The following is a 112,780-nucleotide window of genomic DNA, read 5'->3' as shown; positions in this document are numbered from 1 at the left end:
ATCGGCGGCGCGGAGACGCAGACACTCGGTGACTACCGGATGATGCCGCGTGCGACGTTCTGCCAGCCGCAGGTCGCCTCGTTCGGGTTGACCGAGGAGCAGGCCAAGGCCGAGGGCTACGACGTCAAGGTCGCGAACTTCCCGTTCGCCGCCAACGGCAAGGCACACGGTCTCGGTGACCCGACCGGTTTCGTCAAGCTGATCGCCGACAAGAAGTACGGCGAACTGCTCGGTGGACACCTCATCGGACCGGACGTCTCGGAACTGCTGCCCGAGCTGACCTTGGCCCAGAAGTGGGACCTCACGGTCAACGAGTTGGCACGCAACGTCCACACCCACCCCACACTCAGTGAGGCACTGCAGGAAGCGATCCACGGCCTCGCAGGCCACATGATCAACCTCTGAAGAACTCCGATCGATCAGAAAGTAGTAGACCTCAGTGACATCTACTGGCAGTACTGAAATCCACGCACTCCCAGTCACCGATCCACCCCGAGACTCCAATCCCTGGGTCGCCATGACTGCGATCGCACTCGGCGTTCTCATCGTTTCGCTCGACGGCACGATAACGGCAGTGGCCAATCCGGTTCTTGTCGTCGATCTAGGCGCGAGTCTCTCTGGTTTGCAATGGATTACCAACATTTATCTGCTCGCGATGGCGGCAACGCTCGTTCTCGCGGGAAGGTTGGGCGATCGCTTCGGACGACGATCTGTGTTCCTTTCAGGGATCGTCGGTTTCGGGCTGGCATCAGCGGGAATCGCCTTGGCGCACAGTGTAGAAATGGTGATCTTCTCGAGACTCGGCCAGGGAATTTTCGGCGCACTGATCGTCACCAACGCTCTGGCATTGCTTCGGTCCCTCTTCTCCGAGGCAGCACTTCCGAAGGCGCTTGCGGTCTTCGCATCGCTGATCGGCGCTTCATCCGCCGCCGGCCCCCTGATCGGCGGATTGCTGATCGAGCACACCAGCTGGCGATGGGCCTTCTTGATCAACGTCCCCGTTGCGGCGATTTCCCTCGCTACAGGATTGTTTCTGCTCCCCAAGGGCCGGGTCGTACGGACTGTAAAGTTCGACGTCCTGGGTTCGATCTTGCTGACGAGTTCACTCCTCGCCATAACCTATGGACTTATAAAAGCCCCCGAAAGTGGTTGGACTGATTGGCATGTCATCGGGTGGCTGGTCGGTGGAATCGTCACTGGTGTGGCCTTCGTAGAAGCGGAGCGACGCGCATCGGATCCTTTGGTGCCGCTTCGGCTATTCGCTGACCGGTCAATCACACTCGGAGTCATCCTGACAATCATCTCCTTCTTTGCGCTTGTCGGCTCACTGTTCTTCATTCTCTTGTTCTTGCAACAGATCAACGGTGACTCCCCCATGGCCGCTGGACTCCACATCCTCCCGATGAGTATCGCGAATGTAATCGCTTCGAGCAGTTGCGGTTGGATCATCAAACGGTACGGCGCACGTCCGCCCTTGTTTATGGGAATGTTGCTTAGCGCAGTGGGATTCCTACTGTTCACCACCATCGAACCACACGGAAGCTACCTTTCTCTGGCCATTCCGTTTGTGGTACTGGGCCTGGGAATCGGGTTTGTGATGACTGCTTCAGTCCAAGCGATCCTAGGGAATGCGAACGTCGCAGACGCCGGACCTGCCGCGGGCGTCCATCAGACCTCACTTCAAGTTGGCGGTATCCTCGGAACTTCAGTGCTCGGAGCCGTGATGGCGGCGGCATCCGCAGCAAAGTTCCACGAAACACTACTGGGCAACGTCATTCCCGACTTCATAGTCGATCGAGTCTCGGAAGATGCGGTTCGCGCCGTCGCCCAGGGCACCACACCAGTCGTGACAGAAATTGACCCGGAACTTTCCCTCACACTGCGATCAGCGACAGAGACTGCATTCATGTATGGGCTGCAGACGACGATGTGGGTGGGCGCCATCGTCTCCCTGATTGGCGCGTTCGTCTCGATCGGAATCAGAAGAGGGCGAGTCACGAAAACAGCCACTCACATCCACTGAACGGATCACTCCTGCTCTCCGGTCCGCCCGCCGTACGTCGCAATCTTGTACTCCGTCGCAGCCAAAGACAACGTGAGCTCCTTGATCTGCCGACGAACGGTGTCCCGGTGTTCGAGCAGCATGTCGAGCCTCTCCGGAACTGTCCCTTCACCGGCGTCGACCAGTTCGACGTAGTGCTGCAGGTCGCGAATCGCCATACCCGAGATGCGCATGCGGGTCAGAAACACCAGCCTGCGAACAGATTCCGGACCGTACACACGATGTCCGCTCGAGTCACGATCGACCTCGACCAGACCGATCTTCTCGTAGTAGCGCAGCGTATGTGCCGAGACATCCAGCAGGTCCGAGACTTCGGCGATCGACATCGGCTCCTGAACGTCCCCTGCATCGACGAGTCGGTGAATCACCTCGATCGACATGGGCCCGTCCACGTCCCCAAGTGCCTCGAGCGCCTTACGCATCAAGTCTTCGGTAGCCATGACTCTCAGCCTAGAACGGGCGGACAGGTCCGGCAGCATCCGCGAAATCGGCGCTGCGAGCCAGGTCGGCCCAGACGGACACCTCGGCGAGATTCTTGCGATACGACGCGGAGACACGCTCCACGGCTTCCTTTCCGAGTGGTAGACGAAGTGGCACATTCTCGCTGTGCACAAGCGAGGTGATGATCTCTGCTGCCTTCTCCGGATCACCCTCCTGAACACCGTCTGCCGCAGCCATGTCCCGCAGAACGGGATCGAGCAAATCACGGTATTCCGATGATGATTCGGCGAAGCTCAGAACGCCAGGTGTGTTGAATGCCGTACGGAATCGACTGGGCTCGACGATCATCACCCGAACGCCGAACTGCGCGACCTCACCGGCAAGAGCCTCCGACCAACCCTCGAGAGCGAACTTCGACGCCGAATATGCCCCGACACCGGGAAACGACATCCGGCCGCCTTGACTGCTCATCTGCACGATCGTCCCGCTGCCCTGCGCCCGCATCGACGGGAGGACGGCGCGCACCAACGCGGCGGGTCCGATCAGGTGCAGTTCCATGAGATCCCGCAAGGTCGAATCGTTCACCATCTCCGCCGCGCCGACCATCCCACGACCGGCATTGTTGACCAGCACGTCGACGCGACCGAAACGCCCGAGCGCATGTTCGACGACGCCCGGAGCTGCTGCGGTATCTCTGACGTCGAACGTTACCGCCGAGAACCGATCCGGATTCGCCGACGCAATATCTGCAACGGACTCGGGACGACGAACTGCAGCGACTACCGCGTCCCCCGATCGAAGTGCAGACAGTGCGAGTTCACGGCCGAAACCCTGAGAAACTCCGGTGATGATCCAGGTCTTTGTTGTCATGGTCGGCAACGCTAGGGGTTAGAGCGCGCTCCAACGCAAGCGTTGCTTCTACTGACGCACTACACGCCGGCCCAGAGCGGTCGTTCCCCGCGAAGGAAACCGTCGACACCGGCTTTGAAGTCGTCACTGCTGTAGATCATGCTCATCAGATCGTTGTTGTCGGTGACCGATCGGGTCCTGATGCGGCGCAGGGCCTCTCGGATCGTCCACACGGTCATCGGGGCAGCCGCCAGCAGTTCCCGCGATACCTGGGCAGTCAGGCTCGCGAACTCGGTCTCTGTTGCACAGTCGCTGAGGAAGCCGTTCCGCAGAGCCTCGTCGCTCGACATGACCCCCGCCCGAGCCACCAACGACATCAGACGCGAACTGCCGATCCTGTCCGCCAGCAACGCCACGGAATGGATCGACAACGAGTTTCCGAGTGTGCGCGCGATCGGAAGGCAGAAGCGGGACCCGTGCGTCGCGATCCGCACGTCGCACGCTGCCGACAGCAACAGCCCTGCTCCCGCGCACACGCCGTCGATGACCGCGAGGGTGGGGACCCTCACTTTCTCGAGTTCGGTCAGCACGCCGACGAACCGACTTTCGTAGTCGAGTCCGTCGTGAAAGCTCGAGAAAGTCTGAAAGTGGCTAATGTCGGAGCCCGCCGAGAACGCCTCTCCCCCGGCTCCGCGGAGGGTAAGCAACCGGATCTCGCGGTCGGAATCGGCGCGCCGGCAGGCTCCGGCAATGGCGTCGTACATCTGTGGGGTCAATGCGTTGCGTTTTTCCGGCCGGTTGAACACGACGTCGAGGGTCTCGCCACGACGGATGATCGAGATGTCTTCGTGCGTTTCAGTCATGACACTCACGCTATTTCCGGTAGAGAAGAATCGAAACACATTGCACTTGAATATCTTTGCGAATCCTCGATGCAATATTGCAGATAGTGCGAACAGAGAAACACTAGTGCAGTGTCATGCCACCGTCATGCCACGACAGTGCGCTGCGGCACGCCCGAATACTGGCTCAGCGGCCTGATCAGCGCATTGGACTGCCCCTGCTCGATGATGTGCGCCGTCCATCCGGTGATACGACTCATCACGAAGATCGGCGTGAAGATCTCGACGTCGAAACCCATGAGGTAATACGCAGGGCCGGTTGGGAAATCGAGATTCGGCTTGATTCCGGTGGCACTGACCATCGTCTTCTCGAGGATCTCGTACATCTGCACCCACTTCTCGCCGTCGGTCGCCGCCGCGACGTCGAGGAGCGCCTGCTTCATGGTCGGAACACGCGAATCACCGTTCTTGTAGACGCGGTGCCCGAAGCCCATGACCTTTTCCTTGGCAGCCAACTTCTCCGACATCCAGGCTTCCGCGCGGTCGGGGTCGTCGATCTCGAGCATGTCGTGCATGACGGCTTCGTTCGCGCCGCCATGCAGCGGGCCCTTGAGCGTGCCGATCGCAGCGGTCACTGCGCTGTAGATGTCTGAAAGTGTCGACGTCACAACGCGCGCGGCGAACGTCGACGCGTTGAAGGAGTGCTCCGCATACAGGATCAGCGAGACCTCGAAGGCCTTCACGATTTCCGGCTCGGGAACAGCGCCGAAGCACATGTTCAGGAAATTCTCGGCGAATCCCAGATCCGACTGGGGCGCAATGGGATCCTGACCGCGGCGGCGCCGGAAATCGGCTGCCACGATGGTCGGCAGGACAGCCGTCATCCGCAGCGCCTTGGCCAGATTGGCCTTCTCCGAGTTGTCGTCCTCCGCCGGATCCTCGGCGCCGAGGTAGCTGATCGCCGTCCGGACCACGTCCATCGGGTGGCAGTTGTCGGGCATCTTGGCCAGGAGCGAGAGCAGTGAGCGATCGGCGCGACGCGCCGCACGCTCACGCAGACAGAGCAATTCGAGCTGCTCGGGCGTCGGCAGTTCGCCGTACCAGAGCAGGTGCGCAACTTCTTCGAAGCTGCAGTTCGCGGCAAGGTCCTGCACTGCGTAACCGCGATACGTCAACGAATTCGTCTCGGGCACTACCTTGGAGATAGCCGTCGTGTCGACGACAACTCCGGCCAAGCCCTTGTAGATCGTCGGAATCTGTTCGGTCATGTCCTACTCCCCTCCAAGCTGAAATTAAAAATGCCACTGTCGAATTCGTTGTAGCGCTCGTACTCGAGAATCTCGTACAACCTGCTGCGATGCTGCATCTCACCGAGCAATCCTTCTTGCGTGCCCTCCGCAAAAATCTCACGCAGACCCTTTTCGATGGCGAACATCGCCAACCGCAGGGTGGTGACGGGGTAGATGACGGCGTTGAACCCGATCTCCTCCAACGTCTTCGCCGAAATGAGATTCGATTTCCCGAACTCGGTCATGTTGGCGAGGAGCGGAGTGTCGACTGCTACGCGGAACTTCTCGAAGTCGGCCTCGGTGACCAAGGCTTCTGTGAAGATCAAGTCGGCACCGGCGTCCGCATAGGCTTTTGCTCGCTCGATGGCTGCGTCGATACCGTCAATTCCGGCAGCATCGGTGCGCGCGCAGATGACGAAGTTGGGGTCACGACGGGCCGACACCGCAGCGCGAACACGGCGAACCATGTCTTCGGTGGGCACGATCGCTTTGCCGTCGAGGTGCCCACAGCGCTTGGGGTTGATCTGGTCTTCGAGGTGGAGTCCGGCTACTCCGTCGTCCTCGAAAATGGTGACCGTTCGGGCGGCACTCATGGGTTCACCGAAACCCGTGTCGGCGTCGATGAGCGTCGGGAGGTCGGTGACCCGCGCGATCTGCTTGCTGTGGCCGGCGACTTCCGTCAACGTGGTCAGTCCGATGTCGGGAAGCGCCAACCCGGCGGAATATGCACCACCGGATACGTAGACACCTTCGAACCCGATTTCCTGAATCAGCTTGGCTGTCAGCGGATTGATGGCACCTGGCAAGCGCTGAATCTTGCCGGAGGTCAGCCCGGCACGGAAAGCGATGCGTTTGTCGGCTGCGGACGTCGATGCTGCGATGAGGCCCGTCATCAGAAGAGTCCCTTGGCGACCTTGGGTGCCCGAGCAAGGACGTTTTCGGAGACGGTGAAGGTCAGCTGATCGAGCTCGCCGGCCTTCAGCTGCGCTGTGCGCTGTGCGGCGTCCAGGAAGCGATCCTGTTCGCTCGGCTCGATGACGCCCTCGGCGAGGGTGCGGAACTTCGCGACGTACTGATCGCGAGCGAACGGACGTGCGCCGAGCGGGTGCGCGTCGGCCACCGCCAGCTCGTCGACGATGACTTCGCCGCTCTTCAAGGTGATCTCGGCGCGAGCACCGAAAGCCTTCTCGTCCGGATCCGTCGGGTGGTAACGGCGTGTCCATTCGGGGTCTTCGCGCGTGGAGATCTTGTTCCACAGCTCGATCGTGTCCGGGCGCTGTGCACGCTCGGGCGCGTAGGAGCGCTCGTGGTGCCAGGTGCCGTCCTGCAGCGCAACGGCAAAGATGTACATCACCGAGTGGTCGAGGGTTTCGCGTGACGCGGTGGGGTCGAACTTCTGCGGATCACCGGAACCGGTGCCGATGACGACGTGGGTGTGGTGGCTGGTGTGCAAGACAATCGAGGCGATCTGGTCGAGATCGCCGACACGAGAACGCATCCGACGAGCCAGGTCGATCGGCGCCTGGCTCTGGTATTCCGCGGAGTGTTCCTTGGTGTATGAGTCGAGGATGGCGCGCTTCGCCTCACCCGAACCCGGAAGCGGAACGTGATACTGCTTGTCCGGACCACCGAGTAGCCAGGCGATGACGCCGTCTTCGCCTTCCCAGATCGGTGAAGGTGCACCTTCACCGCGCATCGCACGGTCGACTGCCTCGACGGCAACCTTGCCTGCAAGCGCAGGCGCGTATGCCTTCCAACTGGAGATCTCGCCCTTGCGGGACTGCCGTGTCGCCGTCGTGAGGTGCAGCGCCTGACCGATTGCCTGGTAGACCGTCTCGGTGCCCAGACCGAGCAAAGTTCCGATACCGGCGGCGGCCGAAGGGCCGAGGTGTGCGACGTGATCGATCTTGTGCTCGTGCAGGCAGATAGCCCGAACCAGGTCGATCTGAATCTCGTAGCCGGTTGCCAGACCACGAATCAGGTCCTTTCCGTCACGGCCGGTGTGCTGAGCGACGGCGAGGATCGGCGGGATGTTGTCACCGGGGTGCGAGTACTCGGCGGCGAGGAACGTGTCGTGGAAATCGAGTTCACGAACCGCGACGCCGTTGGCCCAGGCGGCCCATTCAGGCGAGAACGTACCGGGGATACCGAACACGGTGGAGCCTGGCGTATACGGATGCGACTGTGCTTGCGCCCGCGCATTCACCACGGGACGGCGCACCAGGGAGGCGGCAGCAACCGCCGCATTGTCGATGATCCGGTTGACGATCATGTCGGACGTGGCATCGGTGACGTCGACGAAATCCGTCGCAACTTCCGCGATCTTCCACGCGAGGTGGTCTTCCTTGGGGAACTCTTCGGCAGAGCGGTGGGTGCGTACGAGATGCGTCTTCATCGATCCTCTTCTCACGTGCTTCGGTATCTATTTGCACGCTACGCAGCTCGTTCACCGCGGGATAGGCCCTCGCAATTGCCTATTTGTGCAATAACAATCCTGCAATGTTGCGAATGTTGCGAATGGCTTCTCGGTAGGGTGAACGCGATCGACACCGAGGAGATTCGATGAAGAAGATGTACGCGGGAGCGCGGCTGCGACGGCTGCGGGAAGAACGAAACCTGTCACAGTCCGCACTGGCAAAGGCACTCGAACTCTCCCCCAGTTATGTCAATCAACTCGAAAACGATCAACGACCGCTGACGGTCCCCGTCCTCCTCAAGCTCAACGCCGAGTTCGATCTCGACGTGCAATTCTTCGCTTCCGATTCCGACGCACGCCTGGTTGCGGACGTTCATCACGCTCTGGCCGAAACCTCGGAATCCGGGGACGTATCGCTGGCGGAGGTGGACGAATTGGTGGCCCGAATGCCGGCGGTCGGACGCACCCTCGTGATGTTGCACCGCCGCCTTCACGCCGCAACAGAGCAGTTGGACCAGTTCTCGACGCAGTTATCCGGCGAGACAGCATCTGATGTGTCTTTGGTGCCCATGCCTTACGAGGAAGTTCGGGACTTCTTCTACGACCGAAAGAATCACATCGCCGTACTCGACGACGCTGCTGAGCGGATGTTCGTGGACAACGGATTGTCCGTGGGCGCAGTAGATCTGCAACTGGCACGACTGCTTCGCGATCAGCACGGCGTCACCGTGACGATCCGCACGGACGAACCAGACAAGCTCGGCCCCAAGCGCTTCTACGATCCGGACAAGTCGATCCTCACCCTGGCGCGACGTCTGTCGGCAGGACAACGCGCGTTCCAGATCGCGATGCAGTTGGCCTTCTTCACACAGGCCGACGTGATCGATACCCTTGTCGCTGAGGATGAATCGCTCAGTTCCGAGTCCGCGGCACTGGCGCGTATCGGCCTCGCGCACTACTTTGCCGGCGCACTGCTACTCCCGTACAGCCAATTCCTGGAATCCGCCGAGGCCCTGCGATACGACATCGACCTGCTCAGCCTCAAATTCGAGGTCGGCTTCGAAACCGTCTGTCACCGGTTGTCCACCCTCCAACGACACGGCCAGCGCGGCATTCCCTTTTTCTTCGTCCGAACCGATCGTGCCGGCAATATCTCGAAGCGTCAGTCTGCTACCGCTTTTCACTTCTCGCGAGTTGGCGGAAGTTGCCCGCTGTGGGTCATCCATGAGGCATTCGCGAGCCCCGGACGCATCCTCACCCAGGTCGCGAAGATGCCCGACGGTCGGACATACCTCTGGGTGGCGCGCACTACCCACAGCGGCGGACTCGGATACCTCGCACCTGAGCGGAACTTCGCCGTCGGGCTCGGTTGCGACATCGGCTACGCCGATCGCATGGTCTACTCCCACGGAATCCAGACGGACGACCCCGCGACCATCGTGCCGATCGGTGCGGGGTGCAAGGTCTGCGACAGACCGGCGTGCTCCCAACGCGCCTTCCCTCAACTCGGTCGCTCGATCTCCGTCAGCGAGAACAGCAGTAGTCATCTGCCGTATCCGCAACAATAGGACGCAAACAGTCGGGCACAAACAGTCGGGCGCACCGACTCCACCTGCAGTTTCCCGGAGCTACGACGCTCTTCTGCTTCCATGGAGGTCATGCAACCCGATACCGTGACCCCGCGCCGGCGTGTTCTTCGCTGCCTTACTTTCGTGGTTGGTGTTGCCGGAATCGCGACTGGTCTCGCCGCGTTGGCCGCGACCGTGCTCGACGTCGATCACAACATCGTGATCGTTCTGGCGTCCGTGGCACCTCTGTTGATGATCGCACCGCTGATCGGCGCCGTGGTCTCGGGTATCGGGCGCCAGTGGATCGTGTGCGCCGCCTCGATCCTCGTCCTTGGGTTGTTCGGATGGTCTGTGAGCCCGCTGTACATCGGTGGCACTGGGGAATCGACGTCCGCGACCGGCCCGTCGATTCGAATCATGCAGGCCAACTTGATGGTCGGTGCAGCGGATCCGGAGTCGCTTGTGACGACGGTTCGCGAACGCAACGTCGACGTCGTGACCGTCCAGGAGTTGACATACCAGGAAGCCGAAACCCTGAAAGCCGCGGGACTGGAAGAAGTTCTGAGCCATCAATTCCTGGTCCCGTACACCGACGGCGGTGGCGGAGCCGGCATCTACAGTCGCTTTCCGCTCTCCAATCCGCGTAGCCTCGACGGATTTTCACCTGAAACACTCTCGGCCGAGCTGAATGTCGGCTTGTCTCAACCGGTCACGCTTTTCGCAGTACATCCGGCACCGGCCTACATCTCACCGGCTTCGGTGTGGGCGGCCGAACAGCGAAGGCTCGGGTCCTACATGGACAAAGTCGCCGGGCGGGACAACGTGATAGTGAGCGGCGACTTCAACGCGTCGTACTCGAACAAACAGTTCCGGAATCTTCTCACGAACGGATACACCAGCGCCGCCGACCAATTGGGTTCCGGCCTGATCCCGACCTATCCGACCGACAAATGGTTTCCGGCGGCGGTCGGTATCGACCACATCATCACTAAAGGCGCCGTGGCGACTTCCCTCGAACGGATCAAGATCGAGGGATCCGATCACCACGGCTTGATTGCCGACATCACGTTGTCTTGAGTTAATACTGGATTGAGCGAGCACCGGGGCATGGTTAGGCCCCGGTGCTCGCGTCTGCAGTTTGTGCCCGTTCAGGCGGCTGTCGGTGGACTGTTCCCGCCGATCGGCTGCTGATACGGGTCGATCGGCATCGGCGGGTAGAACACCGTTTTTCGATCGGGGCCGATCTCCACCCGCCATTCGGTGTGGTGCATCGTCCGATGATGATGACCACACAACAGAATCAGATTGTCGAGATCCGTTGGGCCACCATCATTCCAGTGAACAATATGATGAGCATCGCACCACCCCGATGGTGTCCCGCATCCCGGAAACGCACACCCACCATCACGGACCGCCAACGCCCGCCGCTGCGGAACCGTCGCCGTTCGCACTTCCTTACCGCAGTCGAGCGGAACACCATTCTCGTCCAACAAAATCCGCGTTACGGTGCAGTCGCAGGCCAACATCCGGGCAGTGTCGATACTGATCGGGCCCACCCAATCCGTCCACGCGAAACCCAGTTCCTGAGTCGACGGCAGTAGATCCTTCAGCGCCTGCATATCTGTCATGTCTTTCGCCGACGCAGTCACCGTGATGTGCGGTTTCACCCCACCCTCGATCGGACCCAGTCCCGCCCGCTCGTACCGGCGCAGCAGTTCGCAGAACCCGTCCGCGCGTCGTAGCGCCGGAGTGCGAGTGTCCTTGACGCCGTCCTTCTCCGGCGTCGGCGCCGACAGGCTCGACAACAACGTGATCAGACGGGCACCTTTGACGGCATCCAGATCACCTTTCACCGACACGCGCCCGTACAGGCCTTTCGAGGCGTAGAACTCGTTACGCTCCGAATCCTCACCCACCGGGACGCCGTCCTCGCGTTTTCCGTACTGCTTCTCGATCCGCCGGATCGCCGCCCGCACAGCATCACAATCCGCAATGTTCTTCGACGCCAACTCCAACAGGATCCCGCGGGCCTTGTCGACATCCGCCGGGGTCATGTTCTTGGGTGGATGCTGACAAAACGACGCCACCTGACGGGCCTTCAACGCATCAACGTCACCCCGGTGAAAAGCATCCGCGACAACAGGTTCGAGCAACAGCAACCGCGCCAAACTGACCAACAGACTGCACTCACCGATCTCCACATTCGTCGAACCATGCAACCACTGCGTGATCGCCCGAAAACCCTTCCCGACCACAGTCTCCCGGGAAAACATCTCCACGATCAACAACACCATCCGCGACTGCAACTCATGCCGGACACGCACCAGATCCAGAACCTCACACTTGAGGCCCTCACCATCCAGCTGCCACACTTCCCGACTGTCCATGCTCAAAGTTTAATCGAACATACTTTCGAGAACCAGGGACATAACGGACAACTTCAGAAGGTGCACGACTCGAGACCCGTTGAAGTACAGACTCGTTCGCGAGTGAAACAGCACTAGGTCGGAGTGACTATCGCAAAATCTGGATCCGGCTCGTCAAGGTAAGCGGCAAGTTCTGCGAGCTTCGCCGGGTCGCCGGAAACCGAGATGGTTCCATTCGCGATCTCAGCACCCAAGTCCGCACCGCCGAGCAGCACACCGAGCAAGTCGCGCCGACTCAGACCGAAGGTTGCATCCACAGACCCGGCGCCCTCGAGTGGATCGATATCGAAATGAATCAGAACTCCGTTGCTGAGTTCCGTTCGGTGAACGATGTTTTCGTCAGTGATGTTCCAATCGATGACGATGTGCGATCCCGCTGCGCGCACTCCGTCAACGCGCAGCGATACTGCATCGAAGACTTGACTCACCGACAGCGCCGCGGTGATGTCGGGCGCCGCGGCAACCGTGGGCGTTCCCACCGATCCGTTGCGCAGTTCGTACGCACCGGTGAGGTAGAAGTTCCGCCATGTGCCGTTCTCGGCGCCGTACCCGAGTTGCTCGAAGGTATCCGCCTGCAGGTTCTTGGCCTCGACGTTGTCCGGTTCAGCGAAGACGACGTAGTTCACCACCTGCGCAACCCAGCGAAAGTCGCCGCGCTCGTACGATTCCCGAGCTTTCCGTATCACTTCTGCTGATCCGCCCATGAACTGCACGTGACGCTTGGCCGATTCGACGGGTGGATGCTCCCACAGATGCGCAGGGTTGCCGTCGAACCAGCCCATATAGCGCTGGTAGATGGCCTTGACGTTGTGACTGACGGAACCGTAGTACCCGTGCGTGTGCCACGCCTGCGCCAATGCAGGTGGCAGTTCGATCGATTCGGCTATTTCGAGTCCGGTCCACCCCTGGTTGATTCGACGAAGTGTCTGATCATGGAGGTACCCGTAGAGGTCGCGCTGCAACGACAGGAACTCGGTGAGCCGTTCGGTCCCCCATGTCGGCCAGTGGTGGGACGCAAACAGAACGTCGGACCGTGAGGCGTACCGATTGATCGATTCCGTCAGGTACGCAGACCAGACGTGAGGATCTCGCACCAGGGCTCCGCGGAGCGTGAGCAGGTTGTGGAGAGTATGAGTTGCGTTCTCCGCCATACACAGTGCGCGCAACTCCGGGAAGTAGAAGTTCATCTCGGACGGCGCCTCGGTACCGGGCGTCATCTGGAACTCGATCCGAACGCCGTCGATCGTCTCGGTATGACCCGTTTCCGAGATGGACACCGTCGGCGAAATGAGCGTCGGCGTGCCGGTGGAGGTGGTCTGCCCCAATCCGGCTCCGACGCTACCTCGAGGACCTCGGGGTAATGCCGCCCCGTACATGTAGGCGGCGCGTCGAGCCATTGCCGTTCCCGCATAGACGTTTTCCTCGACGGCGTGCTCCACCAGCCCGGTGGGTGCGATGATCACACATCGGCCGGCAGCGACGTCTTCGTCGGTGGTCACCCCTTTGACCCCGCCGAAGTGATCGATGTGCGAATGCGTGTAGATCACCGCGACGACTGGTCGATCACCACGGTGCTCCCGGTACAACGCGAGCCCAGCGGCGGCGGTTTCCCGAGAGATCAGTGGATCGATGACGATGATTCCGGTCTCCCCCTCGATAAACGTCATATTCGAGAGATCAAGTCCACGAATCTGATAGATCGAATCCGTCACCGCAAAAAGTCCCTGCTTGGCGACCAACCTCGACTGACGCCACAAGCTCGGATTGACCGTTGGCGGGCACTCCTCATCAAGAAAAGCGTAGGAGTCGTTGTTCCACACAACTTTTCCGTCCGAACCGGTTACCACTCCCGGATCGAGCGCGGCAACGAAACCTCGCTTTGCATCGGTGAAATCGGCGTCGTCGGAGAACGGCAGAGTCTCGGCGACTCGGGAGTTCGCCGCTTCGATTGCGGCAGATGCTGCGCGGGGGTCGATCATTGATCAGCCTTTCATGCCGAATTGCGGCAATGCCGTATTGCCGCTTGTTTTCGAGGGAAACCGTGTTGAGGGAAATCGCAGGGCTAGCTCAGCAACTGCGCCTTCGCGGCCGCGAACTCTGCGTCGGTCAACAAGCCGGACTGGTGAAGCTGTCCCAGTTCCTGCAATTTGGAGACCAGATCGTCGGCGCCGGAGGGGGGAACGGACTGTACGGGAGCGACCTGGGCCGGCGGGGCCTGTTGCTGCGGGTATTGCTGCTGGTACGCCTGCTGCTGTTCGTCAGCCTTGCGCTGGCTCCGTCGATCCATGGCGTTGGACGTCGCTTTTGCGGTTCCGGCCACTACTGCAGTGCGCGCTACCGTGCCGAGCAATCCGGGCCGCCCTCTGCGTCCACCTCGAAAAACCATGCCGAACTCCTTAGGTAATTGTCGCTACTGAAATGCTGCTTCGACCGCTGCGACGACTACCTCGCGCGGGATCTGAACGTGTAGGACTACTTCGCCGCCGCCGCCGCGAACCGTCGACGCGAGTTCGCGCGCCCACGTCTGCTCGTAGACGATGACTGCGGCGGACGTGCCTGGTTCGAGTGACTCGCGGACCACGTCCAGATCCTCGTCACTGATCAATGCCTTGGCTTCGATGGACAGTATCGCCAGTCCGATGTCGGTGAGATCTTCGTCGACGTCGATCTGCGATACCTGTCCGTCGGCGTCCTTGGCGATGTAAACGAGGTCGAGCAGAGTGACAAAACCTCGTTCCACCACGTTCTGCAGCGCGGCGACAGCTTCAGGATCCACAGTTGAACCTGGGAATGCCAGCACCACGAGCTCGACCGGTCCGATGTTCATTGCGTCGTTCATCCATCAAGCCTGGTGGCTCCGGCGCGCAGTGACCTCACCCGCAGGGGATGAATTACCTGCCGCGATCGAACTATTTGTTGCGGCGTATGACTTCGCGAATCGGGCGCACGTGTACGCCCTCTGCCGCGAGTTCGCGTCGGGCCTTACCTCTGGTGACGAGTACACCGATGATGCCCAGAACCCAGACGGGATACTGCACCATCCAGGCGACGCGGAAACCGTCGAACGTGTATCCGCCCATGTGTCCGAGGATCACGCCCATCACTTGAATCACGATGAGCGAAGCGAGGAATCCGCCGATGTTGACCATGCCCTGCGCTGTGCCCATCGCCGAACTCGGATTGGACGTGCGCGCGTAGTCGAAGCCGATCACCGAACCCGGCCCGCCCACCGAGATCACGACCACCAGGATCGTCAACAGCCAGAGCGGAGACGGTTCACTTCGTGAGAGCACGATCGTCCACATGAGCGCACTGGCAACCATGATGGTGAGAACCAACCACGATCGACGCATGGGATAGCGACCGGTCAGGATTCCCAGGATAGGGCCGGCCACGATTGCCGAGATGACCGACAGCGTCAACAGCGAGCCGACGGTCGCGGAATCGAGGCCCTGAGCCGACTTCAGATACGGCACACCCCACAGCAACGCGAACGTGGTGATCGAGAACTGCGTACCCATGTGACTGAAGAACCCGAGGCGTGTGCCGGGTCGCATCCACACCGTCTTGATCTGTCGACCGATCTCCGTGGCACCAGCCGGCGCTGCCACGACTTCGGCGCCGGGTGGCGCATCGCGAATGACGGTCAGCGCAAGAACGAAGGCCAGAACTCCGACGGCCGCCGCGCTGCCATAGGCGAACGTCCAGCCCGGCCCGGTCAACAGAAGCATGAACGGCAGGGCGGACAGGACCTGACCCAGCTGACCGAGAATGCCGGTGAACTGCGAGACCAGTGGCACCTGCCGGGGCGGGAACCACTGCGGTACCAATCGCAGCACCGAGATGAAGGTCAGTGCGTCTCCCGCACCGACGGCGATGCGCGCACCGATCGCGACGGGCAGCGATTCGGTGAACGCAAGAGCCAACTGCGCGGACATCATGATGAACGCACCGACAGCGATCATGATCCGCGAACCGTAACGGTCGAGGAGAACGCCCGCGGGAATCTGCATGCCCGCGTACACGACGATCTGCAGCACGACGAAGCTCGACAGAACGCTGGGCGAGATCGAGAACCGATCAGCAGCAGACAGACCCGAGACACCGAACGAAGTGCGGTGAAGCACGGCGATCACGTAGGCAAAAACACCGACACCCCAGACCAACCACACTTTTTTCATCGGGTCTGTATGTTACTCCTGTCTTTCGCAAGGCTCAGGACATGATCATTCGCGACCCTGTGACACCCAATTCAGATCTGCTGAACGGAACCCTTCGGTGATCGCGGCAAGTGAGTCGAGGCGCGCGATCTGGTCTTCGCTCAGAACGACGTCCAATGCTCCGGCGTTTTCCGTGACGCGGGCAGCAAACCGAGTGCCGGGAATCGACACAGAAGGCAATCCGAACTGACGGCCCTTGGCGTCAAGCCATGCCAGGGAAACCTGTGCCGGCGTCGCGCCGAGCTCCTCGCCGACAGCACGGACCACGTCGAGAACCTTCTGATTAGCAGGGAGCGCGCTCTCTGAGAAGCGAGGGAAGCGTCGACGCAGGTCGTTGTCGCCAAGCGTCTCCGCATCGAACGACCCCGCCAAGAAGCCCCGACCGACGGGTGAGAAGGGTACGAAGCCGACTCCGAGTTCCGCGGCGGTCCGCACTACTTTGTTCTCGACGTCCCGACTCCAGATGCTCCACTCCGAGTTCATGCTGTGACTGCCTTTAAGTCTAAGGGCGGCCCCAGAGAGTGCTGCGAACACTCAATCTGAGGCCTCGACACAACTGGAAGTTGACTCCGTTGCATCGTACGAAGATTGTATCGACACCCACCGACAAGTTTTTGACCAGCGAAAACGTGCGTGAAGTCGCCGCCGTGATGCTGATCCTCATCTCCCTCTATGCCGTCGTGTACGGCCTTCTGAAGGCGCTCGTCGCCTTGGGTTGGTGCGCGTAGATCCCACCGAGATGGTGACGCTCGGACCGATCCGGCACCCGTAGGTCACCACATCTCAGTTCGATTCTCTGCGCCCGTAGAAACCACACGGGTGTGACGGCTAGCCACCGCCTACGTCGCCCGTTAGAGGGGCCAGAGCACCCATTCCCAAGTATGGCAGGCACTCGGTAAAGGCGAGCCTGGGCGAGAGCAGCGTGGCCGCTGCAGTACTGCCATACACATCCCGGCCCCGACAGTCCGACCAATCCCCGGACTGTGGACATACCAAGCAATCGACCGACGTGACCGACGCGGCCCTTGTGGCAGTCCTCTGACCTATTGCGTCAGGGGGAAGCCCTGCGCTGCTACTCCCTCGGTTCCCTCTGCGGTCACCAATACACATGCCCCAGAAGCATTCCCAGCGCCAACTAGCGCTGCCTCAGACTTGGAGTACCCCCATGGCAACCCTGCACTACACCGAACTCGACCTCAACATCGATGACGAAGGCGCATACGCCATCCATCATTCATGCGAAACCATTCCCGCCAGCGGCGAAAGCTACTCCCACCCCATCACCATCAAGACTCAGACGTTCATCAAGCCCGGTGACGTTCCCGAGTATTCGGTGGTGATCGAACAGGGACACAGCGACCTCACCGCGAACATCGACCAACTGCGCACACTCCAACAGCACATTGCGGAGGCCATCGGCATTCTCGAGCTGCTCAATCCGAGCGAAGAAACCTTGGACGCACACGCGGAGGCACTGCTCGCTGAGCACACCCGCAAGTGCAAGGAGCAGGAACAGCAGCAGAAGGCGCTGCTCACGGAAAACGTCGAAGCGTGGTTGAAGGAGAAGGCTCCAGAGTTGGGGCCAGTGGATACCGAGGCGTTCCGCCTGTGGATCTCGAACGCCCTGAACATTTCAACTACACCGACCCGGTAACCACGACACTTAAGCTCTGTACTCGTTCTGCGCCCCATCCGGCTACTCGGCCAGATGGGGCGCACGTGCGCTTGTGTCCGCGCCTCCAGCTTAGATACGTCACTCGAAAACCCAAGAAATCAACCAGAATTGGGACTTTCAGTCTCGCCCTTGAGACATGTTGACCGATCGCACATACATTCGATAATGTCCTCGACTTATGGAGACCACGAAGACCACTCAATGGATGACGCCACTAGAAGCCGCAGAGATTGCGCGCTGCCACAGGACCCACATCTACGCTGCACTGACAGCGGGTGAGCTGAAGGGTTTTCAGCGCAAGCGGCGCAAAGCAGTTAAAGGGCCGTGGTTGATTGATCCCGCCGACCTCGATCGGTGGATCCGCGGCGAATGACTAGTTTGCCCCGCCCTAAGCCGTGAACTTGGGGTTGATTCCGTCCTGACGGATCTTTGACAACTCCTGACTGATCGTCAACAGGGCTTTGACCTCAGCGAGCTTCAGTCGCTGATCAACATTCAAGTCCTCGAACTCGTCACCAGAATCGATCGCATTCATTGCATCGAACGCGGATCCAAAAAGACTGCCGCTCATCTCAAATCTCCTTCAAGTAGAGATCACACCGACCATACGAGAATATCCACCCTCAGTGACGAAGACTGCAGATCGCAGCGTTTTACTTAACACTCCGAAATTCGGACCATCCGGTATGCCATCCGCGAACAACCTGCTACTAATACAGGCATGAAACGGATCCTTGCCACCGGAGCGGCCATAGGCCTCGCCCTTCTCGCCTCTGCGTGTTCCAACGACAGTGAGCCCGCCACAACCAAAACTGTCACAACGCAAGCCACATCAGTAATCCCAACAACAGGTCGCCTCGCTGACGCCGCGTTCCTTGACGAGCTCGATTCACGCGGGATGCAACGCGAAGACTCAGACACTCGGATCCAGCGCGGGGTGAGCATCTGCTCGAATCTGAAGGAGGGTGACACCGTTCAAGACATGGTGGACACGATGGCGTGGAAGTACAACGCGGCCCAGGCGCGGATCATCATATCCGCTTCACAGAATGTGTACTGCCCGGAAACCAAGTAGCTCTGGAACGACGAAAAGCGGCCCCCAGCCAGAAGACTGAGGGCCGCAAACCGTTACACCTTCACGACAGTGGCCTCATACCGATGCGCACGCAACGGCAAACGATCAATGTCATGCTCCACAAACACAGGGAACTCAGGCGCAATCTGCACCCACTCCCCCACGACGCGGAAACCAAGCTCACCCAGAGCGCCGGCCACCGCCTGCTGAATGTGATAGTCCGACTGCACCAACGCGCCAGGTCGCGCATCCGCCTTCACATCGATCCCGTTGCCGGATACAACCACCGATGTAACCTCAGCGTGGTTCTGAACCGACGTGTAGATTGCCTTGAATTCTTTCGACATGTGTCTCCTAAAATTGTGAAATCGTACGCAATTTGATGTGGGGGTGGACTTCTGCAACCTGTACAGAAGTCCACCCACCATTGCCTAGCCTCCGGTCAGCCCGTAGACCAACCGTTTCTGCTCGAACCGAAGGTTCTTCACCAACTCGTCCGTGTTCGACGCAACCATGTCCCCACCGATGTGGATGCTGTAGTCATTGACCGCAGGCTGTGCAGGCTTCAACCCCTCACGACCCGCGAACTGACTCAGCTGCGCAGGACTGTTGAAGATCGGTTCCGGCTTGTTCGACAAATTGATCGCAGTCTCGCCAGGACGCAACCACCCTCCGTTGTCGAACACCTTCGGTGCCTTGATCCCGAGACGTTCCTCGAGGATCTGCTGGACCGTCATTCCGCCTGTTTGCGCCGCGATCTGCGCCTGAGTGAACGGCGCTGCTTCCGGTGCATCGATCGCAGGTTCACCCGCGAGCTTCGACCAGTCCGTAGTCACCCACCGAGACTGACCGATCCCGAAGTAGTCTTGACCTTCAAGTCCGGTGAACAAGGCGTCAACTGCACTGTGTGCGAACGTCTTTCCGATCCCCGCAAGTGAGTAGTCCTTCTCGCCTTCCTTCTTCTTGCCCCTCAGAATTTCAGCGAGACTGTTCTCAGCCTTCTGCAACGCGATATCCGCCCGACGCCGATCATTCTCAGTCGAATCAGCCTTCGCGTACACCTCGTTGCGGCGTTCGTTCGCATCATCGACCGACATCTGAGCTTCGAGACGTTCCATCTCCGCTTCCGAGAATGCTTGTGCCATTCCCGGCGCTTGAGGTGCGGGGCCTTCGTCCACGCCGGCAGCCGCATCATCCTTCTTCTTCTGAAGATCGGTACGTCGCTGCTGCGCTTTCTCGACTCGCTTGTTCGCCTGATCGAGGTCCGCCTGAGACTTCTTGCCCTCACGGAACTTTGCTTCAACCTCTGCCCGAGCTTCTTCAGCCTGGGTAATCGAGATCTCGGCAGATTCAAGATCGAGCTGGTTCTTCTCAGTCCACTCGACCTTCCGTGACGTAGATGCACCCGAAACGCCGTTCGGAACTGCAGTTGACGACTGTCCTTCAATCCAATTCGCGATCAACGCATTCGGGAGATACCACTTCTTCGAAAACTGTGACGACTGAGCGTTCGCTCGACCGCCATCGATGCCCGATGTTCCGTGTGCACCGCCCGACTCGGCAGAATGGCCGGCAATGGTTGCCGCCATGTGTTCCTGCGAAACGCCAACTTGGAACTGTGTGCCGGCAGGGCCCAATCCAGGTTGTAGGCCACCGACGCCGCTGGAGCCCATCAAGTTGTACGTTGTGTACAGCCGTTTGATGGATCCGGTTACGCCCATGACGATCTGATGCAGCCAGCCCACAAACCCCGAGCAATCGAAGTTCGTCGGACCGGTACCGCCCCACAGGTAAGTGTTGCCTTCAACGGACTTGCCCGCCGACAGCGCGTTGGTGATGCCGTTGCGGCCACCTTCCGCATACGCGGGCAGGTTCTTCAGCCGCGGATCGTCCCGGTTAATCGCCGCCAACAAACCGTTGTACTTCTCAGAGGAGCGACCATTGATGATCCACTCACCCTTGTCCACCCACGATGTTGGTACGCCGTTGGATCCGATGCCGAGGATTCCATCTGTGCGATCGGTTCCCGGTCCCGTGGTCGGCATCCGAGAACCCTTAGAGTTCTTCGGGAGACGAGCACCCCGATAGTTCCCGCCAGGCAACATGAAATCGCCCAACGACGTTGCCGGAGCATTAGACGGCCCCGGAGCAACAACGTTCTGCATGATGTCAACGACAATCTTGCGGCCCTGGTTCGCTGCGATGAACTGCTCAATCGCAGCCTGCGCCTCAGACGTACCCGTCAGCTTGACATTCGTCACCAGCTCCTTCGGCAACAAGCCATACTGATTCGCAAGCGCCTCCGCAGCAGCACGCGAATAGTCCGCTTCCATCGCCTGACGAATGAAGTCATCACGAATCCGCTGTCCAGCCGCCTCAACCGCAGCCGCCGCCTCACCAGTGCTCAACTTCTGTTCTGCCGCAGCAGTTCTCGCCTGGGCACCCGCATCATCGAATGCAGACCTAACCGACATCATCGAGTCAAAGAGCCTCGAGCCTGCCGCAGTCGACGTATCAATCTTTCCCGACGCCGCATCGACACTCGCCCCAGCACCAGCTGCAGCCTCACCGAACCCGCGAATAGCATCGTTGACCTTCTTCTGCGCCTCTTCAGCCGAGAATTGATCACCACGAAGCTTCGCCAGACCACCGCTAAGGATCCCGATTTTGTCGGCTGCCCCACCCGTCGACTTACGGAACTCGTCCATCGCCGCGGCCATCGTGCCCACGCTCGCGGTGGTCCCATCGAACGACACCCGAGCATCGCCACCAGCCGCAGCCACACGCCGCAACGATTCCTGCTTGTCGCGAATCGCAGCCTCAGCCTCGTCGTACTTCTTCAATGCCTCAGCGGCAGGATTGTCCTTCGAGTACTGCTCATTGATGGCATCCTTCTGACCACCAGGGGTGAACTGACTCTTGATCGACTCCCACGAGAACGAACTGGCATCGGGCATGTCCAAGAACCCGCCCCAGAAATCGCCCTGCTTGCCTGCCTGCGCCTCAAGTTCGGCGCGAGTCCGCTTCAACGCGTCCAGGTTCCCTGCAAGGCCCTGTGCTGCAACCGATGCCGACACACCAACATCAGAAAGCGCCTTAGACAGTGATGTCGATTTGTCCGACAGCTTGATGGACTCGAGTGCGTTCGCAGCAGCCAACTGCCCATTGGCCGTGAACGCTCCACCAGATGCGTCCAGACTCTCGGCAACGCCAGAGACAGCTGTTCGCAACTCTTCCGCTTGCGCCTTCGCGTCAGCGTTCGACTGCATGAACAACCCAATGCCGACTGTTGCCGCGATCATCGCAGCACCGAACGGTCCACCCATCATCGTCATGAGACCGGATCCAGCCGTGCGCATTCCTGCCATTGCGCCGGCAGCCACACCCTGCGCGCGAGCGCCGAAGGTTGCCATACTCGCAGCCGTCTGACGCAATCCACCGATCAACAGACCCGAGGACGCTGCCGCCGCTCGTTGTGCCGCCGCGTAAGCCATCAGACCGGACGTTGCCGAAGCTGTAGCCGCCGCAGACAATCGAGTCGTGACAGCCAACCGTGCACGTGAAATCCAACTCGCCTGCTCAGGTGGCAAAGTGCCACCAACCGCCACAATGTACTGACGCAGAGCTATCGAGTGCGCACTCAGTGCACGAGTGAGCATGATCTGAGATGCAGTCTGCGCGGGCTGCATGATCGTGCGCGCAATGAACGCAACGTCGTACCCGGTCTGTACGGCCTTCGTTGCGACGAACGCTGCCGCGAGACCGCCGAGCGCCGCTGTTGCTAGTCCAGTGTGATCGGCGAAGAAACTCATCACGCCGCCGAGCGCTTTGATGCCAGCAACGGCAACTGTCGCCGTGTCGCCACCTAGCGAGGCGAGTGCAATGCCACCGCCTGCCGCAGCAGCACCCACAGCCTTGAGTGCGCCCATCAACGTGGATGCGCCGGATTCGACCTTCCCCATCGTTCCGGCCGCACCGTCACCGGAGCCCTTGATTGCGTCCAGGACACCCGAGAACTTCTCCCCCGAAGGAGACTTGAGTGCCGCCCACAGTGCGATCGCACCATCGCGGATCCGCAGCAACATCTGCACGGTTCCCGAGTCCTCTTCGAGGCCGAATGTCTTTCCTGCCCCCAGGTGTTCACCCTTGGTCAGGACCGACCAAAGACCCTGAACCCCATCTGCAACCTTGCGAGCACGAGCGCCAAACTTCTCGAAGTTGCTGCCCGCGCCATCGATCGAAGCCCCGGACGACATGAATGCCCGACCCATGCCCGTCAGCCCATCCGCGATGAACTTCGCTCCCGCACCAACCTTCGGCGCGATCTTGTCCGACCACTCCGAAACCTTGTTCATGCCGTTCAACATCATCGGAATGAACGGCGCAATTGCCTGCTCACCAATACGCCCGAGAGCGGCCTGCATATTCTTGAAAGAACCACGAAGAGTCTTTCCTGATTCGAGTGCAGCGCCACCAATCTTGTCTCGAATCACTTTATTGAAGGTTTCGGCGTCAACCTTGCCTTCTTTTACCATCTTCGAAAGCGCTTCAGAAGAAACGCCGTATTCTTCCTGAAGCCAGGTAAATACGGGAATGCCACGATCATTCAACTGATTCAACGTATCTGTGTACGCCTTACCCGAAGTTTGAACCTTGTTGAAGATCGAACCCATCTCGCCCAACGACGAACCCGCGATAGTCGCAGCATCACCCGTCAACGACAGATACTTTGTGAGGTCTTCACCAGGTTTCACACCTGCCGCGACCGCCGAGGCAGCAATGCCTGCAGCATCACCGAGACCAAATGCAGTACCTTTCACGGACTTCAGCGCAGAGTCCATAATTCCGGCAACGCCTTCGGTGGTATGCCCGAGGCCTGCCAGCTTGCCTTTAGCGTCGTCAATTGCGACAACGCGCTCCATGCCCTTGTTCAGGGCAGTGCCGATAGTCAGAGCAGCTGCAGCACCGATTGCTGCGCCACCGACTTTGAACGCAGACCCGATGCCGGATGCCATTCGGGCACCGATGCCTTGCCCAGCAACATCACCCTGCGCGGAGACACCAGAGAGAGCCGATTTTACCTGTCCTGGAACCTGTTTCGAGTCAATGACAAGCGACACATACGCGGTTCCGAGTTCTACACCACCGGCCATCAGGAATCACCCGCCGACCGAGCACGCAACTCCAGAATCTGAATCAACGACTCCTGATCGACACTGTTCGCCTGCAAGATGTCGAGGACACCCGGCCATGCGCACACAAAGAACGCTGCAACCGCGGTCGACAACACGCGCACGTATTCTTCGGCGCTGCCGCCCATTTCCTTTTCGAGAATCTGCTGAAACTCTTCAGGATCCCCCGAACTAGCCAGAAGACTAGCCACCAATTCGCGACAACGGATTGCCTCATATTCAGTTTTGACTTGTAGTATTTCTACGCCCATATCCCACCCCCAATAAAAAAGGGCTGCACCCAATACGGATGCAGCCCTGCAAAGGCCTCACGGCCCCGATAAAACTCAGGAACCCTCAGGCTCCGCAGTCGACGCAGCAGCCCACGCCACCGACAAACCCAACGCCTGATCGTCTTCCATCGCATCAACAGCCTCGAATGCGCCAGGAGCCTCAATCTCAATGAGACCTCGCACTAGATCCGCTTCCGAAGTAGTCGAGAAATTCGCCGACAGATACTTCGTCGCCGGCCGACTCAAAAACTCCATCTTCGGCACACTGAAAAGTTCACCATCCTCGACAAGCTGAAACTCGAATCGGTTTTCATTCTTCGATCGCTCTTCAGCGGTCTTGGAATCGGTCACAACAAATGCAGACATGCACACTTCTTTCAGAAATAGCGAAAGGCCCCATCGGATTGATGAGGCCTAGATGTGGAAACAGTGAATTAAGTAAGTTTTGGACACAATGCCTTGGGTGCTACCGCAGATATCGACGCGACCCTCCCCCCAGGGCCTGTGTGTCTCTGTGGTCAGAAGATCGACGGGCCGCGGTCATCTGTTGCCGTGTCTTCTCCTGCGTCAGACTTGGCTACCTCAGAGGCGATCCGGTCTACGGATGCCATTCCGAATCCGGTCGGTCGACTGACTCGGAAGGTGGCTACCTCGGCTGCAGGTCCGCTGATGTCCTTGTCCCCTGCGTCGGGGAGGCTGCGCAGTTCACTGAACAGTTCTGCTGTGCCGGGGTACTCGCTGGTGTGAGCGCTGTAGGTTTCGGTCCAGCCCATGCGGTTCGCCTTCTGTGCGATGGCCCGCTGCATGCCTGTGTCATTGGACCACTGCGCGGTGTCCCATGCGCGCTTCGCTTCGACGTCTGACCCGATCTTCGAGGCGCGGTCTACGGCGTCCCGAAAGGCGATGATCGATGCGGGGTCATTGGCTCCGGGTCCGTACAGCTTCGCTTCGAGTGCGCGCTGCTTGGTCTTCACGGCGTGGCGGTACTGATCCTTCAGGGCGTCCATCTTCGCGGTTGCTTCGACGTAGGCGCGGCCCTTCTCGATGCGTGCGCCTTCGGGGGACAGTCGAGTGTCACTGCTGATCTGCGTGATGGTGTTGTCGTATGTGTCGCGGATGGAGCGGATGGTGTCCATGTTGACGAAATTGCGAATGCTCATTTGTGTTCCTTCTCAGTGAATCTTGTAAGACGTGTAGTTCGGTTCGGGCGGTGTGTCGGTTCGTAGGTGTCGCGGGAGTTGGACGTGTTCGCTGATGGCTGCTGCTGCTCGGCTGCGCTTGTTGGCGAGTTCCCATGCGTCATCGCGTACGACCTGTGCGGGGGTGCGGTTGCGTTTGTATTGCTCCCGCCACCCGCCCTTCTGCTTCCAGGCGTAGGCTTCTGCGCCGCTGTCCCGGATCTGCGATTCTGTTGTGCCGTTCAGGAATCTGACTGGCACTCCGGTGGCAAGGGAGACTTGTTCTTTGAGTTCGGCGGCTTCGGTGTCGCTCAGTTCCGGATCCCCGAATGGATCGGGTAGCGCCGTTTCGTCTGTCAGTGGATCGTCACTCATGTTGTTCTTTCTCTTCTGTGGTCGAATCTTCGGACTCGACTGGTGTACTCAAAGTTGTATAGACACAGTGCCGTTGGTCGTCGTAAGCGGCTCTGCTGGAACACTTTCGGCTCATGCGGATCAATTGCTTTCCCTCTCGGCGAGAAGTTCGTCAGCGCTCGCGATGATCTTTTCGATGCCTGCGGTTTCGAAGACGGCGCGCAAGGTCCGCGTTGGACGAACCCAGTTGACTTCGATGCCACCGCTTTGTGGCTTCGTGTGGAAGGGTCCGACGATGGACGGGTCTCCGTCGAGCGCATCGGTCGCCGCGTCACAAAGTTCGCGCAGTTTCCGGCTCGTCAGCTTCCAGTGACTGACTTCGCTGCAGCCCTCTGGGAAGGAAAAGTAGTGCTCGGAGCACGATCCCTTTCCCTTTTGGGTGTGTCGACGGCGGCGAGATTCGAGGCGGTATTCGTTCACTGTTACTGCTGGTTCGGGTGCCACGGGTTGCCGTGATGTCATCTAGTGAACTCCTTCGCGGATTCGTCTCCGCTCCCTCGAGACTCGGGCTTTACTGCAGCCCACGTCAGCCATGATTTCGGGGTTCGACCACCCCATTGCGATAAGCCCACGGATACGTAGGTGCCGCGGATCGTCCGCTCTCCACCTGCCAGGCCCAGCCTTCTTACGTGAGGCGTCGAGTTGCGTGGCTCGCTGCCGTGCTTCGGCTCCAGCCTTAGCGCGTTCCAGATCCGTCAACGACACTCGGCCGGCGCGCACGATGATCCTGCGCTGCTGCTTCCAACGGTGAATCGTCTTGGCTGAACGGTCGATCATCTTTGCGCCTTCTTCGACGCTGAGCATGATCGGCGCGAAGTGTTGCGATTCAAGTTCATTCGCTTGGAATGGTGGTGGTCTCATCGCCCTCCCCGCGTTCAACGGCGTAGATCAATGTTCGTGAGCAGCCCAAGTTTCGGGCGATTACGGACTTCGGAAGGCCTTCGGCGAGCTTCGCGGCGATCAGTGGCCGCAACGACGATGGTCGCCTGCCCTGAAACTCGGGTTGCCTGAGTGCGCCGAACTTCCCTTCGGCTGAGTTCGCTTCGAGCTCGTTGCGGACAGCGAGCAAATCTCCAAACGCGTACAGAGCGTTGCGGCCGGATCCGATGGTGTCGACCTTGTGCTCCTTCACCCATCGGGCGATCGTTCGCGGTGTCCGGTTGAGTCGCTCGGCGGCTTGGTAGCGGTCGACGTATTTGTCGTTCATCTGAGGTTCCTTCGTTGGCGATCGGCTAGCATGGCCGATATGAGGGGCCAACGCTTGGAGAGGTGCGACAGGATTCCGGTGAGATTTCCGTGCATCCCTGCTGGTTCCTGCCAGTGCGGAGATTCGATCTCATTCATCAGTTGGTCTACGACGAGGTAGACGGGATCGAGGTCGCCTGAGCGAATTCCGCGGATCGCTCCGGGGGCTTCCGGATGCGTTGGGGGGTATCTCCACGTACGGCCGACGTGTGTTACGTCGATACCGGCCATCTCAGCCCAATATGCGGCGGTGGCGAAGAGTTGGTCTGCTGCGTCGAGTGCGTCCACGTCGAGTGGTAGGCGCGGCCCGAACCCTCGTGTTCCGTTGACGATTTCGTTGGTCCCTTCCCATTCCACTGGGGGTGGTTTGCGGCCGGGGCCTGGGTCGATTTTGTCGCGGAGTAGTCGGACGGTTTCGGGTATGCCGGAGACCATGACGGGCAGGGTGAATGTTGGCAAGTTTCTCCCTCGTCTGGTTTTGGACACAAAAGAGCCCCTCGACTGTTTGGTGTCGCGAGGGGCTCGAATTTGCTTGGGATTCGGTGGATCCCGATTCATCTACAACGGTATCAACGTGATGGACACTCCGGTTTTAGGTCAGTTGTCGGTGCCGGTTCCTGCCCGAAACAGTGCCGCGAGTCGACTCCAGCGTTCTTCACTGAGGGGTGGTGCGGCGGCGAGGAGTTCGGCGACACGCGGATCCGCCTGAGGTCGTTCAAGAGTTGCTGTCGTCATTTCCCTTGCTCCATTCGAGTAGGTCGGTCAGGAAGATCACGGCCCCTTCCAGTACTTCGGTGGTGTAGGCGGATGCGTTGAGCTTGTCGAGTTCGGCGGGGTTGTATTCGTCCATGAAGTCGGCGGCGCTGATGTTCCGTTTCGCTGCGAGCGAGAGGAGGGGTAGAGCAAATCCGGTGTACTTTTTGTATCTCGCGTCACGGATTTTCTTGGCTTCGATTCGTACACGCTCTTCTTCGCGCCATCCGGTGAGTGCTGGCTTGGACATCGTGCCCCTGTTCTGGTGGCTAAATTAGCCACGTCGGTGGGTGATAAAAACGGTGAATCTTCACTTTTCTTATCGGATCGGGGGATTCCGTCGAGCCCTCGGAGGATCCCGTCGAGGATCCGGCGACCCACTGAGGACGCAGTGAGGATGCAGTGAGTGGTGGAGAGATTTACCAGCCGCCGAGGTCGTCTCCCCGCCGCGTCCGTTTAGATCCTGGTGTCGTCAAAGACCTTGGCCCTTCGCGTTTCAGCTTCCGCGCCGACTCAAGAGCAACCTGCACCGCGAACCGAGGCGAGTAAGTCCCCGTCGCCAGGATCCCCAACACGGTGGACTCATCCTCGAGTCCTCCGACCATCTCATCGATCCAGGCGAGAACAGCCTCATCGTCGTTGGGGTCGAGCCAGTCGGGTAGCGGCTCTCTCTCCGTCCTGGGCGGTCGTTCTGTCGAGTGTGGAGCCCAGTGCAACGTGTAGTAATTCGCTGTCTGGATGCAAAACCTCTCATCCTTCGTGAACGAGTACTTCGGCGGCTTGCCGTTGTCTTTCCACTGGTGGCGGACAGTGAGCAGCCCAGCGTCAACGAGAGCGGCTGAGGCTTCATCGATAGCGGCGTCGTCCTTGAGTCCCATTTCCGCTGCCAACGTCTTCCTGGTGGCGTAGAAGTCCCCAGTTTCGAAGTCGGCGTGCTTCGCCATCACGGTGTACAGAGACAGGGCTTTGTGCCCGTAACCCTTCGTTCCGTCATCTTGGAGGCCTGCCATATCGATTACCGCGAACGGGATCCGGGCGAACAGGTGGGAGTCAGTCAAACTTCACCGCCGCTCCGAGTGCATTCAGCCAGACGCCGGCAACACCATGTTCAGATCGCAGAGTGGTGATCGCGTTGTGCTCTTCGAGTACGTTCAGGGATTCGATCACTTCCCTGCGTGTCCATCCCATTTCTCTGGCTAGGTTGTCGACGAAATCCATTTCTGATAGCCTTTCGGTAGGTCCGGCTACTACCGGATGAGTTGACAGCTGTGTGTGCGGCACAGGCCCGGCAATGGGCATGCAGACGCGAGTGTCCTGGAAATGCGTACAGAAAATGACGTAGCAGATCGCATTGAGCGGAGCTACGTGACAAGAATGAGCCGCGATGCGGGGACTGTTCATGGTCGCCCCGGCGAGTCAGCTCGATCGGCATGATACACGTTGCTTCGTTCTACCGCAAGCTTAAACCTAGTGGCCGACTAAAACACATAACGCGAGATGTTGCGAGTCAGATCCACTAAAGATGCAGGTCAGTTGAGACTTGTATCGGATCCGATAAATCTGATCGGCATGTTGCACATCACACTCATGTGCCGCATCCCGTCCATGCCGCTTTTCATCTTTGAAGATCGTCACCTGGTCGCCCACCACTTGTTGTGGGCCCATAGTTACTAATGGATCTTGTTTGAGTAATGGTTCTTGTTTGAGTGGCATTTTTCCCACCCCCCCGGGTGGCATTTTTCCCACCCCCTGCCGACGTATGCCGACGTGGTGACAGTTCATGTCGAGAGAAAACGCCGCTACCAGCGGCAATACCTCTTTGTAACGGCGCTACACGTGCGTTACAAAACCGAGTGGGTGCCGAGGCATAAGCCAGCTGAGCTGCGATGATTCGCTGATGTCCCCAGGGGACTCCCCTCGGGACGCGCTGGTGTCACACCGTGAGTCACGCTGGATTCCACCCGTGACAAAACACCATCACCGCAGGTAGGCGAGGAATCCCACGACCAAACTCAGGCCACATGCTGGGCTAGGGTCGGGCGACCCAGGCCCGAGTTCCTAGCGCCCGCTGTAGCAGAGTCCTAGCGCCCGCTACGAATCCAGGCAGTCGCGACATAGTCGGGAATGTTCCCGAGACAGTCGGGAATCTGAATCAAATCGCTCTGGGACGGCCGACCCAGAAGCTATCAAAACCACCTTTTCAGGCGCTCGCCTAAAAACATCACCGATCCCCCAAAAGTCTGGGAACCCGTACAAAGCCCGAGCCCCTATGTCCAAAGATGTCCAGAGAGGCCTGAAGGGGTTACCCCCCCACCTGTTTGTGTGTGGTTGTGGTGGTGTCCTGGGTTCAGCCGAGGCCTGGGTGTCTCATCGGTGCCCGCTTGTTGGATCTGGTGGCGCGTCCTCGTTGGGCCTGCTGGCTGGTGAGTGTTTGGTGGCAGGGTTTGCATACTGATCTGAGGTTGCTGGCTGCGTCGGTGCCGCCTTCTGCTTTGCCGAGGATGTGGTCGACTTCGGTGGCGGTGTCGGTGCATGTGCGGCCTCTGATGGTGCAGGTGTAGTTGTCTCTGTGGAGGGTGGCTGCGCGTTTGGTGCGCCATGTTCGTGTGCTGCCTGTGGCCCATTCGCGGTTGTTGTTCCATGTCATGTGTTTGCTCCGTGTTGGTGTTGTGGTTTGGTCCCATGGCTTTGGTGTCCGTGGTGTCGCCTGGATAGCGAAAAACCCGACGCGGGTTGTTGTCCCGGTCGGGCTGTGGTCTTGCTGTGCTTGTGTTGTGCTCGGTGAACCTATGGGTCCGTGGACCCAGAAGTGTTTACGCCTTCCATGTCACCTCGATGTCCGAGGAATCAAACTTTCTCCGGCCTGGCGCAGTAGGCATGACCCGAACATCAGCCACTGACCGAATCACTTGCGATCGAAACTCGGCGCTCTTCGTTTCCCAGACTGCGGCGACACCAGCAGGGTCGAGCACCAACTCTTCAACCGGACCTGACTCACGAGCCTTTGCAAGTTCCGCTTCTATGTCGGCTATCTCTGAGCGCAGTCGCTCAGTTCCGCGGCGTAGCGCAACAGAGTCGATGTCACCATCGGCGAACATCACACCGAGTTCGCCGGCGCGCGCCTCTAGTGCCGCCTTGCTGGCGGAGAGGGCGGGTACATCGATGGCCACCTTCGGGCTGGCGAACATGGTCACTGCATCTGGCATCGATAACCGTCCGATCATCAGGTCACTGATAAACCTGTCGAGTATGTCGGCCTTCCGGGAGATGCATCCCTTCTCCACGCAACGGTAAGACTTAGAGTGGTGTTTGCTTCCTGACACTCGCATCTTGCCGTCGCACAGTCCGCATAGGTACGCGCCCCCTGCGCCTTGCCATCGCCATTCGTTGGATAGTGCAATTCGGCGAGCAGGGTCGTTTAGCACGGCACACAATCCGAGCCAATCCGCCTCGTCCACGATCGGCGCGGACATCGATACGCCGGTCACCTTTCCTTTGTGGACACTCTTGCCTGCGTTGCGTGGCCTCATCAGAGTGTGACGAACTGAGTTCATTTTCCACGTGTTGCCGCGAGTTGTGAGCAACCCTGCCTCATTCCAGCGGCGACACACAGATGCCAGCGATGCGCCTGCTAGAACGTCTCGCGTTGCTTCTCGAATCGCCTGCGCTTCAACGTGATTCAACTCTATTCCGCCAGCCTGGAACCCGAATGGACGTGGCCCTCCGAGATACTTTCCTGCCTGGGCTGCTCGCTGCTTCGCGTCTAGCATTCGCTCAATGCCGCGTTCCACTTCCTGCTGCGCGAGAACTGCGCCGATCAGTGCGTTGGATCGTCCCGTTGCGGTTGACAGATCCATCTCTCCAGCGCGGACAGTCTGAACGATGGTGCCCTGTTCCATACACAGGGTGATGAACTCGATCAGCTCGGGCAGGCGGCGGTGCAATCGATCTGTATGTACGGCAGCTACTGCCTGGATTCTGCCGTCTCGAATGTCTTGCAACATGGCTTGGTAGCCGGGGCGGAGCTTGCCGCTATGCGCTGAAATATCGTTGTCCGTGTAGACGGCGACGACATTCCATCCGAGTCGCTCAGCGACATCACGTCGGCACCGTGTCTCCTGGTCGGAAACACCTTCGGCTTTGCCGCTCTTGTCGGAGCTGATTCGAGCATAGATGGCGCAATTGAGCATGCGCGAAAGTATGTCACAGTTGACAAACGGAGCATTCCGACTGGATCGCCGCGATCGGATGTACCCCGTACGCACGACGCAGTTCGTCACCGGTCGCTTCGGACAGGCCGATGTTGCGGACCTTGCCCGCCTTCACCTGATCTGCGATCGCGCCGACGGTGTCTTCGATCGGGACGTTCGGATCGACCCGGTGCAAGTAGTAGAGGTCGACATGATCGACGCCGAGTCGTCCCAGAGACTCGTCGAGTGCCTGCGGTACGTAGGCCGGGTCTCCGTTGATCCCACGCTGACCGTTGGCTATGTTGCCGACCAGCCCGAACTTCGTCGCCAACTGCACTTCGTCCCGGCGGTCTTTGAGAAGTTCTCCCACCGCACGCTCACTCGCTCCCTCGCCGTACACGTTGGCGGTGTCGATGAACGTGATCCCGATGTCCACCGCATGGTGCAACGTGGCGAGTGCCTCGGCCGGATCAACGGGGCCGTAGACAGGGGCGACGGACATCGCGCCGTATCCCTGGGCACTGACGGTGAGACCTTCGGCCAGAGTGACGGTGGGGACGGTCATGAAAACTCCTCGATTCGACTGAGCGACAACCTCGACAGTCTTCACCGAATCGACGCCTCACGCACCGATTAACGTCACGCTGATCGGGTTACCCTCGAGTGATGGCATTCGATTGGCTCGAACTCGTGCTCACCGCCCACCGCGAATTCGGTTCACGCCTCGCCGCAGTCGAGGACTGGAACGCACCCACGCCCGACTCCGACTGGCACGTCGAACACCTCGTTCGCCACGTCATCGAGGAGCAGCAGTGGGTACCGCCGCTCCTGGCCGGACTGACAGTCGGCGAGGCGACACCGGATATCCTTCCCGTCGGGGACGATCTGTGGACCGAATGGCAGAAGTATTCCGATGCTGCCATCAAGGCATGGAAATCGACGGACCTCAGTGCCCACGTTCACCTCTCGTACGGCACGGTGAAGGTGGAACCGTATCTACGCCAACAGACCTCGGACGTCACGATCCACACCTGGGATCTCGCGCGAGCAGTCGGCGCGGACGAGCGACTCGATCCCGACCTCGTCGAGGCCGTCTGGTCCGACCTCGACGGGCAGCGCGACATGCTCGCCGAGAGCGGACTCTTCTCCCCTCCCGTCGACCTTCCTGACGATGCGTCGTTGCAGGACAGGCTGATTGCCCTGACCGGCCGCGATCCTCGTTAGACGTTCAGCGTCACGCCCGTCGTGCGGGCGACGCCGTCCCAACCACCGGCAGGTGCACCGAGGCCGAGCAAAGCAGCAACCGTCGGCGCGACGTCGATCGTGCGAGCCTGCGTGTCGATCTTCCGTCCGCCGTCGAGAGCGGGATGCCCACCACTGAGAAAGAACGGGATGGGCAGCGTCACGAAGTGACCGTGGTTGCCGGGAATCGGGTTGGACAGCGGAGTCGGATCACTGAACCGCCAACCCTGAGCGCAAAACGCAACGACGTCACCGGCATTGGTGCCGAGATCGAATTCGGCCGGAAGGTGGCTGGATTCGACGCCGTCGACTCCGTCCACGATCTGCTGAATCCGGCTGACGGCTTCGGCCCGTTCGCCATCGGGTCCGACGAAGTAGATCAGGTCTGCGCCACCGTTCTGGGCGATCCGAATCTTGCCTGCCAACAACGGGTCCGCGTTCAGCGGTCGATCCAGACCGATGAGCCTCGCGGGCTCCGACCAGTCCATCGAATGGTCGGCCAACACGATCAGAATGCTCCGATTCCAACGACCGGTGTCGTGAAGGAAGTCGACGAAGCGGCGAACCTGGTTGTCGGTGTTCTGAAGTGCGGCTGTGCGGGCGATCCGGATGGACGGACCGGACAGATCCAGGTGGCCGACGCGATCGACGTCACCGAGGTTGGTGAACGACAGTCGCGGCGAGTTTCCGCCGACGATACGGATCAGGGCGTCGATCGTGAAGTTGTCCGGCGCATGCTCAGTACCGGGAACGAGCGGCTGGGGATCCCACACCAGTGAGGCTCGATCACCGAACAGCCCGTGCAGGTAGCGCTTGGACAGCACACTCGCAGTGGTCAATCCGAGTTCGTTGCGCACCCGATCCAGAACCGTCGAGGTCTGCAGGTCGGAAGGCCGATCGAGGTCGCGCTTCTTGTCGATGGCCGGATCGTAGACGGAGTTGGCCGGCACTCCCGAACGCGCCGGCAGCACTCCCGTCATCATCGCCGTGTGGTTCGGCAGTGTCTCCGCGATCGTGATGGCGCTGGCATCCGGGTAGTGGATACCGCCGGCCGCAAGCCCGGTGAGCGTCGGGGTGAGCTCCGATCGCAGCTCGTCCGGCCGCATGCCGTCGACGACGATGACATGCACGTCCAGGTCTGGGATACCAGCGCTGGTGGGAACACTCGCGCGAGCGGGTGTGCCGAGCAATGCCGTTCCCGCAACAACACTTCCACCGATCAGAACGCTACGCCGCGAAACTTCGATGCTCACTGGTCGACTCCTGGTCGGTACGAGGCCTGATCGAGGGCGGCCGAGGTGGGTGAGACTCTACTGCCAGCACCTGCCGGTAGGCGGTAGCTCACGGCGTAGTGCGCGTTACTCTGCGGATTGGTGAGATCGTCGACGTAGTACCAGTCCATCTGGGTACCTTCGCGGGCGATTTCGAAGACGCCGTAGCCGTGCGAATCCAGTTCGACGTACCGCACGTGTCGGTTCACGGCCTTGAATGCTTCTTCTGCCGCAACGGTTACCGTGCGCGGCGGTACTTTCAGCATGTCGTCGATGTTGGGGGACGTCACCGACGGGACGACGAACTCGGCGCCGACGGTCGGTCCACCCGGATAGTTGGCGGCGTTGGTCGGTAGGTCGCACGCCCACGACGTGTGGATGTCACCGGTGATGAAGACTGTGTTCTCCACGCCGTTCGAGGTGATGGCGTCGAAAAGCCTGGTGCGGTCGGTGGTGTACCCGTCCCACTGATCGGTGTTGTACGGGATTCCAGCGTGCGGCACTCCCACCAGTTCGGTCAACGCCGCGGTGGTCGCCGGTTCGAGCGGCGGGAACACGCACGGCGTGATCATGACCGGATTGCCGACGATCTTCCACTGTGTCGGGGAGCTGACGATCCCGTTGGTCAACCAATCCATCTGTGCGCGTCCGGTAATGGTGCGCGACGGATCGTCGACCTGCTTCATCGTCGGCTGCTCGTCACGGTAGGTGCGCAGATCCAGCATCGAGATCTCGGCCAGATTCCCGAAGCGGAACCGGCGATACAGCTGAACATTCGAGCCACTACCCGACGGTCGGACAGGCATCCACTCGAAATATGCCTTGGCCGAGTTCGCCTTTCGATCAGCCCAATCGCCTTCGACACCTGGCGTGTGGTTTTCGGCGCCGTCCCGGTACGCGTTGTCAGCCGATTCGTGGTCGTCCCACGTGGTGATGAACGGGAGCTTCAGGTGAAGTGCTGCCAGATCCGGGTCGGTCTTGTACTGCGCGTGCCGTATTCGGTAGTCGGCCAGAGAAATGATCTCGTGGGCCGGCTCGTGCAAACGGATGGATCCGTTCCGCGCGCCGTACTCCCCCTGCCCGTACTCGTAGATGTAGTCACCGAGATGGATGATCGCGTCGAGGTCTTCGCGGAATGCGAGGTGGCGGTAGGCACCGAAATACCCGGCCTCCCAGTTGGAGCAGGACACGACGCCGAAGCGGAGACGATCGAGATCTGCCGAGTGCGACGGAGCCGTGCGGGTGCGGCCCACCGGGGAAACGGCCGAACCCGCAGTGAATCGGTACCAGTACGTCGTCGACGAATCGAGTCCGGTGACGTCGACCTTCGCGGTGTGATCGGAATCTGCCGAAGCGGCAACACTTCCTGACGCAACGACGCTCGCGAACCCCTCATCGGTCGCGACCTGCCAGTTGAGCGTCACCGTCGGCCCGACGCCCGAACCCGGCGTCGCCTCTGCCGTTGGGGTGATGCGGGTCCAGATGATCACCGCATCCGGCAGCGGGTCACCGGATGCCACGCCGTGCGCGAAGCCCGGGCTGCCACCCGGAACCGCGGCACCGGCGTGGCTCGCCGAAGCGACACCGAGACCTACTGCGCCGGCGAGGGCCGCCGATCCCTGCAGCAGGCCACGTCTGGATATTCGATCGAAGGCATTCGTGTGCACGCTAGGAGTGAACCCGCACCTGAACGGGCGTTCAAGAGAGCTTCGGGATGTTCACTCAGGCTTCGCCTGCGCTTCTCTGGAAGTTTGATCGAGTCGATCCCGATTACAACCGGTAGTCGAGGGCCGAGCCTCGAACCACACCGACCTTGACTCCGATGTAACCGCCGAGTGCACCCCCGGCCGCGATCAGGATCCAGAACGCCGGCGGAATCAGAGCCTAGGACCCGTCGACCTCGGAGAACGCGGAATAGCCGGCGATCAATGCGCCGAACAGCACCGGCAGAATCAGCAGTGCGGCAAAGAACGTCACCCACACCGATACGAAGCGTCCCTTCCACCGGGCAATCTCATGCAGAACCGTCAGGACAACCAGGAAGACACCACTACCGGTCAATAAGGCGGCCAGAACTGCAAATCCGAATGCCGAAATCAGTTCCGACTCCACGTGAATCCCCCTGTACGTCAATCACCTACGCACCCAGCCCCAACTGCGATGCGACGAGTCTATTCACGACGGGCGGTGTTTCGTGACAACTCGAGTCGCTAGTCTGCCGGAAAGACACTCCGCCGACGCCTATGCTTGGAAAATGACCGAACCCGACATCAAGCCCAGAAGTCGTGACGTCACCGACGGACTCGAAAAGACCGCAGCGCGCGGCATGTTGCGTGCAGTAGGAATGGGCGACGACGACTGGGTCAAGTCGCAAATCGGCGTCGCCTCGTCCTGGAACGAGATCACGCCGTGCAACCTGTCCCTCGATCGCCTGGCAAAAGCCGTCAAAGAGGGCGTGCGGGAGGCCGGCGGATTCCCCCTCGAATTCGGCACGATCTCCGTCTCCGACGGCATTTCGATGGGTCACGAGGGCATGCATTTTTCCCTCGTCTCTCGCGAGGTGATCGCCGACAGCGTCGAGACCGTCATGCAGGCCGAACGCCTCGACGGATCGGTTCTTCTTGCCGGGTGTGACAAGTCGTTGCCCGGCATGATGATGGCGGCGGCCCGCCTCGACCTGGCCAGCGTATTTCTCTACGCCGGTTCCACTCTCCCCGGCGTCGCCAAGCTTTCCGACGGCAGCGAGCGCGAAGTCACCGTCATCGACGCGTTCGAGGCGGTTGGCGCCTGCTCGCGCGGACTGATGAGCCGCGCCGACGTCGACACCATCGAACGAGCGATCTGCCCGGGCGAAGGTGCGTGCGGCGGCATGTACACCGCAAACACGATGGCCAGCGCCGCCGAGGCCATGGGAATGTCGCTGCCCGGCAGCGCTTCACCGCCCGCACCGGACCGTCGCCGTGACGGATTCGCCCGCGAAAGCGGCAAAGCCGTGGTCGAGCTCCTGCGTCGAGGCATCACCGCCAGGGACATCCTCACCAAGGAAGCATTCGAAAACGCCATCGCGGTGGTCATGGCTTTCGGCGGTTCCACCAATGCGGTGCTCCATCTCCTCGCGATCGCGCACGAAGCGTACGTCCCGCTGACGCTCGACGACTTCGCTCGCGTCGGCGCAAAGGTCCCGCACCTCGCCGACGTCAAGCCTTTCGGAAAGCACGTCATGACGGACGTCGACCGTATCGGCGGCGTCCCCGTCATCATGAAGGCATTGCTCGACGCCGGACTCATGCACGGAGATTGCCTGACCGTCACCGGCAAGACCGTGGCGGAGAATCTGGCGCACATCACCCCGCCCGATCCCGACGGCAAGGTTCTGCGGGCGATGAACAAGCCCATTCACCCGACCGGAGGCATCACGATCCTGAAGGGGTCGCTCGCTCCCGGCGGCGCAGTCGTCAAGTCGGCAGGTTTCGAATCCGACGTATTCATCGGAACTGCACGGGTTTTCGAACGCGAGCGCGCCGCAATGGACGCACTCGAAGACGGAACCATCACTGGTGGTGACGTTGTCGTCATCCGCTACGAGGGCCCGAAGGGTGGCCCCGGAATGCGCGAGATGCTGGCGATCACGGGCGCGATCAAGGGTGCGGGTCTCGGCAAGGACGTCCTGCTACTGACGGACGGACGATTCTCCGGCGGCACCACCGGCCTGTGTGTCGGACACGTTGCGCCCGAGGCCGTCGACGGCGGTCCCATCGCGTTCGTTCGCGACGGCGATCAGATCCGGCTCGACGTGGGCACCGGACAACTCGAATTGTTGGTCGACGATTCCGAATTGGAAGCCCGCAGGAAGGGCTGGGAGCCGTTGCCGCCTCGCTACACGCGTGGTGTGCTGGCCAAGTACTCCAAGCTCGTGGGATCAGCCTCGGGTGGAGCAGTGTGCGGCTGATCCCAGCTCGCTGCTAGATGGGCCGGTACTCGGCGCCAACTCCGCCGTGGGCATTGATCGTGTCCACGATGGAGGTCATGTTGGTGCCGAGTTCCGGCCCCAGGCACGGCACCCAGAGATAGGCGTTCACCATCGCGACCAGTGTCGTGCCGACCGTGACCGGAGCTCCCGAATCACCGTGGTCGACGCAGATCTGAGTCCAGGTGGATGCGTCGGCGCTCAGGTCTCCCCAGACGACGCCGCAGGTGGTGCCGGTCGTGCGGCCTTCCTTGCAGGCTGTGGCCGGGAAGCTGGCCGGAGCGCCGATCGACGTGATGGTGGCCGCGCCCACCGTCCGAACTGGTGTGACCTTGCCCGGATCGAACTGGATGACCCCGTAGTCCAACTCCGGGTTCGACTCGACGAACGTGCCGACCACGCCCGCGTCCTCGTTGCTTTCCGGGATCACGAACGATCCAGGACCACCGCAGTGACCAGCGGTAATGCCCACAAGTCTGCCGCCGTTGTCATGACCGATGGTGGTCAAGGTACAGACCAGCTGATTGTCGATGATGATGCCCGAACCACCACCCATGGGCGTGGGTGCAGCAACCGCGTTACTGCTGACGATGAACCCGAGTCCGAGTGCCAAGACCAACGCTGCCAGAGCCGAAACAATTCGCTGCAACATCACAATCTCTCCGCCGGTAATCTCCCCGCTGCAAAAAACGCATACCCCGGAAAGTGCGGACCTACGCAGCGTTTCTAGTCGGTAGCTCCGAGCGCTTCGAGCATCTTGCGCGCCTCCTCTAGCTGACGACTCAACTCGTCGACTCGCGCTGCAGCCATGTCTCGCGCAGCGACGATGATGGACTCGACGGCCTCGATGGCGGTGGGCTCGCCCAACTCGCGGACAGCTCGCTCGACTGCGTCGGGTGCAACCGGAACCGCTTTGCCCGGACGCTTCGCGCCCTGTGTGACCGTCACGCTCCAGTCGTTGTCCGCGCCCGCATGGATGGTGACGCTGATGCCGGCCGGCAGTTTCTTCGCACGCTTGACGGCCGGGCGAGGTGTCGCGGCAGGGGCAGCAGTGGTAGTCGGTACCGGAGCGGGTGCAGGCTGCGCCCGCGGCTTGGGCCGAACGGGTTCTACGAGTGGCTCCATAAGGGGTTCGGACTCCACAACTGGTTTGGGTCGCGGGGCCGGTTTGGCCGGTGACGCGGACACACGGTTGATGCGCAATTCTTCTGCTTCGAAAGGCAATTCGTCGTTGACGCCTTTGGGACGGATGAGCACGGTATTGCCGTCCACCGACACGACTTTCGCCGAGGTGCCGGCTTCGATCCCCAAGCTGGGGGTTGCCTCGCGCAGATAGACGGTGGCGCGCTTACCTTCGGCGACAGCCGTGGCGAGCGCTGCCAGATTTTCCGCAGTGAGGTGATCCGGCGTTGATGCGGCAGCGCCGGAACGTCTACGGGGTGGCATGCGCAAGTCCTTTCAGAAGAATGTGGTGCATTTCAGTATCGATAGTGCTTTTCTCGGGGCAACTCTTGCACAAGCCACCGACGTGTTCGCTCTCACCGCCCGACTGAGCCCGAGGATTCGGAGGCGGTTCGGCCGATTCAGTACTGTTCTCGGGGCACCGCGTGGAAGATGGTGGACAGTAATTCGTTGCGGCAAGAAGGAGCACGGTGAGCAGTTCGGAGTCAGAGTGGATCGACGAGGTCACCGAACCCGCCTCTGCTGAATCTCTCGTTGCCGAACCTCACACTGCTGATCCGGTCGACGTGGATGCTCACCTGCTCAGCCGAATTCAAGCCGACATCGAGGAGTCTCTCCTCGGCGGGCCCCGTTGCTTCACTCAGTCGCAGATCGCGGAATTCGCCGGTGTAACACGCGAGCGTGCCGATCGTTTGTGGGTCGCGATGGGCTTTGCAGTCGACGAGGATCCCGACGCAGTCATGTTCACCCAGCAGGACGCGAACGCCCTCAAGACGATCATCGACATGGTGAATCGAGGAGTCATCTCGCAGAGCAGCGAGGTGGCTGCCGCCCGCTCACTCGGGCAGTCGATGTCGAGGTTGGCTGAGTGGCAGGTCTCGCTGATCAGCACCCACATCATCGATCAGCTCGCCGACTCGGCGGATCACGAGCCCGAAGCGATCCGGAAGATCGTTTTGAGCCTCGGCGCCGAGATCATCCCCGCGGTCGAATCCCTGCAGACGTACGTCTGGAAGCGTCACGTCGCCTCCTCGACGGGCCGCAACGTCGGAAACCCCGGCGAAGAAGTCGCGAGTCGTGTTCTGGTCGTGGGTTTCGCCGACATCGTGGGGTACACCTCGCTGACCCGCGGCCTCGACTCCGCCGAACTCAACGATCTGCTCGAGCGGTTCGAGTCGGCGTCCACCGAAATCATCGGGCGCAACTACGGCTGGGTGGTCAAAACCGTCGGTGACGAAGTCATGTTTGCCGCCGAAAGTCCCCACCACGCCGCCGAGATCGCTTTGCAGATCCAGCAAGCCGTCCTCGCCGATCACGACGATCCACAGCTTCGGGTCGGTCTGGCCATGGGTCCGACGTTGGTTCGCTTCGGAGATCTTTACGGTTCTGTGGTCAACAAGGCCGCGCGCCTGACCAGTTCCGCTCGTCCCGGCACCGTGCTGATCGATTCCGAGTTGGCCAACCAGCTCGGCTCGGACGCCAATTTCAAACTGCGGCACCTTCGTCCGCGGCGAGTGCGCGGAATCGACAGGCTCGAACAGTACGTTCTACGACGCAATCTGGAGCCGTGAGTCAGCTCGACACCCCGCGTGCGACCAGAAAATCGTCCACGATCTGCTCGCACGCGGCCTCCCCGAGAGGCGTCAGCGTCGCCAGTTTGGTGAGCACCAACGGGCCGACCAACTGTGCAAGCGCGACGTCGTAGTCGTACTCGCCCAACGCGTCGATTGCCTCCGGCGAGCGCAGGATCCGATCGAACGCATGCCGGTACTGCTCGAAGACCGTCTGTCGCAGTGATCGCAATTCGGGCTTGTCCGTGGACAAGGCGTCGACGCTCGAGTAGCCCTTCAGTTCCGGCCCCAAGCCGAGCCAGCACATCGCCGTCACCTGGATCGGTGCGCTTTCGATGGCCTTGGCCTGACTGGTCAACAACTCGAGCAACTGCGCGCGGAGGTCGCCTTCACCGGACATCTCCGGCACCGGAGGTAACAGGCGAGCAAATGCCGCGGCGAGCAACTCGGTGCCACTGTCGAAATGGCGATACAACGTCGCACGTGCGACGTTGGCCAACTTGGTGACGGCATCGATCGTCACCGCGTCCACGCCGCCCTCTGCGAGCAGCTTGGTCGCCGCGTCGAGCAACCTGGACCGGGATCGTTGTTTGCGCGGATCCTCGTCGCTGACCCGCTGATCGATCTCCTGCTTGTCGATTCCCACCGTCACAACTTCAGTTATACCCACTTGGGGTTGTGGAACTGCCGTTCTTGTAACGATACTGATGGTCTTGTTTCAATCGGGAGGTTTCGTGAGTAGCGATACGACGCTCGAACAGTCCTCGTGGACCATCCGACAGATCTGGATGCTGACGGTCGCGTGCTGCGCTGTCGCACTGGTCGTCGCAGCGATGGCCGCGCTCAACACGGCCCTTCCCGACTTGGCCCGCGATACCGGTGCAACACAGAGCCAGCTCACGTGGATCGTAGACGGGTACACGCTCACACTGGCATGTCTCCTGTTGCCGGCGGGCGCGCTCGGCGATCGTTACGGTCGACGCGAACTTCTCATGTTCGGACTACTCGTTTTTGCCGCCGGCTCGTCGATTCCGGTCTTCGCGGACGAACCGTCGTGGATCATCGTCTCCCGAGTGATCTCCGGCGTCGGCGCCGCATTTGTCATGCCCGCGACATTGTCCTTGCTCACCGCAGGTTTTCCGCCGGCCCAGCGTGCCCGCGCGGTCGGAGTCTGGTCCGGAGTGGCTGGTTCGGGTGCAATCGCCGGACTGGTCGTCTCCGGCCTGCTCCTCGAAAAATGGTCGTGGCATTCGATATTCGTCAGCCTGGCCGTCGTCTCCGTCCTGATCCTCGTGGTGTCGTTCACGATCGTGACGTCGAAGGACGCGGAGGCAACTCCACTCGATCTTCCAGGCACCGCACTGATCGCAGGCTCGATCGGACTGTTCGTCCTGGGGATGATCGAGGCACCCGCCCGTGGTTGGCTCGATCCGGTGGTCCTTGCTCTGCTGATCGGCGGAATTGCCATGACGGCAGTCTTCAGCTGGGTCGAATTACGCACTCTCCATCCACTGCTGGACGTCAGGCTGTTTGCCAACCGCGCATTCGGCAGTGGCGCAGCGTCACTGACACTGCAGTTCCTGGCGACCTTCGGCCTGTTCTTTCTGATCGTGCAGTATCTGCAACTGGTGCTCGACTACTCTCCTCTGCAATCGGCGCTAGCCCTCATGCCGATCGCCGTGCCGGTGATGGCCCTGTCCGTGGTTGCGCCCCTGCTGATTCCGCGTATCGGTCTACGCGCCCTCACCGCAACCGGAGTCGCCTTCCTCGGAACCGGAATTGCACTCCTCACGCGCTTGGATGCCAGTTCGACCTATGCCGAAGTCTGTGTTCCCTTGGTAGTGGCCGCCATTGGATTGGGTTTGTCGACAACCCCAGCAACTGCTGCCATCGTCTCCAATGCACCAGACTCCAAACAGGGCGTTGCATCAGCAGTCAACGACGCGACCCGCGAGATCGGCTCTGCCATCGGCGTCGCACTCGCTGGAAGCATCCTAGCCGCCGGGTACGGCAATCATGTTCAGCCCGCGGTCGATTTGCTGCCCGAACCCGCCAAGGAGCCGGTATCCGGCTCCCTGGCCGCTGCACTTCACGTCGCCGAAGCAGCCGGACCGCAAGGCGCACAATTGGCCGAATTCGCCCGTGACGCCTTCATCAAAGGCATGGACCAAGGAGCGCTCACACTCGCCGCGATCATGTGGGTATCCGCGATCGTCCTCGGATTCTGGGCTCCGGGCCGTCAGCGGGACTAACCGTCGTGTCGATACGCCGGAGCCTTGGTCGTCTGCTTCGACTGCAAAGTCTGAAGTAGGGGCATCGACCGAAGCGGCACCACAACCGAGAGAACCATGACGCTGGTCGAGCGAGTGGCTACCCCCGACCGGTTCAGTTCGAGCAGAGTCGCCTGCAAATCCTCGTGCGAAGCAGCGGCAATCCGGCACAGCACGTCGCCGGAGCCAGTAGTGGCAAAGGCTTCGAGAACACCAGGTATGGCTTCGAGTTCGGTGGTGACGGTGTCGAGCGCCCCCTGTGCGATCTGCAAAGTCACGAATGCCTGCACCCCGAAACCCGCTGCAGCCAAGTTGATGTGCGGGGCATACCCGGCGATGACGCCTGCATCTTCCATCCTTTTCAGTCTCGCCTGCACCGTCGCCCGGGCAACCTTGACCTGACGCGAGAGCTCCAAAGCACCGGCACGCGGGTGCTTGTTCATCGCGTCCAACAGAGCCAGATCCACTGCGTCGAGATTCACGTCTGCTCCACTCGTCATTCAACTATGCATATTGCCTATAAAACAGTGCCATAATCTTCGGATTCCGGCGCTATGTCTACTTTCAACTACCTCCGTTGACTACCCAACCTTTGAAGGACTTATCTGTTTGTACTGGCAGTGCCGAACATAACTCGAGCACCGCACTGTGTACTTCGCACTCAGAGGGGACTCATCATGACCGTCGAACAGACTCTCACCGACGACGAACAGTTGGCCGGCCTGGATCTGGAGCAATTACGCCAGTTGGTCGGATTGGTCGAGTACGACAGCGATCACGATCCCTTCCCGGTGAGTGGTTGGGACGGCCTCGAATGGATCGTCGGAAACGCCACGCAGACTTCACATTTCTTCCAGTCCGCATTCGGCATGGAATTGGTGGCGTATTCGGGTCCGTCCACCGGAAACCGCGACCACCACGCGTTTGTACTCAAGAGCGGTGCCGTGCGCTTTGTCGTCAAAGGTGCTGTGGATCCGGCAAGCGAGTTGATCGCGCATCACAGCCGTCACGGCGACGGCATCCGCGACATCGCGCTCAGCGTCCCCGACGTGGACAAGTGCATCGCGCACGCGATCACCCAAGGTGCGACGGTGCTGAGCGAACCGCACGACGTCACCGACGAGCACGGCACCGTTCGCCTGGCCACCCTCGCTACGTACGGCGAGACTCGGCACACCCTCGTCGACCGTTCCCGCTACACCGGCCCTTACCTTCCCGGATACGTCGAACGGACTTCGTCGTACCGCAAGCGTGACGGCGCGCCCAAGCGAATCTTCCAGGCCCTCGACCACGTCGTCGGAAACGTCGAACTGGGCAAGATGGACCAGTGGGTCGACTTCTACAACCGGGTCATGGGATTCACCAACATGGCCGAGTTCGTGGGCGGCGACATAGCCACCGACTACTCCGCGCTGATGAGCAAGGTCGTCTCGAGCGGCAATCACCGAGTCAAGTTCCCACTCAACGAACCTGCCATCGCGAAGAAGCGGTCACAGATCGACGAGTACCTCGAGTTCTACCAAGGTCCCGGCGCTCAGCATCTCGCACTTGCGACCAACGACATCCTCGGAGCAGTCGACGCTCTGGTCGACGAAGGAATCGAGTTTCTCTCCACTCCGGCTTCGTATTACGAGGATCCCGAACTGCGCGCGCGTATCGGAGAGGTTCGAGTTCCGATCGAGGAATTGCAGAAGCGAGGCATCCTCGTCGACCGCGACGAGGACGGCTATCTTCTTCAGATCTTCACCAAGCCGATCGGAGATCGTCCCACCGTGTTCTTCGAGATCATCGAACGCCACGGCTCACTGGGATTCGGACTGGGAAACTTCAAAGCCCTGTTCGAAGCGATCGAGCGTGAGCAGGCCGCGCGGGGCAACTTCTGAGGTAGGTCAGCTGTTTTCGGTCCACGCCCAGACCACCGCGGGTCGCCCGGTGGCACTGACCCGGACTCGTTCGTCCGTACGTTCCAGCCCTGGCAACGCTTTGAGCGTCCGGTTCAAGTTGCCCGGGTCCGGACGCTCACCGGAAAGTTCCTCCGCCACGGCCAGCGCGTACGACGCCGGGAACGACGGTCCCAGCAGCGCACGCGTGAAAGCCTGATCTCGCCACAACAGGGTGTCCGCAAGGATCGGGCGGGTATCGGCGACTATCCGATTGTGGTCGAACGCAAGGTCCCCCGGGTTGTCCCAGCTCACCCACTCGGCTGAATTCGGCACCTCGTCAGACGAGATCACTGCCCACATGGTCACCGAGAGCGTCGGCCCGCGTGGGTCGCGATTGGGCTCGTCGAACACGGTCAATTGCCCGCTGGCGAGGACCTTCCCGTCCGGAATTCCGAGCTTGGTGGTCACCGCCCGCCTGGCGGCGTCCTGCAACCGCTCACCGGCGCCCAGCAGTACACCGGGCAGCGCCAACTGCCCGGTGTACGGCTCCGCTTGCCGCGGCGTGACGGCAAATCGCAACATCCCAGGCTCCGGATTGCCGAACCGGAGCGCAATGACATCGATCGAGACAAGTGACTGGTCCACACCATCCATCATGCAGGCACTGGGCATCGCACCTGGCGATCGGCCCGGTCGGCACCGTCCGCGGTCAGAACCACCGGCGCCCCCATTTCCTCGCTCAGATACCAGGCGAAATCGTCCGGGTCGGCCGGAAGTTCCTTCGGCACAACCCCTACGGCTTTCAAGAAATCTGTCAGCGCCTGTTGGTGATCGAGATCCTTCCACTCCCCGACGGGAACGGATGACAGTCCTTCGTACGCCTGCACTCCGTGGATCGGGGTGCCGGCGGCCCGCGCACGATCCATCGCATCGAGATGAGTCAGCGCCAATCCGTCGACACCGCCGCTCGCCTCGATTGCGTAGCGCAACAACAACTCGTCGAGGTGACCCATCCGGAATCCACCTTGATACTCACCGGCCCCGTTGTGCAGCTCTGGCAACACCTTCGCCAGATCCGGATCCTCGGTCGGGAACGGTCCAGCTCCGTGTCGTGTCATGTATGTGCGGGTGACACCGAGTACGTAACTGTCCCGACCCAACTCGTCGATCATCGCTCGCGCATTGGACGGCTCGACTGTCGACCACGTGGTGTGTGGGTGAAACCCCCGCCACTCGTCGAGAAGGACGCCTTGCGCTCCCTCGAATACCAGACGACCACCGGCACTCAACCCGCCCAGTGCGCCCGGGCCGGCAATGTCTACGACAGCTCCGAATTCCCTGTACATGTCGACCATGTCGTCGATCGGTGGAAACCCGTGGCGGCTCTCCGCGATCAACGGTCCGTAGTGGGCTGCCAACGCCGACAACTTGAAACGCAAGGAATCCGGCCGCAAGCAGTCCCCCACCGTCGGCGCACTGTGGCCCAGCGCATACGCCGCAGTCTCACCGATCCCCTTGCCACACGAGCCGTGCCGGTGGCCGCCGCGAGCATCCTCGCGGGCTCTGTTGGCTGCGACATGAATCGGCGTCGTCAACAATGCGCGCGCGTCGATACGTATCAGGTCGAACGGGCTTCGAACTCCGATCGACTCCAGGGCGCGCGCCTCCCGGGCGAGCTCGATGGGCTCGACCAACACGAATCTCGAGAGAAACGTCGGGACACCGGACAACGTACCCGAGCCGAACTGCGAAAACGTGTGGTGCCGCTCGCCGACGATCACGTTGTGCGCTGCCTGCGCTCCGCCGTTGAACCGAACCACGGCGGCCACACCGAGATCGGCTTGCTCGGAGCACAGCCAGTCGACTGTTGCTCCCTTCCCCGCGTCGCCGAATCCGAGATCCACGACGACGACGTCACGACCTTCGAAAGCGTTCACAGACTTCCTCCTTCTAGACGAAATCGACGTCGTCCGTGCCGGTTCCGAGGTCACGGGGCAACCCGGCCACCGTTGCAGTGGTACGTCGTGGAATCACAGCCAGGGCCTTTCCGACGGTCTCCGCTTCAGCCGTGGAACCGATGTCGCGGAGATCCGTCAGTCCGTCGCGCAAATCGATGCGATCTTCGCCGATTCCGACCGTCAGCGCGATCAATTCGCACACTGCGGCGGGGTCGTCGAGTTTGACGAAGCGTTCACCGAGCAACTTCTTCCAGTGATCCGCGATTTCCGGATCGTTGAAGTACGACGACTGATCTGGCAGAACGAAGTAGACGTTCCATCTTTCTTCGAGTTCACGGTAGATCGACGGCACCGATACGTCCTGGCGAACCTTGTCACCGATCACCGAACGGATGTGACGAGCCGAGAGCCGCGGCTTGTTCAACTCGTCGCCGATGATGAAGAGGTAGCCTTTCCGTCCCCGCTTCTCCCAGGCATCCGTACTGGTGTGGCGCGCCATGAAATATGCTGCCAATTCATAGCTTTCCGACTTCTGACCACCACCGTTGCCCTCGAGGAAGATGGTTCGAAGCTGCTCGTCCATCGCGTTTCCCGACTCGAACTGCCCGACTTGCAGTGGCACCCGGTCGGAATCCGCGTCGCCGATACCGCCGAACAGAATCTGCGGATCGTCGGCATATCCTTTGCGTTGCAGCAGTCCGTGCAGCTTCCCGAGCTTGTCCTGCATGATGCGAGGGACCGCACCCATCGAACCGGTGACATCGAAAAGCACTGCTATCGGCAGCGAATCGGGGTGCCCGTCCGAATCTCGGCACTCACGCTTGTCGACGCCGAAGGGGTCGAGCGTCGGGTCCGCTTTCCAACTGCTCCGCGGACGCGACCGGAGCGAATCGGTGTAGCCGAAGTCGTCGACCCCACGCGCGGCACGAAAAGTCTTGCCCGCCAAATACGTGTTGTCATCCCAGTATCCGTAGCCCATGGTGATCACTGTCCTTTCGTGGAGGGAACGGCGAACGGACGAAATGTCCGCTGGCCATAGAGAAGATCGAGGAGTTCGTCGAACTCACCCAGTAGATCGATCGCGTCGGGACGCAGTCTGGGGTTGTCCTGCATGCAGCCGCTTGCAAACGCCCTCATCCGTTCGTGGGTCTGCTCGCCCAGCATTCGGAGCATCAAGCGATGAGCCATGTAGATGTCCCAAGCCGACGAAACTGCTTCGCCGAGTTCCGGTGGGTAGGAATCACGATCGGAACCGATCGTCGCCACCGGGCGACTGCCCGCACGGGTGGCAAACGACCAGCCCACCAGCACCACCCCATGCCGATCAGGCTCGATCAGCACGTTGTCCGCAGTGATCGCGGTGTGCACCCAACCAGTAGCGTGCGCTGCCGCTAGAGCCCGAAGTAGCCGTCGGTGCATCCAGGCCCAGTCCCGTGGATCGAGGCCACCTGGATATGCGGCACGAACGTCAGCAAGACTCACAAAACCTTCAGTCAGATCGTCGAGCACGTCGATCTGACGCCTCGTGCCGCTGTCCACATGGGTGATTCGATCGATCAACCGCGGGAAGTACGGGGCTGCCCAACCGACGTCGGACGAATTCTCGATGTCCGTCAACACATTCCGTTCGGCCTCGATCATCGAGTTCGCCCGAGGATTTCGCGGAATCTTGAGTACGACACCGGCATCGGACCGGTACAGGTTGGCGACCGACCCGCGCGCTACCAGTCCACCGAACGCGTACTCTCCCCGCTCTCCGATATAAGCGGGCCGAGAATCCGCCGGCTCGGACTCCGCCGTCCAACTCCGGTAAAGCTCGTTCAATCGGGACGCCGCGGCCGAGTACCGCACCCGATCTTCGGGCTTCACCCGGTCCGGATGAATGGCGGAGGCAAGCCGATGAAAACGACGCTGTGCAGCACGGCGGGAGTCGAGATCACTGGAGACTCCTCCGAACACATCGGCCGAAACTCGTGCTGCCTCGACGATTTCAAGTGCCGTGCTGATCGTTTTCATAGTTTTAGTCTAACCGACTAAAACGAAGACGGCAAGAATGCGCATTTCATCCGAGTACATGCGCATCACATCAGGACACGGCAATCACCTGTCGGCACCGAGGGCTGAAACAGCTTTGCGTAGCTCGATCACTGCCGGACTGCTGTCGCCCTCGCGGGTACACAGATCGATCGAACATTGCTCGATGTCGGAGATTCGCACGAAACTGATATCCGAGCGGGTGTAGTACTCGGCGATCGTTGCTGCCGTTATCACCACCGCTCGACCGTTGGCGACAACCTCGAGCGCTTCGTCCATCGTGCGGACAGAGGGGCCGTACCGGACGGGCACACCACTGGGGCGTGGGTCCACCGACCACCATTTCACCCATTCGGGTGGTGCGCCGTCACTCGAAACCTGCACTGTCCCATCTATTTCAGAAATCTCGATGCTCGTACGGCCCGCCAGCCGGTGCCCCCGGGGCAGGGCCACAACCCGCGGCTCGACGCCGATCCGTTCGAGCACCACACCGTCGAGCACCGGCAGCGGTGGACGCACGAATGCCGCGTCGACGGTCGCGCTCGCTACCGCCGAAACCTGTTGGGACCAATCCAATTGGACCAGTTCCACCTCCGCGTGCAACGAATCGATCACCGCACGCCCCAAACTTCCAGCAGCCCCATTGATGAATCCGATCCTCAATCTCCGGGCCCGCCGACGCTCGAGCGCATCGAGTCCGTTCATCGCGCGAATGGCGAAATCGAGAGCGGGTCGCGCATCCGCGACAAACACCTCGCCCGCGGCGGTGAGCACCACCGGGTGCGAACTGCGATCAACCAACTCGACACCCACCTGTTCCTCGAGTCGGCGAATCTGCTGACTGAGGGCGGGCGCGGTGACGAACAGCCGATCTGCTGCTCGCCCGAAGTGCCCTTCCGTCACGACGACGAGCAATGAGGACACCAAGCGCAGATTCAGATCTTCGCCTCTTCTCGTCTTCTTCATTACCGTCCATTCGGTTGTTTTCGGCGGTCGCTAACCGACAAAGTGATGACCATCACGATATCTGAACAGCAGAGTTAAGCAAACCGGCAATTGTCGAACGAAGTTCTACATATACAGCGAATGCCTCGCCAGGTCACAGTTGGCGCAGATCCGGACAGCCCGCCGAATCTGCGAAACCAGGAGATGTGATGAGCAAGTACGAGCACGAATTCGTCCACATGATGGATGGCGTCGAAAAGCAATTGGAAACCATCGACAATCCGCGGCACCAGAAGATCCTCCGAAACTACCGGCGCCACGCGTTGCTCGAGGTCTCCGGTCGCTACAAGGAAATCCTCTCGCCCGACATGACCGTCGAAGAACCCGTCTACCGGTTGTTCGAAGACGGGCAGTCGATTGTTCTGGACGGTATGGACGCCGTCACCAACTTCTACCAGTCACTCGCCGAGACGGACACCCTTGTCATGTGGACCGGACAGTCCGACTTCGCGGTCTCCGACAGCGGGTTCTCGGGTGAGACCCTCTTCAGTCAATTCGTCCCAGGATCGATTCTGGGAGACGGGGTGTTCGGCGCGGTGCACGAATCGGGTGGATCCACGCCCACCGCCCCCGACCCCGAACAACCCTCGGATATCGACCCCGACGGTTGGTATCTCGTGCGTCGGACCTTGGCATTCGTCTGGCCGTACGACGAGCAGGGGCGACTCATCGGTGAGCATGTCTACGAAGATTCTGCTTCGAAAGTCGTGACCAAGGTGGACCCGAGCGAGGTCATCACGGCGGCGCGCGCAGCCGAACTGCTTGCCCCACTGCTCGAAACGCACCTGCCGTGAGCGCGCCCGTAGCCATTGTCACCGGCGCAGCTGCCGGGTTGGGCGCCGCTATTGCCGAGCGCCTTGCCGAGGACTTCGGCACCCTGCTTCTCCTCGACATCGAAGAGGCTGCGCTCGACGACACCGCAGCACGCCTGGAAAGCCTTGGTGTGGAAGTCCACACGGCTCGATGCGACGTTCGGCGTGAAGGTGACGTCAAGAACGCGTTCGACGTGGCTGCGTCGATCGGAAGTCCGACTGCGCTCGTCAACGGTGCCGGCATCGGCGTCTTCACGCCGTTCCTCGAGATCACCGAAGACCAGTGGGACAACACCTTTGCAGTGAACACCAAGGGCAGCTTCCTGATGTGCCGCGAATTCGTGAGTAGAACCGAGGGTCCGGCAGCGATCGTCAACATCGCGTCGATCGGTGCCCGCTTGGGCGGTGACATGCTCGCGCACTACGGACCGTCGAAGGCCGCCGTGATCGAGATGAGTCACAGCGTCGCCAGGATCGGCGCGACTCGAGGACTCCGTTCGAACACCGTCATGCCCGGACTGATCCTCACCGACATGTGGCTTCGAACCATCAAGGAACTGCGCCGACGCGATCCCTCGCTCGCAGATGTTTCCGATGCTGACGTCTTCGATTCTTTTGTCGCCCAGATGGTTCCGATGGGTCGAGCCCAGACGCCCGGAGACATCGCCGAAATGGTCGCGTTCTTGCTCAGCGACAAGGCTCGCAACGTCACCGGGCAGACGATTGCCGTCGACGGCGGCGCCGTGATGACCTGACCGAGTCGACGGCGGTCAGCCCCAGCGCGACTGACCGCCGTCGAGCGGGATCGTTGCGCCCGTAAGGTACCCGGCGTCTTCGCTGACGAGGAAGACGACGGCACGACCGATGTCGGTCTCGGGATCTCCGACGCGACCCAGCGGGATACCCGCGACAAAAGCCGCCGCTTCTTCCGGATTCTTGTCCATCCACCACTGCAACGCGGGGGTCTTGGCGTGCGGGGCGACGTTGAGAACTCGAATGTTGTCCTTGCCCCATTCGCAGGCTGCGGCGCGGGTCAACGAGCGCATTCCTTCTTTGATGGACCCGTAGGCGCCGTAGTTGCTGGCGTCCCAGCGCACGGCCGCCGAGGTGACCATGTTGATGATGACGCCGCCCCCTCGACTGTTCATGTGCGGGTACGACGCCTGCATCATGCGCAGGGTGGCGAGTGGGCCCGTCGCGAAGGAACGCTCGAAGTCTTCGTCGAGCACGCTCAAGAGCGGGCCGGGCTTACAGTCGTTGGCGTTGTTGACCAGGATGTCGATTCCGCCGAACAGTTCGACGGTACGGTCCACGGCGGCGGTGATGTCGTCCCTCTTGCTGACGTCGCAGACCACTGCCTCTCCGCGTGCACCGATGTCAGCCAGCAGTCCGCAGGTGGTGTGCAACTTGGATTCGGTACGGCCGGCAACGGCGATCACGGCGCCCTCTTTGGCCAAGGCCAGGGCGATCCCCTGCCCGATTCCCTGACCCGCACCCGTGATGAGTGCGACTTTGCCTTCGAGCTTGCCCATGTGACTACTCCAATGTCCGTCGACGTGCGGGGCCCTTTTGCGAGAGCGACCGGTCGATTCTGGTGACTGCCGGTGTTTGTCGTCTACACTCGACCTACAAAACAACCAAGCACTTGCTTGACCCTAAGGTGTGCGACCGTGTCGCGTCAATCACATTGGGCGGCAATTCAGCTCGGCACTGCACCAGGAAGGCTCCACCGTGACACTGCCCAACCCCGTCGATTTCAGCGGACGCTCGGTGATCGTCACCGGCGGCACCAAAGGCATCGGCTTCGTCATCGCCGAAACCTTCCTCGCCGCGGGTGCGAACGTGCTGGTCTGTGGCCGCAACGAACCCGAAACTCTGCCCACGGCCGACGGTCGTAGCGCAGCATTTCGCGCCACGGACGTCCGTGACCCCGCCGACGCCGCAGCCCTCGTCCAGGACGCCGTCGAGCGCTTCGGCCGTCTGGACGTCCTCGTCAACAACGCCGGCGGCTCCCCCGACGCCGATGCTGCGACGGTGTCGCCCCGCTTCGTCGAGAAGATCGTGGCACTGAACTTGTTGGCGCCCTTCAACGTTGCCCAGGCTGCCAACGCAGTGATGCAGACGCAGGACGACGGCGGTGCCATCATCAACATCGGCAGCGTCTCGGCAATCGATCCGCAGCCCGGAACCGCGGCGTACAGCGCAGCCAAGGCGGGCCTCCTCGTCCTGACCAAGGCGTTGGCCCTCGAATGGGCGCCCAAGGTCCGGATCAACCACATCACCACGGGCCTGATCCGCACGGAGGCAGCCGCCGAGGTCTACGGTGCCGACGGCGGCGCTGCTGTCACCAGGACCATTCCGATGGAGCGTATGGCCGTGCCGACCGATATCGCCAACTCCTGCCTGTTCCTGGCGAGCCCACTCTCCTCGTACGTGAACGGTGCCGACATCGCCGTCCACGGCGGCGGCGAATACCCGGCTCGCTACATGGCGACCCATCAGGACTGAATCACTCACAAAGCAGCCCCTGAGCGAATGCGCTCAGGGGCTGCTTTCTTCGTGCGAACAACTGCGGGGTGCGACGAGAGGTCAAGCACCCCGCAGTTGAGTATGGAGGGACTAGTGAGTGGAGAAGCTCACTCGTGCACCGGAAATCGCCACCTGATCACCCTTATTGACCTGAAACGCCAGGTCGTCGGGAGTTCCCCACGCAACGATGGACGGCGCTTCACCCGGATGGATTGCCGCAGCGAATCGGCCGTCGAGGCTGACGAGGTCTGCCGGATGCACTCCGGCGACCCGAGCGAGTTCGAGCGTGCTGGCGGCCAACGTGCACAGTCCGTGCATGATCGGACGCGGCTGGTTGATCCGCGCCGCAGCCTCGGGATCGATGTGGATGTGGTGCTTGTCGCCCAGCAGGCGGTACATCGCTGTCTGATTCTCCGCGGTGGTCAGCACACCGGTGAGCGAAGGCTCGCCCGTCGGCTCCGCCGGACGTGAGGGTCCACGTTCTCCGCCGAATCCACCGGCACCGGGAGCAAAAAGTGACCAGGTCGCGACGAAGTATTCGCACTCCACCCTGACCTCGAACACCGCAGCCGCACCCTTGTCCCACACCTCGCCGACCGAAGCCGTCAAGGTCACGTCACCGCTACGCGGAAGCGGGGCAAGCACTTTCAGCTCTTGCGAGCCGTGGAGCGCCGTCTTGGTGTCGAAGGCTCCCGCTGACCCCAGCGCGTCAGGGGCCCACTGCGCCAGCGTCAGAGCAAAGGTCGGCAGTACCCGAAGCTGATCCTCGAAGACGAGGTCCAGCTCGGTTGCCTTGGCGCCCAAGGCAAGTGCGTACAGGATCGCGTCGCGCTCGGTGTACGAGACGGTGCGGGTCCCGAGATCGGCTCCGCGCCAATCGCCGGCGGTCTTCGCAGCTTCCGAAGTTGTCACTGTCTTTTCCTCTCTCAACCAGCGCCGAGAACGAGACCGCTGGTGGGTACTGCTGTTCCGGCTGTGACCAATACGTTTTCGACGCCCTCGGGCTGGTTGGTCGACGTGCCTCGGACCAATCGCACACCTTCGGCAATTCCGTTGACGCCGTGCAGATATGCCTCGCCGATCTGACCACCGTGAGTGTTGGACGGCAGGCGTCCACCGATCTCGAGGTTGCCTTCGCGGATGAAGTCCTTGGCCTCGCCTGGCTTGCAGAAGCCCAGTTCTTCGAGCTGGGGAAGCACCAACGGGGTGAAGTGGTCGTACAGGATCGCTGCGTTGATGTCATCAGGGGTCAGGCCGCTCTGGCCGTACAGCTGACGAGCAACCAGGCCCATCTCCGGAATACCGGAGATGTCAGGACGGTAGTAGCTGGTCATCATGTGCTGATCCTTGCTACTGCCCTGAGCGGCGCCCTTGATGACGACGGGCTTGTTGGCCAGATCCTTTGCGCGCTCGGCAGAGACGATGACCAGCGCCTGGCCGCCGTCGGTTTCCTGGCAGCAGTCGAGCAGGTGCAGCGGCTCGGCGATCCACCGCGAGTTCTGATGGTCCTCGAGCGTGATCGGACGCTCGTAGAACCAAGCAGCCGGGTTGTTGGCGGCGTGCTTGCGCGCCACCACTGCAACTCGTCCGAAGTCCTCACTCGTCGCACCGTACTGGTGCATGTATCGACGGGCGAACATCGCGACCCACTGAGCGGGAGTCGACAATCCCTGAGGAGTCATCCACGCATATGCAGCGCGGTCGGCCGTGCTGTCCATGGGTCGATCGTGCTGGCCAAGGCCGTAGCGCACACCGGAGCGCTCGTTGAAGGCCCGGTAGCAGACCACTACGTCGGCAACACCCGTCGCAACTGCCATAGCGGCCTGTTGCACCGTGGCACACGCAGCGCCGCCACCGTAGTGAATGCGCGAGAAGAACTTGAGCTCACCGAGGCCGCAGTTGCGAGCCACGATGGCTTCGCCGTTGGTCTCCGATGTGTAGGTGGACAGACCGTCGACCTCGGACGGGTCGATACCGGCGTCAGCGAGTGCCGCGACGATGGCTTCACACGCCAACTGCAGTTCGGTACGGCCGGAGTTCTTGGAGAACTCGGTGGATCCGATGCCGACGATGGCAGCGGCACCCGAGAGTGGGCTGATCGCCATCAGGGCCTCTCCTCTTCCTTGAAAGCGACTGCGACGGTGCCGGATGCATGGTTGCCGAGGCTGTTTGCACCCTGCACCTTGACCACGACCACTCCGTCTTCCTTGGACACGACCTCACCGGTCATCGTCATGGTGTCACCCGGGTAGTTGGGCGCGCCGAGACGAATGGCGATGCGGCGCAGGGTCGATGCAGATCCGGCCCAGTCCGTGACGTATCGACCGACGAGACCGTTGCTCGTGAGGATGTTCATGAAGACATCCTTGGAGCCGCGCTCCTGGGCCAGGCTCGGGTCGTGGTGCACGTCCTGGAAATCGCGGGTGGCGATTGCGGTGGCGACGATCAACGTACGCGTCAGCGGGATTGCCAACTCGGGCAATGCCTCTCCGACCATGATGTCCGCGTAGCTGCGACCGGTGAGAACGGTCATGCGAGCACCTCCACACCGGATGCGAGCTGCGCACCCAGTCGCGCGAGGTCGGAGCTGGAACCCCCGAGGGTGGCGGCAATCTGCTTACCCCACAGCAGGTGACGGTGAACCGGGTAGTCGGTGTCGACGCCCATGCCGCCGTGGACGTGCGTGGTGCGATGCACGACGCGCTGTCCGCCGTCGGTGGCCCACCACTTGGCGACCAGTACCGAGGTGCCGAGATCCAATCCCTCGGAAATGCGCCAGGCTGCCTGCCACAGTGTCACTCGCATTGCCTCGAGATCGATGTAGCAATCGGCGAGCTGGTGGTTGACCGCCTGGAACGTTGCGAGGGGTCGGCCGAACTGCTTGCGGCCGTTCAGGTACGTGACGGCCTGCGCGACTGCACCCGACCCGACGCCCCATTGAATTGCGGCCAATGCCAGCTCGACTCGGTCGATCAGCCACGGAACCGTGGTTCCGTCGGCCGCGCCGATGAGTTGCGCCGGCGTTCCGGCCAAGGTGACGTTGGCACAGATCTCCCAGTTGGTGGACTGCGTCTGTTCGAGCGTCACTCCTTCGGCACTGAGGTCCACCAGCAGCAATGCCGTACCGGTGGACGTGGTTGCCGAGACGAGGGCGAGGTTCGCGATGTGAGTCATCGGCACTACTGCCTTCTCACCAGTCACGGTCCAATTGCCCTCGGCATCTTGCTCAGCCGTGGTCAGTGGGTCGCCGCCCGTGTACGGACCGAACTCTTCGAGACCGACGGTCAGGAATCGACTGCCATCGGCAACTCCCGGAAGGAGTTCGGCGCGAAGGGAATCTGAGCCGAATTCGTTGACAGCCAGTGCCGCAAGGGTCGTCTCCCAGATCGGCACGGCCGCAACGTGACGTCCCTGCTGTTCGAGCAGCGCGTACAGCTCCGACAATCCGAGCCCGCCGCCGCCGAACTCCTCCGGCAGTGCGATTCCGAGCAGCCCGGTGCTCGCGAGTTCACGCCACAGTTCACGGTCGACGCGCTCAGTGGAGAGTTCGATCTCCTTGGTGCGTTCGATCGTCGCCTTGCTGGTGAAGACCTCGTCGGCCAGTGCGCGAATTGCTTCCTGCTCTTCGCTGAAATTGAAGTCCATCAGTGCTCCTCGCGTACGGCCGGCCGGAACGCGGGAAGCGTCAGATCCGGGTCGGCGTCGATCCAGTCAAGTTCCACGGGCATGTCGACCACGACATCTTCGGGCGCGATGCCCACCATGTTGGCGATCAATCGGGTTCCCTCTTCGAGTTCGACGACCGCAACGATCAGTGGGTAGTCGAACGCGTCGATCTTGGGGTGGTGATTGACCACGAAGCTGTACACCGTGCCCCGGCCCGACGCGTCGATCGTGTCCCACTCGAGTGACTGGCACTCCCCGCACATCGGGCCGGTGGGATGACGCAACGTCTTGCAGGACGTGCAGCGCTGGATCACCAGACGGTGCTCCTTGGCTGCTTCGAACCAGAAAGCGTTGTCCGCGTTGAGAGCCGGACGCGGACGCAGCGCACGAGTAGCCTCGGGCGCAGCAGATTCCTGAGGCTTGAACCGCAGCGTCCGCCACCGCTGGGTGCCGACAACCTGGTCGTCACCGTTGCGGTAGGTCTTGAGCGTCGTGACGAAGTGCCCGACGCCAAGACCGGTCTTCTTCTCCGGGGAGATCGATTCGATGACCTCGGTGTAGTTCACACGATCGCCCGGGCGCAGTTCGGTGAGGAACTCCTGATCGGAATCGGTGGCCACGACGGAGGTGTAACCGGCTGCGTCGAGGGTGGCGATCAGATCGGTCCACACCGGCGACGGGTCGTTGCCCGCCATCTTGTCGGTGAACGTCCGCATGATCCAGACCTGGAGCATCTGAGCGGGAGCGACGACGCCGTCGCGTCCGGTGGCGCGGGCGGCGTCGTCGTCGAGGTAGACGGGGTTGGTATCGCCCATGGTCTCGGCCCAATGCCGGATCATGGGGATGTTGACCTCGTCGGGTCCCCAGGTAGTGGGAACCAGAGTCTGGCCGACAAAAGCGTCGAGTTGCGCCGAAATGTCGCTCACTTGACCCTCTTTTCGCGAACCAAGCCGAGCCCGATGGTGCCGACCATGTCACGCAGAACCTCGTTGACGCCGCCGCCGAAGGTATTCACGACACCCTGACGCGAGATCTGTTCGATCTGACCGGCCAGCAAAGCGCCCGGGGACTCGGGGCGGATGCGTCCGGCGGAGCCGAGAATTCCGAGCAGGGTGCGATAGACGTCGACATGAGTCTCGGTGCCGTACGTCTTGGTGGCACCGGCGTCGGCCCCGGAGAGCGTGTCCTGTGCGACGGCGGCCGTCATCTTCCAGTTCAGCAGTCGCATGGCCTCGAGCTTGGCGTGTGTGCGCGCAAAATCCTGCTGGACCCAGGGGATGTCGATGGCGCCGTTTTCCTTGGCCCAGTCCAGGACCAGGTTCCACAGACCGTAGGTACGGCCACCGATGGCCGCCAGGCCGATTCGCTCGTGGTTGAGCTGCGCGGTGATGAGCTGCCAGCCTCCGTTGACCTCACCGACAACGTCCTTCGACGGGACGCGAATTCCGGAGTAGTACGTGGACGTCACCATCAAGCCGCCGACAGTGTTGATCGGTGACCACTCGAAGCCTGCGTCCGCGGTGGGGACGATCAGGATCGAGATGCCCTTGTGCTTGGGGGCATCCGAGTCGGTGCGGCAGGCCAGCCACACGTAGTCGGCAGTATTGGCGCCACTGGTGAAGATCTTGTTGCCGTCGACGATCCACTCGTCACCGTCGAGAACCGCACGAGTTTTGAGTGACGCGAGGTCGGTGCCGGCCTCGGGCTCCGTGTATCCGATGGCGAAGACTATGTCGCCGGCCAGAATGCCGGGCAGGAAACGTTCCTTCTGCTCTTCGGTGCCGTACTTCATCAACGTCGGGCCGACGGTGTTGACGGTCACGAAGGGGAACGGCAGTCCTGCGCGCTGAACCTCGTCGAAGAACACGAACTGCTCCTCGATGGAGCGTCCCTGTCCACCGAATTCCTTCGGCCAGCCGATGCCGAGCCAGCCGTCCTTGCCCAGCAACTTCACGATCTCGCGGAAGTACTCGCCGCCCACACCTTGCTCGCCGGCCGCGCGACGCTTCTCTTCCGGCAGCAGCGCCGCGAAGTACGCGCGCAACTCCTTGCGGAGCTCCTGCTGCTCGGGCGATTCCCTCAGATCCATCGCTGTTTCTCCTATGGCATTCATGGCTGGCAACTCTTGGCCTGGACGCTAACCAGATGCCCAGGTGGGCGCTGTGAATGTCTCGATGAGCGGGAAGCCGAAACATGAGCGGCGTCACATAGGGTGAGATATGCGCATGGACTCCTCGGATCGCGTCGCTCTCACCGACTTGGCCGCCAGGTATGCACAGGCCGTCGACCGCCGAAACACCACCGCACTTGCCGCTCTCTTCACCGACGATGCGGCATTCGTCTTGCCGCCGGCACTGAACGGAACCGATGCGCCGACGGAGATACGTGGAAACTCCGTCGTCAGCAGTTCCGTGGTCGATGCCGTCTCACATCTGCACTCGACGCGGCACATCGTCGAGCAGCAGATCCTCGACCTCGACAGCCCCACCACCGCACACGGTGAGGCCTACTGCTCCGCTCACCACATCTATCCAAGGGGCGACGGCCACCGGGACAACCGGATCGAGATCCGTTACCAGGACAGCTTCGAAAAGGTCGACGGCACCTGGCTGTTCTCGCGTCGCGTATTGGTCGTCGATTTCGCCGAGGACGTTCCGGTCATCCTGCTCGGACAATAGGTACATGAAAAAATCGCGGTGATTCTGTATCTCCTCACGGGAGGTTTACCGGGCTAGCGTTCAGCAACTGTCACGCCATCTCGGCGTGCGTTCGGCTATGTCTTGGAGATTCACATGTCACGCTCGCGCACCAGAAGATTCCTCGCTGCCTTCGCAGTGGCCGCCGTCGCAGTCGGAACCGTCGCAGCGTGCTCGAGCGACAGCTCCTCCGACGCCAACGCGCCCCTTCGTATCGTCGCTTCTTCGGTTCCGCATGCCGAGATCCTGAAGTTCGTCGAAGAAAAGGGCCTGCTCGGCGACACCAAGATCGAGGTCAGCGAGATCACCGGCGACCTCGACGCCAACGAGGTGCTCGAAGCCGGCGACACCGATGCCAACTTCTTCCAGCACGTGCCGTATCAGGAATCGTGGTCGAAGGAGAAGGGTGTCGACGACCTGGTCGCAGTGGCGAAAGTCCACGTCGAGCCGCTCGGTGCATACTCCAAGAAGGTCACCAACGTGGCCGACCTACGCCAAGGCGCAACGGTGGCGCTGTCCAACAACGTGACGAACTTCGCCCGTGGGCTGTACCTGCTGCAGCAGGCCGGATTGATCAAGCTGGATCAGCAGTTGGGCGCTCCCGGCACGGACATCACGCAGATCAGCGAGAAGAACATCATCGACAACCCCAAGGGACTCACGTTCACCCAGGTCGATCCCCCGCAGCTGCCGCGCACGCTCGACGACGGAAATGTCGATCTCGCAATCATCAACGGCAACTACGCAATCGAAGGTGGTCTCAACCCGGCCAAGGACGCCCTGGTGCTCGAGAAGGCCGAGGGCAACCCGTACGCCAATGTCCTGACCGTACGCACCTCCCTCGAAAACGATGCGCGAGTGCAGAAGTTGGCCGAGGCATTGACGTCCACCGACGTCGCGACGTTCATCGAGCAGACCTACCAGGGCTCGGTCATTCCGGCCAGCGCCACCTGAGCGAGACCCGTCATGGTCTTCTCGATCGAATCGGTCTCCAAGGAATACCGCAGCGGCACAAAAGTTCTGCATGCACTCGATTCCGTGTCCCTGAAAATCGAAGACGGCGAAATCTTCGGCATCATCGGCAAGAGCGGCGCCGGTAAATCGACTCTGCTGCGCTGCCTCAACCTGCTCGAACGCCCGACCAGTGGCCGGATTCTGTTGGGCGACACCGATCTGACTGCGCTGAGCCCAGCGCAACTGCGCGACACACGCAAGCGGATCGGTGTCGTGTTCCAGCATTTCAACCTGCTGCACTCCCGCTCGGTCGCCGCCAACATCGCCTTTCCTCTCGAAGTGGCGGGATACTCGCGGGCAGATCGCCGTGCCCGCGTCGACGAGCTGATCGAGTTGGTCGGCCTGGAAGACCGACGTGCCGCCTTCCCCTCGCAACTGTCCGGCGGACAGAAACAACGGGTCGGGATCGCGAGGGCCTTGGCGGCTTCTCCCGACGTCCTCCTGTGCGACGAAGCCACGAGCGCCCTCGACTCGGATACAACCGATTCGATCCTCGACCTGCTCGCCGACCTCAATCGACGTCTGGGTGTGACCATTGTTCTGATCACCCACGAACTCAACGTGGTTCGACGGATCTGTCACCGCGCTGCTCTGATCGATCAGGGCCGCATCGTCGACGAGGGAACTCTCACCGAACTGGTCGCGGACCCGGGATCGCCACTCGGCGAGGCACTACTGCCGACCGGAACGGTGCGAACTACCCCGACCGGAATTCCCGCGCTCCTCACCTTTGTCGATTCACTGTCCACCTCACCCGTGATTTCCCAACTCTCGCGAGATCTCGACGTCGACGTCACGGTGATCTCCGGAGGTATCGAGAACATCGGCACTCATCAGGTCGGTCGCCTTCGCGTGGAGTTCGCCTCGCACACCGGACTCACCAGCATCGAAGAGACAAGAAAGTCTGTCGAAGAACATCTTTCGCAGCGCGGAGTGAAGGTGACGTTCTCATGAACAAGACGTCCTGGCAGGATTCCCTGGGCGAAGCATGGGAAGCCCTACTCGACACGCTCTACATGGTCGGCGTCTCGTTCGTGCTTACCGTCATCATCGGTATTGCGCTCGGAGTTCTGTTGCACGCGAGCGCTCCCGACGGAATCCGTCCCAACCGCGTCCTCAATTCGGTTCTGGGCACCGTGGTGAACATCGGCCGTTCGCTGCCGTTCGTCATCTTGTTGGTCCTCCTCATCCCGGCAACGAGGGCGATCGTCGGAACAGCGCTCGGCGCCACGGCAGCGATCGTGCCGTTGACCATCGGTTCGGTGCCCTTCTTCGCCCGCGTCGTCGAGAACGCCTTGCGTGAGGTCGATTCCGGGCGCGTCGAGGCAGCACGGTCCATGGGCGCCACCGACAAGGACATCATCACCAAAGTGCTACTACCCGAATCAGTTCCAGGACTTGTAGCCGGAGCAACCCTGACTGCGGTGATGCTGATCGGTTTCTCAGCCATGGCAGGTGCCATCGGCGCCGGTGGACTCGGCGACTTCGCAATCAAGTACGGCTACCAACGATTCAACACACCGGTGCTGTTCGTCGCAGTCGTGATCTTGATCGTGCTGGTGCAGGCAATCCAGTCGACCGGTGATCTCGTGGTTCGTTCAATGGCGCACAAGCGCTGACTGATCAGCTCGAGACCATTGCGATCGCTGTTCGCAAGCCACGCCGCTTACCGGTCTGCGGATCGACGCCGAACACTTCCTTGATTCCGCCTCGGATACGGAACTTCAACTCCGAGTGCGTCTCCGGAGCGTCGTCCTGGGATGCCGAGAGAAACCTGTTGGGCAGCGACAACTTCCAGATGGTGCGCAGAGTCAATCCGTACTGCTTCCACAGCGGCCCGGTCGTGTACGGGAGGTCGTACTTGTCACACAGGTCGCGCAACGGCACCGCAATTTCCGAGTACCGGTTGCTCGGCAGATCCGGGAAGCAGTGATGCTCGATCTGATAGCAGAGGTTGCCGCTCATGAAGGCCATGACCGGGCCGGCGTGAAAGTTGGCGGAGCCCAGCATCTGCCGTAGGTACCACTGAGCGCGCGATTCGTTCTCGAATTCCTCGAGCGTGAACTTCTCGGCACCGTCGGGGAAGTGCCCGCAGAAGATGACGGCGTAACTCCAGTAATTTCGGATAAGGTTCGCAACGACGTTCGCCGTCAACGTGGTCTTCCACGCCGGGCCGGTCAGAGCGGGGAACAGGATGTAATCCTTTGTCACCTGCCGCGCGATCTTCTTTCCGACGTCCTTGGCCATGTCCGATTTCTCGGACCACTTCACCTCGCCCTTGCGGAGTTTGTCCGTTTCCAGGTGATGCAGTGCCACGCCCCACTCGAACAGTGTCGCGAGCACGAAATTCGTGATCGGTTGAAAGAGATAGTCGGCGTGCCACTTCTGATCTCGAGTTACGCGCATGATTCCGTAACCCACATCGTTGTCCAGACCGACGATGTTGGTGAACTTGTGATGAGTGAAGTTATGCGAGTGCTTCCATCCCGAGGACGGGCAGGTGTTGTCCCACTCCCAGTTGCTCGAGTGAATCTCGGGATCGTTCATCCAGTCCCACTGGCCGTGGATGATGTTGTGGCCGAGTTCCATGTTCTCGATGATCTTGCCGACCCCCAGGAGCGCAGTCCCCAGAATCCAGGCGGGCTTCTTCTTGCTGGCGAACAAGACGATGCGGCCGGCCACCATCAGAGAGCGTTGAAACGCGATTGTCCGCTGGATGTATCGAGCATCGTGCGCGCCGCGCTTCTCCTCGATATCGACCCGAATGGCGTCCAGTTCACGCCCGAGCGCCTCGACGTCTTCCTCGGTGAGGTGGGCATATTCTTTGATGTCGGTGATCGCCACAGTGTTTTCTCCGTATCGGTTTTTCTCCGTGCCGCAGGACTGGTCCGTCGGGCGGTACCCCTGGGAGTCGGTGCAGAAACGTCGGCTCCGATATTCATGTGCGTCTTCGTGCAATCTATGCCAGAGTCGATATACGTGAGCCCCGAAAACAAGATCACCATCCGCACCGCTACCGAGAGTGACTGGCCGGCTCTCCAACTACTCGACTCGGTGGGGTTCGGTTTTCATCCGTCTCCCGCGGTCAGCGAGCTGACAAAGGCGCTCTACAAGCCAGAGGACATCATCCTTGCCGTCGACGGTGACGTACCTGTCGGCGTGGCCATCGAGATCGACATGGAATTCACCGTGCCCGGCGGACGCCAACTCCCCACGCGCGGGATCACCTGGGTATCCGTCGCCCCGACTCATCGTCGCCGCGGCGTCCTACGCTCGATGTTCACTGCACTTCACGCCCATATCGAGTCGACCGGCGCGCCGCTTGCAGCGCTGACGGCCAGCGAGGCCGGCATCTACAACCGCTTCGGATACGGCCCGGCCACCGTTAGTGAAGGCATCACCCTTGACCGACGCTTCGCGCAGTTCCGCCCGGAGGTGCCCGACAACGGCGGTGTGTCGATTGTCGACGTCAAGGCTGCCACGACGCTTCTTCCCGAGATCTACGACCGCTGGCGACTGCAGACTCCCGGCGCGCAGGTCCGTCCGCAACCACTGTGGGATCACATGTTCGCCGACCCGTCCGAGGATCGTGACGGAGCCTCCGGACTGTTCTTTCTGACACACGCGGACGGATACATCGCTTACCGGCACACGAGCGAGGGCCGCGACAGCATCGCCCGGATCGACGAGTTCGTGACGATCACCGAAGATGCGCACGCGGCGCTGTGGCGCACGATCTGCGGGCTCGACCTCGTCACCCGGATCGAGACACGCCAGCATCCCGCCGATCCCCTACGGCTGATGCTGACGGACTACCGCCTCGCCAGGACAACCACGCGTTCCGATCGTCTGTGGCTTCGCATCATGGACGTGCCCGCGGCGCTCGAGGCTCGTGAATACGCTGCTGACCTGGACACCGTCATCAAGGTCGAAGATCCTTTCCTGAGCGCGGGCGGAACTTTTGCACTTCAGGTCAAGGGAGGCAAAGCCACGTGCACGGCCACCGACGCCGGGCCCGCGATCACGATGCCCGCCGACGTTCTGAGCAGCCTGTACCTGGGCGAGCACCAGGCCAAGGCCTTTGCTGCGGCGCACCGACTCCAGGCAACTGATTCGCAGGAAATCCGGAATCTCGACTTCGCGTTCAGCACATCGAAGCCGGCAATTCTCGGGTACGGATTCTGATGATCTGGCCGACACGTGCGTCGACGATTTGTGCCGTCGGCTGTATTCAGGGTTAGCCTCGAACAATGGCGTTTGTCGAAAAGATGGTCAATAGGCTTCCTGAGCGGGTTCTCGTGCGCGTCTTGCCGCACGCAGAAATGCTCAAGTTCCTGGTGGTCGGCGGCATCGCCTTCATCGTCACCACGGTGCTGTTCTTCGGCATCAAGTGGACGGTTCTGCCTCAGCACCCGGTGACGGCCAACATCCTCGCGGTCCTGATCGCAACGGTTCTGTCCTACGTCCTGAACCGCGAGTGGTCGTTCGCTCAGCGCGGTGGTAGACAGCGCCATCACGAGGCTGCCCTGTTCTTCATCGTCGCCGGTATCGGTTTGGCCATCAACCAGGTACCGCTCTGGACCTCCAGGTACGTGTTCCACCTGCGTCAACCCGAGGTATCGGTGTTGATGGAGAATTTCGCTGACTTCATTAGCGGATCGATCATCGGAACCCTGCTGGCGACGGCCTTCCGGTGGTGGGCCATGCGCCGGTACGTCTTCCCCGAAGACGCCACCGACAGCCAGGTCGTTCTCGACATCGAAGCGACTCCTGGCGCCAAGACACCGACAACGGACGCCACCCCCCTCGACTGACTTCCGGATCGACGCACCAGATAGCTGGCGTGTCGATCAGAGTTCGTCGATACGGATCAACCCGTCCTGAAGAGCCCGAGCAAGCAGCGCCATCTTCGTTGGCGCTGTCCGGCCCACTTCGTCGTACTTCCCGCGAATACGCGCAAGGTGCGTATTCACAGTTCCCTCCGCGATGTACAGCTCACGGGAGACTTCGGCTTTCGAGTCGCAGCGAATCCAGGTCAACAGCACCTGTACTTCACGCCTACTGAGGCTGGGTGAGTCGGCAGTCTTCATCGGTGGTGTCCCTAACTTTCCAGGCCTTGTTTCGCGCGGTCGAACTCCCATGGAAACGGAGCGGGGTCGCCGGGTCACTCCATTTGTTGACTGGGAGAACTCTCGAGCGAGAGTGAACACTCTCAGAACACCACTCGAGTGCGCCTTGACCTCGGTAGAGTCTCGTTTGCCCGTTATGTGCGGGAGAGACTGCCGATCGACCGAAGGACCGACGATGACTGATCACGACGCCTCCACTGTGCAATTCATCGATGCAGGCGTGACGTCGCTCGTCGAGGCTCCTCGAGACATTCTCGAACGCGGTCTGCGGAGCGAACAGGTCGTCAACCAAGCCGGCGCGTCGCAGGCAACATTCTTCCGCAAATTCCGAACAAAATCCGAATTCATCGAGGCCGTGATCGCCAGCCTCACCGAATCGACCTTGCACAGCGCCGACACGGTCAAGCAGACCGTGCGCGCACAGTTGATGGCAAACGACGACGCGCTTCGCCCGACGGTCACCACCCTGGTTACCGAGGCGTTCGACGCTCTCGTCAACGAAGCGTCGACGGCCAGAAGTCTTCTCTCACACATTTTTGCGGGCTCACACCGGCGAACCACCACCGCTCTGGGAAACGAATATCGTCGACGCGACGAACTCGTGTCCGCTGCCTACGAGGCACTGTTCGAGAAAACCGACGCAACACTTCGAAGGCCTTTCACCACCAAGACCTTCGCTGTCACCGTCAACGCTTTGATCGACGGCTTCCGCGTTCGTAGCCGCATCGATTCCCGCTCCGTCTCACCCGAGGTGATGTCCGACGCACTGCTCGCGATATTGGGCGCCGTCGTCGATACGTCTGGTCTCCATCAACACCTAGACGATGTTGTGGGACCGATCGACCAGCCCGCCGCGCCGCGGCCGCTACCGCGTGATCCGCGAGCAGCCTTTCTCGCCGCTGCCCGTAGCGAATTCGGCAAGCGCGGATACTTCATGACGCAGATCAACGACATCGCCGACACTGCGGCGGTTCCCCGCGCCGCCGTGAACAAACTTTTTCCCACCAAGCCCCATATTCTGGTGGCGGCCCTTCAGAATCGAGTGGACTCACTGCGAGAAACCGTTGCCGACGACATTCTGATCGGTCTTGGTGACGTCGCGATCATCGAGAACTTCCTACTCCGCTGCGCTCAACTAGCTTCTGACGAAACAGAGTTCATGGATGCACTGCTGGTTGCCGTTGCCCACGACACCTACGGCGAGCCCGAGAGCCTGCTGTCGCTCAAAGAGAAACTCAACATTCCCTCGATCATCGCTCCGGTTGTGCAGCGGGGCCAGGACAATGGAGTCTTGTCGACCATCAGCAGCCCGATGGACATCGCCGCAGGAATCACCAACACCCTCCTGTTGCGGTGCTTCACCCGCCGATCCGACAGCCCGGCCGACAACGCGGCCTTCGTCAGCGCGATGCTCCTGAACGGGCTGGCTCATCCTTGATCAGGTACGGGATTTACGTTCCGAGCCCCAAACGCTTCGAGCATTCGGCCATCTCGTCGATGATCAGTTCCAACGACGTACCACGGCGGCTGGCGGACAGCACGATTCGATCGGCTCCCAAACCGCGTGCCCAGTCCAGCTTTGCTTCGTCGAGTCTGGGTAATGTCGCACCGAGAACGAGCGAGACATCGGCGGGATCTCGGTCGACTTTGACCGCAGCAGCTTTCATCGCTACAACGGCCTTGTCGAGGTCTTCACCAGCAAGTCCCAGCGGCTGGAAACCGTCACCCAATCGGCCTGCTCGCCTCGCGGCCGCGAGACTGTGTCCACCGACGTAGAGCGGAACTCCCGACTCGCGGTGAGGCTTCGGCCAGCTGTATGCACCCTTGAACGAGAAGTATTCACCGTCGAAGTCGACCGCATCCTTGCCTGCCCAGAGTGCGCGCATCACCGCGATCGCCTCGTCGGCTACCTTGCCACGACGCTCGAAGTCACCGCCGCACGCTTCGATCTCTTCCTTCATCCAGCCCAGTCCGAGGCAGATGCGCAGGCGCCCACCCGAAAGTCGATCGAGCGTCGCCAAGCGCTTGGCAAGCACTACCGGATTGTGATTGGGCAGCACCAGAACTCCGGTGGACAGCCCCAAAGTGGTTGTGGCACCGGCCACGAACGAGAGCAGTTCCAGCGGATCCGGGATGTCGCAGTCATCGGGCAGATGCGACTTCCCGGTCGGAGAATAGGGGTATTCACTCTCGGTGTCGGCGATGACCACCGAGTGCTCCACAGCCGAGATCTCGTCGAAACCCAACGATTCGGCCGCACGGGCGAATTGCAGAATCCAATCAGGGTCTCCACTTCGACCCAATTCGACCGGAACGACTACGCCGAGCTTCATACCGTTTCCTCCAGTGTCGCCATCAATTTCGGACCGTCCACGACGCGACCGAGGAACCGGTCCGCATCCGGATCTGTTGCAAGCCACACCGCCGCTGCAGCCGGTACGGATGCCGGTATGGCAGCGAACCCTGCGTCGACTATCGCGTCTGCGCCACCACGGGCTTTCCCTGATTCCGTAATGACAAATCCCGGACTCAGATTGAACGCCTTGATCCCGGCGCCCCGATACTCGGAGTTGATCGCCCCGGCGATACGTCCGAACGACGCCTTCGAGGCAGCGTAGGACAATCCCCAGCCGCCCTCCCCCGGCGGCGCAGGCGGATCCATGGTGGCCGAGCCCGATGCCAGGTTGACGACAACGCCGTTGCCACTCTTGATCATCGACGGCAGAATCACCTGAACCAGAGCGAGTTGGTGCAGGTAATTCCCGATCACCATCGCCTGAGCGTCGTCGATCTCGATGTCGAGCACCCGGTCCATGTTTCCGACCGTCTGTGCGTAGGCGTTGTTCACCAACACGTCGACGTGTCCCCACTCCTCCAGCACCCGTTCACCGGCGCCGCGGACGGATTCCAGATCGAGCAGGTTCATCGGAACGGCCAGCGCTCGCACCCCGAAGGCCTCTATCTCGGCGACCGTCGTCTCCAGGCTGCCGGGCACCGGAATCACTTGCTCGCCCTGCCTCGTTCGCGGAGCTGCCCGCCCCTCTCCTTCACGAACGGTGCGAGCAGTAATAGCAACGTCGAACCCGGCGCGCGCGAAGGCAAGCGCGCACTCTCGGCCGATCCCCCGGGAAGCGCCGGTTACCAGCGCAACTCCACTCACAGGAACCGCGAACGGCCGTGTGTCTCGAACTCCTTCTCCAGATTCACCACGTCAGCTTCGGTCATCAACGTGTATTCGGGGGCGCCACGGCCCACCCAGTGGAACACCGGTTCGTCGGTACGCCAGCGGTCGGCCTGCAATTCACGCTTGAGCACCTTGTTGGACCCTGTGACCGGCAGGTCCGTCGAAACGCGAACGAACCGCGGCGCCGCCTTCGTACCCAAATCCGCCTGCGCGGCAAGGTAAGCCGCGAACTCGACCGGATCGAAATCGGCGAGATCGGCGACCTCGATCGCAGCCATCACCTGATCACCCGAACGCGGATCCGGCACCGCGAAGACACCCGTTGCAATCACCTTGGGGTGGCGACGCAGGATGTGCTCGATCATCAGAGCCGACGTATTCTCGCCGTCGACGCGGATCCAGTCACCCTTGCGACCGGCGAAGTAGATGAACCCGGCCTCGTCGACGTAGCCGAGATCGCCTGTCCAGTACCAACCGTGGCGAATCTTCTCGGCTATCGCGTCTTCGTTCTTGTAGTACCCCTCGAACTTCTTCGACCCGGCCTTGTCGACCATCTCGCCGATGGCTTCGTCGGGGTTCAGCACGTGAGAGTGCTCGTCGAGAATTGCGCGGGGTCGCTCTTCGCGGGTATCGGGATCGACGATGACGATGTTCTCGCTCGCGGGACGGCCCAGCGCGCCGGCAGGTTGGTTCGGATCGAGTACGACCGAACCGGCACCTTCACTCGAACCGTATCCCTCGAAAAGCTGTGCACCGAAACGCCGGATGAACTCTGCCTTGTCCCCCGGCGAAGCCTCGGTCCCGAAGCCGTGAGTGAGGGTGTTCTCGATGTCGTCGGGCAGTTCTGGCGTCGCCATGAGATACCCCAAGGCCTTACCGACGTAGGTGAAATATGTTGCGCCGTAGAACCGAACGTCCGGCATGAATCCCGAGGCGGTGAACTTACGAACGAGGCAGACCGTAGCTCCCTGCGAAAGGGCCGGCGCCCACAGAGCCATCAACGCGTTGCCGTGGAAGAGCGGCATGCAGCAGTAGCAGACGTCGTCGCGGTCGATGTCGTACTTGGCGCAGTTCGCGTAGGCCAACCGCGTCAGACGCCCCTGGCTGCACCGCACTGCCTTGGACATTCCAGTGGTGCCCGAGGTGAAGAGAAGCAGGAACAGCGTTGACGCGTCGACGCCGAGGTCGATCTGAGGTGACTCGACCTGGTGAGCTGAAATTTTGTCCGCGTAGGACGCGTCGTCGACAAGGACAAAACGATCTTCGGTCAGCCCGAGGTCAAGGCCGGCAAGCTTCTCGTAGCCTGCTTTGTCGGTGACGATCAGCTGGCAGTCGACGTACCGGACCTCGGCCTCGAGTTCAGCTCCACGCCTGGTCGGATTGATGCCGACGATCGTGGCCCCGGTCAGAGCCGCACCGCCGAGCCAGAAGAGAAACTCGGGGTCGTTCTCGAGAAGTACTCCGATGTGAAACGGTCCAGGCGCGCGAAGCGACTTCGCAAGCGAGCCGCGCGCTGCGCTCTCGCGCACCACCTCGTCCCAGCTCCAGTCCTGCGTGCGCGTCCGCAGGCCCAGGTGCTGATCACCGAGACGGTCGATCAACATCTGCGCGACGTCCTCGCGCTGGGGTGCTGCAAGCGCTGCGTTCGAAGATGCTTCGGTGGCGGTGTTCGTCATCGTGTCCTGTGTCCTAGTCGATATCGGAATGTCGATTTCTCCAACTGCGATACGACTCGAACGTATCGACGCCTCAGAGCCGGAACCCTCCCAGTCTCGCTCAGTGGTAACCGCCGCCACAGATATGATTTTCTCGTGAGATTTTGTGACGTGAAAAGCGCCACAATACGAAAGGCCATTCCATGACTGCCCCCGCAGATCCGCAGTTGCTTCTGGACCAGGCGGTCTCACGCCTCACTGGTCCAGGTGGGCCATTCGAGATCGTCGAAGAAGAGGTTCTCGGCACCGTCATGCCCGTGATGAAGAACCGTGGCCGCGCCATCGGTGAGCTCATCTCAGCATCGCGGGCCTGGGGCGACGGCGACTATCTCGTCACCAGCGATCGTCGAATCTCGTTCACCGAGAACGCCGACTCCGTCGCCGCTCTGGCAACTGCCCTGAGGGACAAGTACGGGGTCCGTAAAGGCGACCGAGTGGGCATCCTCGCCGCCAATACTCCCGAGTGGGTCATGACGTTCTTCGCGACGCAGGCGCTCGGCGCGATCGCGGTCGGTCTCAACGGTTGGTGGGTTCCGCGAGAGGTGACCCACGGGATCGAGCTGTCGCGGCCGAAGGTTCTTGTCGTCGACGCCAAGCGCGGCGCCGCTCTCCCCGAGCTGCCGGCAGACATCACGGTCCTCACCATGGAAGAGGATCTGCCCGCGCTCATCTCGGAGTATGCAGGCTCCGACGTGCCGAGCACCGATATCGACGAAGACGACCCCGCCGTCATCCTGTTCACCAGCGGAACCAGCGGTCGTCCCAAGGGCGCACTCCACTCGCACCGCAACGTGATGGCCGTCGTCGACTACCACCGCTACAGCGACGCAATCGGCGCCGCATTCACCGGCCGTGAGTACGACGCTTCCAAGCCGAGCCCGCTGCGTTATCTGCTCACGTCCCCGCTCTTCCACATCGCCAGCCTGCACAATCTGGTGGTCCCCCGTCTCGCGACCGGCAGCGCCGTCATCCTGACCGAGGGCGGCTTCGACGTCGACAAGGTGCTCGGGCTGGTCGAACGCGAGCGCGTGACCAACTGGGGTGCGGTACCCACAATGGCGTCGCGCCTACTCGAACACGGCAACATTGCCAAGTACGACGTCTCTTCCCTGACTTCCTTCTCGCTGGCATCCGCGCCGTCGTCGCCGGCTTTCAAAGAACGACTCAAGGAGCAGGTGCCGTTCGCACGCAATGCTCTGGTCGACAGCTACGGCCTCACCGAATGCAGCACCGCCATCGCAGTGGCCGTAGGCGCCGAACTCGAAGAGTTCCCAGGCACTCTCGGCCGTCCGATCATCACCGTCTCGATGGAGATTCGAGATCCCTTCGGCGAGTGGCTGCCGGACGGCATCGAAGGTGAAGTGTGTGTACGCAGCCCGTTCGTCATGCTCGGATATTGGGAGAACGACGAGGCCACCGAGTCGGCAATCGCGCCCGGGCGCTGGCTCCGCACAGGCGATTTCGGCGTCATCGAGAACGGGCGTCTCCGTCTCACCGGCCGTCGTTCCGACCTGATCCTGCGTGGCGGCGAAAACGTCTACCCCACCGAGATCGAGCAGACGCTCGACGAACACCCCGACGTGATCGAGTGCGCTGTCATCGGCATGCCGCACCCCGACCTCGGCCAGGAAGTATCCGCTGTGGTGGTCCTGCGTCCCGGAGCAGAGACCACGGAGGCAGAGTTGCGCGACTACGCCGCCGAGCGCCTGTCCTACTTCAAGGTTCCGTCGAAGTGGCGCATCACTGGTGATCTGTTGCCGCGCAATGCAACCGGCAAGATGGTTCGGCGCGAGATCACCGTATGACCGCGGAGCTGTCACGGATCGTTGCCGAGTCGGCGATCCGTGACCTGCTCTGTGAGTACACGCATCTGATCGATCAGGGCAGATTGCGCGAAGTCGCCGCATTGTTCGCCCAGTCCGACTACGGGCAGTGCGGGCCGGACGGAGTTGCCACCACGCTCATTTCGTCCGACGCCGATGCCGTCTTTGCAGCCTGCAGCGGATTCGTTCGGATGTACGGAGATCCGCCGATTCCGCGAACCAAACATCTGCTGACCAACACCCGGATTGCGGTCGACGGCGAATCGGCGTCGGCACTCTCGTACATCACGGTCATACAAGGTACTGAAGCGCTTGCCCTGCAACCTATCCTGTCCGGGCGCTACTTCGATCGCTTCACCTGCGTCGACGGAACGTGGCAGTTCAGCTCGAGGCTCTTCTGCCTGGACAATATGGGCGACCTGTCCGCCCACGCCCGACGCGCACTCTGAATCCATCTCGTTGCCGAGGAAACTGGAGACCACGTGTTCAAGGTAATCGCCCTTCTCACTCGCAAACCCGGACTGACGCGAGACGAATTCGTCGACTACTACGAGAACAACCATGCTCCGCTGATCACCGAAACATTCCCTCAAATCATCGAATAACGAAGGAATTTCCCGGACCTGACTCAGGTTCTACGCACCGGCGACACCCCGGATCCACAATTCGATGTCATCACCGAAATGTGGTTCAGCGATAAGTCCGGATACGAAGACATGCTCGCAACTCACGCCCAACCGGAGGTAGGCAACCGGATTCGGGCTGACGAATCCAACTTCCTCGATCAAACGAGGATCATTCAGTTCGTCGTCGACGAGCTCGAATTGCCTCGGAGCTGACTCCGATGGAGATCGGCGTCAACATTTTGGGCCTCGAGGCCAAGTTCGACGGCAAGATTCGCCCCGTTCTGGACTTCGCCGCACGCGCTGACCGTGCCGGGATCGCTCTGATCTGCACTGGCGATCACCTCGGGTTCAATGCCGACGCACACGCTCAGCGGGTAGTCGAACACAGCTTCTTGTTCCCTTTGGATCATCCTTGGTACGAACCGATCTCACTTCTGTCCGCGATCGCCGCGGTGACAGAGCGCGCTCGCCTCGGGGTATCGGTTCTGATCGCCACTGTTCGCCCGGCGGCCCTGCTCGCCAAGCAGGTTGCCACACTCGACTCGTTGTCCGAAGGTCGCACCGTCATGGGCTTCGGCGTTGGATGGCAAGAAGCCGAATACACCGCCACCAACATGCCATTCGACGCGCGATTCGGCCGCATGGAGGAGACTGTCGCAGCGTGCCGCGAACTGTGGACCAATGCCCCGGCCACCTTCAAGGGGCGCGACTTCGCTTTCGAGAACTACCACAGCCTCCCACTGCCGACCCAATCCCATGTACCGGTGCTCTTCGGTTTCGGACCAAGTCAGCGGAACTTCGACCGCATCGCACGCGTTGCCGACGGCTGGACCGTGAACCCGACCGATCTGGGAACATTCACCGACAGTGTTGCGTTGTTGCGCAGCACGTTCGAGTCTCATGACCGTGACCCGGACACCGCACGTGTGCAGGTGTCCGCGGCACCCGTTCGACGCGACAGTGGATTCGTCGATCTCTCGGCAACCGCGGACAAAGTCCGGGACTGGTTTGACCGCGGCGCGTCCGTCGTCGTGCTCCGACCTGCCGTATTCGATTGCGCTGCTGAAGAACTACCAGAATTGATCGACTGGATGACCAACATCAAGGAGGCGTGACATGGACCGGGCACTGCAGGATCTCATCGACAAGCAGGCTATTCGTGAGGTGGTTCTGACGTACTGCCGCGGCATCGATCGTCTCGACTTCGATCTCGTCCGCAGCGCCTATCATCCGGATGCGGTCGACCATCACACCGGTTTCGACGGCAACATCGACGAGTACATCGCTTGGGTCACACCGAAACTCTCGGCGATCGGCGGCACGATGCACCACATCGGCAATCATCTGGTCGAACTGCATGGCGACCAGGCGATCAGCGAGGCATACTCGATGTCCACTCACTGGGGCGGCGCTGAAGGCATCGGGATGGTCAACTTCACCAGCGGTGCGCGATTCATCGACCACATGGAGCGACGTGGTGGATGTTGGGCTATCAAGGAGCGATGGGCCGTACGAGAGTGGACCCGCTCGGACGAGGGCCGCTTCGTCAACCCCGAGGGGCCTGGCCCGCGCGGGCGTCGAGATGCCTCGGATCCCCTGAAAGCACTACGACAAACCCTTGAGATGCACTGAGATTCAGAAATCGGACGATTCCGACTGATTTGAGGATTCAGTTTCAATCGAACACACATTCGAATATAATTCGATGCATGTTCAACCCCACGACAGAGCTTTTCGGTATCTCAGCACAGCTGACCGGTACCGAAACTGATTGTGCCCTGGTTGATCTCATGACCGATCTGCACGCATGCGAGGCGATGCTGGTCGAACGCAAGCTCGCCGTCGTTGCCGAGTTCTTTTCGCGGCGAAGCTCAGAGCATGTCGCCAGTGGGACCTGGTCGTCGACCGCACACGAGTTGGCGGAATCGGAAATCGGTGCGACGCTCACGATGGGTCGCGCAGCTGCCGGGAAGTTGATCGGGTTGGGTTTCTCGTTGAAGACCCGTTTGCATCGCACTCGAGCGGCGATGGCGCGCGGCGAGTTGGATCTGTACCGCGTGGGATTGATCGATTCCGCAACGGCGAACGTGAAAGACGAGTTGATCGACGAGGTCGAACGACTACTGCTCGAGCACGTCCTCGCACCACCGGTTGCCGGTGGAACCGGCCTGACGGGTCGGCGCCTGACAGCGGCGATCGATCGGATCGTGGCGGCGGTGGACCCGGAAGGCATGCGAGAACGCCGACGTCGCGCTCTCACCGATCGGTTCGTCGGGGTCAGTGCCGCCGAGGACGGGATGGCCAAAATCTTGGGAAGCGTTCCGGCCGAGCAGGCGCGGGCCTTCGACGGTCGGTTGCGCGAGTTGGCGATGTCGGTGTGCCGACACGACTCGCGAACCTACGAGCAACGGCGAGCCGACGCGCTCTTCGAGTTGACCAACGGATCACCGTTCTTGCCGTGTAATTGTGACCGTGCTGATTGCCCACAGGATCGTAGGGGTGCTGTTGTCGTTCGCCGGCCCGTGGTCCACGTCGTGATGGCTGATTCCACTCTGCGCGGTGGCGGCGAGCCCGCCCACCTGGACGGGTACGGAGTGATCAGCGCTGAGCATGCTCGCGACATCGTGCAAGACGCCGTCATTCGAAAGGTCCGCGTACCCGCTGATGTCGCCACCGAACCGGTGGCTGCGTCGGCACACGTCTACCGGCCAGGTGCAGTACTCGATACGTGGTTGCGGATCATCGCGGGCAGCTGCCAGTGGCTGCATTGTGATGTCCCGGCCTGGAATTCCGACCTCGACCACAATGAACCCTTCCATCATGGCGCCCCCGACCGCGGCGGCAAAACAGTCGAGTCGAATATGAGTGCGTTCTGCCGCAATCATCATCGCCTCAAGCATTCCGATCGGTGGCGGTTCGCGTCGAACGAGGATCGAACCATGTCGCTGACGTCGCCGACCGGGCACGGTTACCGAACGCGGCCCGCAGGGTTGATGGCCGGCCTACACGAACCGATACCGCCGCAAGGTGGTCGAAATCGGCGGACCCAGGCAGAGAACAAGGCTGCCCGTATCCAGAGCGAACGCAATAACCAGCGCCGTAGGCGGTGGAATTCACTGCGAGCTCACCGAGAACCCATCAATTACGGGGATGACCCGCCACCGTTCTGAGGCGCGTCGATGCGTCGCAGTGTCAGTCCGACGCCGGCTTGGTGTCGTCGTCTGTTGCCGGATCGTCCTCAGCAAGTGGATCAATAGTGTCGACACCTTCGAGGACGGTCAGCTCTTCTTCCGCCTCGGCGAGGAGCCCCTTGGCTTCAGCTTCGACCTTCTTCACCCATTCGGACATCCCGAGCCTCTTCTCTTCCGAAGCGAGTTCCCGCTGTATCTGAACTCAGACTACGTCGCCGGCGACGAGTTTCGCCGTCCACTCGGGTCTCTACTCGTGACCGAGAATTCAAGATTTGCGACGGACGGAGCACTCATGCCCGGACAGTTGGAAGGCAAAACCGCACTGATCACCGGGGCCGCCCGAGGTCAGGGCCGAAGCCACGCCGTGCGATTGGCGCAAGAGGGCGCGAACATCATTGCGCTCGACATCTGCCATCAGATCGAATCGGTGGCCTACCCGATGGGAACCGCCGACGATTTACGGCAGACAACAACGTTGGTCGAGGACCTCGGGCGAAATATCGTCGCACGAGAAGTAAATGTTCGCGATCTGCCCGCACTGCGAACTGCAGTATCCGAAGGAATCGCTGCGTTGGGCAGCCTCGACATCGTTCTGGCCAACGCCGGTATCGGCATGATGTCCCCGGACGTCGACGATGCCCACGCGTTCCGCGACCAGATGGAGGTCAATCTTTTCGGCGTCTGGAATACCGTCCAGGCCGCAGCGCCCGCGATGATCGAGCAAGGGACGGGCGGCGCGATAGTCCTTACCGGTTCGACATTGGGACTCGTCGGACGTGGGGGTGACGGGACCGGCGGATCCGACGGCTACTGCGCGAGTAAACACGCCATCGTGGGACTGGGACGCACGTGGTCACACTGGCTTGCTCCCCACAATATTCGTGTCAACTCCGTGCATCCGGCGGGAGCAAATACGCCGATGGTCGTCAACGAAGTCGTCGCGAAACTGTTTGCGGACTCCCCCACGTCGAGCGGAGCCGACGTCGGCAATCTCTTGGACGTCGGGCTGATCGAGGCTTCCGACGTCAGCAACGCGATAGCCTGGTTGGTCTCGGATCAAGCTCGATACGTCACAGGTATCGCGTTGCCCGTCGACGCGGGGTTCACGGCCAAGTAACCGCCGATCAGTCGACCGTCGGCGCCCACTGCACACCGTTGATGTGCCCACCACCGTCGACGAAGAGGGTGTTGCCGGTGACGTACCAGCTGTCGTCACTCGCCAGGAAGGCCGCAACGGGACCGATGTCGTCGAGAGGGTCCCCGATCCGCCCCATCGGATTCTGTGCGGCCATGACGGCCACGTTCTCCGGATTGGCTTCGGCAACACGCTTGTACGCCGCGCTCTGCGCGCCGGGGCAGATGACGTTGCAGGTCACCTGCCGAGGAGCCCACTCACGCGCGGCGGTTCGAGTGAGCGTCCGCAGAGCTTCCTTGGCCGCGTTGTACTGCACCGAATACATGTGGGCGTTCACGCCATTGAGGCTGCACATGTTGATCACGCGGCCCGTGCCGTGACGCTCGAGTTCCGGTAGTGCAGCCTGCATGGCCCAGAAAGCCGCCATCACTGCCATGTCGAAACCGCCGCGCAGCTGCTCGTCGGTCATCTTCTCGAACCGAGCGAAACCGAAAGTCCGCCAAGCATTGTTGACCAGAATGTCGAGGCGTCCGAACCGCTCCACGGCCCGGTCGACCATGGAAACAACCTGCGCTTTGTCAGTGACGTCGGTGCGGATGAACTCCGCCTCCACGCCCCATTCGTCGCGCAGCCACTGCGCCGTCTCGATACCAGCTGCCTCGTCGATCTCGGCAACCAGGACCGACGCGCCTTCACGTGCAAACGCGCCTGCCACTCCGCGACCGATGCCCATACCGGCACCGGTGACCACTGCTACACGTCCGTCGAGCTTGCCCACGGGGGCCTCCTTCATCAGAACCCCTACCTGGGGCGCGGCACCGTCTTGTCGATGAACAATCCCTCTACGGACACGCACACTTCGCCGTCCGCCGTCTTGATCTCGCCGACGGTGTGAATCTTGCGGCCGTCCTTGGAAAGGAACTTGCCGCTGATGGTGAGGGGCTCGAACAGCGGAGTCGGGCGGTGGTAGCGAGTGCTCAATTGTGCTGTCATACCGGAAGTTCCACCCCAGGCATTGGCGACACCGAGAACGTGATCGAGCAGTAGCGCCGAAACGCCGCCGTGCACGTGACCGGGCGGTCCCTGGTATGGCAGAGTCAACGTGACGACTCCCTGCACCGAACCGTCAGGAAGCCCTTCCAGGACGAGCGGCGGCGCAATGGCGTTCTCGGGACCGGTCACTGGATCGTGACGAGTCACGCCCTCACCGTTCCACATGTCGATCAACCGCTCGGCCACCTCGGGCGAGTGCTGCTCGAGGTGCTCGGCAATGCTGTTGAGCTCCTCCGCAACCCGGTCCAGATTGGCGTTTCCGCGGTCGGTCCGCAGCATCGCGTCGACAACGCGACGCGCCGCTGCCGTCGCCCGGTCGACCGGGGCGTCCTGCGGCGGCGACGTCAGAATCGTGCCGCCCGGATGTGTTGCTGCCGTGGGGTGCGTACCGAGGTCCATCAGTTGATCTCCATTGTTGCGTGTGTGAGAACCGGGGAGTTCTCGCGCTCGGGGCACGTCGCCGCCAAGGTCAGTATGTTGCCGTCCTGCCATACCGAGGTGGTGATGGATTCGCCGGGGAACAGCGAACCGGCAAACCGCACTGAGTAGTTCTTCACACGGCTCGGATCTCCGTCGAGAATCCCGTCTACCACTGCCTTGCAGACGATGCCGTACGACGCGAGACCATGCAGGATCGGTGCGTCGAAGCCCGCCATCTTCGCGAAGGCAGGATCGGCGTGAAGAGGGTTCATGTCTCCGCTGAGTCGGTACACCAACGCTTGCGAGGGACTGGTACTCGACGTCAGTACCTTGTCCGGCGCTCGATCAGGCACCCCGGCAACAACTTCGGGTCCGGTATCTCCGCCGAATCCGCCTTCGCCGCGCGCCCAGATCTGCATTCCTGTGGTCCACAACGGATTCCCGTCAAGGTCATGGGCTGCGGTCTCGAGAACGATCACAGCCGCCTTTCCCTTGTCCCAGACGTCGGCGACGCGGGAGGAAATACGCGCGGAACCCGTCGACGGGATCGGGGCGTGAAGTGACAGCGACTGCCCACCGTGCAGGATCTTGCGCAGGTCGATGTCGATTCCCGGCATGCTCATCGACGGCGCCGGCAGTACACCCGCCGAAACTCCTTGGCCTGCAACCATTGCAAACGTCGGGAGTACCTTCAGGCCCTTTTCGTACACCCAGGTCAGTTCAGCAGGATTCAGCGCGTTCACGCCGGCCCCCAGACCCAGTTGGTAAAGCATGACGTCGCGATCGGTCCACGACGCCTCGCGCACAGTCGGTTCGGCAGCCAATGCCACTGCAAGATCGATAGCCATCAGTTCTCCAAGGTTCCGGCTCGGTAGACCGTCACGACGCACGCGCCGCCCAGTCCGAGGTTGTGCTGCAGTCCAATTCGAGCGCCCTCGACCTGGCGGGCATCTGCCGTCCCGCGGAGCTGCCACGTGAGTTCGGCGCACTGTGCCAAGCCCGTCGCACCCAGCGGGTGTCCCTTCGAGATCAAACCACCCGACGGGTTGACAACCCACTGGCCACCGTAGGTGGTTGCGCCGGATTCGACGAGCTTTCCGCCATCTCCGACCGCGCACATCCCCAGGCCCTCGTAGGTGATGATCTCGTTGATCGCGAAGCAGTCGTGCAATTCGATGACGTCGACATCATCGATGGTGATCCCGGCCTGCGCAAAGACCTGTTCGGCCGCGGCTGCCGTCATCGGCGCACCGACCACGTCGATCATCGACTTCTCGGCGAACGCTGCCTCGGTGTCGGTGGTCAAAGCCTGCGCGACGATCTCGATCGCCTGGTCTTCGAGACCGTGCTCACGCACGAACTTCTCGCTCACGACCACTGCGGCACCAGCACCGTCCGAGGTCGGCGAACACTGTGAGCGCGTCAGCGGCTCGTGAATCATCTTGTCGCCCAGTACCTGTTCGAGGGTGTACTCGTCACGGAACTGTGCATACGGATTGTTGACCGAGTGCTTGTGGTTCTTGACCGCCACGGCTGCAATCTGCTCGATCGTGGTGCCGTACTTCTTCATGTGTTCGACGGCAGCGTTGCCGAACAACTGAGCGGTCATGGGCGAGCGGGCGAAGCCGTAGTTCTCGACCATGATTTTCAGCTGAGAGTCCAAAGTGGTGACCTTGGGCATCTCACCGTTGCCGGTCAACGCCGTTTTGGTCATCTTCTCGAATCCGACAGCCAAGGCGCAGTCCGCTTGCCCCGCCTGGACCCATTCGCGCGCCATCATCAGCGCCGTCGACCCCGTGGCGCAGTTGTTGTTGACGTTGAAGATAGGGATGCCGGTCAGACCGATCTCGTAGAGGGCTCGCTGGCCGGCAGTCGACGCGTTGAACACGTAACCGACTGCAGCACGCTGGATCTGGTCGTAGCCGATCCCGGCATCGGTCAGGGCATTCGAGACTGCCTCGGTCACCATGTCCGGGTATTCCCAGTCGCGGGTCTCGATCTTCTCGAACTTGGTCATGCCCACGCCGATGACGAAGGTGCGATTGCTCATGTGCAGGTCACTTTCCCGGTTCGGGGTCACGGGGCAGACCCAGGATTCGCTCACCGATGATGTTGAGCTGAACATTGGTTGTACCACCGGCGATGGACATGCACTGCGAGTTCAGGAACATCTGCGTCGCAGACATCCGATGCTGATCGCCCAGAAGGGAACTGGGACCAGCCCACTCCATCGCCACATCCCAGACCTGCTGGATGTGCTCGACGCCGATCAGCTTTGCCACCGAGGACTCAGCCCCCGGCTGTGCGCCGGTAAGCGAGCGCAATGTGGTGCGCAGACCGAGCAGACCGCCGGATTGTGCGTCGCACAGCACCTTTCCGAGAACCGTCAGCTGCTCGTCGTCGATACCACCGGGAAGTCCGTCGACCAGGCTCAGCAGAGCCTCGCCGCCCGATCCCAGAGACGAGTCGTTGGACAGCGAGACACGCTCGTTGGCCAGCGTGGTGCGAGCGAGCTTCCAGCCGTCACCCGGCTCGCCGACCAGGCACTCGTCCGGAACGAAGACGTCGTCGAAGAACACCTCGTTGAAGAGTGCCTCGCCGGTGATCTCGCGCAGCGGACGAATGTCGAGACCGCTGTTCTTGATGTCGATGAGAAAGTAGGACAAGCCCTTGTGCTTGGGGGCGTCGGCGTCGGTGCGGGCGAGGCAAATTCCCCAGTGCGCGTCGCGTGCCATCGACGTCCACACCTTCTGGCCCTGCAACTTCCAGCCGCCATCTACCTTGGTGGCCTTGGTGCTCAGAGCCGCGAGGTCGGAACCTGCGCCGGGCTCGGAGAAGAGTTGGCACCAGACGATGTCGCCGCGCAGTGACGGCGGGACGAACTTGGCAAGCTGCTCCTCGTTGCCGTGCGCGATGAGCGTCGGGATGACCCAGTTGCCGATGATCATGTCGTGCGGCTTGATCTTCGCAGCGCGTAGCTCTTCGGCAATGACCAGCTGGCTGACGGCATCGGCGGACTTGCCCCACGGAGCCGTGAAGTGTGGCGCGGTGTAACCCTTTTCCGCGAGATACGTCTTCTGCGCGGCACCTTCGAGGTCCAACGCCGGTGCGAGCTCGGCTCGAACGTCGGCGCGGATCGCCTCGGCCTCGGGCGGCAATTCGATGCTGAGCACGCGCCGGGTGCCGGCAATGGTCAACTCGGCAACGCGTCGACGCCAGGATGCCTTGGAACCCAGCAGAATTCGCAAGGACTGCGCACGACGCAAGTAAAGGTGTGCGTCGTGCTCCCAGGTGTAACCGATACCGCCGAGCACCTGGATGCAGTCGCGCGTGACGGAGAAGCCGGCCTCCAGAGCAGTTGCTCCGGCGACGGCTGCTGCGAGAGAAGCCTCTTCGGCACCGACACCGTTCGCCGGCGTCAGGGCACGTGCAGCATCCCAGGCGCAGACGCGTGCCTGCTCGGCAAGAGCGAGCATCCGAGCAGCCTTGTGCTTGACGCCCTGGAACTGGCCGATCGGACGACCGAACTGCTGACGCACCTTCGCGTAGTCGGCTGAGGTCGTGACTGCCCAGTCCGCCAAGCCGGATGCCTCGGCCGCGGACAATGTTGCGGCAATGTCAAGTACACGCTGGGTGTCGATGGCGAGGATTTCCGCATCAGTGAGAACTAGTCCGTCGACGGTGACCTCGGAGTTACGACGTACAACGTCGTAGCTGGCCAGGTCTGTCACCTCGAGACGATCGCGTTCGAGCAACACGAACCCGCTGTCCGTAGCGAGCAGGAACACGTCGCCGACATGACCGCCGAGAATCTGACTGGACGTACCGCTCAGCGTGGCAGTGTCACCGTCCCGCGCGATCTTCAGCGAACCCGGCTGCAGTGCAACAGCTCCGAGCGTGCTTCCGTCCACAAGTGCCGGCAGTCTGCCCGATACTCCGGCATCACTGAGAACAGCGCTGATCACTACCGTCGGCAGGAACGGACCGGGAACCATGGAGCGTCCCAGTTCCTCGACGACGATCGCGAGTTCGACCAGTCCGTAACCGGCGCCACCGAATTCCTCGGCTACGTGCAGTCCGAGAAGCCCCTGCTCGGCAAGCCCGTTCCAGAGTTGCGGGCGGGTTTCGATCTTCGCCTCGACAGCTTCACGGATGACGGTGGGTGTTGCGTGGCGCGCCGCCCAGCCCCGTACGGAGTCGCGGAGGTCGCGATCTTCTTCACTCAATCCAATAGTCATGTCTACCTCGTCAATTCGACAGTGTCAGTACGGGTCAGATGCGTTCGATGATGGTGGCGGTCGAGAGAGCGCCACCGGCGCACATCGTGACCAGAGCCGTCGACTTGTTCGAGCGCTCGAGTTCGTGCAGCGCAGTGGTGATCAGACGAGCGCCCGTGGAACCGACGGGATGTCCGAGCGCGATCGCACCACCGTTGACGTTGACCTTGGACAGGTCTGCGCCGTGAACCTGCGCCCAGGAGAGCACGACCGAGGCAAACGCTTCGTTGATTTCGACGAGATCGATGTCGTCCAAGGTCATTTTGGCCTTGTCGAGCACCATCTGGGTGGACTCGATCGGTCCGTCCAGGTGATAGAAGGGATCGGATCCGACCATGCCGGACGCGACGATCCGCGCGCGGGGCTTCAATCCCAGTTCCTGTGCGCGCTCTTCGCTCATCAGCAGTACCGCAGCCGCGCCATCACTGATCTGCGACGAGTTGCCGGCGGTGTGGATATGGCCTTCGATAACCGGCCTGAGCCCGGCGAGCGCTTCGGCCGTCGTCTCACGCAGGCCGCCATCGCGAGTGACGGTGGCGATCTCGCCGGTACGCACGCCTTCCTTGTCTACGACCGGAGCCTTGACGGGAACGATCTCCCGGTCGAAACGGCCTTCTGCCCAGGCCTGGGCTGCACGGCGCTGCGACTCGAGACCGAAGGCGTCGACGTCCGCGCGTGTGATGCCACGCTTCTCGGCAATACGCTGAGCAGAGGTGAACTGGTCACCCATGTCGATGGTCCAGTCGTCCGGGTACGGGTTTCCCGTTCCGGGCGCATTGGCCTGGCCCAGGAACACACGACTCATGGCCTCGACGCCGCAGCCGATACCGGCCGAGATCTGACCAGACGAAATCAGGCCGGAAATCAAATGCACTGCCTGCTGCGCAGATCCACAGGCGCAGTCGATGGTGGTTGCGGCTGTGCTGTACGGCAATCCGGCGTGCAGCCACGCCTGCCGCGTGACGTTGTTGGACTGCTCACCTGCCTGGGTGACACAGCCGCCGATGATCTGTCCGATGTCTTCCGGTGCGACGCCTGCCCGCTCGAGGACCCCGAGCTGCGCTGCTCCCAGAATCTCGGCGGGGTGCAGTCCCGCCAGGGCGCCGCGACGACGGCCGATCGGTGTACGAGCGGCCTCGACGATGACTGCATGACCCATGATGTGCGCTCCTTCGTGGAGTTTTCGGTCGGTGAGCTGGCTCACCGTCAACTTTTTTGCAATGTATTCTATTAATGAGAGGAGGGCAATGCCCCCACAAACGGCCACTTCGGCACCACGACACCTTCAATAATAGAATTGATTTCAATTTTGAAGCTATGACGAACTCACCCCCGAGAGGGCGAGGTCACGTCAGTGTCGTGAGAGATTCACCAGAAGCAGGTCACACCCTTTGCGGATGTCGTACTCCGCATCGGGGATGGAGATTCGACCATTGAGGCAGGACTGGATGACCCCGAACCACAGCTGCATCAGCAGACGCAGACCTGTGTTGTCTTCCTCGGTGGGGTTCTCGATTCGGGCCGCATCGAGGATGATCTGCCGGAATCCACGATCGATCTTGCCCACGTCCGGCACCGTCGCGACATTGGCGGTACTGGACGACTGCAGCATCGCGGTCGAGAGAGCCGGCCGACGCAGTAACCCGCGAGTGGCGCGAACCAACACCTCGTACACCGCGTCCTGCGGATTGTCCGACTGAACCTGATGCTTGGCGAAGCTGTCGCCGATCTGATCGATCTGCTCGACCATCACCGCGACGAAGAGGTGCGTCTTCGAGGGGAAGTAGCGATAAAGGGTGCCGATGGCCACGCCCGCCCGCTTGGCGACTTCGTGCATCTGAACCCGTGAGAGTTCCTTCTCGGTCCCCAATTCGGCAGCCGCTTCCAACATTCGCACATGGCGCGCCCGCTGCTCGTCCGAACTGGGCTCGGCAGCGTCCCTGACCTCGGCAATTCTCGGCAACGTCGCCCCCATCATCGATTCTGTGTCTCGGTCGCGAACGACCTCGCCAATTCTCGCATCTCGATCACCCATCTCGGCATATTGCCCGCTCAGTGGGACCTGGCATGGCCTTCTCTCTCCGTGCGGTATTCCGTGGACACCCCACCCTCTTGGAGTAAGGACGCAATGATGCAGGACTGGACCACCGAGTGCGACGTGTTGGTAGTCGGCTCCGGCGGCGGCGCGCTGACCGGCGCATACACCGCGGCAGCTCGAGGATTGACGACGATCGTCCTCGAGAAAACCGATCGCTTCGGCGGAACTTCCGCGTACTCGGGCGCATCCATCTGGCTGCCGGGAACCCAGGTACAGGAACGCGCGGGACTGCCTGACTCGACGGAGAACGCACGCACCTATCTGCGCGCGCTGCTCGGCGACTCCGAGTCCGATCGCCAGGACGCCTACGTCGAGACCGCACCGGCAGTGGTCGCGTTGCTCGAGGAGAACCCGAACATCGAATTCGAGTTCCGGGCGTTTCCCGACTACTACAAGGCCGAGGGCCGGATGGACACGGGACGCTCCATCAACCCGCTCGATCTTGATCCCGCCGACATCGGTGATCTCGCCGGCAAGGTGCGTCCGGAACTGGACCAAGACCGCACCGGTCAAGGCCATGCTCCCGGCCCGATGATCGGTGGGCGCGCACTGATCGGCCGTCTGCTGGCCGCAGTCCAGAGCACCGGCAAAGCAGAACTTCGAACCGAATCCGTTCTCTCCTCCCTGATCGTCGAAGACGGACGAGTCGTCGGGGCCGAGGTCGAATCGGGCGGCGAAACCCAGCGAATCAAGGCCAACCGCGGTGTCCTGATGGCAGCGGGCGGTATCGAAGGCAACGCCGAGATGCGTGAGCAGGCCGGCACCCCTGGCAAGGCAATCTGGAGCATGGGCCCGTTCGGTGCCAATACCGGCGACGCGATCTCTGCCGGTGTCGCTGTCGGTGGCGCAACCGCGTTGCTCGATCAGGCATGGTTCTGCCCCGGCATCGAGCAGCCCGACGGCAGCGCAGCCTTCATGGTCGGCGTTCGCGGCGGCCTCGTCGTCGACAAGGCGGGCGAGCGCTACCTCAACGAGTCACTTCCGTACGACCAGTTCGGCCGGGCAATGGATACTCACGACGACAACGGTTCTGCCGTACCGTCGTTCATGATCTTCGACTCACGCGAGGGTGGCGGGCTGCCCGCCATCTGCATCCCGAACACGGCACCAGCCAAACACCTCGAAGCCGGAACCTGGGTGGGCGCCGATACTCTCGAAGAGCTCGCCGCCAAGACCGGACTACCGGCCGACGCATTGCGCAGCACCGTCGAAAAGTTCAACGATGCAGCAAAACTGGGCGTCGACGAAGAATTCCACCGCGGAGAGGACCCGTACGACGCATTCTTCTGCCCGCCCAACGGCGGCGCGAATGCGGCGCTGACGGCCATCGAGAACGGTCCGTTCTACGCAGCTCGCATCGTCCTCAGTGACCTCGGCACCAAGGGCGGATTGGTCACCGACGTCAACGGTCGAGTCCTTCGCGCCGACGGCAGCGCCATCGACGGCCTGTACGCCGCCGGTAACACGAGCGCGTCACTGAGCGGCCGCTTCTACCCCGGCCCCGGAGTTCCGCTGGGAACGGCAATGGTCTTCTCCTACCGAGCAGCCCAGGACATGGCGAAGTAACGTAGTTCAATCACACTGTGTGGCAACAGATCGTGGGGCAGTCGATATCGCAATCGGCTGCCCCACTTTCTTTCTCACGGCCTTTCTTTCTCACGGCGTCCCGATGTTGTCACTACGGGTCGATACCGGGCAAACCGTCCACACTCTTCGCGTTCTTCTCGGCGCGATAGGCGATGAGCCGCTCCGGGCCCTTCTTCTCCGCCACGCGGTCGAGCACGTCACGGTCGGATTGGTAGTCCATCAGCGGTACTGCGTATCCGCACGAATCCGAGACGCGCGTCAGATCAACCACGACGATGGACCGCAGCCCCGGGTGGTCGGGGAACTTACCGACCAGCTCGTTGAACGGTTCCGACCCTGCCAGTAGAACGCGCGCATTGCCGTGAAGCCGTACAATCTTCGGTGGTCCGCCAAATGCCATGAACATCAGGGTTATTCGCGAGTTCTCGCGCACATGCGCGATAGTTTCCACTCCGCTACCAGTCAGGTCGAGGTACGCCACCTGGGTAGATGTCAGCACCACAAACGATCCGACTCCCCCTTTGGGTGAGCAATTGACCAACCCGTCAGCAGACAACGGTGCGGTGGCAACGACGAACAACGGTTGAGCCTGCAACCACGTGGTGAGCTTTTCATCGATGCCTTCGTAGACGCGCCCCATGCCGAAAGTGTAGATCGCGCCGATTGGACGTCACGGGGCGGACGCTGCGGCGGCTCGAAGCTCCTCACACATCGCTGTGAAAGCGACGTCGTCGGCGGGATCCGTCGGCACTGCCAGTGCAATCCCGTCGCAGAGGTGCGCGTACTTCGAACTCAGCGCTTCGGGGAGTTCGGCGTAAGTGCATTGCGTGACCAAGATGTCGAGAACCTCGTCGGCGAGAACGGCGGGTAGACGAGCCCAATCGCCCGTTCGCGCCATCGCAGTCAGCTTCTCCCCGACCTCGGACAATCCGAGGACCTCCAGCGCAACTCGGTACGCCGGTGTGGAGTAGAGAAAGGCAAGTTCACTGCGCACCGCTTCTCGTTGAGCAAGTATCGCAGCACGATCTTTGCCGGTGATCGTCTTCGGAACGGCAATCAATCGAGGCTTCCTTCCGCCTGCCGCCAAAGCCGGAATGATCCTCTCCGCGAGCACCTTCGGATGGGAGCTGGTGGGGTGAGCAACAAAACCGTCGGCGACGGCTCCGGCCAATGAGCACATGCGAGAGTTCACTCCCCCTGTCCATATCTCGGGTGCGGGGACGCCGATCGGCCCCGGGTTGAAATAGGGTTGCAGACGGTTGAAGGTGTAGTGCGTTCCGGCATGGTCGAGTTCACCGCCCTCCTGGAACACTCGGAAGATCTCACGTACCGCACTGACGTAATCACGCAGTTGCGCAACAGGATCCGTCCACGACATCGAGTACCGCCCGACGATGTTTCCCCGCACCTGCGTCGCGAGCCCCAGTTGGAATCGGCCACCCGAGAAGTCCGCCAGATCCCACGCAGCCAAAGCCGTCACCATGGGACTGCGCGCAAACGCGACAACCATCGACGTCCGGACGGTGAGGGTGGTGCTGTGCTCGACGGCGAGTGCCGCCACCGCAAACGGATCGCGAATGGTCTCGGAGATGTGCACCGTGTCGAAACCGACATTCTCGATGCGGCCGACGTACTGAGCTACCTGCCGCAGCGGGGTGTCGGCAGGTAGCGAGGTCACCAATTCCATGTCAGGCCAACGGCTCCAGTCGAATCGACAGCAGCTTTCCTTCGGTAGCCACCTTGCGAGCGTGTTCGTTGAAGTCCGGGGCGGCACACACGAACAGCGTACGACCGTCGGAACCGCCGAGCCCGCAAGCGAAGACGCCGCTCTCGAAGGCAATTTCATCGATTATCTTGCCAGACGGGTCCACGTGGAGAATTCGACTTCCGAGTGCATCGGCCACCCACATCGAATCGTCTCCGTCGATGCAACAACCATCGGCTGCAACAACAATCTGTGCAAGAGTGGTCTCCATCTCGGGGCCACCAGGCACCGGTCCGAACGACGCCCAGTCGCGGCGCTCCCCCAGCGAGCCATCCGGTTGGACGGCAAACGCGCTGATTCGATTCCCCAAGGTTTCGTCCACGAGTAGATCTCCGGTTGACGTCAAAGCCATCCCGTTGGGGAAGTGGAGATCTCGTGCCACAACGTGCACCGACCCGTCCGGGTCGACGCGGAGGAGATCTGCCGTTTCGACGGGAGCCAGGTTCATCAGATCGAACCCGAAGTTGCCCACGTACGCTCGTCCCTGCAAGTCGACCAGCATGTCGTTGACGTTGGCACTGACGTACCCGGACAAGTCTGCGTGCACCACCAACTCGCCGTCGGATTCTCGCCGCAGAATCTTCTGGTCCCGCATGGAGACGACCAGCAATCTGCCGTCCGGAAGCCACCCCAGCCCGGACGGCTGCCCTGGAAGCTCCGCCTCTACGCGTATGTCGGTCCCGTCCTCGCGGGCCGAAATCACCTGGTAGGTGTAGAAGTCCGACACCCAGATCCGGTTCTCGTGCCAGCGCGGGCATTCGAAGTAGGTGTATCCCTCGAGAACTACCGCAACTTCTGGTGCCATCAGGCTCTCCTGAGTCGGTGATGAATGAAGTATCAGTCTCATTCAATCACCGGCACCGCTGTCGCGGTGTCCGATTCCCGACTAGTCGCCGGTTCGAACTTCTTCCAAGACGCCGAAAGCGGATTCCCAACCCCTCAGGTCCAGGTGTATCGAAGCCGCTCGACGGTTGTCGCCTCGTCCATCTGGGAAAACGTCTTCCGCTCGGCTCCCTTCACGGACACCATCGCTTCGATGATCGACTCCCCGAAGATTTCCTTCGCCACCGAGGAGGAGTTGAACTTCTGCACGATCTCGCCGAGATCGGTGGGGACTCGGGTCACCCCGCGCTCATGACGTTCCACGTCCGTGAGAGTCGACGGGTTCACCGCAATTTCCGCAGGCAATGGCGCGGCATTGCCGATACCGATATGCGAAAGGCCAAGTATCGCAGCGGTCGCCAGATACGGGTTGGCCGACGGATCGATGATTTTCACTTCGACGTTGGCGCCGTGCGGATTCGACGGCGACTCTGCGCAGAACCTCAGTGCCGCTTCGCGGTTCTCGAGCCCCCAACAGACGTAGGCCCCCGACCAATTGTCCGGGCGCAGCCTGAGGCCGGAGAGCGGTGAGGACGCAAAGACGGCCGTGAACTCCGTCAGATGAGCGAGGATTCCGCCCAAAGCGGAAGCTCCAGCGTCGGTCATTCCATGCTCCCGACTGCCGCCGGAGAAGACCGAACTACCATTCGCGGTCAACGAAAAGTGCTGGTGTGCACCATTTCCTGCGCCGCCCAGGGTGGGAATCGGCGAGAACGAGGCCGCCACTCCGTGCGCTCTGGCCGTACGGCTGATCAAGATCCGAGCCAACACCACGAGATCGGCGGCTTGAACAGGAGCGCTCGGAGCGATCGATATCTCGAATTGATCGGGTCCGTATTCGGCATGGACTTGCTCGATATGTAGTTGTGCGCGTTCGGCATTGTGCAGGAGGTCCTTGAGAAAGTCCTCATGCCGAACGACCGCATCCAGCCCGTAGGCCGACCATTCACCGCCACACGCGTCACCGAAAAGCGTGAACTCGATCTCATGGCCGACACGGGCTTCGAGGCCGTCGGAGGCAAGCCGCGCAACGACGGCGGCAAGCGCGGAACGCGTGCACACGGCAGCCGTCGAACCGTCCTGCTCGTGCACAGTCGCGGGCGCCCAGGACACACCACCGCCGAGATCACGGAGGTCGGATCGGTCGATACGTAGTCGGAGATCGCCCACGACGGAAAAGGAATCCGTGAAGGCAATCCGGTCGTCGCTGCAGAAGACGTTCCAACTCGGCGAGACTCCCGCACCGATTTCCTCGAAGACACCAGTTCGGGCCGCAGGCATCACTTTCGCTCGTGCGACACCTGCCATGTCGACGAGCGAGCCGATGGTCAGAGCCGGAACTTCCCTCATCCAGAGGCAAATACCCCGCCCGGCGTCGCGCCAACCTGTCAGATCAGGTTGTCCTCCACCGGCAGCCCGAACGCTGCCCGGCCGTACAGCGCCAACGCGCGCTCCGGTTCGTTGGCAACGTGAACGCTCCCTGCGTGAACGTCGCGCCACGCGCGCTCGATCGGGTTTCCGCGAGAGAGGGAGTTCCCGCCTGCCGTCTTGAACAGCATGTCGATCGCTTCTACCGAACGTTCCGTCGCGCGAACCTGATCACGACGGGCCCGAAGCCTCATCGAGAGCGGAAACTCCTGGCCGGCGACAGCAAGTTCGTACATCTCCCGGATGTTGCGATCCATCTGCAGAATCGCAGCGTCGATCTCCGACGACGCACGTGCGACGGCAACTTGAGCGAACTGATCCTCGCTGAACCGTCCACCACCCAAGCTCAGACGGACGCGCTCACGCATCACGTCCAGGTACCCCTCGTAACAACCGGCAACGATGCCCACACACGGGGCGGCCACCGTCGAGGTGAAGATGCTCCCGAACGGAAGTTTGTACAGCGGGCCAGGATTGACCGCTTGGCCGGGTCCACGCAGTTGTGCGGTCTCGTAGTTGCGCTTCAATCGGTGCTCGGGAACGAAGGCCTTGTCGACCACGATCTCGTTGCTCGCGGTGCCCCGCATACCCACGACATCCCACACGTCACGGATTTCGTAATCGGTGCGCGGCACCAACACCGTCATGAAATCGACGGGACGGCCATCCATGCCGACCACCATCGCTCCCAGCAACGCCCAACTCGCGTGATCACAGCCGGAGGAAAAGCCCCACTGGCCCGAAAGCTCGTAGCCGCCGTCCACCGCCGTCAGCCGTCCGACCGGTGCGTAGGCGGACGAGATGAGCGTCGTCTGATCCTCTCCCCACACGTCGGCCTGGGCTTGGTCGTCGAAAAGCGCCAGATGCCACGGGTGCACCCCCACCACCGAGGCGACCCAGCCCGTCGAGCCACAGGCAGCGGAGATTGCCCGGATCACTTCGTAGAAGTGGACCGGGTCGCTTTCGGCGCCTCCGTATCTCTTCGGCGCCAGCATCGAGAAGACGCCGGCTTCGGACAGTTCTCGGATGGTCCGTTCGGAGATCTTGCGCGAATCGTCGACCTTCTGAGCGCGGGCCGCGATCTTCGGAAGCAGATCACGGACTGTGCTCAGAACCTTGTTGACCATGGGAGACACTCCTCGCACCGAACCGTGAGGGAGCGGATCGGCAGATAGACATAACGGCTGCCCCGTCACGATATGTCGGTCATGCGTTCCGGTGATCCGAAGTCCCGGAGGCCGGGATCAGCCGCCCGATCCTCGTGCTCTCCGCTGGTCCCGGCCAGTGAGACGACGCCCCAGAGGCAATTCACGCTCCCCTAGCGTCGGGCGTCGACACTGCCCCTGGAAAGGACGGGACTCATCGTGACGATCACTCAGTCCGACAACGACGAGGTTCGCGAGATCCAAGCTGGAACCGCGCCCACTCGCTTTGCACGTGGATGGCACTGCATTGGACTCACGGAGTCCTTCAAGGACGGCCAGCCGCACTCGATCGAGGCGTTCGGTACCAAACTTGTCGTCTTCGCCGACAGTGAAGGCAACGTCAAGATCCTCGATGCGTACTGCCGTCACATGGGCGGCGACCTGAGCCAGGGCACCATCAAGGGCGACGCCATTGCCTGTCCGTTCCACGATTGGCGCTGGGGCGGCAACGGCAAGTGCCAGAAGATTCCGTACGCACGCCGCGTTCCCCCGCTGGCCAAGACGCGCGCCTGGCAGACCCTCGACCAGGACGGCATGCTCTTCGTCTGGCACGACCCCGAGGGCAACCCGCCGACCGACGACGTGGCCATCCCCCGCATCGAAGGCGCGCTCAGCGACGAGTGGAGCGACTGGGTCTGGTACACCACCACCGTCGACACGAACTGCCGAGAAATCGTCGACAACATCGTCGACATGGCGCACTTCTTCTACGTGCACTACTCGTTCCCGACGTACTTCAAGAACGTCTTCGAAGGCCACGCAGCAACGCAGTACATGCGGGGCGTCGCTCGCTCGGACATGCGTCCCCACGCAGCAGGCACCCCGAAGATGGTCGGCAGCAACTCGGTTGCCACGTACTTCGGTCCCTCCTTCATGGTCGACGACCTGACCTACGAGTACGAGGACTACAACGTCGACTCCGTGCTCATCAACTGCCACTACCCGGTCAGTGCGGACAAGTTCGTGCTTCAGTACGGCATCATCGTCAAGAAGTCGGATCGTTTCCAGGGCGAAGCCGCCGACGCGATGGCCGCGAACTTCGGCACGTTCATCGCCAAGGGCTTCGAGCAGGACGTCGAGATCTGGAAGAACAAGACTCGCATCGAGAACCCGCTCCTGTGCGAAGAGGACGGCCCGGTCTACCAGCTCCGTCGCTGGTACGAGCAGTTCTACGTCGACGTCGCTGACATCGCTCCCGAGATGACCGAGCGATTCGAATTCGAACTCGATACCGCACGCCCTGTCGCCGCCTGGCAGAAGGAAGTCGAAGACAACCTCGCGGCGAAGAAGGCCGAAGAAGATGCAGCCTCTTCAGTGCGCTGAGTGCAAGGCGCAGGTCCTGGTCCAGAAGAACAGTTGGGAACACACCACTGTTCAGTGGAGCGACCAGGCCCGCGCCAAGTGCCTCGAAATTGCCGACGAACGTGAATTCGGGCAACGAGGGGGTCGACCGGGTGCTCCCCGCAAGGAGTGCGGCGCCTTGATCGCGTCCATCGTCGATGCGGCCAGGGCCGGGGAGATCGAGATCCTCGACGAAGACCCGGTACCCAAGCCGATCGTCGACGACAGTGAACCCGTACCGGCTCCGTTTCACTAGCCAAGCCAACATCTTTCGAAGAAGGTAGTAATGATCGATCCTCAGTACTACGGCCCGTGGGCAGTCATCGCCGGCGGTTCCGAAGGTGTCGGCGCAGGGTTTGCCGACGAGCTCAGCAAGCTCGGCATCAATCTGGTGCTCATCGCCCGCAAGCCGGGCCCGCTCGAGGAGACCGCGTCCAAGGCGCGCGCCAATGGCGTCGAAGTACGCACTCTCGCATTGGATCTGCTCGTTCCCGACGCGCTCGATCAGATCAAAGCCGTCACCGACGACGTCGAGGTCGGCCTGCTCATCTTCAACGCCGGTGCCAACAGTTACGGCCATGAGTTCGTCACCGGCGATCTGTCGGGTTTTGCCGGAGTCATCGAACTGAACATCAACAAGCAACTCGAACTCTCGCACCACTTCGGCGGTTTGATGAAGGATCGCGGACACGGCGGCATCATGCTGCTCGGTTCACTTGCGGGCTTCATGGGTTCCGAGCACCAGAGCATCTACGCGGCGTCCAAGGCATTCGGGCGCATCTTCGCCGAAAGCCTGTGGCTCGAACTCCAGCCGTACGGCGTTCACGTCGTCGAGTTCATTCTCGGTGTCACTCGCACACCGGCTATGATTCGCGCGGGACTGAATTTCGACATCCCGGGTATGAACGTCGCAGAACCCGAAGATGTTGCACGTGAAGGTCTCGAACACCTTGCCGACGGCCCGATCTGGGTTGCTGCAGGAAACTACGAAGGCGCCAAGAAGCGCAGTGGCTTCCCCCGAGACAAGATGGTCAAGGGCGCTGCCGAAGCGATGCGCAAGCTGCTCAACCGCTGACATCTGCTGTGCGCCTTTATTAACCCCCCGACGTTAAGAAAGGCGCACAGCATGAGCATCGACATCACCACTCTCCTCGACGAACGCGAGATCACGCGCGCCGTCTTCGAGTTCGCGCGAGCCATGGACGCCCGCGACTGGGATGAACTCCACCGGATCATGACGCCGGACGCTACGGCGGAACTGGGCACCGGAACTCTTCGCGGGCCTGCCGAGGTCGTGGCATCCATCCGCTCGTTCCTCGACGAGTGCGGACCCACCCAACATCTGATCGGCAATGTTCTGGTCGAGGTGGTCGGCGATCTCGCCACCAGCCGCTCTTATGTCAGCGACATGCATGTGGGCACCGGGAGCAAGGCTCACCTGAACTTCTTCACCCTCGGCGACTACCACGACTCATGGGCGCGGATCGACGGAAAGTGGCGAATGACGCACCGCACCAAGCATTCACACGCCAGTCAGGGATCCATCGAGGTTCTGGGCGCCGGCCCCAGCGGTTGGCGGAGCTGATTCAGCTCAACATCGACGAACGGCCGGTCGCGAGCGGACTCTTGCTGGTGAGTCCGCCGTCGACCACCAGGGTCTGCCCCGTCATGTAGCGAGATTCGTCCGAAGCCAGGTAGACCATGGCATGCGCGATGTCTTCGGGTTCGCCGAGGTAAGGCAGGGCGTTTGCCTGCTTCATGCCATCGATGACATCAGCGGGGATGTTGTCCACGAGAGCGGGTGTCATGATCGCGCCCGGCGCTACGGCATTGCACCGAACACCGTTTGCTCCGTACTGGACTGCAATGTACTGAGTCAGACGAATGACTGCCGCTTTGGCGGATCCGTAGGCAGACTGCAGGGAATCCCCGATCAATCCACCTACCGAGGCCGTGTTGACGATCGATCCTCCACCGGCACTGTTCATGTGCGGAATGGCAAGTCGTGAAGCGACGACAGTGCTGCGGACGTTGAGCGACATCACGCGATCCCACTCGTCCAAGTCCATCCGGAGCAGGTCGAGATCCTTGCGCGGGTTACTACCGCCCACGTGATTACACAAGACGTTGATGCCCCCGAATTCGGCGACCGCCTTTTCGATCATCGCTGCCAGAGAGTCCTCGTTCATGACATCGACGCCGAAACCCAGTGCATTGCCACCGGTCTCGCGAATCGCCACCGCCGCTTCCTCTGCACGCGCCGGATCGAGGTCGGCGACCAGCACCTTGGCGCCCTCTGCCGCCATGAGTTGTGCTGCTGCACGCCCGATTCCACTGGCGGCGCCTGTGATCACTACATTCTTGCCTTCGAGCCTGTTCATATCTGTTCCTTTCGCGGAGAATCGCCATACCCGGATCTCACGTGCCCGGAGTTGACAGCTCGGCGATTGCCCGATCACTACCAGTCAACGCAGGATCGACTGCCTCGTCCAACTTTCTTGAATGAACTCACAAGTACGTGACCACGGCCCGCGCACCTGCTACACCGCCGAAATCGAGTGGCGACGTCAGGCTCGACTGTGCTGAAGTGGCGCTATGCAGAATTCTGTTTCGACCGCTGTCCACCGACCTCGACCGTGCCGCCGAGGTCCTCGGTGAGGCGTTTGCCGACTACCCCTGGACGAACTGGTGCGTCGCCGAAGACTCCCACGTGGAACGCGTCGCGGCTATCAACGGTTCGGTTTCACGATCGCAGGCGAAATCTCACTGACCGACGGACCGACGGTCTGGCGGATGCACCGCATTCAGAGCTGATTCGCCGATTTCAGTAGTCTCCGAATCATTTTCGATAAAGACGCATGTTGGGTGATCGTATTGACGGCAATCCACCTCGACACCGGCCACGTCCTGGTCCACGAGAAAACCCCGACCGACAGCAGTTGATCGTCGTCGAGGGTCTCGACGTATCTGCGTAACAACGCCACGGCAGCTTCCAAGCGATCCCGAAGCACCGGAATCGGAACGTCGGTGCTCGCGTCGACAACCGACTGATTCAGTGCGGGAGTTTGCGTCCACTTGTAACCTGCAGCAGGCGTTTGCGGTGTCTCGTCACGCAGTCCGGCGCCTATCCACTCTACGACGGCCTCTGCCCACCAGACACGCACCGCGAGTACGTCGTGCACCGTCCACGCATCGACGGCAATGGCGTCGAACAAATCGGCCTCGGCGACGCCGTCAAGTAACACGTCGAGTTTCGAATACGCCGAGTCCAGCTCACTCATCAGTTCGAGGCGTGAAAAGATCTGCGCCACAATGCCTCCAAACGATCGGTAGAGATGGAAGAAGCGGAGTCACCGCAATGCGATGACTCCGCGTTCAACTCAACGTCTACCAAATCTAGTTCAGCTCGCCCAAGAACCTGTTGACGTTCTCGGCGATCTCCTTTGATCGGGTGTGGTGCAGGTAGTGGTCCCCGTCCAGCAAGATCAACTCTCCGTGATCAACGGAGGCGGCCTGCCCTTCGTGCAGCGCAGTCCAGCCCTCGACTTCGGAATTTTGCACGGCGAACAACAGAATCGGAAGATCGGCCGGGAACGTCCTGCCGATTGCTTCTGCGAAGTTGCTGGAAAGATGGTCCATCTCGTTGAGGTAGGTGTCGCTGAAGTTGTTCTTCGCAGTCAACTGTCGCATCTCGTCCTTTGCTGCGGCGTCGAGGTACTCGTCCGAGTTCTCACCACCGACGAACTTGGACAGCAGTTCCGACAAGCCCAACTGCCTTCCCACTCGGAGTGCGTCGATCGGAAATTTGGTATCCATATTCGGCTGCCCTGGAACACTGCTGTCGATGCCCACGAATGCGGTGACCTCGTCGCGGTACTTCGCGGTGTAGTCCAGTGCATAGACACCAGTGATCGAGTGTCCCATGAGGATGTATTCGTCAATCCCCAGCGACTGTACTGCCGTATGAATCTCTTCGACGATGTTCGCAGTCGTGCGGTCCTTGTCCGTTTGGTCACTGTGCCCGTAGCCGAAGGGCTCGATCGTGACGACGCGGTAGTCAGGCGCCAGCTCGTTGACAAGCGGTGTGAAGTCGAGAATCGGTGCGGACGTTCCGAACCCGGGTAGCAGCACTATGGTCTGATCGCCGTTGCCGCGGATCGAGTAGCTCATATTCTTTCCGTCGACGGACACGAACTGGTTGCCCGTGTCCCCGGTCGGAACGCTCGCCTTGCTGGAGCTGACATTGAACACGAGCGCAATCGATACCAGCACAACCAGAACTACGGACACCGAAGCAACCACCTTCAGTGCAACGGTACGAATCTTCTTCATTCTCATCCTCATCTTCTCGGGCGTCGATACGGCTAGTAAAGGCTCGATATCGAGGCCGCACTGATCTCGTCGAGCACACGCAACACGTTGTTGCCCATCAGCTTTGCCAAGTCCTCCGCGGACCAACCGCGTTCCGCCAGACGGTCTATCAACACCGCGAAACCGGATACGTCCTGCATACCGTCCGGAAAGTCGTCGAACCCATCGTAGTCACTACCCAAACCGATGTGGTCGATGCCCGCGACGTCTCGGGCATGCTCGACGTGATCGGCCAGATGGTCCACCGTCATCGCCGGCCTTGGGCCGACCCGTCCGCCCTTGAACCACTCGTTGTATTCGGCAGAAAGGAACATGGGCACAAAGGCGATCATGATCACGCCACCGTTGTCCGCGAGCAACCGCATGACGTCGTCGGGAACATTGCGGGGGTGACCGCACAGCTGAGCGCAGGACGAATGACTGAAGATCACCGGTGCCGACGACGTCTCGATGGCATCTCTCATCGTTTCCGCCGAGACGTGCGACAGATCGACGAGTACGCCGAGCCGATTCATTTCGCGCACGATCTCGCGACCGAAGTCGGTGAGACCGCCGTGCACTCGCGTATCCGTCGCGGAGTCCGCCCACCCGGTGTTGTCGTTGTGCGTCAGGGTCATGTACCGAAGACCAAGGCGCGCCATCATTCTCAGGACACCGAGCGAGCTGCCGATGCTGTGACCGCCCTCCGCACCCAACAAGGACGCGACCTTGCCCTCACTCCAGATTCGACGCACGTCGTCGCCGGTGCGCGCGAACTCGAAAGTATCCGGGTACCGCTCGATCATCCGATACACGAAGTCGATCTGTTCGAGGGTGTACTGAACCGCCTCTGGCTCGGTCATGTCACACGGGGTGTAAACCGACCAGAACTGCGCACCGACGCCACCACGACCGAGCTTGTCGATATCGGTTTGGAAGATGGAATCCTTCTCGAGATTCTCCACCGAGTAGGCGGCAGTCTCGCGAGCCGTCCATGCCAGATCATTGTGACCGTCGATGACCGGCGCAAGGCCGTAAGCATCCAGTGCCGCTGGGTGATTCACGTCCGGAAAGGGAGCGAGAGGTTTCATCATTAGCTTTCCTCGAAAAGTAGTGCGGGCAGGTCGAGGGCCCTCATCGCCCTCGACCTGCCCGAGATTTCATTCAACGGAGCGAATCATCTCGCCGCGGCTAGTCGGAAATCTTCTTGAAAAGCCTTGTCATGTACAAGTATTCTTCGCCATCGATCGTGAGATGTGCCATCTCCCCCGAGGCGCTCTCGTTACTGATCGAGAACCGGGAAGCAGACAGCGGCACGACCTTGGTGGGCGCGGCCGGGGGCTCGCCGTCGATCTCGATCTTGGCGAAGTTCTGAACCTGGAATCCGCCGTCGTCGTCGCGCGTGAGTTCGATTCGAACGGTTGTCGATTCATAGGTACCGAGAATGTGCGACAGGTCGATCTCTGCCGCATCTGCCTCGGACTTCGGTTCCGGCAGAACGAGATCAAGCTCCTGAGCGATCTCCTTCTCGATGTCGTGGGCCAGGGCACCGCCGCCACGCGAGTTGGTGACAACGGCCATGGCCAGGCCGAGTTCGGGGAAAGTGTGGAAACGAGTGATCTGGCCGATCGTCGCACCACCGTGCTGCGCGGACGTCACACCGCCCCAGTCGGACAGGATCCAGCCGAGACCCCAAGCCTGATCGACGCTCGAGACCGCAGTCAGGTCGAACTGCGGGGTTCGCATCAGGCGTGCGGATTCTTCGGACAGAATGCGCTCACCCGTCAACGCGAGGCCGTCACGCATGTGTGCAGCACCGAAAGTCAGCAGAGAGCTGACAGATCCGGTGATGATTCCGGCCGGTCCGATACCGCGCGGGAGCAGCCACTGCTTGGTCGGAACCACCTTGTCCGGCGACGTCCGATCCGGGTTGGCCACGTGGCCGACGGCGGTACGGAACAGCGGGGCGTCCTTGGCCTTGGTGATGATGTGCGTCAATCCGAGTGGCTTCCAGAGGTATTCGACCAACGCCTCGTCCCACGTCATCTCACGAAGGACCTCGACGATGCGGCCGGCAACGGCAAAACCCGCGTTGCTGTAACTCAGATGCCCGCCGGGCTTGGTGACGCTGATCGCGGTAGCGAGTTCGTCGACGTACTTCTCGACGCAGTCGTCGCCGTCACCGGTGTCGTTGAACAGGTCTCCGTCGATACCGCTTGTGTGCGTGAGCAACTGGCGGATCGTGATTTCCTTCGTGTTGGACGGGTCCGCAATCGTGAACTCCGGAAGCACCTCCACCACCAGGGTGTCCAACGTGAGCTTGCCCTCGTCGACGAGCTGCATGATCAGCGTCGTCGTCCAGATCTTGCTCGCGGATCCGTACTGGAACAGCGTGTCTGCGTCGACGTCGACGCGCGTGTTCAGGCTCGTCACTCCGGTGGTGATGACACGAATGTCCGCAGTGCCGTCTTCGCCCAGCGCGATCACACCGACCTGCGCACCCGGTACCGAATGCTTGACTGCCAGTTCGTCGAGGCGTTCCTGCCACTTCGGGGCGACAAGTAGGTCCTTGGGCAAGTCGGTCACAGGTCGAACTCCTTCGATCATGGAAGCCAGTGGCGTAGACGGTATTGCTGCGATCCGCTCAGTTCTCACTCGTCGGGACGTGAGGTTGCGGAAGGAATAACCGTCCACCCATGATCTCAGTGTGCTCGCAGTCACGTCCTGGTCGATTGCACCGAACTTGCACCCGAAAATGGTGCGATCGGACGAGCCTGCGTTCAGGTCTCGCCACTCGTAACGATCAGCGCTCGAAGGTTCCTTCCAAGCGATTGCGTGAACCTGGATGGATCAAGCGCGCCGCACTGACCAACCCGTTGGCCGACCAGGTGCGGCGGCGAATCAGAAGGCATGGTTCCCCTCGATCGATGCGGAGCAGTTCGCATTCGTCCGGGCTCCCCAACACCGCTTCCACGACGTGCTCGCCGCGCACCAGAGGCGCAACGTCACTCAGGTAGTTGTTGGGGGTGATCGCAGTGAAGTCCTGGCGCAGATAGTCGGGCGCCTCGTTCGGATTCACGAACCGGTCTTCCACCTGAATCGGAGTTTCGTCCTCGAAGTGCACCATCAGCGAATGGAACACCCGTTTGCCCACCGATTCACGAAGGAACGTCTGCCCGTGGTCGGTTTCTTCCTCACGAACGAACACGACCTCGGTTCGATGACGGTGGCCGCGCCGCTGAATCTCGTCGGCGATGTTCTTGACTTCGAACAGCGGGGACGCGGTCTTCGTGGCGGCGACGAAGGTGCCGACCCCCATCATCCGCACGATCAGACCGTCGCTGGTGAGTTCGCGAAGCGCTCGATTGATCGTCATACGTGACAGCCCCAGCGCACTGACCAGTTGATTCTCCGAAGGCAACTGATCACCTTCGGTCCACCGACCCGAATTGATCTGCGAGATCACGAGGTTCTTGACCCGTTCGTAGGCAGGGGCGGACTCGCCGCCTGCCTCGTTGAACAGCACGGCGAGTTCTGCGTCCACTTCAGCAATCGCCATCGCCACCACCCGTTCGTCGAAAACCACCGAGTCGGTTCTCCCGTTCGGCCTCCGAAGTCTATCCGCCTGGTGCACCTTTCCGATCCAACCGCGAGTGCCGGCGCCCGACCTAGCCCACCATGCGCCGCAATTGGCTCGTCGCAACCGAAAGCGCAGCAAGATCGTGTTGCCCGGATGCCTCGATCTCTGCGAGCGCGAGAGTGGACCTCTCTATTCTCGACGCATTCCTTTCTTCCCACCTCGAGAGTTTTTCCGCTGTCGAGTCACCTGATTCCGCGTCGGCCAAGACGTCGAGGGTCAAGGCTCGCACCGTCGAGTACAACTCGTCACGCAACGACAACCTCGCCAACGCATTCCATTTTCCGTCCTTGCTCAATGCAGACACGCGGTTGAGCATCGGGACGAGCCCGACGTGCTCACCGAGCCGGAAGTAGAGTTCGCCGGTCTCCGAGATCGCGCGATCGGCGAGGTCCGCGATCTCCACCACGTCGAGCAGACCGAACTGATCGAGCAGGATCTCCACTCGCCTGACCAGGTTCTCGGGTGCGCCCTTGTCCGTGATGAGGACCGTTCGCGCAGCCAGGTTCCGCTGATCGGCGCCCACCAGCCAGCCACCGAGTTCTGCCGACGCCTCCGCGATGCGATCACCGAATCGGCTGATCTCGGCCCCGACGGCCAGCGGTTGAGGCCGACGCGTCAGCATCCACCGTGAGGCCCGGTCGAGCAGTCGTCTGGTGAGCAGGATCAACTCGTCGGATACGGCAGTCGAGATCGAGGCTTCGCTGATGTCGTTCCACAACTCCCACAGTCCGAATACCTCGGAGACCACGGTGAAGGCACGTACTGCGTCTTCCGGATCAGCGCCGACTTCTTCACCGAGCCGATACGCATAGGTGATGCCGCCACGATCGACCACGTTGTTCGTCAGCACGGTCGCAACGATCTCGCGCCGCAGCGGGTGCCGGTCGAGGGCGTCACCCCCGGCATCTCGAACACCCTCCGGAAAATAGTTCGCCAGCGTCTGGCGGTAGATCTGATTGTCTATCGAACTTCCCGCCAACAGCGAGGATTTCAGATCGAGCTTGACGTGCGCCATCAGTGTGGCGAGTTCCGGCGACGTCAGCCCCGTTCCCGTCTTCTCGGCCGCGGCGAACTGCTTCTTGGTCGGAAACCCCTCGATGGCTCGGTCGACGATCCCTCTGGATTCGAGGCTGGAAATCACCCTGCCGTGCACACCGATCATCGCCGCCGCGTCCGCACGCGTGGTGCCCATCAGTTCGTTCTGCGAACGGTTGTCTGCAAGAACGAGTTCGGCGACCTCGTCGGTCAACGATTCCAGTAGTTCGACACGATGCGAGTCTGCGACGGCGCCTGAACTGATGAGGGAGTCGAGAAGAATCTTGATGTTCACCTCGTGATCGGAGCAATCGACTCCCGCAGAATTGTCGAGCGCGTCTGTGTTGATCCGCCCGCCGCCGCGTGCGTACTCGATTCGTCCCGCCTGGGTGAGGCCGAGGTTGCCTCCCTCACCGATCACCCGAGCACGGACTTCGTTGCCGTTCACCCGAACCGTGTCGTTGCTCTTGTCTCCGACTTCGAGGTCGGACTCACCGGACGCCTTGACGTACGTCCCGATGCCGCCGTTCCACAACAGATCTGCCGGTGAGCACAGAATCGCCCGAACCAGCTGCGGTGGAGTCAGTTCGGTGACGTCGTCTTCGAGACCGAGTGCCCGACGCATCTCGTCACTGATCGGGACGCGCTTCGCCGAGCGTTCCCACACTCCGCCGCCTGCACTGATCAACGCCGGGTCGTAGTCGGCCCACGAGGATCGTGGGAGAGCGAACAGACGTGATCGCTCGACGTACGAGCGCTCCGGCGACGGGTTCGGGTCGACAAACACGTGCCGATGATCGAACGCCGCGATCAGGCGAATGTGCTTGCTGCACAACATGCCGTTGCCGAAGACATCGCCGCTCATGTCTCCGATCCCCACCGCAGTGAAGTCGTCGTTCTGGGTGTCGACGCCGAGCTCACGGAAGTGCCGCTTGACACTTTCCCAGGCGCCCTTCGCGGTGATACCCATGGCTTTGTGGTCGTACCCGACCGACCCACCGGATGCAAAGGCGTCGCCGAGCCAGAATTCGTACTCTGCGGCAACCTCGTTCGCGATGTCGGAGAACTTTGCAGTGCCCTTGTCCGCGGCGACTACAAGATACGTGTCGTCACCGTCGTGGCGAACGACCCTTCGCGCCGCAACAACTGCGCCGCTCTGCTTGTCGACGTTGTCGGTCAGATCAAGTAGTCCGCTGATGAAGGTTCGATAGCAATCGATCCCGGCCGCCAACGCAGCTTCCCGGTCTGCGTCTGCACCCAGTCCTGGAACCGGTGGGCGTTTGACGACAAATCCGCCCTTCGCGCCGACAGGCACGATGACTGCGTTCTTGACTGCCTGCGCCTTCACCAATCCCAGTACCTCGGTGCGAAAGTCCTCTTTCCGGTCCGACCAGCGCAAGCCGCCGCGAGCCACCGTACCGAAGCGAAGGTGCACACCTGCGACATCGGGTGAGTACACGAATATCTCGAACTTCGGTCGAGGGAACGGCAATACGGACACTTTCTCCGAATCGAACTTCAACGAGAGCGCACCGATCGATTCAGTGGGATAAACGAAATAGTTGGTACGCAACGTGTTACGGACCAGTTCAGACAATGCGCGCAGGATCCGATCGGCGTCGAGTCCTTGCACTTGTGCCACGGCCGTTTCCACCTCCGCTGCTGCACGTGTACCTCTATCGCCGTCGACGACGTCGGGATCGAAACGGCTCTCGAACAATTCGCACAATCTGCCGGCGATCTCGGGATGATCGGCAAGCACCTCGGCGACGCGACTGGTGCTGTACGGAAATCCCGCTTGCTGCAAGAACTCCGCATATGCCCGCAGCACCACTACCTGTTTCCAACCGAGTCCCGCGATCGCGACAAGTTCGTTGAACGAGTCCGGCTCGGCGGAGCCGTTTCGAACTGCGGCAAACGCCGCCCCGAACCGCGCGGCAAAGTTGTCGAAGCGCTCGACCGGAGCGCTCGGATAGTCGAGCGTGAACTCGTAGATCCAGGACTGTTCCGATCCCACCGGTGCGATCTCGTACGGCCGTTCGTCGACCACGTCGACACCCAGGCTCTGCAATACCGGCAGCACCTCGCCCAGTGAGAGCGGGTCACCCGATACGTACAGTCCGAGTCGGTGAGTACCGGGTCCGTCGACAGATCGGGCCAGTCGTGGACTCACCTCTCCGGGCGCGAGGCCCTCGAACAACACCATGTCCTCGGCGGCTCGGGCGGCGTCGAAATCCTGCTTGTACGCCACCGGAACTCGCTCGGCGAACTGAGCACGCCTGCGCCGCTCTTCGTGATTCGAAGCATCCAGAACGAACCGCTCGTCCCAGGTCAGGCACGCGTCGACGACGAGGTCCCGAATCTCCCGTGCTTGTCGCGCCGACGCGAAGTTCGCGCCGCCGCCGACCGTGGCCGTGAAATGTACGACGGCCAAGGGGGATTCCGAGACTCGACTGGAGAACTCGATATTGCGGGCACCGAGTGCGTCGGCGAGTACCGACTCGGCCGTTGTCCTGATCGTCGTACTGAATTTCTCGCGCGGAACGAAGAGCAAAGCCGACAACTCTTGATCTCGCCCCGTCGCCGGGGAACTTCCCACCGGTTGCAAGAACAGATGGATCGACGTTCGGCCGTCCACAGAAGTGAGTTCGTCCAGCGCGTCCGCGATTCGGGCCGGCTCGGCTGCCAGGAGCACTGTGACCGGAATCGACTGGATAACTGCCAGCATCGATTGTCCGACAAACGAATCGACGGTGGATCCGGAGGCACCGAAGATGTCTGCGACGCGTCCTCGCACGAGCGGGGTTCGCCTGACGTCGGCGACCAGACCGGCCGCGGTGAAGAACCCGATGAATCGGTACGCACGGTCACCGATGGACACGTCGATCTCGGTGGCGTATTCGGATCCACCGAACCCTTGCCGGAGGTACACCACCGCAATCGAGAGGGGCGCCGCTTTCGCATCCGAAGAGCCGGTCGGATCGGGGAGCACGCCGAGGGCGTACGGCTCGTCACTGTCGACAGTCCGCACACCGCCGACGACCCTGAAGTTTCCGGCGCTGCACCACCGGAGGAAATCAGCTTCTTCGGCGTCGGCGTTCGAGTCCAATTGCTCGCGCGCCTCGTCGACGAGATCCCGCAGAGGCAAGGAATCGCGGAAGGCACGCGCAATACGGTCGAGGATTCCGGCGACGTCGTCAGCGATCAACTGCGCCTGCTCGTCCGAACAATGCGCGGGTAGTCCTACGTGGATCCATGATTCGGTCCGCTCCCCGATCAGGGCGTCTTCAGTGCACAGCACGGGGTGCACCACGAATTCCGGTTCCACGCGGGCGCGGGCAAGTGTCGCCAGTACCGCTTCGACGAGCTGCGGCATGTCGTCGCCGACGTATTGAATCGCCGGGCCATCCCCTAACTCCCCGGCCGGCGCGAGTCGCGAGATCGACGAATTGAGTCCTCTTCGGTGCGAAAGGTCCATGTGCGCGGCGACAATCGCAAGCTTGCGGTCTTCGGCAAGCGCCGCGTATCGATCAGCCGACAAGCCCTCGAAATACGTACTGGACACCCTCCTCACGTTCTCGGAGTCCGGTGTCGTGTCGACTGAAACGAGGCTCATGTCAGCACCTTCCGCCGAAAGCCACGCTGCTTCCGACTGGTAGTGGGTTCCATCCGCGATCATCTTGTCTATACAGGCTTAGACAAGTTGATCATTGCAGAACGTGAGCCGCGACACAACAGCTTCACCCCTGGACAAATTCGCCACCCTCGGCCATAGTCAGTCATGCCAACTAGTGGCAATTAGCTTTCATTAGATGAAATTCGTAAACGCCTCGCTTCGAAGGAGCCCCCGTGACCACCCAGACCGCGCACGACATCGACAGCGTTGACCTCGCAGAGTTCCGCAGTACCGTCCGAGCCTTCGCCAACGCCGAGATCCACCCAGGAGCAGCCGCACGCGACGAGTCCAAAGAGTTCCCGGCACAACTGGTCAAGCGCCTCGGGCAGCAGGACCTCATGGGCATTTCCGTTCCGGAGGAATTCGGCGGACTGGGTCTGTCGACACGAACCCAACTGGTCGCCATCGAAGAAGTTGCACGCACCGATGCCGCGCTGGCATCGATCTACACCGCCCACTACCTGGGCCTCGAGCCGATCCTCGTCGGCGGGTCCGAAGAACAGAAGCTGCGCTGGTTGCCCCGGCTCGCCTCGGGCGAACTGCTGGCAGGCTTCGCACTCACAGAACCCGATGCCGGCTCCGACATCGCCTCGATGCGTACCGTCGCCCGACGCGAGGACGACGGCTGGCATCTCTCCGGATCCAAGACGTACATCTCCAACGCCAAGGAAGCCGACCTGGTCGTGCTCTTCGCCAAGACGGACCCGAGCGCAGGATTCCGAGGCATCACCGCCTTCGTCGTCCCCAAGGGAACTCCCGGAATCAGCTACTCGGAGCCGCAGGACAAGATGGGAATTCGTTCGGCTCCGACGTACACCGTCTACCTCGACGACGTCGTTCTGCCGCTCGACTCCGTGATCGGTACCGAAGGTCGCGGCGGCAACATCGCCTTGACCGCCCTGAACCGCGCGCGCATCGACGTGGCGGCAATGGCAAACGGCATCGCTTTGCGCGCTTGGGAATTGGGACGCGAGTACGCAACGGAGCGAAAGCAGTTCGGCACGCCGATCTTCGACTTCCAGGCAATCCAGCTACTTCTCGGTGGCTGCGACGCGCAACTTGTCGCATCACGCGTCACCGCCGACTGGGCCGCCGACGTCAAGGACGCCGGCCAGGACATCCGCCGCGCCGCATCGATTTCGAAGTACGTCGCCACCGAAGCCTGCTTCTCGATCGTCGATCAAACCGTGCAGATCCACGGTGGCGCAGGTTTCATGCGCGAATCGGAAATCGAACGCCTGTACCGCGATTGCCGCATTCTCCGCATCTTCGAGGGCACCTCGCAGATTCAATTGCTCACCATTGCCGGCAATGCTCCGTCGCCGCGTTCCACCGAATTCTGAAAGGCGCGGACATGACTGCACTTCCCCCACTCGACGGCATCCGGGTCATCGACCTCTCACGTGTCCTCGCCGGGCCTTACTGCACCGCACTGCTTTCCGATGCCGGCGCAGACGTCGTCAAGATCGAATCCGAACACGGTGAAGACTCTCGGCACCTCGGCCCGTTCCGCGACGGCGAGAGCATCTACTTCAACGTGCTCAATCGCGGCAAGCGTTCGGTGGCGCTGAACCTCAAGAACGACGAGGACCGTGAGGCGCTGCTGACGCTCATCGAGACCGCGGACGTCGTCGTCGAAAACTTTCGCCCGGGTGTCACCAAGCGCCTGGGAATCGACTACGAGGCTGCGCGGGCTCGCAATCCGCGGATCGTGTACGCGTCCATCTCCGGTTTCGGACAGGACGGACCGATGTCCGGAGCCGCCGCCTACGATCTTGTAGTCCAAGCTCTTTCGGGAATCATGAGCATCACCGGTTCGGAAGAATCCGGGCCGACCCGGTTGGGTGAGTCGTTCGGAGACCTGGTCGCCGGGCTGTTCGCTGCCTGGGGAATCAGCACCGCCCTGTTGAGCGCACAGGCAACCGGACTCGGGCAGCACCTGGACGTCGCGATGTTCGACAGCATGCTCGCCATGCTGCCGACAGCGCACAGCCAGCTGCAGTCCACCGGGCTCACTCCCCCACGCGTCGGCAACCGACATCCGGTCTCCACACCCTTCGACACCTACAAGGCCGACGACGGACTCTTTGTCCTCGCGGTTGCGAGCCAATCGGGCTTCGAGAAATTGGCGCAGACGATGAATCGCGTCGACTTGATAGCAGATCCTCGTTTTGCCGACGACACCGCCAGGACCGAGAACGAGCCGGCGTTGCGTAAGGAGATCGAAAACTGGGCTGCCGGAAAGACCGTCGCCGACGTGGTCGGCATTCTCGGCGACGCGGGCCTCGCCGGCTCGGAGATCTGGGACGTCCAGCAGGCACTCACCTCCGCGCAGGCCGAGTATCGGGGGGTCGTCGAATCGTTCGAGCACCCGGTAGCAGGAAAGATCTCCTACGTACGACAACCCGTCGTGTTCGGTGAAAGCCGACGCCCTAGGGTTCGCCGCAGCCCCCTGCTGGACGAGCACCACGGTGAGGTGCTGCCGAGCTCGCGATAGATTCAGCGCAGACATCCCTCGGCACTTGGAGTAGGACATGGCCCCCGGCGACGTGACCCGCAGCGCGAATCGCACGTTCGAACTTCTCGGTGCGATCGTCGAGCACGGCGGGTTGACTCTCGGCGACGCCGCCAAGGCGACCGATCTGGCAACCAGTACCGCGCTTCGCCTGATCAGAAGCCTCGAACAAACCGAGTTCGTAGTCCGGGGCGAGGACAACGTCTATCGCGTCGGCCCGCGGCTACTGCAGATCGGGGCTCGCGCCCTCGGTGACAATCAACTGTTGCCGAGAGCCCGGCCCGCGATGAAGGCCATCGCCGAAACCACGAGGGAATCGACCTACCTGTCGACGATGGGACCGAAAGATACTGCGCTGTACCTCGATCAGATCGAGGGCACACACGCGATCCGTCACATGGGTTGGGTTGGCCAGAGCGTTCCCCTGGACGGCACCGCCGTCGGCGCAGCGTTGAGCGGCAAGGTAGGCGAGAGCGGGTACGCCATCGCCCACGACACCATCGAGGATCACTCGACCGGAGTTGCCGCGCCGATCTACAACGCGGTCGGTCAGATAGCCGGAGCGCTCAGCGTGGTCGGCCCCACCTTCCGTCTGACGGACGAGGTCTGCGCCAGCCACGGCCGCGTCTTGGTGGAGCACTGCGCCCGGTTGTCCGCTGAACTAGGCAGCCAGACTCACTAACCGCCCCGAACACTTGGCGATCCAGTCTCGTATCCGAGACAATGTGATTCCCCCGCTCCGCCTTCCGACCTACCTGTAAGGACATACCCCCATGAGCACGAGCCGCGTGAAATCCGCTGAGCGTGTTCTCGACGTGCTCGATCTCCTGGCTCGCCGGGGTGTGCCGCTGGCGACCGCGGAAATCTCCAGCGCCCTCGACCTGCCCAAGAGCACGACGCATCATCTTCTCAACGTCATGCGAGATCGACGGTTCGTCTCGTACTGGGCTGATCAACGCGCCTGGACCCTGGGTGTCTCGGCGTTCGAAGTCGGTGCGTCGTACATGCGCTCCGGCCCACTGCACCGCGAGGGCCAACGATTCATGCTGGCCCTTACTCAGTCGACGGATGAGACGTCCCATCTGGCGGTACTTCAAGGTTCCGATGTCATCTACCTCGACAAACGTGAACCGCTCAAGCCGGGCGTGCGGTTGGTGACCGAAATCGGGACCCGCCTTCCGGCTCACCTCACTGCAGTCGGGCGGGCGATTCTGAGCCGTCTGGATGCAGAACAGATCAGCGCTCTCTACGAGGGATACACCTGGCCGACGCGGACCGGAACGGGACCGTCGACGCTTCCCGAACTGCGAGAACTGCTCGCCGCAGCACGCGGGAGCGGGTATGCGGTCGAAGAGAATGCGACGACATCCGGGATCAATTGCATCGCCAGTCCTGTGATCACGCGGGACGGCCGTCCGGTCGCAGCTCTCGGCGTCACCTTCCTCTCCGGATCCAAATCCGCCGCGGAGAGTGCACTGATCGCCGACCGAGTACGCACGGTCAGCGCCGAGTTCTCCGCCGACCTCGGCGATCGAATGGTGGAGACTCCGCCCGCCGACATGTAGCAAATTTCTCCGTTCCGGCCTTCTCGGGTCTTGTTTTCGTCTCATATTCAAGACTAGAGTCTCGTATACAAGACTTTATTAGACAGCCATCGCATCATCATTGGAGTCCCATGAACGCCACCCCTGCCACCCGGACAGCCACCCGAACCATCGAGGTCGGAATCGGCGCTGTCACCATCGCCGACGTCGTCGATGTCGCGCGCAACGGTCACGGCGTCGCATTGACCGCGGACTCACTGGCCGCGATCGCCGAAAGTCGCGCACGCATCGAGGCCCTGGCTGCAGACCCCACGCCGGTCTACGGAGTTTCCACGGGATTCGGCGCACTTGCCACCCGCCACATCCCAGCGCATCTGCGGACGCAGTTGCAGCGCAGCCTGATCCGCTCACACGCGGCAGGTTCGGGCCCGGAAGTCGAACGCGAAGTGATTCGGGCCTTGATGCTCCTGCGTCTGTCGACGCTCGCCACCGGACGGACCGGAGTGCGCCCCGTGGTCGCGCAGGCCTACGCCGACCTACTCACTGCAGGCATCACCCCGGTGGTCCACGAATACGGCAGCCTCGGATGCTCGGGAGATCTGGCGCCACTGGCGCACGTGGCGATGGCGATCATCGGAGAAGGTTCCGTCCGCACCGCGGACGGTGAACTCACCGATGCGGCAACGGCATTGGCTGCCCATGGCCTCGAACCGGTGGTTCTGGCCGAGAAGGAAGGCCTCGCACTGATCAACGGCACCGACGGGATGCTCGGCCAACTGGCCCTCGCGATCACCGATCTCGATCATCTGCTCAAGTTGGCCGACATCGCGGCCGCGATGAGCGTCGAGGGTCTGCTCGGCACCGATCAGGTATTCGCCGCCGATCTTCAGGCTCTTCGTCCCCACCCCGGGCAGGGTGCGGCGGCCTCGAACATGGTGCGCTTGCTTGCCGACTCCCCGATCGTCGCCAGCCACGCGGGCCCTGACTGCACCCGAGTTCAGGATGCGTATTCACTTCGCTGTGCCCCGCAGGTCGCCGGCGGCGCACGCGACACCGTCGATCACGCCCGCCTCGTCGCCGGACGCGAATTGGCCAGTGCTGTCGACAATCCCGTCGTCACCCTCGACGGAAGGGTTCGTTCGAACGGCAACTTCCACGGAGCTCCCGTGGCTTACGTCTTGGACTTCCTCGCCATCGTGACCGCGGACGTCGCCGGTATCAGCGAACGCCGCACCGACCGATTCCTCGACGTAGCACGCAATCACGGCCTGACCCCCTTCCTCGCCGACGATCCTGGAGTCGACAGCGGACTGATGATCGCGCAGTACACGCAAGCTGCCATCGTGTCCGAACTCAAGCGACTCGCGAGCCCCGCCAGTGTCGATTCGATTCCCTCCTCGGCCATGCAGGAAGATCACGTCTCCATGGGATGGTCGGGTGCACGCAAGCTCCGCCGGTCCATCGACGGTCTCACCCGAGTACTTGCGATCGAGATACTCACTGCAGCAAGAGGAATCGACTTGCGCTCCCCACTCGAGCCCTCCCCCGCCACCGGAGCAGTACTCCGAACCCTGCGCGAGAAGGTGCAGGGTCCGGGTACCGATCGCTTCCTGTCGCCCGAGATCGAGGCGGCAGTGGACTTGGCCGCGTCCGGCGCACTAGTCGCCGCCGCGGAGAACGCGATCGGTGCCCTGGCATGACCGCGCCCAGAGCGCTGAGGCCTCGTCCTCGACCCGAAATCGAAGCACTTCCGCGATACTCCAAAGCAGCCGGCCTCGAGCAGGTTCGGTGGCGGGCGTCGAGCAACGAGTCTACGGTTGCACCCTCGGCCGCAATTCTCGACGCCGTGAATCTCGCGGCGTCACAATCACACTTGTACCCGTCGTTGTTCGGCGACACGCTGATCGCCCGGTTGAGCGATCGCCTGGGCGTCGGCGACGACCAGGTATTGGTC

The 112,780-nt window shown here is 61.5% G+C and carries 111 protein-coding genes and 4 pseudogenes (2 of these 115 running past the window's edge); 41 read left to right on the top strand and 74 right to left on the bottom strand.

Annotated elements, in window-relative coordinates; genetic code table 11:
• Positions 1-405 (top strand): annotated as a pseudogene (lpdA, locus tag ACFWEM_RS04970) (dihydrolipoyl dehydrogenase) (it extends 998 nt beyond the left edge of the window).
• Between the two features lie 112 nt (positions 406-517).
• Positions 518-2,023, top strand: coding sequence for an MFS transporter (locus ACFWEM_RS04965; protein WP_378531660.1), 1,506 nt, complete (start codon positions 518-520; stop codon positions 2,021-2,023).
• A 5-nt stretch (positions 2,024-2,028) separates the two neighbouring features.
• Here ACFWEM_RS04965 and ACFWEM_RS04960 read toward each other — a convergent pair whose 3' ends face one another.
• The 6 genes from ACFWEM_RS04960 to prpD all read right to left on the bottom strand — a co-directional run bounded on the left by ACFWEM_RS04960 (position 2,029) and on the right by prpD (position 7,878).
• On the bottom strand, positions 2,029-2,502 hold the full coding sequence (locus ACFWEM_RS04960) for a MerR family transcriptional regulator (protein ID WP_378531658.1): 474 nt from the start codon (positions 2,500-2,502) through the stop codon (positions 2,029-2,031).
• 10 nt (positions 2,503-2,512) lie between these two features.
• Positions 2,513-3,373: an SDR family NAD(P)-dependent oxidoreductase gene (locus ACFWEM_RS04955; protein WP_378531656.1), complete on the bottom strand. Its 861-nt coding sequence runs from the start codon at positions 3,371-3,373 to the stop codon at positions 2,513-2,515.
• A 59-nt stretch (positions 3,374-3,432) separates the two neighbouring features.
• Positions 3,433-4,215, bottom strand: coding sequence for an enoyl-CoA hydratase (locus tag ACFWEM_RS04950; RefSeq protein WP_378531654.1), 783 nt, complete (start codon positions 4,213-4,215; stop codon positions 3,433-3,435).
• A gap of 125 nt (positions 4,216-4,340) precedes the next feature.
• Positions 4,341-5,462 carry a bifunctional 2-methylcitrate synthase/citrate synthase gene (locus ACFWEM_RS04945; protein ID WP_378531652.1) on the bottom strand — a complete coding sequence of 374 codons (1,122 nt, stop codon included), beginning with the start codon at positions 5,460-5,462 and terminating at the stop codon, positions 4,341-4,343.
• Positions 5,459-6,376 (bottom strand): methylisocitrate lyase, encoded by a 918-nt coding sequence (prpB, locus tag ACFWEM_RS04940; RefSeq protein ID WP_378531650.1) that lies wholly within the window; start codon positions 6,374-6,376, stop codon positions 5,459-5,461. Before prpB ends, ACFWEM_RS04945 begins: the two co-directional genes overlap by 4 nt.
• Positions 6,376-7,878, bottom strand: a complete 1,503-nt coding sequence (gene prpD / locus ACFWEM_RS04935) for a 2-methylcitrate dehydratase PrpD (RefSeq protein WP_378531648.1) — start codon at positions 7,876-7,878, stop codon at positions 6,376-6,378. The genes prpB and prpD overlap by 1 nt, the downstream gene beginning before the upstream one ends.
• Before the next feature lie 167 nt (positions 7,879-8,045).
• Between prpD and ACFWEM_RS04930 the strand changes: the two genes are divergently transcribed.
• Together ACFWEM_RS04930 and ACFWEM_RS04925 are read left to right on the top strand one after the other, a co-directional pair.
• The gene (locus ACFWEM_RS04930; protein WP_378446742.1) at positions 8,046-9,467 is read left to right on the top strand and encodes a short-chain fatty acyl-CoA regulator family protein; all 1,422 of its coding nucleotides are present in this window, start codon (positions 8,046-8,048) and stop codon (positions 9,465-9,467) included.
• Positions 9,468-9,548: 81 nt separating this feature from the next.
• Complete coding sequence (locus tag ACFWEM_RS04925) at positions 9,549-10,544, top strand: endonuclease/exonuclease/phosphatase family protein (RefSeq protein ID WP_378531645.1); 996 nt, start codon at positions 9,549-9,551, stop codon at positions 10,542-10,544.
• A 71-nt stretch (positions 10,545-10,615) separates the two neighbouring features.
• On the opposite strand, the gene ACFWEM_RS04920 is transcribed toward ACFWEM_RS04925, so the two are convergent.
• The 6 genes and pseudogenes from ACFWEM_RS04920 to ACFWEM_RS04895 all read right to left on the bottom strand — a co-directional run.
• The gene (locus tag ACFWEM_RS04920) at positions 10,616-11,854 is read right to left on the bottom strand and encodes a DUF222 domain-containing protein (RefSeq protein WP_378531643.1); all 1,239 of its coding nucleotides are present in this window, start codon (positions 11,852-11,854) and stop codon (positions 10,616-10,618) included.
• A gap of 113 nt (positions 11,855-11,967) precedes the next feature.
• Positions 11,968-13,872, bottom strand: a complete 1,905-nt coding sequence (locus ACFWEM_RS04915; protein WP_378531641.1) for an alkyl/aryl-sulfatase — start codon at positions 13,870-13,872, stop codon at positions 11,968-11,970.
• Between the two features lie 83 nt (positions 13,873-13,955).
• The gene (locus tag ACFWEM_RS04910; protein ID WP_378531639.1) at positions 13,956-14,279 is read right to left on the bottom strand and encodes an SHOCT domain-containing protein; all 324 of its coding nucleotides are present in this window, start codon (positions 14,277-14,279) and stop codon (positions 13,956-13,958) included.
• Between the two features lie 24 nt (positions 14,280-14,303).
• Positions 14,304-14,732, bottom strand: coding sequence for a DUF6325 family protein (locus tag ACFWEM_RS04905; protein ID WP_317551990.1), 429 nt, complete (start codon positions 14,730-14,732; stop codon positions 14,304-14,306).
• Between the two features lie 70 nt (positions 14,733-14,802).
• Complete coding sequence (locus ACFWEM_RS04900; RefSeq protein ID WP_378531637.1) at positions 14,803-16,074, bottom strand: nitrate/nitrite transporter; 1,272 nt, start codon at positions 16,072-16,074, stop codon at positions 14,803-14,805.
• A gap of 45 nt (positions 16,075-16,119) precedes the next feature.
• A pseudogene (locus ACFWEM_RS04895) lies at positions 16,120-16,599 on the bottom strand (aldo/keto reductase); the annotation flags it as partial.
• Between the two features lie 679 nt (positions 16,600-17,278).
• On the opposite strand from ACFWEM_RS04895, the gene ACFWEM_RS04890 reads away from it, so the two are divergent.
• Together ACFWEM_RS04890 and ACFWEM_RS04885 are read left to right on the top strand one after the other, a co-directional pair.
• Complete coding sequence (locus ACFWEM_RS04890) at positions 17,279-17,767, top strand: hypothetical protein (protein WP_378531634.1); 489 nt, start codon at positions 17,279-17,281, stop codon at positions 17,765-17,767.
• 226 nt (positions 17,768-17,993) lie between these two features.
• A complete protein-coding gene (locus ACFWEM_RS04885) occupies positions 17,994-18,161 on the top strand; it encodes a helix-turn-helix domain-containing protein (protein ID WP_378531632.1) in 168 nt (55 codons plus the stop codon).
• Between the two features lie 15 nt (positions 18,162-18,176).
• Here ACFWEM_RS04885 and ACFWEM_RS04880 read toward each other — a convergent pair whose 3' ends face one another.
• On the bottom strand, positions 18,177-18,359 hold the full coding sequence (locus ACFWEM_RS04880) for a hypothetical protein (RefSeq protein WP_378531630.1): 183 nt from the start codon (positions 18,357-18,359) through the stop codon (positions 18,177-18,179).
• A gap of 150 nt (positions 18,360-18,509) precedes the next feature.
• On the opposite strand from ACFWEM_RS04880, the gene ACFWEM_RS04875 reads away from it, so the two are divergent.
• Positions 18,510-18,863 carry a DUF732 domain-containing protein gene (locus ACFWEM_RS04875; protein WP_378531628.1) on the top strand — a complete coding sequence of 118 codons (354 nt, stop codon included), beginning with the start codon at positions 18,510-18,512 and terminating at the stop codon, positions 18,861-18,863.
• Positions 18,864-18,916: 53 nt separating this feature from the next.
• Here ACFWEM_RS04875 and ACFWEM_RS04870 read toward each other — a convergent pair whose 3' ends face one another.
• The 17 genes and pseudogenes from ACFWEM_RS04870 to ACFWEM_RS04790 form a co-directional block, all read right to left on the bottom strand.
• Complete coding sequence (locus tag ACFWEM_RS04870) at positions 18,917-19,210, bottom strand: hypothetical protein (protein ID WP_378531625.1); 294 nt, start codon at positions 19,208-19,210, stop codon at positions 18,917-18,919.
• A gap of 84 nt (positions 19,211-19,294) precedes the next feature.
• On the bottom strand, positions 19,295-23,878 hold the full coding sequence (locus tag ACFWEM_RS04865) for a tape measure protein (protein WP_378531624.1): 4,584 nt from the start codon (positions 23,876-23,878) through the stop codon (positions 19,295-19,297).
• 137 nt (positions 23,879-24,015) lie between these two features.
• Positions 24,016-24,306 (bottom strand): hypothetical protein, encoded by a 291-nt coding sequence (locus ACFWEM_RS04860; RefSeq protein WP_378531622.1) that lies wholly within the window; start codon positions 24,304-24,306, stop codon positions 24,016-24,018.
• 75 nt (positions 24,307-24,381) lie between these two features.
• Positions 24,382-24,693, bottom strand: a complete 312-nt coding sequence (locus ACFWEM_RS04855; protein WP_378531620.1) for a hypothetical protein — start codon at positions 24,691-24,693, stop codon at positions 24,382-24,384.
• A 152-nt stretch (positions 24,694-24,845) separates the two neighbouring features.
• Positions 24,846-25,487, bottom strand: coding sequence for a hypothetical protein (locus ACFWEM_RS04850; RefSeq protein WP_378531619.1), 642 nt, complete (start codon positions 25,485-25,487; stop codon positions 24,846-24,848).
• A 12-nt stretch (positions 25,488-25,499) separates the two neighbouring features.
• Positions 25,500-25,880, bottom strand: a complete 381-nt coding sequence (locus ACFWEM_RS04845) for a hypothetical protein (RefSeq protein WP_378531618.1) — start codon at positions 25,878-25,880, stop codon at positions 25,500-25,502.
• 120 nt (positions 25,881-26,000) lie between these two features.
• On the bottom strand, positions 26,001-26,381 hold the full coding sequence (locus tag ACFWEM_RS04840) for a hypothetical protein (protein ID WP_378531617.1): 381 nt from the start codon (positions 26,379-26,381) through the stop codon (positions 26,001-26,003).
• Positions 26,382-26,696 (bottom strand): hypothetical protein, encoded by a 315-nt coding sequence (locus ACFWEM_RS04835; protein ID WP_378531615.1) that lies wholly within the window; start codon positions 26,694-26,696, stop codon positions 26,382-26,384.
• 55 nt (positions 26,697-26,751) lie between these two features.
• The gene (locus ACFWEM_RS04830; protein WP_378531613.1) at positions 26,752-27,126 is read right to left on the bottom strand and encodes a hypothetical protein; all 375 of its coding nucleotides are present in this window, start codon (positions 27,124-27,126) and stop codon (positions 26,752-26,754) included.
• Complete coding sequence (locus ACFWEM_RS04825) at positions 27,123-27,623, bottom strand: hypothetical protein (RefSeq protein ID WP_378531611.1); 501 nt, start codon at positions 27,621-27,623, stop codon at positions 27,123-27,125. Before ACFWEM_RS04825 ends, ACFWEM_RS04830 begins: the two co-directional genes overlap by 4 nt.
• Before the next feature lie 138 nt (positions 27,624-27,761).
• On the bottom strand, positions 27,762-27,899 hold the full coding sequence (locus ACFWEM_RS04820) for a hypothetical protein (protein ID WP_378531609.1): 138 nt from the start codon (positions 27,897-27,899) through the stop codon (positions 27,762-27,764).
• Positions 27,880-28,167 carry a hypothetical protein gene (locus tag ACFWEM_RS04815; protein WP_378531607.1) on the bottom strand — a complete coding sequence of 96 codons (288 nt, stop codon included), beginning with the start codon at positions 28,165-28,167 and terminating at the stop codon, positions 27,880-27,882. The genes ACFWEM_RS04820 and ACFWEM_RS04815 overlap by 20 nt, the downstream gene beginning before the upstream one ends.
• Before the next feature lie 169 nt (positions 28,168-28,336).
• Positions 28,337-28,975, bottom strand: coding sequence for a hypothetical protein (locus ACFWEM_RS04810; protein WP_378531605.1), 639 nt, complete (start codon positions 28,973-28,975; stop codon positions 28,337-28,339).
• Complete coding sequence (locus ACFWEM_RS04805; protein ID WP_378531603.1) at positions 28,968-29,135, bottom strand: hypothetical protein; 168 nt, start codon at positions 29,133-29,135, stop codon at positions 28,968-28,970. The genes ACFWEM_RS04810 and ACFWEM_RS04805 overlap by 8 nt, the downstream gene beginning before the upstream one ends.
• A 1,129-nt stretch (positions 29,136-30,264) precedes the next feature.
• A complete protein-coding gene (locus ACFWEM_RS04800; RefSeq protein ID WP_378531601.1) occupies positions 30,265-30,564 on the bottom strand; it encodes an HNH endonuclease in 300 nt (99 codons plus the stop codon).
• Between the two features lie 166 nt (positions 30,565-30,730).
• A complete protein-coding gene (locus ACFWEM_RS04795; RefSeq protein ID WP_378531599.1) occupies positions 30,731-32,107 on the bottom strand; it encodes a recombinase family protein in 1,377 nt (458 codons plus the stop codon).
• Positions 32,108-32,132: 25 nt separating this feature from the next.
• A pseudogene (locus ACFWEM_RS04790) lies at positions 32,133-32,672 on the bottom strand (aldo/keto reductase); the annotation flags it as partial.
• Positions 32,673-32,773: 101 nt separating this feature from the next.
• Between ACFWEM_RS04790 and ACFWEM_RS04785 the strand changes: the two are divergent.
• Entirely contained in the window at positions 32,774-33,331 is a 558-nt protein-coding gene (locus ACFWEM_RS04785; RefSeq protein ID WP_378531597.1) for a TIGR03086 family metal-binding protein, read from the top strand.
• Here the strand turns inward: ACFWEM_RS04785 and ACFWEM_RS04780 are convergent.
• From ACFWEM_RS04780 to ACFWEM_RS04770, 3 genes are all read right to left on the bottom strand, one after another.
• A complete protein-coding gene (locus ACFWEM_RS04780) occupies positions 33,328-34,602 on the bottom strand; it encodes an alkaline phosphatase family protein (RefSeq protein WP_378531595.1) in 1,275 nt (424 codons plus the stop codon). The two genes, ACFWEM_RS04785 and ACFWEM_RS04780, sit on opposite strands and share 4 nt — an antisense overlap.
• On the bottom strand, positions 34,599-36,287 hold the full coding sequence (locus tag ACFWEM_RS04775) for an alkaline phosphatase D family protein (protein WP_378531593.1): 1,689 nt from the start codon (positions 36,285-36,287) through the stop codon (positions 34,599-34,601). Before ACFWEM_RS04775 ends, ACFWEM_RS04780 begins: the two co-directional genes overlap by 4 nt.
• A gap of 217 nt (positions 36,288-36,504) precedes the next feature.
• A complete protein-coding gene (locus ACFWEM_RS04770) occupies positions 36,505-36,732 on the bottom strand; it encodes a hypothetical protein (RefSeq protein ID WP_378531591.1) in 228 nt (75 codons plus the stop codon).
• Positions 36,733-36,874: 142 nt separating this feature from the next.
• Here ACFWEM_RS04770 and ilvD point away from each other — a divergent pair, with 142 nt between their 5' ends.
• Entirely contained in the window at positions 36,875-38,569 is a 1,695-nt protein-coding gene (ilvD, locus tag ACFWEM_RS04765; protein WP_378531588.1) for a dihydroxy-acid dehydratase, read from the top strand.
• Between the two features lie 13 nt (positions 38,570-38,582).
• On the opposite strand, the gene ACFWEM_RS04760 is transcribed toward ilvD, so the two are convergent.
• Positions 38,583-39,239 carry a S1 family peptidase gene (locus tag ACFWEM_RS04760; protein WP_378531586.1) on the bottom strand — a complete coding sequence of 219 codons (657 nt, stop codon included), beginning with the start codon at positions 39,237-39,239 and terminating at the stop codon, positions 38,583-38,585.
• A 74-nt stretch (positions 39,240-39,313) separates the two neighbouring features.
• The gene (locus ACFWEM_RS04755) at positions 39,314-40,033 is read right to left on the bottom strand and encodes a DUF6319 family protein (protein ID WP_378531584.1); all 720 of its coding nucleotides are present in this window, start codon (positions 40,031-40,033) and stop codon (positions 39,314-39,316) included.
• A 302-nt stretch (positions 40,034-40,335) separates the two neighbouring features.
• On the opposite strand from ACFWEM_RS04755, the gene ACFWEM_RS04750 reads away from it, so the two are divergent.
• Positions 40,336-41,340 (top strand): adenylate/guanylate cyclase domain-containing protein, encoded by a 1,005-nt coding sequence (locus ACFWEM_RS04750; protein ID WP_317552319.1) that lies wholly within the window; start codon positions 40,336-40,338, stop codon positions 41,338-41,340.
• Between the two features lies 1 nt (position 41,341).
• On the opposite strand, the gene ACFWEM_RS04745 is transcribed toward ACFWEM_RS04750, so the two are convergent.
• The gene (locus ACFWEM_RS04745) at positions 41,342-41,992 is read right to left on the bottom strand and encodes a TetR/AcrR family transcriptional regulator (protein ID WP_378531582.1); all 651 of its coding nucleotides are present in this window, start codon (positions 41,990-41,992) and stop codon (positions 41,342-41,344) included.
• Between the two features lie 55 nt (positions 41,993-42,047).
• Here ACFWEM_RS04745 and ACFWEM_RS04740 point away from each other — a divergent pair, with 55 nt between their 5' ends.
• A complete protein-coding gene (locus ACFWEM_RS04740; protein WP_378531580.1) occupies positions 42,048-43,592 on the top strand; it encodes an MFS transporter in 1,545 nt (514 codons plus the stop codon).
• On the opposite strand, the gene ACFWEM_RS04735 is transcribed toward ACFWEM_RS04740, so the two are convergent.
• The gene (locus tag ACFWEM_RS04735; protein WP_378531577.1) at positions 43,589-44,110 is read right to left on the bottom strand and encodes an Lrp/AsnC family transcriptional regulator; all 522 of its coding nucleotides are present in this window, start codon (positions 44,108-44,110) and stop codon (positions 43,589-43,591) included. The genes ACFWEM_RS04740 and ACFWEM_RS04735 overlap by 4 nt on opposite strands.
• 177 nt (positions 44,111-44,287) lie before the next feature.
• Here ACFWEM_RS04735 and hppD point away from each other — a divergent pair, with 177 nt between their 5' ends.
• Complete coding sequence (hppD, locus tag ACFWEM_RS04730) at positions 44,288-45,493, top strand: 4-hydroxyphenylpyruvate dioxygenase (protein ID WP_378446760.1); 1,206 nt, start codon at positions 44,288-44,290, stop codon at positions 45,491-45,493.
• 6 nt (positions 45,494-45,499) lie between these two features.
• Here hppD and ACFWEM_RS04725 read toward each other — a convergent pair whose 3' ends face one another.
• From ACFWEM_RS04725 to ACFWEM_RS04705, 5 genes are all read right to left on the bottom strand, one after another.
• Positions 45,500-46,150, bottom strand: coding sequence for an NUDIX domain-containing protein (locus ACFWEM_RS04725; protein WP_378531575.1), 651 nt, complete (start codon positions 46,148-46,150; stop codon positions 45,500-45,502).
• The gene (locus tag ACFWEM_RS04720) at positions 46,147-47,430 is read right to left on the bottom strand and encodes an adenylosuccinate synthetase (RefSeq protein WP_378531573.1); all 1,284 of its coding nucleotides are present in this window, start codon (positions 47,428-47,430) and stop codon (positions 46,147-46,149) included. The genes ACFWEM_RS04725 and ACFWEM_RS04720 overlap by 4 nt, the downstream gene beginning before the upstream one ends.
• 13 nt (positions 47,431-47,443) lie before the next feature.
• Positions 47,444-48,430 (bottom strand): hypothetical protein, encoded by a 987-nt coding sequence (locus tag ACFWEM_RS04715; RefSeq protein WP_378532745.1) that lies wholly within the window; start codon positions 48,428-48,430, stop codon positions 47,444-47,446.
• A 5-nt stretch (positions 48,431-48,435) separates the two neighbouring features.
• Positions 48,436-49,467: a hypothetical protein gene (locus ACFWEM_RS04710; RefSeq protein WP_378531571.1), complete on the bottom strand. Its 1,032-nt coding sequence runs from the start codon at positions 49,465-49,467 to the stop codon at positions 48,436-48,438.
• Between the two features lie 84 nt (positions 49,468-49,551).
• Entirely contained in the window at positions 49,552-50,451 is a 900-nt protein-coding gene (locus tag ACFWEM_RS04705; protein ID WP_378531569.1) for a LysR family transcriptional regulator, read from the bottom strand.
• Between the two features lie 188 nt (positions 50,452-50,639).
• Between ACFWEM_RS04705 and ACFWEM_RS04700 the strand changes: the two genes are divergently transcribed.
• Complete coding sequence (locus ACFWEM_RS04700) at positions 50,640-51,284, top strand: hypothetical protein (RefSeq protein ID WP_378531568.1); 645 nt, start codon at positions 50,640-50,642, stop codon at positions 51,282-51,284.
• Positions 51,281-52,057 (top strand): SDR family NAD(P)-dependent oxidoreductase, encoded by a 777-nt coding sequence (locus tag ACFWEM_RS04695; protein ID WP_378531566.1) that lies wholly within the window; start codon positions 51,281-51,283, stop codon positions 52,055-52,057. The genes ACFWEM_RS04700 and ACFWEM_RS04695 overlap by 4 nt, the downstream gene beginning before the upstream one ends.
• Positions 52,058-52,072: 15 nt before the next feature.
• On the opposite strand, the gene ACFWEM_RS04690 is transcribed toward ACFWEM_RS04695, so the two are convergent.
• Positions 52,073-52,834 carry an SDR family NAD(P)-dependent oxidoreductase gene (locus ACFWEM_RS04690; protein ID WP_378531563.1) on the bottom strand — a complete coding sequence of 254 codons (762 nt, stop codon included), beginning with the start codon at positions 52,832-52,834 and terminating at the stop codon, positions 52,073-52,075.
• A gap of 199 nt (positions 52,835-53,033) precedes the next feature.
• Here ACFWEM_RS04690 and ACFWEM_RS04685 point away from each other — a divergent pair, with 199 nt between their 5' ends.
• Entirely contained in the window at positions 53,034-53,810 is a 777-nt protein-coding gene (locus tag ACFWEM_RS04685; RefSeq protein ID WP_378531561.1) for an SDR family oxidoreductase, read from the top strand.
• A gap of 111 nt (positions 53,811-53,921) precedes the next feature.
• On the opposite strand, the gene ACFWEM_RS04680 is transcribed toward ACFWEM_RS04685, so the two are convergent.
• The 6 genes from ACFWEM_RS04680 to ACFWEM_RS04655 are packed head-to-tail and all read right to left on the bottom strand — an operon-like array spanning position 53,922 to position 59,586.
• The gene (locus ACFWEM_RS04680) at positions 53,922-54,743 is read right to left on the bottom strand and encodes a MaoC/PaaZ C-terminal domain-containing protein (RefSeq protein ID WP_378531559.1); all 822 of its coding nucleotides are present in this window, start codon (positions 54,741-54,743) and stop codon (positions 53,922-53,924) included.
• 14 nt (positions 54,744-54,757) lie between these two features.
• Positions 54,758-55,936 (bottom strand): lipid-transfer protein, encoded by a 1,179-nt coding sequence (locus tag ACFWEM_RS04675; protein WP_378531557.1) that lies wholly within the window; start codon positions 55,934-55,936, stop codon positions 54,758-54,760.
• On the bottom strand, positions 55,936-56,364 hold the full coding sequence (locus tag ACFWEM_RS04670) for a MaoC family dehydratase (RefSeq protein ID WP_378531555.1): 429 nt from the start codon (positions 56,362-56,364) through the stop codon (positions 55,936-55,938). The genes ACFWEM_RS04675 and ACFWEM_RS04670 overlap by 1 nt, the downstream gene beginning before the upstream one ends.
• On the bottom strand, positions 56,361-57,476 hold the full coding sequence (locus ACFWEM_RS04665; RefSeq protein WP_378531553.1) for an acyl-CoA dehydrogenase family protein: 1,116 nt from the start codon (positions 57,474-57,476) through the stop codon (positions 56,361-56,363). Before ACFWEM_RS04665 ends, ACFWEM_RS04670 begins: the two co-directional genes overlap by 4 nt.
• Complete coding sequence (locus ACFWEM_RS04660; protein WP_378531551.1) at positions 57,476-58,423, bottom strand: MaoC family dehydratase N-terminal domain-containing protein; 948 nt, start codon at positions 58,421-58,423, stop codon at positions 57,476-57,478. The genes ACFWEM_RS04665 and ACFWEM_RS04660 overlap by 1 nt, the downstream gene beginning before the upstream one ends.
• Positions 58,420-59,586, bottom strand: a complete 1,167-nt coding sequence (locus ACFWEM_RS04655) for an acyl-CoA dehydrogenase family protein (RefSeq protein WP_378531549.1) — start codon at positions 59,584-59,586, stop codon at positions 58,420-58,422. Before ACFWEM_RS04655 ends, ACFWEM_RS04660 begins: the two co-directional genes overlap by 4 nt.
• A gap of 130 nt (positions 59,587-59,716) precedes the next feature.
• On the opposite strand from ACFWEM_RS04655, the gene ACFWEM_RS04650 reads away from it, so the two are divergent.
• The 4 genes from ACFWEM_RS04650 (at position 59,717) to ACFWEM_RS04635 (ending at position 62,826) form a co-directional block, all read left to right on the top strand.
• On the top strand, positions 59,717-60,175 hold the full coding sequence (locus ACFWEM_RS04650; protein WP_378531547.1) for a nuclear transport factor 2 family protein: 459 nt from the start codon (positions 59,717-59,719) through the stop codon (positions 60,173-60,175).
• Positions 60,176-60,289: 114 nt separating this feature from the next.
• Positions 60,290-61,147: a MetQ/NlpA family ABC transporter substrate-binding protein gene (locus ACFWEM_RS04645; RefSeq protein WP_378531545.1), complete on the top strand. Its 858-nt coding sequence runs from the start codon at positions 60,290-60,292 to the stop codon at positions 61,145-61,147.
• Between the two features lie 12 nt (positions 61,148-61,159).
• Positions 61,160-62,161, top strand: coding sequence for a methionine ABC transporter ATP-binding protein (locus tag ACFWEM_RS04640; RefSeq protein ID WP_378531541.1), 1,002 nt, complete (start codon positions 61,160-61,162; stop codon positions 62,159-62,161).
• Positions 62,158-62,826 (top strand): methionine ABC transporter permease, encoded by a 669-nt coding sequence (locus ACFWEM_RS04635; RefSeq protein ID WP_007732650.1) that lies wholly within the window; start codon positions 62,158-62,160, stop codon positions 62,824-62,826. Before ACFWEM_RS04640 ends, ACFWEM_RS04635 begins: the two co-directional genes overlap by 4 nt.
• Positions 62,827-62,830: 4 nt before the next feature.
• Here the strand turns inward: ACFWEM_RS04635 and ACFWEM_RS04630 are convergent, their stop codons facing one another.
• Positions 62,831-64,051 (bottom strand): fatty acid desaturase family protein, encoded by a 1,221-nt coding sequence (locus ACFWEM_RS04630; RefSeq protein ID WP_378531539.1) that lies wholly within the window; start codon positions 64,049-64,051, stop codon positions 62,831-62,833.
• 135 nt (positions 64,052-64,186) lie between these two features.
• Between ACFWEM_RS04630 and ACFWEM_RS04625 the strand changes: the two genes are divergently transcribed.
• Both ACFWEM_RS04625 and ACFWEM_RS04620 read left to right on the top strand, forming a co-directional pair.
• On the top strand, positions 64,187-65,392 hold the full coding sequence (locus ACFWEM_RS04625; protein WP_378531537.1) for an enhanced intracellular survival protein Eis: 1,206 nt from the start codon (positions 64,187-64,189) through the stop codon (positions 65,390-65,392).
• Between the two features lie 65 nt (positions 65,393-65,457).
• Positions 65,458-66,021 carry a GtrA family protein gene (locus tag ACFWEM_RS04620; protein ID WP_378531535.1) on the top strand — a complete coding sequence of 188 codons (564 nt, stop codon included), beginning with the start codon at positions 65,458-65,460 and terminating at the stop codon, positions 66,019-66,021.
• Positions 66,022-66,057: 36 nt separating this feature from the next.
• Here ACFWEM_RS04620 and ACFWEM_RS04615 read toward each other — a convergent pair whose 3' ends face one another.
• Positions 66,058-66,297: a LuxR C-terminal-related transcriptional regulator gene (locus ACFWEM_RS04615; RefSeq protein WP_378446777.1), complete on the bottom strand. Its 240-nt coding sequence runs from the start codon at positions 66,295-66,297 to the stop codon at positions 66,058-66,060.
• 214 nt (positions 66,298-66,511) lie between these two features.
• Here ACFWEM_RS04615 and ACFWEM_RS04610 point away from each other — a divergent pair, with 214 nt between their 5' ends.
• A complete protein-coding gene (locus tag ACFWEM_RS04610) occupies positions 66,512-67,774 on the top strand; it encodes a TetR/AcrR family transcriptional regulator (RefSeq protein ID WP_378531533.1) in 1,263 nt (420 codons plus the stop codon).
• A gap of 13 nt (positions 67,775-67,787) precedes the next feature.
• Here the strand turns inward: ACFWEM_RS04610 and ACFWEM_RS04605 are convergent, their stop codons facing one another.
• The 3 genes from ACFWEM_RS04605 to ACFWEM_RS04595 are packed head-to-tail and all read right to left on the bottom strand — an operon-like array spanning position 67,788 to position 71,124.
• On the bottom strand, positions 67,788-68,669 hold the full coding sequence (locus ACFWEM_RS04605) for an LLM class F420-dependent oxidoreductase (protein ID WP_378531531.1): 882 nt from the start codon (positions 68,667-68,669) through the stop codon (positions 67,788-67,790).
• Entirely contained in the window at positions 68,666-69,496 is an 831-nt protein-coding gene (locus ACFWEM_RS04600) for an SDR family NAD(P)-dependent oxidoreductase (protein ID WP_378531529.1), read from the bottom strand. Before ACFWEM_RS04600 ends, ACFWEM_RS04605 begins: the two co-directional genes overlap by 4 nt.
• Positions 69,493-71,124 carry an AMP-binding protein gene (locus ACFWEM_RS04595; protein WP_378532743.1) on the bottom strand — a complete coding sequence of 544 codons (1,632 nt, stop codon included), beginning with the start codon at positions 71,122-71,124 and terminating at the stop codon, positions 69,493-69,495. The genes ACFWEM_RS04600 and ACFWEM_RS04595 overlap by 4 nt, the downstream gene beginning before the upstream one ends.
• 254 nt (positions 71,125-71,378) lie before the next feature.
• On the opposite strand from ACFWEM_RS04595, the gene ACFWEM_RS04590 reads away from it, so the two are divergent.
• The 6 genes and pseudogenes from ACFWEM_RS04590 (at position 71,379) to ACFWEM_RS04565 (ending at position 76,854) form a co-directional block, all read left to right on the top strand.
• Positions 71,379-73,040 (top strand): class I adenylate-forming enzyme family protein, encoded by a 1,662-nt coding sequence (locus ACFWEM_RS04590; protein ID WP_378531527.1) that lies wholly within the window; start codon positions 71,379-71,381, stop codon positions 73,038-73,040.
• Complete coding sequence (locus ACFWEM_RS04585) at positions 73,037-73,507, top strand: nuclear transport factor 2 family protein (protein WP_378531525.1); 471 nt, start codon at positions 73,037-73,039, stop codon at positions 73,505-73,507. The genes ACFWEM_RS04590 and ACFWEM_RS04585 overlap by 4 nt, the downstream gene beginning before the upstream one ends.
• Positions 73,508-73,540: 33 nt before the next feature.
• Positions 73,541-73,897, top strand: a pseudogene (locus ACFWEM_RS04580) (EthD domain-containing protein).
• Between the two features lie 5 nt (positions 73,898-73,902).
• Positions 73,903-74,799 carry a TIGR03619 family F420-dependent LLM class oxidoreductase gene (locus tag ACFWEM_RS04575; protein WP_378531523.1) on the top strand — a complete coding sequence of 299 codons (897 nt, stop codon included), beginning with the start codon at positions 73,903-73,905 and terminating at the stop codon, positions 74,797-74,799.
• A gap of 1 nt (position 74,800) precedes the next feature.
• Positions 74,801-75,316, top strand: a complete 516-nt coding sequence (locus ACFWEM_RS04570) for a nuclear transport factor 2 family protein (protein WP_378531521.1) — start codon at positions 74,801-74,803, stop codon at positions 75,314-75,316.
• A gap of 77 nt (positions 75,317-75,393) precedes the next feature.
• Positions 75,394-76,854, top strand: coding sequence for a DUF222 domain-containing protein (locus ACFWEM_RS04565; RefSeq protein ID WP_378531519.1), 1,461 nt, complete (start codon positions 75,394-75,396; stop codon positions 76,852-76,854).
• Positions 76,855-76,876: 22 nt separating this feature from the next.
• On the opposite strand, the gene ACFWEM_RS04560 is transcribed toward ACFWEM_RS04565, so the two are convergent.
• Positions 76,877-77,032 carry a hypothetical protein gene (locus ACFWEM_RS04560; protein ID WP_378531517.1) on the bottom strand — a complete coding sequence of 52 codons (156 nt, stop codon included), beginning with the start codon at positions 77,030-77,032 and terminating at the stop codon, positions 76,877-76,879.
• Between the two features lie 135 nt (positions 77,033-77,167).
• Here ACFWEM_RS04560 and ACFWEM_RS04555 point away from each other — a divergent pair, with 135 nt between their 5' ends.
• The gene (locus tag ACFWEM_RS04555) at positions 77,168-77,992 is read left to right on the top strand and encodes a mycofactocin-coupled SDR family oxidoreductase (protein WP_378532741.1); all 825 of its coding nucleotides are present in this window, start codon (positions 77,168-77,170) and stop codon (positions 77,990-77,992) included.
• 7 nt (positions 77,993-77,999) lie between these two features.
• Here the strand turns inward: ACFWEM_RS04555 and ACFWEM_RS04550 are convergent, their stop codons facing one another.
• From ACFWEM_RS04550 to ACFWEM_RS04520, 7 genes are all read right to left on the bottom strand, one after another.
• Entirely contained in the window at positions 78,000-78,788 is a 789-nt protein-coding gene (locus tag ACFWEM_RS04550; RefSeq protein WP_378532739.1) for an SDR family NAD(P)-dependent oxidoreductase, read from the bottom strand.
• A 23-nt stretch (positions 78,789-78,811) separates the two neighbouring features.
• Positions 78,812-79,462, bottom strand: a complete 651-nt coding sequence (locus ACFWEM_RS04545; protein WP_378531515.1) for a PaaI family thioesterase — start codon at positions 79,460-79,462, stop codon at positions 78,812-78,814.
• A complete protein-coding gene (locus ACFWEM_RS04540; RefSeq protein WP_378531513.1) occupies positions 79,462-80,331 on the bottom strand; it encodes a MaoC/PaaZ C-terminal domain-containing protein in 870 nt (289 codons plus the stop codon). Before ACFWEM_RS04540 ends, ACFWEM_RS04545 begins: the two co-directional genes overlap by 1 nt.
• A complete protein-coding gene (locus ACFWEM_RS04535; RefSeq protein WP_378531511.1) occupies positions 80,331-81,533 on the bottom strand; it encodes a lipid-transfer protein in 1,203 nt (400 codons plus the stop codon). Before ACFWEM_RS04535 ends, ACFWEM_RS04540 begins: the two co-directional genes overlap by 1 nt.
• 7 nt (positions 81,534-81,540) lie before the next feature.
• Complete coding sequence (locus ACFWEM_RS04530; protein ID WP_378531509.1) at positions 81,541-83,721, bottom strand: acyl-CoA dehydrogenase; 2,181 nt, start codon at positions 83,719-83,721, stop codon at positions 81,541-81,543.
• A 34-nt stretch (positions 83,722-83,755) separates the two neighbouring features.
• Positions 83,756-84,919, bottom strand: a complete 1,164-nt coding sequence (locus tag ACFWEM_RS04525; RefSeq protein WP_378532736.1) for a steroid 3-ketoacyl-CoA thiolase — start codon at positions 84,917-84,919, stop codon at positions 83,756-83,758.
• 192 nt (positions 84,920-85,111) lie between these two features.
• Positions 85,112-85,738 carry a TetR family transcriptional regulator gene (locus ACFWEM_RS04520; RefSeq protein ID WP_378532734.1) on the bottom strand — a complete coding sequence of 209 codons (627 nt, stop codon included), beginning with the start codon at positions 85,736-85,738 and terminating at the stop codon, positions 85,112-85,114.
• A gap of 153 nt (positions 85,739-85,891) precedes the next feature.
• Here ACFWEM_RS04520 and ACFWEM_RS04515 point away from each other — a divergent pair, with 153 nt between their 5' ends.
• Positions 85,892-87,424 carry an FAD-dependent oxidoreductase gene (locus ACFWEM_RS04515; protein ID WP_378532732.1) on the top strand — a complete coding sequence of 511 codons (1,533 nt, stop codon included), beginning with the start codon at positions 85,892-85,894 and terminating at the stop codon, positions 87,422-87,424.
• 112 nt (positions 87,425-87,536) lie between these two features.
• Here ACFWEM_RS04515 and ACFWEM_RS04510 read toward each other — a convergent pair whose 3' ends face one another.
• The 5 genes from ACFWEM_RS04510 to hsaA all read right to left on the bottom strand — a co-directional run bounded on the left by ACFWEM_RS04510 (position 87,537) and on the right by hsaA (position 92,647).
• Positions 87,537-88,085, bottom strand: coding sequence for a pyridoxamine 5'-phosphate oxidase family protein (locus ACFWEM_RS04510; protein WP_378531507.1), 549 nt, complete (start codon positions 88,083-88,085; stop codon positions 87,537-87,539).
• 30 nt (positions 88,086-88,115) lie between these two features.
• Complete coding sequence (locus tag ACFWEM_RS04505) at positions 88,116-89,132, bottom strand: TIGR03617 family F420-dependent LLM class oxidoreductase (RefSeq protein ID WP_378531504.1); 1,017 nt, start codon at positions 89,130-89,132, stop codon at positions 88,116-88,118.
• Between the two features lies 1 nt (position 89,133).
• On the bottom strand, positions 89,134-90,015 hold the full coding sequence (locus tag ACFWEM_RS04500; RefSeq protein ID WP_378531502.1) for an SMP-30/gluconolactonase/LRE family protein: 882 nt from the start codon (positions 90,013-90,015) through the stop codon (positions 89,134-89,136).
• A 134-nt stretch (positions 90,016-90,149) separates the two neighbouring features.
• Positions 90,150-91,442 carry a glutamine synthetase gene (locus ACFWEM_RS04495; RefSeq protein ID WP_378531500.1) on the bottom strand — a complete coding sequence of 431 codons (1,293 nt, stop codon included), beginning with the start codon at positions 91,440-91,442 and terminating at the stop codon, positions 90,150-90,152.
• 38 nt (positions 91,443-91,480) lie between these two features.
• A complete protein-coding gene (gene hsaA, locus ACFWEM_RS04490) occupies positions 91,481-92,647 on the bottom strand; it encodes a 3-hydroxy-9,10-secoandrosta-1,3,5(10)-triene-9,17-dione monooxygenase oxygenase subunit (RefSeq protein WP_378446802.1) in 1,167 nt (388 codons plus the stop codon).
• A 237-nt stretch (positions 92,648-92,884) separates the two neighbouring features.
• Between hsaA and ACFWEM_RS04485 the strand changes: the two genes are divergently transcribed.
• Genes ACFWEM_RS04485 through ACFWEM_RS04470 form a run of 4 tightly spaced genes read left to right on the top strand, consistent with a single transcriptional unit; the run spans position 92,885 to position 95,651 of the window.
• Entirely contained in the window at positions 92,885-94,048 is a 1,164-nt protein-coding gene (locus ACFWEM_RS04485) for a Rieske 2Fe-2S domain-containing protein (RefSeq protein WP_378446803.1), read from the top strand.
• Positions 94,026-94,322 (top strand): hypothetical protein, encoded by a 297-nt coding sequence (locus tag ACFWEM_RS04480; RefSeq protein ID WP_378531498.1) that lies wholly within the window; start codon positions 94,026-94,028, stop codon positions 94,320-94,322. The genes ACFWEM_RS04485 and ACFWEM_RS04480 overlap by 23 nt, the downstream gene beginning before the upstream one ends.
• A 30-nt stretch (positions 94,323-94,352) precedes the next feature.
• Positions 94,353-95,141 carry an SDR family NAD(P)-dependent oxidoreductase gene (locus ACFWEM_RS04475; protein ID WP_378531496.1) on the top strand — a complete coding sequence of 263 codons (789 nt, stop codon included), beginning with the start codon at positions 94,353-94,355 and terminating at the stop codon, positions 95,139-95,141.
• Positions 95,142-95,192: 51 nt separating this feature from the next.
• On the top strand, positions 95,193-95,651 hold the full coding sequence (locus tag ACFWEM_RS04470) for a nuclear transport factor 2 family protein (RefSeq protein ID WP_378531494.1): 459 nt from the start codon (positions 95,193-95,195) through the stop codon (positions 95,649-95,651).
• A gap of 1 nt (position 95,652) precedes the next feature.
• Here ACFWEM_RS04470 and ACFWEM_RS04465 read toward each other — a convergent pair whose 3' ends face one another.
• Positions 95,653-96,447 (bottom strand): SDR family NAD(P)-dependent oxidoreductase, encoded by a 795-nt coding sequence (locus tag ACFWEM_RS04465; protein WP_075834420.1) that lies wholly within the window; start codon positions 96,445-96,447, stop codon positions 95,653-95,655.
• Between the two features lie 206 nt (positions 96,448-96,653).
• Between ACFWEM_RS04465 and ACFWEM_RS04460 the strand changes: the two genes are divergently transcribed.
• A complete protein-coding gene (locus ACFWEM_RS04460; protein ID WP_378531492.1) occupies positions 96,654-96,836 on the top strand; it encodes a hypothetical protein in 183 nt (60 codons plus the stop codon).
• 34 nt (positions 96,837-96,870) lie between these two features.
• On the opposite strand, the gene ACFWEM_RS04455 is transcribed toward ACFWEM_RS04460, so the two are convergent.
• The 6 genes from ACFWEM_RS04455 to ACFWEM_RS04430 all read right to left on the bottom strand — a co-directional run bounded on the left by ACFWEM_RS04455 (position 96,871) and on the right by ACFWEM_RS04430 (position 106,707).
• Complete coding sequence (locus ACFWEM_RS04455; protein WP_378531490.1) at positions 96,871-97,377, bottom strand: ClbS/DfsB family four-helix bundle protein; 507 nt, start codon at positions 97,375-97,377, stop codon at positions 96,871-96,873.
• An 85-nt stretch (positions 97,378-97,462) separates the two neighbouring features.
• Entirely contained in the window at positions 97,463-98,398 is a 936-nt protein-coding gene (locus ACFWEM_RS04450) for an alpha/beta fold hydrolase (RefSeq protein ID WP_378531488.1), read from the bottom strand.
• A gap of 32 nt (positions 98,399-98,430) precedes the next feature.
• Complete coding sequence (locus ACFWEM_RS04445; RefSeq protein ID WP_378531486.1) at positions 98,431-99,510, bottom strand: dipeptidase; 1,080 nt, start codon at positions 99,508-99,510, stop codon at positions 98,431-98,433.
• 97 nt (positions 99,511-99,607) lie between these two features.
• Entirely contained in the window at positions 99,608-101,002 is a 1,395-nt protein-coding gene (locus tag ACFWEM_RS04440; protein WP_378531484.1) for a serine hydrolase domain-containing protein, read from the bottom strand.
• 217 nt (positions 101,003-101,219) lie between these two features.
• Positions 101,220-101,975 carry a histidine utilization repressor gene (gene hutC / locus ACFWEM_RS04435; protein ID WP_378446969.1) on the bottom strand — a complete coding sequence of 252 codons (756 nt, stop codon included), beginning with the start codon at positions 101,973-101,975 and terminating at the stop codon, positions 101,220-101,222.
• A 109-nt stretch (positions 101,976-102,084) separates the two neighbouring features.
• Positions 102,085-106,707, bottom strand: a complete 4,623-nt coding sequence (locus tag ACFWEM_RS04430; RefSeq protein WP_378531482.1) for an NAD-glutamate dehydrogenase — start codon at positions 106,705-106,707, stop codon at positions 102,085-102,087.
• A gap of 233 nt (positions 106,708-106,940) precedes the next feature.
• On the opposite strand from ACFWEM_RS04430, the gene ACFWEM_RS04425 reads away from it, so the two are divergent.
• The 6 genes from ACFWEM_RS04425 to ACFWEM_RS04400 form a co-directional block, all read left to right on the top strand.
• A complete protein-coding gene (locus ACFWEM_RS04425) occupies positions 106,941-108,110 on the top strand; it encodes an acyl-CoA dehydrogenase family protein (RefSeq protein ID WP_378531480.1) in 1,170 nt (389 codons plus the stop codon).
• An 11-nt stretch (positions 108,111-108,121) separates the two neighbouring features.
• Positions 108,122-109,264 carry a CaiB/BaiF CoA transferase family protein gene (locus tag ACFWEM_RS04420; protein ID WP_378531478.1) on the top strand — a complete coding sequence of 381 codons (1,143 nt, stop codon included), beginning with the start codon at positions 108,122-108,124 and terminating at the stop codon, positions 109,262-109,264.
• A 37-nt stretch (positions 109,265-109,301) separates the two neighbouring features.
• Positions 109,302-109,964: an IclR family transcriptional regulator gene (locus ACFWEM_RS04415; RefSeq protein ID WP_317552053.1), complete on the top strand. Its 663-nt coding sequence runs from the start codon at positions 109,302-109,304 to the stop codon at positions 109,962-109,964.
• Positions 109,965-110,055: 91 nt separating this feature from the next.
• Entirely contained in the window at positions 110,056-110,847 is a 792-nt protein-coding gene (locus tag ACFWEM_RS04410) for an IclR family transcriptional regulator (RefSeq protein ID WP_378531476.1), read from the top strand.
• A 110-nt stretch (positions 110,848-110,957) separates the two neighbouring features.
• Positions 110,958-112,526: a histidine ammonia-lyase gene (gene hutH, locus ACFWEM_RS04405; RefSeq protein ID WP_378531474.1), complete on the top strand. Its 1,569-nt coding sequence runs from the start codon at positions 110,958-110,960 to the stop codon at positions 112,524-112,526.
• On the top strand, positions 112,523-112,780 hold the 5' portion of the coding sequence (locus ACFWEM_RS04400; RefSeq protein ID WP_378531472.1) for a histidinol-phosphate transaminase. Its footprint extends 816 nt past the window's final position; the window shows 258 of its 1,074 coding nt (coding positions 1-258); its start codon is at positions 112,523-112,525; its stop codon lies off the right edge, out of view. Before hutH ends, ACFWEM_RS04400 begins: the two co-directional genes overlap by 4 nt.

The organism is Rhodococcus sp. NPDC060176 (assembly GCF_042728675.1).
Classification (GTDB): domain Bacteria; phylum Actinomycetota; class Actinomycetes; order Mycobacteriales; family Mycobacteriaceae; genus Rhodococcus_F.
The sequence above is the reverse complement of the archived record's forward strand: the minus strand, read 5'-3'. Positions and strand labels throughout refer to the sequence as shown.

Bases quoted from the DNA above. Each gene is read 5' to 3' on its own strand.
- ACFWEM_RS04965 (WP_378531660.1), top strand. From the start codon at position 518: ATGACTGCGATCGCACTCGGCGTTCTCATCGTTTCGCTCGACGGCACG.
- ACFWEM_RS04950 (WP_378531654.1), bottom strand. From the start codon at position 4,215: ATGACTGAAACGCACGAAGACATCTCGATCATCCGTCGTGGCGAGACC.
- ACFWEM_RS04760 (WP_378531586.1), bottom strand. From the start codon at position 39,239: ATGTTGCAGCGAATTGTTTCGGCTCTGGCAGCGTTGGTCTTGGCACTC.
- ACFWEM_RS04840 (WP_378531617.1), bottom strand. From the start codon at position 26,381: ATGACATCACGGCAACCCGTGGCACCCGAACCAGCAGTAACAGTGAAC.
- ACFWEM_RS04560 (WP_378531517.1), bottom strand. From the start codon at position 77,032: ATGTCCGAATGGGTGAAGAAGGTCGAAGCTGAAGCCAAGGGGCTCCTC.
- ACFWEM_RS04675 (WP_378531557.1), bottom strand. From the start codon at position 55,936: ATGGCGATCAGCCCACTCTCGGGTGCCGCTGCCATCGTCGGCATCGGA.
- ACFWEM_RS04725 (WP_378531575.1), bottom strand. From the start codon at position 46,150: ATGATGGATGGTGTGGACCAGTCACTTGTCTCGATCGATGTCATTGCG.
- ACFWEM_RS04815 (WP_378531607.1), bottom strand. From the start codon at position 28,167: ATGTCCAAGCCAGCACTCACCGGATGGCGCGAAGAAGAGCGTGTACGA.
- ACFWEM_RS04955 (WP_378531656.1), bottom strand. From the start codon at position 3,373: ATGACAACAAAGACCTGGATCATCACCGGAGTTTCTCAGGGTTTCGGC.
- ACFWEM_RS04585 (WP_378531525.1), top strand. From the start codon at position 73,037: ATGACCGCGGAGCTGTCACGGATCGTTGCCGAGTCGGCGATCCGTGAC.
- ACFWEM_RS04880 (WP_378531630.1), bottom strand. From the start codon at position 18,359: ATGAGCGGCAGTCTTTTTGGATCCGCGTTCGATGCAATGAATGCGATC.
- ACFWEM_RS04690 (WP_378531563.1), bottom strand. From the start codon at position 52,834: ATGGGCAAGCTCGAAGGCAAAGTCGCACTCATCACGGGTGCGGGTCAG.
- hutH (WP_378531474.1), top strand. From the start codon at position 110,958: ATGAACGCCACCCCTGCCACCCGGACAGCCACCCGAACCATCGAGGTC.
- ACFWEM_RS04530 (WP_378531509.1), bottom strand. From the start codon at position 83,721: ATGACTATTGGATTGAGTGAAGAAGATCGCGACCTCCGCGACTCCGTA.
- ACFWEM_RS04525 (WP_378532736.1), bottom strand. From the start codon at position 84,919: ATGGGTCATGCAGTCATCGTCGAGGCCGCTCGTACACCGATCGGCCGT.
- hutC (WP_378446969.1), bottom strand. From the start codon at position 101,975: ATGGCGATTGCTGAAGTGGACGCAGAACTCGCCGTGCTGTTCAACGAG.
- ACFWEM_RS04850 (WP_378531619.1), bottom strand. From the start codon at position 25,487: ATGAGCATTCGCAATTTCGTCAACATGGACACCATCCGCTCCATCCGC.
- ACFWEM_RS04565 (WP_378531519.1), top strand. From the start codon at position 75,394: ATGTTCAACCCCACGACAGAGCTTTTCGGTATCTCAGCACAGCTGACC.
- ACFWEM_RS04555 (WP_378532741.1), top strand. From the start codon at position 77,168: ATGCCCGGACAGTTGGAAGGCAAAACCGCACTGATCACCGGGGCCGCC.
- ACFWEM_RS04820 (WP_378531609.1), bottom strand. From the start codon at position 27,899: ATGACGACAGCAACTCTTGAACGACCTCAGGCGGATCCGCGTGTCGCC.
- ACFWEM_RS04875 (WP_378531628.1), top strand. From the start codon at position 18,510: ATGAAACGGATCCTTGCCACCGGAGCGGCCATAGGCCTCGCCCTTCTC.
- ACFWEM_RS04500 (WP_378531502.1), bottom strand. From the start codon at position 90,015: ATGGCACCAGAAGTTGCGGTAGTTCTCGAGGGATACACCTACTTCGAA.
- ACFWEM_RS04505 (WP_378531504.1), bottom strand. From the start codon at position 89,132: ATGGAATTGGTGACCTCGCTACCTGCCGACACCCCGCTGCGGCAGGTA.
- ACFWEM_RS04595 (WP_378532743.1), bottom strand. From the start codon at position 71,124: ATGTTGATCGACCGTCTCGGTGATCAGCACCTGGGCCTGCGGACGCGC.
- ACFWEM_RS04605 (WP_378531531.1), bottom strand. From the start codon at position 68,669: ATGAAGCTCGGCGTAGTCGTTCCGGTCGAATTGGGTCGAAGTGGAGAC.
- ACFWEM_RS04590 (WP_378531527.1), top strand. From the start codon at position 71,379: ATGACTGCCCCCGCAGATCCGCAGTTGCTTCTGGACCAGGCGGTCTCA.
- ACFWEM_RS04495 (WP_378531500.1), bottom strand. From the start codon at position 91,442: ATGAGGGAAGTTCCGGCTCTGACCATCGGCTCGCTCGTCGACATGGCA.
- ACFWEM_RS04925 (WP_378531645.1), top strand. From the start codon at position 9,549: ATGGAGGTCATGCAACCCGATACCGTGACCCCGCGCCGGCGTGTTCTT.
- ACFWEM_RS04570 (WP_378531521.1), top strand. From the start codon at position 74,801: ATGGACCGGGCACTGCAGGATCTCATCGACAAGCAGGCTATTCGTGAG.
- ACFWEM_RS04640 (WP_378531541.1), top strand. From the start codon at position 61,160: ATGGTCTTCTCGATCGAATCGGTCTCCAAGGAATACCGCAGCGGCACA.
- ACFWEM_RS04470 (WP_378531494.1), top strand. From the start codon at position 95,193: ATGAGCATCGACATCACCACTCTCCTCGACGAACGCGAGATCACGCGC.
- ACFWEM_RS04575 (WP_378531523.1), top strand. From the start codon at position 73,903: ATGGAGATCGGCGTCAACATTTTGGGCCTCGAGGCCAAGTTCGACGGC.
- ACFWEM_RS04465 (WP_075834420.1), bottom strand. From the start codon at position 96,447: ATGAACAGGCTCGAAGGCAAGAATGTAGTGATCACAGGCGCCGCCAGT.
- ACFWEM_RS04855 (WP_378531620.1), bottom strand. From the start codon at position 24,693: ATGTCTGCATTTGTTGTGACCGATTCCAAGACCGCTGAAGAGCGATCG.
- ACFWEM_RS04445 (WP_378531486.1), bottom strand. From the start codon at position 99,510: ATGATGAAACCTCTCGCTCCCTTTCCGGACGTGAATCACCCAGCGGCA.
- prpB (WP_378531650.1), bottom strand. From the start codon at position 6,376: ATGACGGGCCTCATCGCAGCATCGACGTCCGCAGCCGACAAACGCATC.
- ACFWEM_RS04520 (WP_378532734.1), bottom strand. From the start codon at position 85,738: ATGATGGGGGCGACGTTGCCGAGAATTGCCGAGGTCAGGGACGCTGCC.
- ACFWEM_RS04410 (WP_378531476.1), top strand. From the start codon at position 110,056: ATGAGCACGAGCCGCGTGAAATCCGCTGAGCGTGTTCTCGACGTGCTC.
- ACFWEM_RS04610 (WP_378531533.1), top strand. From the start codon at position 66,512: ATGACTGATCACGACGCCTCCACTGTGCAATTCATCGATGCAGGCGTG.
- ACFWEM_RS04870 (WP_378531625.1), bottom strand. From the start codon at position 19,210: ATGTCGAAAGAATTCAAGGCAATCTACACGTCGGTTCAGAACCACGCT.
- hsaA (WP_378446802.1), bottom strand. From the start codon at position 92,647: ATGGTCAACAAGGTTCTGAGCACAGTCCGTGATCTGCTTCCGAAGATC.
- ACFWEM_RS04845 (WP_378531618.1), bottom strand. From the start codon at position 25,880: ATGAGTGACGATCCACTGACAGACGAAACGGCGCTACCCGATCCATTC.
- ACFWEM_RS04890 (WP_378531634.1), top strand. From the start codon at position 17,279: ATGGCAACCCTGCACTACACCGAACTCGACCTCAACATCGATGACGAA.
- ACFWEM_RS04740 (WP_378531580.1), top strand. From the start codon at position 42,048: ATGGTCTTGTTTCAATCGGGAGGTTTCGTGAGTAGCGATACGACGCTC.
- ACFWEM_RS04915 (WP_378531641.1), bottom strand. From the start codon at position 13,872: ATGATCGACCCCCGCGCAGCATCTGCCGCAATCGAAGCGGCGAACTCC.
- ACFWEM_RS04620 (WP_378531535.1), top strand. From the start codon at position 65,458: ATGGCGTTTGTCGAAAAGATGGTCAATAGGCTTCCTGAGCGGGTTCTC.
- prpD (WP_378531648.1), bottom strand. From the start codon at position 7,878: ATGAAGACGCATCTCGTACGCACCCACCGCTCTGCCGAAGAGTTCCCC.
- ACFWEM_RS04475 (WP_378531496.1), top strand. From the start codon at position 94,353: ATGATCGATCCTCAGTACTACGGCCCGTGGGCAGTCATCGCCGGCGGT.
- ACFWEM_RS04795 (WP_378531599.1), bottom strand. From the start codon at position 32,107: ATGCTCAATTGCGCCATCTATGCTCGAATCAGCTCCGACAAGAGCGGC.
- ACFWEM_RS04830 (WP_378531613.1), bottom strand. From the start codon at position 27,126: ATGAACGACAAATACGTCGACCGCTACCAAGCCGCCGAGCGACTCAAC.
- ACFWEM_RS04700 (WP_378531568.1), top strand. From the start codon at position 50,640: ATGAGCAAGTACGAGCACGAATTCGTCCACATGATGGATGGCGTCGAA.
- ACFWEM_RS04860 (WP_378531622.1), bottom strand. From the start codon at position 24,306: ATGGGCGTAGAAATACTACAAGTCAAAACTGAATATGAGGCAATCCGT.
- ACFWEM_RS04510 (WP_378531507.1), bottom strand. From the start codon at position 88,085: ATGGGGCGCGTCTACGAAGGCATCGATGAAAAGCTCACCACGTGGTTG.
- ACFWEM_RS04635 (WP_007732650.1), top strand. From the start codon at position 62,158: ATGAACAAGACGTCCTGGCAGGATTCCCTGGGCGAAGCATGGGAAGCC.
- ACFWEM_RS04415 (WP_317552053.1), top strand. From the start codon at position 109,302: ATGGCCCCCGGCGACGTGACCCGCAGCGCGAATCGCACGTTCGAACTT.
- ACFWEM_RS04800 (WP_378531601.1), bottom strand. From the start codon at position 30,564: ATGACATGGAACAACAACCGCGAATGGGCCACAGGCAGCACACGAACA.
- ilvD (WP_378531588.1), top strand. From the start codon at position 36,875: ATGACCGAACCCGACATCAAGCCCAGAAGTCGTGACGTCACCGACGGA.
- ACFWEM_RS04930 (WP_378446742.1), top strand. From the start codon at position 8,046: ATGAAGAAGATGTACGCGGGAGCGCGGCTGCGACGGCTGCGGGAAGAA.
- ACFWEM_RS04650 (WP_378531547.1), top strand. From the start codon at position 59,717: ATGCGCATGGACTCCTCGGATCGCGTCGCTCTCACCGACTTGGCCGCC.
- ACFWEM_RS04645 (WP_378531545.1), top strand. From the start codon at position 60,290: ATGTCACGCTCGCGCACCAGAAGATTCCTCGCTGCCTTCGCAGTGGCC.
- ACFWEM_RS04480 (WP_378531498.1), top strand. From the start codon at position 94,026: ATGCAGCCTCTTCAGTGCGCTGAGTGCAAGGCGCAGGTCCTGGTCCAG.
- ACFWEM_RS04515 (WP_378532732.1), top strand. From the start codon at position 85,892: ATGCAGGACTGGACCACCGAGTGCGACGTGTTGGTAGTCGGCTCCGGC.
- ACFWEM_RS04960 (WP_378531658.1), bottom strand. From the start codon at position 2,502: ATGGCTACCGAAGACTTGATGCGTAAGGCGCTCGAGGCACTTGGGGAC.
- ACFWEM_RS04615 (WP_378446777.1), bottom strand. From the start codon at position 66,297: ATGAAGACTGCCGACTCACCCAGCCTCAGTAGGCGTGAAGTACAGGTG.
- ACFWEM_RS04905 (WP_317551990.1), bottom strand. From the start codon at position 14,732: ATGAACGACGCAATGAACATCGGACCGGTCGAGCTCGTGGTGCTGGCA.
- ACFWEM_RS04705 (WP_378531569.1), bottom strand. From the start codon at position 50,451: ATGAAGAAGACGAGAAGAGGCGAAGATCTGAATCTGCGCTTGGTGTCC.
- ACFWEM_RS04535 (WP_378531511.1), bottom strand. From the start codon at position 81,533: ATGAGCAATCGCACCTTCGTCATCGGCGTGGGCATGACCAAGTTCGAG.
- ACFWEM_RS04420 (WP_378531478.1), top strand. From the start codon at position 108,122: ATGACTGCACTTCCCCCACTCGACGGCATCCGGGTCATCGACCTCTCA.
- ACFWEM_RS04710 (WP_378531571.1), bottom strand. From the start codon at position 49,467: ATGAAAACGATCAGCACGGCACTTGAAATCGTCGAGGCAGCACGAGTT.
- ACFWEM_RS04540 (WP_378531513.1), bottom strand. From the start codon at position 80,331: ATGGCTATCGATCTTGCAGTGGCATTGGCTGCCGAACCGACTGTGCGC.
- ACFWEM_RS04785 (WP_378531597.1), top strand. From the start codon at position 32,774: ATGGCATTCGATTGGCTCGAACTCGTGCTCACCGCCCACCGCGAATTC.
- ACFWEM_RS04735 (WP_378531577.1), bottom strand. From the start codon at position 44,110: ATGACGAGTGGAGCAGACGTGAATCTCGACGCAGTGGATCTGGCTCTG.
- ACFWEM_RS04430 (WP_378531482.1), bottom strand. From the start codon at position 106,707: ATGAGCCTCGTTTCAGTCGACACGACACCGGACTCCGAGAACGTGAGG.
- ACFWEM_RS04945 (WP_378531652.1), bottom strand. From the start codon at position 5,462: ATGACCGAACAGATTCCGACGATCTACAAGGGCTTGGCCGGAGTTGTC.
- ACFWEM_RS04655 (WP_378531549.1), bottom strand. From the start codon at position 59,586: ATGGATCTGAGGGAATCGCCCGAGCAGCAGGAGCTCCGCAAGGAGTTG.
- ACFWEM_RS04715 (WP_378532745.1), bottom strand. From the start codon at position 48,430: ATGGGCTACGGATACTGGGATGACAACACGTATTTGGCGGGCAAGACT.
- ACFWEM_RS04900 (WP_378531637.1), bottom strand. From the start codon at position 16,074: ATGAAAAAAGTGTGGTTGGTCTGGGGTGTCGGTGTTTTTGCCTACGTG.
- ACFWEM_RS04665 (WP_378531553.1), bottom strand. From the start codon at position 57,476: ATGGACTTCAATTTCAGCGAAGAGCAGGAAGCAATTCGCGCACTGGCC.
- ACFWEM_RS04805 (WP_378531603.1), bottom strand. From the start codon at position 29,135: ATGGATTTCGTCGACAACCTAGCCAGAGAAATGGGATGGACACGCAGG.
- ACFWEM_RS04755 (WP_378531584.1), bottom strand. From the start codon at position 40,033: ATGCCACCCCGTAGACGTTCCGGCGCTGCCGCATCAACGCCGGATCAC.
- ACFWEM_RS04920 (WP_378531643.1), bottom strand. From the start codon at position 11,854: ATGGACAGTCGGGAAGTGTGGCAGCTGGATGGTGAGGGCCTCAAGTGT.
- ACFWEM_RS04865 (WP_378531624.1), bottom strand. From the start codon at position 23,878: ATGGCATCCGGCATCGGGTCTGCGTTCAAAGTCGGTGGCGCAGCAATC.
- ACFWEM_RS04910 (WP_378531639.1), bottom strand. From the start codon at position 14,279: ATGGTTTTTCGAGGTGGACGCAGAGGGCGGCCCGGATTGCTCGGCACG.
- ACFWEM_RS04885 (WP_378531632.1), top strand. From the start codon at position 17,994: ATGACGCCACTAGAAGCCGCAGAGATTGCGCGCTGCCACAGGACCCAC.
- ACFWEM_RS04835 (WP_378531615.1), bottom strand. From the start codon at position 26,696: ATGATCGACCGTTCAGCCAAGACGATTCACCGTTGGAAGCAGCAGCGC.
- hppD (WP_378446760.1), top strand. From the start codon at position 44,288: ATGACCGTCGAACAGACTCTCACCGACGACGAACAGTTGGCCGGCCTG.
- ACFWEM_RS04545 (WP_378531515.1), bottom strand. From the start codon at position 79,462: ATGGACCTCGGTACGCACCCCACGGCAGCAACACATCCGGGCGGCACG.
- ACFWEM_RS04450 (WP_378531488.1), bottom strand. From the start codon at position 98,398: ATGAAGAAGATTCGTACCGTTGCACTGAAGGTGGTTGCTTCGGTGTCC.
- ACFWEM_RS04670 (WP_378531555.1), bottom strand. From the start codon at position 56,364: ATGACCGTTCTCACCGGTCGCAGCTACGCGGACATCATGGTCGGAGAG.